89 protein-coding genes and 1 pseudogene (1 of these 90 running past the window's edge) are annotated in these 97526 nt (G+C 73.0%); 44 read left to right on the top strand and 46 right to left on the bottom strand.

Annotated features, from left to right (window positions below):
* Window positions 1–43: 43 nt before the first annotated feature.
* Window positions 44–994 carry a sugar ABC transporter permease gene (locus AB0K80_RS23290; RefSeq protein WP_365672577.1) on the top strand — a complete coding sequence of 317 codons (951 nt, stop codon included), beginning with the start codon at window positions 44–46 and terminating at the stop codon, window positions 992–994.
* Window positions 991–1821 (top strand): carbohydrate ABC transporter permease, encoded by an 831-nt coding sequence (locus AB0K80_RS23285; RefSeq protein ID WP_365672575.1) that lies wholly within the window; start codon window positions 991–993, stop codon window positions 1819–1821. The genes AB0K80_RS23290 and AB0K80_RS23285 overlap by 4 nt, the downstream gene beginning before the upstream one ends.
* Before the next feature lie 10 nt (window positions 1822–1831).
* Here AB0K80_RS23285 and AB0K80_RS23280 read toward each other — a convergent pair whose 3' ends face one another.
* The 3 genes from AB0K80_RS23280 to AB0K80_RS23270 all read right to left on the bottom strand — a co-directional run bounded on the left by AB0K80_RS23280 (window position 1832) and on the right by AB0K80_RS23270 (window position 5003).
* Window positions 1832–3121 (bottom strand): ribonuclease D, encoded by a 1290-nt coding sequence (locus AB0K80_RS23280; RefSeq protein WP_365672573.1) that lies wholly within the window; start codon window positions 3119–3121, stop codon window positions 1832–1834.
* Window positions 3122–3401: 280 nt separating this feature from the next.
* The gene (locus AB0K80_RS23275; protein WP_003993737.1) at window positions 3402–4064 is read right to left on the bottom strand and encodes a response regulator transcription factor; all 663 of its coding nucleotides are present in this window, start codon (window positions 4062–4064) and stop codon (window positions 3402–3404) included.
* Window positions 4065–4316: 252 nt separating this feature from the next.
* The gene (locus AB0K80_RS23270; protein ID WP_365672571.1) at window positions 4317–5003 is read right to left on the bottom strand and encodes a DUF3000 domain-containing protein; all 687 of its coding nucleotides are present in this window, start codon (window positions 5001–5003) and stop codon (window positions 4317–4319) included.
* Between the two features lie 117 nt (window positions 5004–5120).
* On the opposite strand from AB0K80_RS23270, the gene hemE reads away from it, so the two are divergent.
* Window positions 5121–6188 carry a uroporphyrinogen decarboxylase gene (hemE, locus tag AB0K80_RS23265; protein ID WP_365672570.1) on the top strand — a complete coding sequence of 356 codons (1068 nt, stop codon included), beginning with the start codon at window positions 5121–5123 and terminating at the stop codon, window positions 6186–6188.
* Window positions 6189–6219: 31 nt separating this feature from the next.
* Here hemE and AB0K80_RS23260 read toward each other — a convergent pair whose 3' ends face one another.
* A complete protein-coding gene (locus tag AB0K80_RS23260; RefSeq protein ID WP_365672568.1) occupies window positions 6220–7038 on the bottom strand; it encodes a rhomboid family intramembrane serine protease in 819 nt (272 codons plus the stop codon).
* Between the two features lie 143 nt (window positions 7039–7181).
* On the opposite strand from AB0K80_RS23260, the gene AB0K80_RS23255 reads away from it, so the two are divergent.
* A complete protein-coding gene (locus AB0K80_RS23255) occupies window positions 7182–7514 on the top strand; it encodes a hypothetical protein (RefSeq protein ID WP_365672566.1) in 333 nt (110 codons plus the stop codon).
* 29 nt (window positions 7515–7543) lie between these two features.
* On the opposite strand, the gene AB0K80_RS23250 is transcribed toward AB0K80_RS23255, so the two are convergent.
* Together AB0K80_RS23250 and AB0K80_RS23245 are read right to left on the bottom strand one after the other, a co-directional pair.
* A complete protein-coding gene (locus AB0K80_RS23250) occupies window positions 7544–8944 on the bottom strand; it encodes an FAD-dependent oxidoreductase (RefSeq protein ID WP_365672564.1) in 1401 nt (466 codons plus the stop codon).
* A 27-nt stretch (window positions 8945–8971) separates the two neighbouring features.
* A complete protein-coding gene (locus AB0K80_RS23245; protein WP_365672562.1) occupies window positions 8972–9952 on the bottom strand; it encodes a DUF4349 domain-containing protein in 981 nt (326 codons plus the stop codon).
* A gap of 157 nt (window positions 9953–10109) precedes the next feature.
* Between AB0K80_RS23245 and hemG the strand changes: the two genes are divergently transcribed.
* Both hemG and hemQ read left to right on the top strand, forming a co-directional pair.
* Window positions 10110–11633, top strand: a complete 1524-nt coding sequence (gene hemG, locus AB0K80_RS23240) for a protoporphyrinogen oxidase (protein ID WP_365672559.1) — start codon at window positions 10110–10112, stop codon at window positions 11631–11633.
* Between the two features lie 5 nt (window positions 11634–11638).
* Window positions 11639–12370, top strand: coding sequence for a hydrogen peroxide-dependent heme synthase (gene hemQ / locus AB0K80_RS23235; RefSeq protein WP_365672557.1), 732 nt, complete (start codon window positions 11639–11641; stop codon window positions 12368–12370).
* Window positions 12371–12574: 204 nt separating this feature from the next.
* On the opposite strand, the gene AB0K80_RS23230 is transcribed toward hemQ, so the two are convergent.
* The 4 genes from AB0K80_RS23230 to AB0K80_RS23215 all read right to left on the bottom strand — a co-directional run bounded on the left by AB0K80_RS23230 (window position 12575) and on the right by AB0K80_RS23215 (window position 16769).
* A complete protein-coding gene (locus AB0K80_RS23230) occupies window positions 12575–13381 on the bottom strand; it encodes a TIGR04222 domain-containing membrane protein (RefSeq protein ID WP_365672603.1) in 807 nt (268 codons plus the stop codon).
* Window positions 13382–13483: 102 nt separating this feature from the next.
* Window positions 13484–14272, bottom strand: coding sequence for a DUF4142 domain-containing protein (locus AB0K80_RS23225; protein ID WP_365672555.1), 789 nt, complete (start codon window positions 14270–14272; stop codon window positions 13484–13486).
* A 256-nt stretch (window positions 14273–14528) separates the two neighbouring features.
* Entirely contained in the window at window positions 14529–15908 is a 1380-nt protein-coding gene (locus AB0K80_RS23220; RefSeq protein WP_365672553.1) for a DUF692 domain-containing protein, read from the bottom strand.
* Window positions 15909–16037: 129 nt separating this feature from the next.
* Entirely contained in the window at window positions 16038–16769 is a 732-nt protein-coding gene (locus AB0K80_RS23215; protein ID WP_365672550.1) for an aminoacyl-tRNA hydrolase, read from the bottom strand.
* A 75-nt stretch (window positions 16770–16844) separates the two neighbouring features.
* Between AB0K80_RS23215 and AB0K80_RS23210 the strand changes: the two genes are divergently transcribed.
* Entirely contained in the window at window positions 16845–17708 is an 864-nt protein-coding gene (locus AB0K80_RS23210; RefSeq protein ID WP_365672549.1) for an ATP-binding cassette domain-containing protein, read from the top strand.
* On the top strand, window positions 17705–18376 hold the full coding sequence (locus AB0K80_RS23205; RefSeq protein WP_365672547.1) for an ABC transporter: 672 nt from the start codon (window positions 17705–17707) through the stop codon (window positions 18374–18376). Before AB0K80_RS23210 ends, AB0K80_RS23205 begins: the two co-directional genes overlap by 4 nt.
* On the opposite strand, the gene AB0K80_RS23200 is transcribed toward AB0K80_RS23205, so the two are convergent.
* From AB0K80_RS23200 to zapE, 10 genes are all read right to left on the bottom strand, one after another.
* The gene (locus AB0K80_RS23200; protein ID WP_365672545.1) at window positions 18368–18580 is read right to left on the bottom strand and encodes a hypothetical protein; all 213 of its coding nucleotides are present in this window, start codon (window positions 18578–18580) and stop codon (window positions 18368–18370) included. The two genes, AB0K80_RS23205 and AB0K80_RS23200, sit on opposite strands and share 9 nt — an antisense overlap.
* Entirely contained in the window at window positions 18577–19452 is an 876-nt protein-coding gene (locus AB0K80_RS23195) for a polysaccharide deacetylase family protein (RefSeq protein ID WP_365672544.1), read from the bottom strand. The genes AB0K80_RS23200 and AB0K80_RS23195 overlap by 4 nt, the downstream gene beginning before the upstream one ends.
* Before the next feature lie 79 nt (window positions 19453–19531).
* Window positions 19532–21049 carry an FAD-dependent oxidoreductase gene (locus AB0K80_RS23190; protein ID WP_365672542.1) on the bottom strand — a complete coding sequence of 506 codons (1518 nt, stop codon included), beginning with the start codon at window positions 21047–21049 and terminating at the stop codon, window positions 19532–19534.
* A 100-nt stretch (window positions 21050–21149) separates the two neighbouring features.
* Window positions 21150–22532 (bottom strand): PhoX family protein, encoded by a 1383-nt coding sequence (locus tag AB0K80_RS23185; RefSeq protein WP_365672540.1) that lies wholly within the window; start codon window positions 22530–22532, stop codon window positions 21150–21152.
* 132 nt (window positions 22533–22664) lie between these two features.
* Window positions 22665–24359, bottom strand: a complete 1695-nt coding sequence (locus AB0K80_RS23180) for a rhamnogalacturonan lyase B N-terminal domain-containing protein (protein WP_365672538.1) — start codon at window positions 24357–24359, stop codon at window positions 22665–22667.
* 108 nt (window positions 24360–24467) lie between these two features.
* Window positions 24468–25463 (bottom strand): slipin family protein, encoded by a 996-nt coding sequence (locus AB0K80_RS23175; protein WP_365672536.1) that lies wholly within the window; start codon window positions 25461–25463, stop codon window positions 24468–24470.
* A gap of 151 nt (window positions 25464–25614) precedes the next feature.
* Window positions 25615–27108, bottom strand: a complete 1494-nt coding sequence (locus tag AB0K80_RS23170; protein WP_365672534.1) for a SulP family inorganic anion transporter — start codon at window positions 27106–27108, stop codon at window positions 25615–25617.
* 14 nt (window positions 27109–27122) lie between these two features.
* A complete protein-coding gene (locus AB0K80_RS23165; RefSeq protein WP_365672532.1) occupies window positions 27123–27704 on the bottom strand; it encodes a carbonic anhydrase in 582 nt (193 codons plus the stop codon).
* A 79-nt stretch (window positions 27705–27783) separates the two neighbouring features.
* Window positions 27784–28179, bottom strand: a complete 396-nt coding sequence (locus AB0K80_RS23160; protein ID WP_365672528.1) for a hypothetical protein — start codon at window positions 28177–28179, stop codon at window positions 27784–27786.
* A 196-nt stretch (window positions 28180–28375) separates the two neighbouring features.
* Window positions 28376–29473 carry a cell division protein ZapE gene (gene zapE, locus AB0K80_RS23155; protein ID WP_365672526.1) on the bottom strand — a complete coding sequence of 366 codons (1098 nt, stop codon included), beginning with the start codon at window positions 29471–29473 and terminating at the stop codon, window positions 28376–28378.
* A 37-nt stretch (window positions 29474–29510) separates the two neighbouring features.
* Between zapE and AB0K80_RS23150 the strand changes: the two genes are divergently transcribed.
* From AB0K80_RS23150 to msrB, 4 genes are all read left to right on the top strand, one after another.
* Window positions 29511–30293 carry a pyrimidine reductase family protein gene (locus AB0K80_RS23150; protein ID WP_365672524.1) on the top strand — a complete coding sequence of 261 codons (783 nt, stop codon included), beginning with the start codon at window positions 29511–29513 and terminating at the stop codon, window positions 30291–30293.
* Between the two features lie 264 nt (window positions 30294–30557).
* A complete protein-coding gene (locus AB0K80_RS23145) occupies window positions 30558–31013 on the top strand; it encodes an indole-3-glycerol phosphate synthase (RefSeq protein WP_365672601.1) in 456 nt (151 codons plus the stop codon).
* Between the two features lie 114 nt (window positions 31014–31127).
* On the top strand, window positions 31128–32516 hold the full coding sequence (gene murC, locus AB0K80_RS23140; protein ID WP_365672522.1) for a UDP-N-acetylmuramate--L-alanine ligase: 1389 nt from the start codon (window positions 31128–31130) through the stop codon (window positions 32514–32516).
* A gap of 14 nt (window positions 32517–32530) precedes the next feature.
* Window positions 32531–32938, top strand: a complete 408-nt coding sequence (gene msrB, locus AB0K80_RS23135) for a peptide-methionine (R)-S-oxide reductase MsrB (protein ID WP_365672519.1) — start codon at window positions 32531–32533, stop codon at window positions 32936–32938.
* Here msrB and AB0K80_RS23130 read toward each other — a convergent pair.
* Window positions 32890–33090: a hypothetical protein gene (locus AB0K80_RS23130; RefSeq protein WP_365672517.1), complete on the bottom strand. Its 201-nt coding sequence runs from the start codon at window positions 33088–33090 to the stop codon at window positions 32890–32892. The two genes, msrB and AB0K80_RS23130, sit on opposite strands and share 49 nt — an antisense overlap.
* Before the next feature lie 15 nt (window positions 33091–33105).
* Window positions 33106–33594: a hypothetical protein gene (locus AB0K80_RS23125; protein ID WP_365672515.1), complete on the bottom strand. Its 489-nt coding sequence runs from the start codon at window positions 33592–33594 to the stop codon at window positions 33106–33108.
* Window positions 33595–33949: 355 nt separating this feature from the next.
* Here AB0K80_RS23125 and AB0K80_RS23120 point away from each other — a divergent pair, with 355 nt between their 5' ends.
* Window positions 33950–34708 (top strand): hemerythrin domain-containing protein, encoded by a 759-nt coding sequence (locus AB0K80_RS23120; RefSeq protein WP_365672514.1) that lies wholly within the window; start codon window positions 33950–33952, stop codon window positions 34706–34708.
* A 40-nt stretch (window positions 34709–34748) separates the two neighbouring features.
* On the opposite strand, the gene AB0K80_RS23115 is transcribed toward AB0K80_RS23120, so the two are convergent.
* Window positions 34749–35279 carry a hypothetical protein gene (locus tag AB0K80_RS23115; protein WP_365672512.1) on the bottom strand — a complete coding sequence of 177 codons (531 nt, stop codon included), beginning with the start codon at window positions 35277–35279 and terminating at the stop codon, window positions 34749–34751.
* A gap of 216 nt (window positions 35280–35495) precedes the next feature.
* On the opposite strand from AB0K80_RS23115, the gene AB0K80_RS23110 reads away from it, so the two are divergent.
* Complete coding sequence (locus tag AB0K80_RS23110; RefSeq protein ID WP_365672511.1) at window positions 35496–36566, top strand: BadF/BadG/BcrA/BcrD ATPase family protein; 1071 nt, start codon at window positions 35496–35498, stop codon at window positions 36564–36566.
* Window positions 36567–36682: 116 nt separating this feature from the next.
* Window positions 36683–36913 (top strand): hypothetical protein, encoded by a 231-nt coding sequence (locus AB0K80_RS23105; protein WP_365672509.1) that lies wholly within the window; start codon window positions 36683–36685, stop codon window positions 36911–36913.
* Between the two features lie 67 nt (window positions 36914–36980).
* Here AB0K80_RS23105 and AB0K80_RS23100 read toward each other — a convergent pair whose 3' ends face one another.
* Entirely contained in the window at window positions 36981–38513 is a 1533-nt protein-coding gene (locus AB0K80_RS23100) for a HAMP domain-containing sensor histidine kinase (RefSeq protein WP_365672507.1), read from the bottom strand.
* Entirely contained in the window at window positions 38510–39199 is a 690-nt protein-coding gene (locus AB0K80_RS23095) for a response regulator transcription factor (protein WP_365672505.1), read from the bottom strand. Before AB0K80_RS23095 ends, AB0K80_RS23100 begins: the two co-directional genes overlap by 4 nt.
* A 153-nt stretch (window positions 39200–39352) precedes the next feature.
* On the opposite strand from AB0K80_RS23095, the gene AB0K80_RS23090 reads away from it, so the two are divergent.
* The 7 genes from AB0K80_RS23090 to AB0K80_RS23060 all read left to right on the top strand — a co-directional run bounded on the left by AB0K80_RS23090 (window position 39353) and on the right by AB0K80_RS23060 (window position 45602).
* Complete coding sequence (locus tag AB0K80_RS23090) at window positions 39353–40693, top strand: ferredoxin reductase family protein (protein WP_365672503.1); 1341 nt, start codon at window positions 39353–39355, stop codon at window positions 40691–40693.
* 32 nt (window positions 40694–40725) lie between these two features.
* Window positions 40726–41121 carry an FMN-binding protein gene (locus tag AB0K80_RS23085; protein WP_365672501.1) on the top strand — a complete coding sequence of 132 codons (396 nt, stop codon included), beginning with the start codon at window positions 40726–40728 and terminating at the stop codon, window positions 41119–41121.
* A gap of 1 nt (window position 41122) precedes the next feature.
* Window positions 41123–41941 carry an FAD:protein FMN transferase gene (locus tag AB0K80_RS23080; RefSeq protein ID WP_365672500.1) on the top strand — a complete coding sequence of 273 codons (819 nt, stop codon included), beginning with the start codon at window positions 41123–41125 and terminating at the stop codon, window positions 41939–41941.
* A gap of 140 nt (window positions 41942–42081) precedes the next feature.
* Entirely contained in the window at window positions 42082–43188 is a 1107-nt protein-coding gene (locus AB0K80_RS23075) for an ABC transporter ATP-binding protein (protein ID WP_365672498.1), read from the top strand.
* The gene (locus AB0K80_RS23070) at window positions 43185–43877 is read left to right on the top strand and encodes an ABC transporter permease subunit (protein WP_365672496.1); all 693 of its coding nucleotides are present in this window, start codon (window positions 43185–43187) and stop codon (window positions 43875–43877) included. Before AB0K80_RS23075 ends, AB0K80_RS23070 begins: the two co-directional genes overlap by 4 nt.
* Window positions 43874–44539, top strand: coding sequence for an ABC transporter permease (locus AB0K80_RS23065; RefSeq protein WP_365672494.1), 666 nt, complete (start codon window positions 43874–43876; stop codon window positions 44537–44539). Before AB0K80_RS23070 ends, AB0K80_RS23065 begins: the two co-directional genes overlap by 4 nt.
* Window positions 44540–44645: 106 nt before the next feature.
* Window positions 44646–45602, top strand: coding sequence for an ABC transporter substrate-binding protein (locus AB0K80_RS23060; protein WP_365672492.1), 957 nt, complete (start codon window positions 44646–44648; stop codon window positions 45600–45602).
* A gap of 13 nt (window positions 45603–45615) precedes the next feature.
* Here AB0K80_RS23060 and AB0K80_RS23055 read toward each other — a convergent pair whose 3' ends face one another.
* From AB0K80_RS23055 to AB0K80_RS23035, 5 genes are all read right to left on the bottom strand, one after another.
* The gene (locus AB0K80_RS23055) at window positions 45616–46200 is read right to left on the bottom strand and encodes an ATP/GTP-binding protein (protein WP_365672490.1); all 585 of its coding nucleotides are present in this window, start codon (window positions 46198–46200) and stop codon (window positions 45616–45618) included.
* Window positions 46187–46546 carry a DUF742 domain-containing protein gene (locus tag AB0K80_RS23050; RefSeq protein WP_365672488.1) on the bottom strand — a complete coding sequence of 120 codons (360 nt, stop codon included), beginning with the start codon at window positions 46544–46546 and terminating at the stop codon, window positions 46187–46189. The genes AB0K80_RS23055 and AB0K80_RS23050 overlap by 14 nt, the downstream gene beginning before the upstream one ends.
* A gap of 1 nt (window position 46547) precedes the next feature.
* A complete protein-coding gene (locus AB0K80_RS23045) occupies window positions 46548–46967 on the bottom strand; it encodes a roadblock/LC7 domain-containing protein (protein ID WP_365672486.1) in 420 nt (139 codons plus the stop codon).
* Window positions 46968–46982: 15 nt separating this feature from the next.
* Window positions 46983–49895 carry a nitrate- and nitrite sensing domain-containing protein gene (locus tag AB0K80_RS23040; RefSeq protein ID WP_365672484.1) on the bottom strand — a complete coding sequence of 971 codons (2913 nt, stop codon included), beginning with the start codon at window positions 49893–49895 and terminating at the stop codon, window positions 46983–46985.
* Window positions 49896–50064: 169 nt separating this feature from the next.
* On the bottom strand, window positions 50065–51069 hold the full coding sequence (locus AB0K80_RS23035; protein WP_365672482.1) for a substrate-binding domain-containing protein: 1005 nt from the start codon (window positions 51067–51069) through the stop codon (window positions 50065–50067).
* Window positions 51070–51420: 351 nt separating this feature from the next.
* Between AB0K80_RS23035 and AB0K80_RS23030 the strand changes: the two genes are divergently transcribed.
* From AB0K80_RS23030 to tatA, 3 genes are read left to right on the top strand one after another with little or no spacing between them, the layout of a single operon-like run.
* On the top strand, window positions 51421–51774 hold the full coding sequence (locus AB0K80_RS23030; RefSeq protein ID WP_365672480.1) for a metalloregulator ArsR/SmtB family transcription factor: 354 nt from the start codon (window positions 51421–51423) through the stop codon (window positions 51772–51774).
* Window positions 51764–54448 (top strand): HAD-IC family P-type ATPase, encoded by a 2685-nt coding sequence (locus tag AB0K80_RS23025; RefSeq protein WP_365672478.1) that lies wholly within the window; start codon window positions 51764–51766, stop codon window positions 54446–54448. The genes AB0K80_RS23030 and AB0K80_RS23025 overlap by 11 nt, the downstream gene beginning before the upstream one ends.
* Window positions 54449–54474: 26 nt before the next feature.
* Window positions 54475–54717: a Sec-independent protein translocase subunit TatA gene (gene tatA, locus AB0K80_RS23020; RefSeq protein ID WP_365672476.1), complete on the top strand. Its 243-nt coding sequence runs from the start codon at window positions 54475–54477 to the stop codon at window positions 54715–54717.
* A 13-nt stretch (window positions 54718–54730) separates the two neighbouring features.
* Here tatA and AB0K80_RS23015 read toward each other — a convergent pair whose 3' ends face one another.
* Both AB0K80_RS23015 and AB0K80_RS23010 read right to left on the bottom strand, forming a co-directional pair.
* Complete coding sequence (locus AB0K80_RS23015) at window positions 54731–55180, bottom strand: DUF6114 domain-containing protein (protein WP_365672475.1); 450 nt, start codon at window positions 55178–55180, stop codon at window positions 54731–54733.
* Window positions 55180–55857 carry a DUF6230 family protein gene (locus AB0K80_RS23010; RefSeq protein WP_365672474.1) on the bottom strand — a complete coding sequence of 226 codons (678 nt, stop codon included), beginning with the start codon at window positions 55855–55857 and terminating at the stop codon, window positions 55180–55182. The genes AB0K80_RS23015 and AB0K80_RS23010 overlap by 1 nt, the downstream gene beginning before the upstream one ends.
* 658 nt (window positions 55858–56515) lie before the next feature.
* On the opposite strand from AB0K80_RS23010, the gene AB0K80_RS23005 reads away from it, so the two are divergent.
* Window positions 56516–57172, top strand: coding sequence for a Tat pathway signal sequence domain protein (locus AB0K80_RS23005; RefSeq protein WP_365672472.1), 657 nt, complete (start codon window positions 56516–56518; stop codon window positions 57170–57172).
* Window positions 57173–57190: 18 nt separating this feature from the next.
* On the opposite strand, the gene AB0K80_RS23000 is transcribed toward AB0K80_RS23005, so the two are convergent.
* Window positions 57191–58141: a lytic polysaccharide monooxygenase gene (locus AB0K80_RS23000; protein ID WP_365672470.1), complete on the bottom strand. Its 951-nt coding sequence runs from the start codon at window positions 58139–58141 to the stop codon at window positions 57191–57193.
* A 368-nt stretch (window positions 58142–58509) separates the two neighbouring features.
* Between AB0K80_RS23000 and AB0K80_RS22995 the strand changes: the two genes are divergently transcribed.
* The 4 genes from AB0K80_RS22995 to cyc2 all read left to right on the top strand — a co-directional run bounded on the left by AB0K80_RS22995 (window position 58510) and on the right by cyc2 (window position 64846).
* Window positions 58510–60327, top strand: a complete 1818-nt coding sequence (locus AB0K80_RS22995) for a S8 family serine peptidase (protein ID WP_365672468.1) — start codon at window positions 58510–58512, stop codon at window positions 60325–60327.
* A 284-nt stretch (window positions 60328–60611) separates the two neighbouring features.
* Window positions 60612–61259 (top strand): ScbR family autoregulator-binding transcription factor, encoded by a 648-nt coding sequence (locus AB0K80_RS22990; RefSeq protein ID WP_365672466.1) that lies wholly within the window; start codon window positions 60612–60614, stop codon window positions 61257–61259.
* Between the two features lie 105 nt (window positions 61260–61364).
* On the top strand, window positions 61365–62543 hold the full coding sequence (locus AB0K80_RS22985; RefSeq protein ID WP_365672464.1) for a damage-control phosphatase ARMT1 family protein: 1179 nt from the start codon (window positions 61365–61367) through the stop codon (window positions 62541–62543).
* Window positions 62544–62632: 89 nt separating this feature from the next.
* Window positions 62633–64846 carry a germacradienol/geosmin synthase Cyc2 gene (gene cyc2, locus AB0K80_RS22980; RefSeq protein WP_365672463.1) on the top strand — a complete coding sequence of 738 codons (2214 nt, stop codon included), beginning with the start codon at window positions 62633–62635 and terminating at the stop codon, window positions 64844–64846.
* Here cyc2 and AB0K80_RS22975 read toward each other — a convergent pair.
* Window positions 64803–65192 carry a hypothetical protein gene (locus tag AB0K80_RS22975; RefSeq protein ID WP_365672605.1) on the bottom strand — a complete coding sequence of 130 codons (390 nt, stop codon included), beginning with the start codon at window positions 65190–65192 and terminating at the stop codon, window positions 64803–64805. The two genes, cyc2 and AB0K80_RS22975, sit on opposite strands and share 44 nt — an antisense overlap.
* A gap of 383 nt (window positions 65193–65575) precedes the next feature.
* On the opposite strand from AB0K80_RS22975, the gene AB0K80_RS22970 reads away from it, so the two are divergent.
* The 3 genes from AB0K80_RS22970 to AB0K80_RS22960 all read left to right on the top strand — a co-directional run bounded on the left by AB0K80_RS22970 (window position 65576) and on the right by AB0K80_RS22960 (window position 68377).
* The gene (locus AB0K80_RS22970) at window positions 65576–65980 is read left to right on the top strand and encodes a PDZ domain-containing protein (protein ID WP_365672460.1); all 405 of its coding nucleotides are present in this window, start codon (window positions 65576–65578) and stop codon (window positions 65978–65980) included.
* A 221-nt stretch (window positions 65981–66201) separates the two neighbouring features.
* Entirely contained in the window at window positions 66202–67329 is a 1128-nt protein-coding gene (locus AB0K80_RS22965) for an aminopeptidase P family protein (protein WP_365672458.1), read from the top strand.
* Window positions 67330–67378: 49 nt separating this feature from the next.
* Window positions 67379–68377, top strand: a complete 999-nt coding sequence (locus tag AB0K80_RS22960; RefSeq protein ID WP_365672599.1) for an aminoglycoside phosphotransferase family protein — start codon at window positions 67379–67381, stop codon at window positions 68375–68377.
* 56 nt (window positions 68378–68433) lie between these two features.
* Here AB0K80_RS22960 and AB0K80_RS22955 read toward each other — a convergent pair whose 3' ends face one another.
* The 6 genes from AB0K80_RS22955 to treZ form a co-directional block, all read right to left on the bottom strand.
* A complete protein-coding gene (locus AB0K80_RS22955) occupies window positions 68434–70065 on the bottom strand; it encodes a glycoside hydrolase family 13 protein (protein ID WP_365672456.1) in 1632 nt (543 codons plus the stop codon).
* A 149-nt stretch (window positions 70066–70214) separates the two neighbouring features.
* Window positions 70215–71147: a carbohydrate ABC transporter permease gene (locus tag AB0K80_RS22950; protein ID WP_365672454.1), complete on the bottom strand. Its 933-nt coding sequence runs from the start codon at window positions 71145–71147 to the stop codon at window positions 70215–70217.
* Entirely contained in the window at window positions 71144–72124 is a 981-nt protein-coding gene (locus AB0K80_RS22945; protein ID WP_365672452.1) for a sugar ABC transporter permease, read from the bottom strand. Before AB0K80_RS22945 ends, AB0K80_RS22950 begins: the two co-directional genes overlap by 4 nt.
* A 106-nt stretch (window positions 72125–72230) precedes the next feature.
* Window positions 72231–73526, bottom strand: a complete 1296-nt coding sequence (locus AB0K80_RS22940) for an ABC transporter substrate-binding protein (protein WP_365672449.1) — start codon at window positions 73524–73526, stop codon at window positions 72231–72233.
* Window positions 73527–73748: 222 nt separating this feature from the next.
* The gene (locus AB0K80_RS22935; protein ID WP_365672448.1) at window positions 73749–74807 is read right to left on the bottom strand and encodes a LacI family DNA-binding transcriptional regulator; all 1059 of its coding nucleotides are present in this window, start codon (window positions 74805–74807) and stop codon (window positions 73749–73751) included.
* A gap of 366 nt (window positions 74808–75173) precedes the next feature.
* Window positions 75174–76919, bottom strand: a complete 1746-nt coding sequence (treZ, locus tag AB0K80_RS22930) for a malto-oligosyltrehalose trehalohydrolase (RefSeq protein ID WP_365672446.1) — start codon at window positions 76917–76919, stop codon at window positions 75174–75176.
* A 174-nt stretch (window positions 76920–77093) separates the two neighbouring features.
* On the opposite strand from treZ, the gene AB0K80_RS22925 reads away from it, so the two are divergent.
* From AB0K80_RS22925 to AB0K80_RS22915, 3 genes are all read left to right on the top strand, one after another.
* Window positions 77094–77645 (top strand): DUF1707 and FHA domain-containing protein, encoded by a 552-nt coding sequence (locus tag AB0K80_RS22925; protein ID WP_365672444.1) that lies wholly within the window; start codon window positions 77094–77096, stop codon window positions 77643–77645.
* A 338-nt stretch (window positions 77646–77983) separates the two neighbouring features.
* On the top strand, window positions 77984–79336 hold the full coding sequence (locus AB0K80_RS22920) for a M14 family zinc carboxypeptidase (RefSeq protein ID WP_365672597.1): 1353 nt from the start codon (window positions 77984–77986) through the stop codon (window positions 79334–79336).
* Window positions 79333–79767, top strand: a complete 435-nt coding sequence (locus tag AB0K80_RS22915; protein WP_365672442.1) for an SSI family serine proteinase inhibitor — start codon at window positions 79333–79335, stop codon at window positions 79765–79767. The genes AB0K80_RS22920 and AB0K80_RS22915 overlap by 4 nt, the downstream gene beginning before the upstream one ends.
* Before the next feature lie 102 nt (window positions 79768–79869).
* Here AB0K80_RS22915 and lpdA read toward each other — a convergent pair whose 3' ends face one another.
* Complete coding sequence (gene lpdA, locus AB0K80_RS22910) at window positions 79870–81288, bottom strand: dihydrolipoyl dehydrogenase (RefSeq protein WP_365672440.1); 1419 nt, start codon at window positions 81286–81288, stop codon at window positions 79870–79872.
* Between the two features lie 77 nt (window positions 81289–81365).
* On the opposite strand from lpdA, the gene AB0K80_RS22905 reads away from it, so the two are divergent.
* A complete protein-coding gene (locus AB0K80_RS22905; RefSeq protein ID WP_365672438.1) occupies window positions 81366–82298 on the top strand; it encodes a LysR family transcriptional regulator in 933 nt (310 codons plus the stop codon).
* Between the two features lie 51 nt (window positions 82299–82349).
* Here AB0K80_RS22905 and treY read toward each other — a convergent pair whose 3' ends face one another.
* Together treY and glgX are read right to left on the bottom strand one after the other, a co-directional pair.
* Window positions 82350–84737, bottom strand: coding sequence for a malto-oligosyltrehalose synthase (gene treY, locus AB0K80_RS22900; RefSeq protein ID WP_365672436.1), 2388 nt, complete (start codon window positions 84735–84737; stop codon window positions 82350–82352).
* Window positions 84738–84876: 139 nt separating this feature from the next.
* Complete coding sequence (gene glgX / locus AB0K80_RS22895; RefSeq protein WP_365672434.1) at window positions 84877–87012, bottom strand: glycogen debranching protein GlgX; 2136 nt, start codon at window positions 87010–87012, stop codon at window positions 84877–84879.
* A gap of 181 nt (window positions 87013–87193) precedes the next feature.
* Between glgX and AB0K80_RS22890 the strand changes: the two genes are divergently transcribed.
* The 4 genes from AB0K80_RS22890 (at window position 87194) to AB0K80_RS22875 (ending at window position 91594) form a co-directional block, all read left to right on the top strand.
* Window positions 87194–88009, top strand: coding sequence for a Tat pathway signal sequence domain protein (locus AB0K80_RS22890; protein WP_365672433.1), 816 nt, complete (start codon window positions 87194–87196; stop codon window positions 88007–88009).
* A 44-nt stretch (window positions 88010–88053) separates the two neighbouring features.
* The gene (locus tag AB0K80_RS22885; protein WP_365672432.1) at window positions 88054–89376 is read left to right on the top strand and encodes a copper amine oxidase; all 1323 of its coding nucleotides are present in this window, start codon (window positions 88054–88056) and stop codon (window positions 89374–89376) included.
* A gap of 68 nt (window positions 89377–89444) precedes the next feature.
* A complete protein-coding gene (locus AB0K80_RS22880) occupies window positions 89445–90716 on the top strand; it encodes an SAV2148 family HEPN domain-containing protein (protein WP_365672596.1) in 1272 nt (423 codons plus the stop codon).
* Window positions 90717–90871: 155 nt separating this feature from the next.
* The gene (locus AB0K80_RS22875) at window positions 90872–91594 is read left to right on the top strand and encodes a 3'-5' exonuclease (protein ID WP_365672431.1); all 723 of its coding nucleotides are present in this window, start codon (window positions 90872–90874) and stop codon (window positions 91592–91594) included.
* 22 nt (window positions 91595–91616) lie between these two features.
* Here AB0K80_RS22875 and AB0K80_RS22870 read toward each other — a convergent pair whose 3' ends face one another.
* Entirely contained in the window at window positions 91617–92480 is an 864-nt protein-coding gene (locus AB0K80_RS22870) for an aminoglycoside phosphotransferase family protein (protein WP_365672430.1), read from the bottom strand.
* A 170-nt stretch (window positions 92481–92650) separates the two neighbouring features.
* The gene (locus AB0K80_RS22865; RefSeq protein WP_365672428.1) at window positions 92651–93106 is read right to left on the bottom strand and encodes a VOC family protein; all 456 of its coding nucleotides are present in this window, start codon (window positions 93104–93106) and stop codon (window positions 92651–92653) included.
* A gap of 73 nt (window positions 93107–93179) precedes the next feature.
* Here AB0K80_RS22865 and AB0K80_RS22860 point away from each other — a divergent pair.
* Window positions 93180–94482: pseudogene (locus AB0K80_RS22860) on the top strand (glycosyltransferase).
* A gap of 139 nt (window positions 94483–94621) precedes the next feature.
* Here the strand turns inward: AB0K80_RS22860 and AB0K80_RS22855 are convergent.
* The gene (locus AB0K80_RS22855; RefSeq protein WP_365672426.1) at window positions 94622–95626 is read right to left on the bottom strand and encodes a helix-turn-helix transcriptional regulator; all 1005 of its coding nucleotides are present in this window, start codon (window positions 95624–95626) and stop codon (window positions 94622–94624) included.
* A 280-nt stretch (window positions 95627–95906) separates the two neighbouring features.
* Between AB0K80_RS22855 and AB0K80_RS22850 the strand changes: the two genes are divergently transcribed.
* Together AB0K80_RS22850 and hypE are read left to right on the top strand one after the other, a co-directional pair.
* Window positions 95907–96494, top strand: coding sequence for an isochorismatase family cysteine hydrolase (locus AB0K80_RS22850; protein WP_365672424.1), 588 nt, complete (start codon window positions 95907–95909; stop codon window positions 96492–96494).
* A gap of 35 nt (window positions 96495–96529) precedes the next feature.
* Window positions 96530–97526, top strand: the 5' portion of a protein-coding gene (hypE, locus tag AB0K80_RS22845) for a hydrogenase expression/formation protein HypE (RefSeq protein WP_365672422.1). 29 nt of this gene lie beyond the right edge of the window; the window shows 997 of its 1026 coding nt (coding positions 1–997); the start codon lies at window positions 96530–96532; its stop codon lies beyond the right edge, outside the window.

Raw genomic sequence — 97526 nt, 5'->3', positions numbered from 1 at the left:
GCTTGGTCGTGTGGTGTCCACCTCCCATCACGCCGGGGGGCTCTTGAGACGTACACCCCGCCCGGGGGGGGCGCGGGGGGGGGGGCCGCGGGGGCCCCCCGCGGCCGCCGTCGCCGCCCCGCGCACGGCGCGCGTATGGCGCACGGTCACTCCCTGGCTGTTCCTGCTCGCCCCGCTGACCTTGCTGATCACCTTCACCTACGCGCCGATCGTGAACATGATCGCGTACAGCTTCACCGACTGGGACGGCATCAGCCCCGGACTGCACTACACCGGCGCCGAGAACTACGCCGAGATCTTCACCCGCGAGGACCTCTTCGAGGTGTTCTTCGTCAGCGGTTTCTACCTGGCCGCCTCCGCGGTCCAGATCGCCGCCGCGCTCTACTTCGCGACGATCCTCAGTTTCGACGTGCGGTTCCGTTCCTTCTTCAAGGGCGTGCTGTTCTTCCCGTACCTGATCAACGGGGTCGCCATCGGCCTGGTCTTCCTCTACTTCTTCCAGGACGGCGGCACCCTCGACTCGACGCTGAGCCTGTTCGGCATCCACACCGACCACGCCTGGCTCGGCACCCCGTTCTCCGCGAACACCTCGCTGGCCGCGGTGTCGATCTGGCGCTACCTGGGCCTGAACTTCGTCCTCTTCCTCGGCGCGATCCAGTCCATCCCCGGGGAGCTGTACGAGGCCGCCGAACTGGACGGCGCCAGCCGCTGGCACCAGTTCCGCCACATCATCGCCCCGGGCATCAAGCCGGTCCTGACCCTGACGGTGATCCTCTCCATCTCCGGATCGCTGTCGGTCTTCGAGATCCCGTACATCATGACCAGCGGGGCGACCGGCACCGAGACCTTCGTGATCCAGACCGTGAAGCTGGCCTTCCAGTTCAACAAGACGGGGCTCGCCTCGGCGGCGGCCGTCGTGCTGCTGCTGATCATCCTGGCGGTGACCTGGGTACAGCGGCGCCTCGTCCCGGACGACAGGGTGGACCTCGTATGACCCGCCGAGCCGTTGCCCGCACCCTTGTGTACCTGTCGCTGATCGCCGCGACGGTGCTCGTCCTGCTGCCGCTCGGCGCGGTGCTGCTGACGTCCCTCAAGACGGAGGAGGAGATGGCGCGAGGGGCCGGGGCCCTCGCCCTTCCGCAGGACCTGCTGCACTTCGGCAACTATGTGACGGCGTTCCGGGACGGCCGTATGCTCACCGCCTTCGGCAACACGGCGGTCATCCTGCTCGTCGCCGTCGGCGGCACGGTCCTGATCGGCTCGATGACGGCGTACGCGATCGACCGTTTCACCTTCCGTTTCCGGACGCCGGTCGTCGGGCTGTTCCTGGTCGCCGCCCTGGTCCCCGGTGTGACGACCCAGGTGGCGACCTTCCAGATCGTCAACAGCCTCGGCATGTTCGACACCCTGTGGGCGCCGATCGTGCTCTACATGGGCACGGACATCGTGTCGATCTACATCTTCCTGCAGTTCGTCCGCTCGATCCCTACGTCGCTGGACGAGGCGGCCCGCCTGGACGGCGCCAACGCCTTCACGATCTACCGGAAGATCATCTTCCCGCTCCTGAAACCGGCCATCGCGACGGTCGTGATCGTGAAGGGGATCACCGTGTACAACGACTTCTACATCCCCTTCCTCTACATGCCGTCCCAGGACCTTGGCGTGATCTCGACGTCCCTGTTCCGCTTCAAGGGCCCCTTCGGAGCCCACTGGGAGACGATCTCGGCAGGAGCGGTCCTGGTGATCCTGCCGACCCTGATCGTCTTCCTGTTCCTGCAGCGCTACATCTACAACGGCTTCACGAAGGGCGCCACGAGGTGAGAGCCCGCGGTCAGGCCCCCTTGGCCGCCAGCGCGGTGACCAGCACCGGCGTCACCAGCTCCACCTGCCACGGCCGCGCACCGTGCCCCGTCAGGGCGGCCCCCACCGACTCGGTGTCCAGGGACTTCGGCGGCTCCCAGCACACCCGCCGTACCGTGTCCGGGGCGATCAGGTTCTCCTGCGGCATGTTCAGCTCCTCGGCCAGCGCCGACACACCCGCCCGGGCCGCCGACAGCCGCGCGGCGGCCGCCGGGTCCTTGTCGGCCCAGGCCCGCGGCGGCGGGGGCCCGGTCACGGGCTGCCCCGGCTGGGGCAACTGGGAGTCGGGCAGGGCCTTGGCCCGGTCCACCGCCGCCTGCCACTGCTCCAGCTGCCGCCGCCCCATCCGGTGCCCGAACCCGTTCAGCGCGGCGAGGGCGTGCACATGGCCCGGCATGGCGAGCGCGGCCTCCACGATGGCCGCGTCGGACAGCACCTTGCCCGGGGAGACATCGCGCCGCTGCGCGATCCGGTCCCGGGTCTGCCACAGCTCCCGTACGACGGCCAGCTGGCGGCGCCGGCGCACCTTGTGCATCCCGGACGTACGACGCCACGGGTCCTTGCGGGGCTCCGGCGGCGGAGCCGAGGCGATCGCGTCGAACTCCTGGCGGGCCCACTCCAGCTTGCCCTGCCGGTCCAGCTCCTTCTCCAGGGCGTCGCGCAGGTCGACGAGCAGCTCCACGTCCAGGGCCGCGTAGCGCAGCCAGGGCTCGGGCAGCGGGCGGGTCGACCAGTCGACGGCCGAGTGGCCCTTCTCCAGCAGGAAGCCGAGGACACCCTCGACCATCGCGCCGAGGCCGACCCGGGGGAAGCCGGCGAGCCGTCCGGCCAGCTCGGTGTCGAAGAGCCGGGTGGGCACCATGCCTATCTCGCGCAGGCACGGCAGGTCCTGCGTGGCCGCGTGCAGCACCCACTCGACGCCGGACAGGGCCTCGCCCAGCGCGGTCAGGTCGGGGCAGGCCACCGGGTCGATCAGCGCGGTACCGGCGCCCTCGCGGCGCAGCTGCACCAGGTAGGCGCGCTGGCCGTAGCGGTAGCCGGAGGCGCGCTCGGCGTCGACGGCCACGGGACCGGAACCCGCGGCGAAGGCGGCGATCACCTCGGCGAGGGCGGCCTCGTCCGCGACCACGGGCGGAATGCCGTCGCGGGGCTCGAGCAAGGGGATCGGCGCCTCCGTAGCAGAAGATCCGTCGTCGTCCGGAGGAGCGCCTCCGGTGGTTCGCAGTGAACTGTCTGCTGCGGTCTCGTGGGCGTCGGTCACCTGTCAAGGGTATCCGCACGGACGAATCGCTGACCTGCCCGTCTCCAGACGAGCCAGGCTGACCAGCGAAAACAAGCCTCGGCGATGACCTCGTTTCCCGTCACGCCCGGCCACGCCAAGCCGGCGCCCGTCGGCGGAACGTTCCGTCGACGGGCGCACGCGCGGGCAGCGGGAGAAGGAAGGGAGGGACCGGGGAAGGGGAACAGGGAACAGGAACCCTGGAACGGGGGAACGGGGGAACGGGGGAACGGGGTGGCGGGAAACGGGGACGGGGCGGGGGTCAGTGGATGATGCCGGTCCGCAGGGCCACCGCGACCATCCCGGCGCGGTCGCCCGTGCCGAGCTTGCGGGCGATGCGGGCGAGGTGGCTCTTGACGGTCAGCGCGGACAGTCCCATCGAGACGCCGATCGCCTTGTTGGACTGCCCCTCGGCGACCAGCCGCAGCACCTCCACCTCGCGGCCGGACAGCTCGCGGTAGCCGCCCGGGTGGCTCGGGGCACCCGGGGGGCGGCGGTGCAGGCGCGCGGCGGCGGCGCCGATGGGAGCGGCACCGGGCCGGGTGGGGAGCCCGACGTTGGTGCGGGTGCCGGTGACGACATAGCCCTTCACACCGCCGGCGAGGGCGTTGCGCACGGCACCGATGTCGTCGGCGGCGGAGAGGGCGAGCCCGTTGGGCCAGCCCGCGGCGCGGGTCTCGGACAGGAGCGTGAGGCCGGAGCCATCCGGCAGGTGGACGTCGGCGACGCAGATGTCGCGGGGGTTGCCGATGCGGGGACGAGCCTCCGCGATGGACGAGGCTTCGATGACATCGCGCACACCGAGCGCCCACAGGTGGCGGGTGACGGTGGAGCGAACGCGCGGGTCGGCCACGACCACCATGGCGGTGGGCTTGTTCGGGCGGTAGGCGACCAGGCTTGCGGGCTGCTCGAGGAGAACGGACACCAGGCCTCCTGGGGTGCGGACGGGGCCGGCTCGTGGGGGATGAAGCCGGGACGAACCGTGCTTTCAAGGTCACAGTCGTCTTCGGCATCAAACCCGGCGTCCTTTAGGGAATGATCACGATCTGGTGAGTAACAATCCGAACAATTCGGACACGCTGTCGATCATTCGAAGATCGAACGGTTTCGATCCGTGTCGTTACCCGCCCGAAAGTGGCCGTGTCGACAAAGTGACGGTTCTGGTCGTCACGGTGAGTCAGCGGGACTGCGGTCCCCTGCGCTGCGGCAGCGTCACCACCGACGCGTCCCCGGGCGCGGCCGGCGGCAGGCCCGCGACCTGGGCGAGCAGATCGCACCAGGAGGCCAGGTGCGCGGCCGTGTCCGGAACCCCGCCGAGTCCCTCGCGGGGGGTCCAGGAGGCGCGGATCTCGATCTGCGAGGCCGCCGGGCGCGCGGACAGCCCGCCGAAGTAGTGGGAGCTCGCCCGCGTGACGGTGCCGCTCGGCTCCCCGTACGTCAGCCCGCGCGCCTGGAGCGCGCCCGTCAGCCAGGACCAGCACACCTCGGGCAGCAGCGGGTCCGCGGCCATCTCCGGCTCCAGCTCGGCGCGCACCAGGGTCACCAGCCGGAACGTGCCCTGCCAGGCCTCGTGGCCGGCCGGGTCGTACAGCAGCACCAGGCGGCCGTCGGCCAGGTCCTGGTCGCCGTCGACCACGGCCGCCTCCAGCGCGTAGGCGTACGGGGCGAGCCGCTGCGGCGGGCGCGTCGGCTCCACCTCGATCTGCGGCCGCAGCCGGGCCGCTCTGAGCGCCTCGACGGCCGCCCGGAAGGGCAGCGGGCCGGGGCCCCCGTGCCGGAGGCCGTCCTCGGTGTCCTTGGAGGTGTCCTTGGATTCGTCCATTCCGCCAGCGCCGTCCGACAGTCGTCCCTGAGCCGCAGCCATGCGGGGAAGATTAAGGGGAACGGGGGTCTCGCGCAGGGCAAGACACCCTTGGGGTGACCCACCCGGCACCCCGTACCCGGGCCGTGCCGCGTCGAGCGCCGTGCGAGACTTGCCGTCGTGAGTGCCAACGGAAGCCCCACGGGCCAGCAGCCGACCGCAACGTACGACAGCCCCTTCCTCAAGGCGTGCAGGCGTGAGCCCGTGCCGCACACGCCGGTGTGGTTCATGCGGCAGGCCGGGCGCTCACTGCCGGAGTACCGCAAGGTGCGCGAGGGCATTCCGATGCTGGAGTCCTGCATGCGGCCCGAGCTGGTCTGCGAGATCACGCTGCAGCCGGTGCGCCGCCACCACGTCGACGCGGCGATCTTCTTCAGCGACATCGTCGTCCCGCTCAAGGCGATCGGCATCGACCTCGACATCAAGCCCGGCGTCGGCCCGGTCGTCGAGCAACCGGTCCGCACCCGCGCCGACCTCGCGCGGCTGCGCGACCTGACCCCCGAGGACGTCTCCTACGTCACCGAGGCCATCGGCCTGCTCACCCGCGAGCTCGGCGCCACCCCGCTCATCGGTTTCGCCGGTGCCCCCTTCACCCTCGCGAGCTACCTCGTCGAGGGCGGCCCGTCGCGCACGTACGAGAACGCCAAGGCGATGATGTACGGCGACCCTGAGCTGTGGGCCGACCTGCTGGACCGCCTCGCGGAGATCACCGCCGCGTTCCTGAAGGTCCAGATCGAGGCCGGCGCCTCGGCGGTCCAGCTCTTCGACTCCTGGGTCGGCGCCCTGGCCCCCGCCGACTACCGCCGCTCGGTGATGCCGGCCTCCGCGAAGGTCTTCCAGGCGGTGGCCGGGTACGGCGTCCCCCGCATCCACTTCGGCGTCGGCACCGGTGAGCTGCTGAACCTGATGGGCGAGGCCGGCGCGGACGTCGTCGGCGTCGACTGGCGCGTCCCGCTGGACGAGGCCGCCCGCCGGGTGGGCCCCGGCAAGGCGCTGCAGGGCAACCTCGACCCGACCGTGCTGTTCTCCACCCGCGAGGCGGTCGAGACGAAAACCCAGGAGGTCCTGGACGCGGCGGCGGGCCTGGAGGGCCACGTCTTCAACCTCGGCCACGGCGTCCTGCCGTCCACCGACCCGGACGCGCTGACCCGGCTCGTGGACTACGTCCACACCCGGACGGCGCGCTGAGGCTCCCCCGTCGTGCGCGGCACCTGACCGCTCACCAGCCCGGCCTCGCCCGCCTGCCGAACAGCACCCCGCGCGGCTCCGGCGGCGGGGGAGTGCCGGGCCGCAGGGGCCAGGCGATGAGCATGCCCGCGACGAAACCGGCGACATGCGCCAGATACGCCACGGTGCCGGCCTGGGTGACGGCCTCGCCGGAGGAGTACACCGCCTGGAGCACGAACCAGAACCCGAGCACGATCCAGGCCGGCAGCCGCAGCGGCAGGAAGATCAGGAAGGGGACGAGGACCCAGACGCGGGCCCTCGGGTACAGCACCAGGTAGGCGCCCAGCACCCCGGCGATCGCCCCGGAGGCGCCGATCAGCGGGTCGCCCGAGCCGGAGTTCGCCAGCGCGAAGACGTACGCGGCCGCGTAGCCGCACACCAGGTAGAACAGGGTGAAGCGGATGTGGCCCATCCGGTCTTCGATGTTGTTCCCGAAGATGTAGAGGAACAGCATGTTGCCCAGCAGGTGCAGCCAGCTGCCGTGCAGGAACATCGCCGTCAGGACGCTCAGCTCGGGCGACTTGTCGTAACCGGGCGGGCCGACCACGCAGCCCGGGCCCTGCGGGCCCACCCCGATGGCGCCCGTGGGCACCAGCCGGGGCATCTGGTGGTGGATCAGTTCCCGCGGGACGGCCGCGTACTGGTCCAGGAACGCCTGGAGGTGGCACAGCTGCGCCAGGCTGCTCTCGCCCGTCACGGACCCCACGATGCCGGGCGTGAGCAGGAACACGACGATGTTCGCGGCGATCAGGGCGTACGTGACCCACGGGGTGCGCCGCACCGGGTTCACGTCGTGAACGGGGATGACCACATCACACAGGTGCCCGGGATGAGATCGGCGAATCGGTGAACCACGCGCGGTGCTGAACACCGATGTCCGGGCGTGCGTATGTCTCGGCAACCGTCCGCGGCACGGGGAAGGCGGGTCGCGGGGACGACGTGAGGAACCAGGCGATGAACGACCGAATGACTCCCGCGATGCACGCGCTGCCCGACGGCGAGGCCGAACTCACCCTGGTGGTGCGGCTGCCCTGGGAGGACGTGGCCCGCCTCGGCCAGGAGGCCGGGCGCCTCGCCACCCAGATGCAGCGGCCGGTGACGCTGGACGAGGCGGTGAGCCACCGGCTGCGGTCTCCCCGGGCCGCCGCCGCGCACGCCAAGCCGGCGGGGGAGCAGCCGGCCGCGGCGGCGATGCCGCCCGCCACCGCGTCGGTGTCCTCGTTGCCGTCGCGGCCGCCGGCCGAGCAGGCGCGGCAGGCGATCGAGCGGATCAACGGAACGGCGTAGGTCCCGCGCCCGGGCCGCGGACCGCTCCGCTAGGCGGCGGACTGTTCCACCGCTTTCGCCGCCTTGCGGGCCGCCACCAGGACCGGGTCCCACACGGGGGAGAACGGCGGGGCGTAGCCGAGGTCCAGGGCGGTCATCCGGTCCACCGTCATGCCTGCCGTGAGGGCCACCGCGGCGATGTCGACGCGTTTGCCCGCCCCCTCCCGGCCGACGATCTGCACGCCCAGCAGGCGGCCGGTGCGCAGCTCGGCGAGCATCTTCACCGTCATGGGGGAGGCGTTCGGGTAGTAGCCCGCACGGCTGGTGGACTCGACGGTGGCCGTCACGAAGCGCAGACCGACGCGGCGGGCGTCCTTCTCGCGCAGGCCGGTGCGGGCGATCTCCAGGTCGCAGACCTTGCTCACCGCCGTGCCGACCACGCCCGGGAAGGTGGCGTAACCGCCGCCCGCGTTGGTGCCGATGACCTGGCCGTGCTTGTTGGCGTGCGTGCCCAGGGGGATGTGGCGTTCCTGCCCGGAGACCAGGTCGAGGACCTCGACGCAGTCGCCGCCCGCCCAGATGTCCTCGTGGCCGCGCACCCGCATCGAGCGGTCGGTCAGCAGGCCGCCGTGGACGCCGAGCGGCAGGCCGGCCTCGCGCGCGAGGGTCGTCTCGGGGCGTACGCCGATGCCGAGCACGACGACGTCCGCGGGGAACTCGGCGTGCTCGGTGGCCACCGCCCGTACCCGGCCGTCGTCACCGGTCAGGATCTTGGTGACCTCCGTGTCGTTGACCATCGTGATCCCCAGGCCCTCCATGGCCTCGTGCACCAGACGGCCCATGTCGGGGTCGAGGGTCGCCATCGGCTCCTGACCGCGGTTGACGACCGTCACCTCGTAGCCGCGCTTGATGAGCGCCTCGGCCATCTCCACCCCGATGTACCCGGCCCCGACGACCACGGCCCGGCGGCCACGCGTGCGTGCCAGCGTGTCGAGCAGCGCCTGGCCGTCGTCCAGGCTCTGCACGCCGTGCACCCCGGGGGCGTCGGCCCCGGGCATGTCCGGACGGATCGGCCGGGCGCCGGTCGCGATCACGAGCTTGTCGTACGACGTCCAGGACTCGGCCCCGGTGTCGGCGTCACGCGCGCGTACCCGCTGCCGGGCGGGGTCGATCTCCACGACCTCCGTACGCAGCCGCAGGTCGATGCCGCGCGCCCGGTGCTCCTCGGGCGTCCGGGCGATCAGCAGGTCCCGCTCGGGCACGTCGCCGCCCACCCAGTACGGGATGCCGCACGCCGAGTAGGACGTGAAGTGGCCGCGTTCGAACGCCACGATCTCCAGTTCGTCCGGGCCCCTCAGCCGGCGTGCCTGCGACGCCGCGGACATCCCCGCGGCGTCGCCGCCGATCACGACCAGTCGTTCCCGCCCACCCCGCGTACGGCTCATGTTCATGCGAACACGCTACGGGGCCGGGGCATTTCAGTCCTGCGTGCCCGGCTCCCCCGGGCGCGCGGCCTGCGGAGCCGGACGGGCCTGCGGCAGCGGGCCGAGCGCGGTCATCGCGGACGCGGAAGCGGACTCGGCGCGGCGCGGCAGCCGGGGCCGTACGACCCGCAGCCACAGCAGCACCAGCAGGGCCGCCACCGCGGCGAACGGCAGCACCGCGCCGAGCACCACCGCCAGCCAGCGCAACATGGTCACGAACGCGTGCCAGCCGCCCGCCAGCGCGTCCAGGAACCCGGGATCGTCGTCGTCCTTCGCGGGCTTCTTCACCGGCGTCTCCGACAGCGACAGCCTGACAGTGGCCAGGCTGGTGCGGTCCTTCAGGGACGCCTGCCGGGCCAGCAGCGCCTCCAGGTCCGCCTGCCGGGAGCTCAGCTCACTCTCCAGCTCCACCACGTCGCTGAGCTTGGTGGCCTGGTCCATCAGCGCCCGGATGCGGGCCACGCTGGAGCGCTGGGACTTGATGCGGCTCTCCACGTCGACGACCTGGTCGGTGACGTCCTGCGCCTTGGCGGTGCGCTCCAGCAGCTTGCCGGTGCCCTGCAGTTCGCCCATGACCTCGTCGTACTTCTCGACGGGCACCCGCAGCACGACCCGGGTGCGCTCGTGGCCCCCCTCGTCCCGGGTGGTGGTCTCGTCACCGACGTAGCCGCCCGCGTTCTCGGCGGTCGTACGGGCCTCGTCCAGGGCCTTGGGAACGTCGTTGACCTGCACGGTCAGGGAGGCGGTGCGGATGATGCGGCTAGCGGACAGCTCGGGCGGCGCGGTCTGCCTCGCGCCCTTGCCGGCGCCGCCGTAGGCGCCGTCCTGGGCGTCGGCCCGCGAGGCGGCCTTGTCGCCGGTGGCGCCGCCGCCGGAGTCGGAGTCGCCGGCGCTGCACCCGGTGAGCGCGAGGCCGGCGGCCAGCAGGATCCCGGCCAGGGCCCGGGCGGGGCGTACGGATCGTCGTGTGTGCATGTGGGCATCCCCCCGAGGGTCGTGACGACTACCTTCCTTCGACGCCCGGGGGGTGGCGGACGTTGGCGCGGAACGGTCCCGAAGAGGTCACGGTCGGGACTCGGCGAGGCCATATGGCCCTGGCGTGACGGTCAGGGGCGTCTGAGAAGGTGGAGCCATGAGCGGATCACGTACGGGCGCCGGGCACGGCGCCGGGCAGGTCGTCGTCATCGGCGCGGGCATCGCGGGACTGGCCGCCGCCGACCGGCTGCTGCGGCGCGGGCTGCGGGTGACCGTGCTGGAGGCCTCCGGCCGGGTCGGCGGCAAGCTGCTGCCCGGCGAGGTCGCGGGCGTCCGCGTCGACCTCGGCGCCGAGTCGATGCTGGCCCGCCGCCCCGAGGCCGTGGACCTGGCCCGCGCGGTGGGCCTCGCCGACCGCCTCCGGCCCCCGGCCACCGCGACGGCGTCGATCTGGACGCGCGGTGCGCTGCGCCCGATGCCCAAGGGGCACGTGATGGGCGTGCCCGGCACCGCCTCCGCGCTGGCCGGTGTGCTGTCCGACGAGGGCGTGGCCCGCATCGAGCGCGACGCCGACCTGCCGCGCACGGAGGTCGGCGAGGACGTGGCCGTCGGGGAGTACGTGGCGGCGCGCCTCGGCCGGGAGGTCGTCGACCGCCTGGTGGAGCCGCTGCTGGGCGGCGTGTACGCGGGCGACGCGTACCGCCTCTCGCTGCGCTCGGCGGTCCCGCAGCTCTTCCAGGTGGCCCGGACCCACACGTCCCTGACAAAGGGCGTCCGCGAGATCCAGGCCAGGGCGGCGGCCGCCCGGCAGACCGGGCCGGTGTTCATGGGCATCGAGGGCGGGGTGGGCTCCCTGCCCCTGGCGGTGGCCGAGTCGGTACGGGCCCGGGGCGGGGAGATCCTCACCGGCACGCCGGTGACGGAGCTGCGCAGGGTGCGGGGTGCCGGACCGCTCGGTGCGGCAGCATCCGGCGGCACCGGGGCCGTGGCCGGCGGGCACCCGGCCTGGCGGGTCGTCGCCGGGGACCGGGTGCTGTACGCCGACGCCGTGATCGTCGCCGTCCCCGCCCCGGCCGCCGCCGGCCTGCTGCGCGCCGAGGCCCCCGCAGCCGCCGCCGAGCTGGCCGCCGTGGAGTACGCCTCCATGGCCCTGGTCACCCTCGCCTACCGCCGTACCGAGGCCGCACTGCCCGCCGGGAGCGGCTTCCTGGTGCCGCCGATCGACGGGCGGACCATCAAGGCGTCCACGTTCGCCTCCCAGAAGTGGGGCTGGATCGCCGAGCAGAACCGGGACCTGGTCCTCCTGCGCACCTCGGTCGGGCGGTACGGCGAGACGGAGATCCTCCGGCGCGACGACGCCGAGCTCGTGGAGGTCTCCCGGCAGGACCTGAAGGCGGCCACCGGCCTGGACGCCACCCCTGTCGCCGCCCGCGTCACCCGCTGGGACGCCGGCCTGCCCCAGTACCCGGTCGGCCACCACGCGCGCGTGGCCCGCCTCCGCGAGCACGTCGCCGAACTGCCGGGGCTGGCCCTGTGCGGCGCGGCGTACGACGGCGTCGGCATCCCGGCGTGCGTCGCGAGCGCCCACGCCGCCGTCGACCAGATCCACGGCGACCTGGCCGCCGTGCGGGAGCTCACCGCCCACCCGGTGCAGAGCCTGCACGGCGGAGCGGGAGAATGAGGACCATGAGTGACGACGCCCCCACCACCGCCCCGGACCGGATCCCGAACAAGGGCAAGCTGGCCAAGGACCTCAACGAGGTCATCCGCTACACCCTCTGGTCCGTCTTCCGGCTGAAGGACGTGCTGCCCGAGGACCGCGCGGGGTACGCCGAGGAGGTCCAGGAGCTGTTCGACCAGCTCGCCGCCAAGGACGTGACCGTCCGCGGCACCTACGACGTCTCCGGCCTGCGCGCCGACGCCGACCTCATGATCTGGTGGCACGCCGAGACCAGCGACCAGCTTCAGGAGGCGTACAACCTCTTCCGCCGCACCCGGCTGGGCCGCGCCCTGACCCCGGTGTGGTCGAACATGGCGCTGCACCGCCCCGCCGAGTTCAACCGCTCGCACATCCCGGCGTTCCTCGCCGACGAGACGCCCCGCACCTACGTGAGCGTCTACCCCTTCGTGCGCTCCTACGACTGGTACCTGCTGCCCGACGACGAGCGCCGCCGGCTGCTCGCCGAGCACGGCCAGATGGCCCGCGGCTTCCCCGACGTGCGCGCCAACACCGTCGCCTCGTTCTCCCTGGGCGACTACGAGTGGATCCTCGCTTTCGAGGCCGACGAGCTGTACCGCATCGTCGACCTCATGCGTCACCTGCGCGGCTCCGAGGCCCGTCGGCACGTCCGTGAGGAGATCCCGTTCTTCACGGGCCGCCGCAAGGACGTCGCCGAGCTGGTCGCCGGGCTCGCCTGATCAGCGGCCGGTTCCGGCGGGCACGGTGCTCGCCGGGCCGGCTGAACTTCGGCAGGGGCGCCGGCTCCGGGCGCGGCGCGCAGGCCGCGCGCCGGGCCGTGAATGCCCGCGTTCCGCCCGGTGACCAGCGGTGCCCCCGGCCACATGGCGGTGGAGTTCCTCTCCGCCGGTGTCGGCGCCAGCGGCCGTCAGCGCCCCGTCAGCTCAGTCGTACGCCTGGCCGAACGTGTCGCGGTCCGTGTCCCGGTGCGCGAAGGCCGCCCGCAGGTCCGGTTCGCCGACCGCCTGGACGCCCCGTACGGCGACGGAGGTGAGATACGTCCGGTCGTCGCCGGCGGCGGCGTCGGCGTGCCGGGCCAGCGCGCCGAGCAGCCGCTGCCCGGCCGGGGAGGCCCAGCGCGCGTACGGGTGGACCTCCATCCGCGCGATGGCCAGACAGCTCAGCGTCAGGGCGAGCGGCAGCGCGAACCACAGGGCGACCAGGTGACGCGGCATGTCCGGCGGGGCGGGCATCAGCAGCGCGACCGTGCCCAGCCCGACCACCGCCACCGCCGCGTGCCGCACCTGGCGCACCCCGTCCGCCACCGTCGTACGCGCCCCGTCGGGCACGGCGAGCCCCGCCCGGACCAGCCGGTCGGCGATCGCGCGTACCGCGTCCGCCGCCGCGGCGGCGGTGCGCACCGGCGCGATACGGGACTGCCCCTGCGGTCCGATCGCCCCGATCACCGACCGCTCCATCTCGTCCCGGCCGCGCGGATCGACGACCGTCGCCCAGCCGGTGCGGGCCAGCAGCAGCCTGCGCTGGCGCGCCATGGCCACGAGCGTGACGTCGGCGACCCGGCGGGGGCCGCCGGACAGGAAGGCGGCCTCGTACACCGTCAGTTCATGCTCCCGGCCCGGGGTCGCGTCACGGGACTCCGCGGCTGCCGCCCGTACGGCGGCCAGGCACAGCCGCGTACACGCCGTGCCGGCGACGGCCCAGGCCGGCAGCAGGAGAAGGACCCAGAACATGTGCTTGTTGTAGAGGACACGGGCACGGCAGCACCATGCCCCGTTCACCATCCGGACGCAGTGTTGTGGGTGTGTGACGTTCCGCTCGGCGTCCGGGACGGGTCAGGAGCCGTCGTGCTCCCGGGGCGGCGGGCTGGTGGCGGGCGGCGGGAGCGGGTAGCTCGGTGACGGGGACGGGGTCACCGGCACGGCCGGGGCGGGGTCGGCGACCGGGCCCGGCGGGGCGGGCGGCAGGGTGGGCGGGGGCGTGCTCGCGGCGGCCATCTCCCGGGCGACCGCCTCGTAGTCGACGTACCCGGTGGCCTCCAGGACCTTGATGTGGTCGAGCACGGTGGTGTTCGCGTCGTCGGCGAGGGCGCGCACCAGAGAGTTGCGGGTGCTCGCACGGACCTGCGCGACGACCGAGAACACCCGCCCGTGCGCCAGCCGCGCGATGTTGGCGAACTGCCGGTCGTACTCCACGCCCTGCGCCGCGTTCAGGGTGTCAAGCCACTGCCGCTGCTGGTCGCTGGGCTCGTTGGGCAGCTGGAGGCCGAGTTGGGCGGCGACCTGGCGCACCCGCCGGTCCAGGAACGTGTGCCCCTCCACGAGGTGCCGCCCCGCCGTCCGCACGGCCGGGGTGGTGCCCTTCAGCTGCGCCTGCTGCCCGGCCGGCAGCTCCCACAGCCCGGCCAGCCGGACCTTGGTGACGAAGTCCCGGTCCAGCGCGGACAGCGCGCCCCACCGCGTCGACACGCTCTGGGCGTTGAGCACGTCCACGCCGGTGCCGGACCGGTCGGTGTACGACCAGACGGGATAGACCAGCGCGGCGAGCGTGGCGGCCAGGCACGTGATGATGAGCCCGGTGCCACTGAAGACGCCTCGGCCTCGGACGGGGGGTCGCGGTCGCATGGTGCCTCCTGTCGCGGCACCGCACGCCAGTGCGCTTCGGGTGCGGGATTGGCATATTACTGCGGAGTTCACGCCAACTGCCGCACCGCTGTGGAGGCTTGGAATCGGGACAAGTGAGATGAATCGCCGGTGCTTGTCGGGTGACATGCGGTGATATAGGCACCTGAACCAGGCGCCGCAGGGTCTATGCGCGGTTGGGGTGTTAAGTCCGGCACAGTGGGGACGGGCAGCACCCTGCGTCCCCCGCCCCCCCCGCTCAGCCGCGCCGCAGCAGCACCCTCCGGGTCGCCCGGGCCAGCCGCACCGCCGGACGGCTCGAGCGCGGCACCGGCCCCGAGCGCTCCAGCCACCACTCCCGCACCTGTCGCCGCACCCGGGCCTCGTCCGGCCGGCCCGTCAGCAGCAGCCACTCGGCGAAGTCCAGGGCGTCACGCCGGTACCCGCCCCGCATCGGCTGCCCCTGCGCGTACGTGAGGAAGGCGTCCCGGTAGCCGGCCCCCAGCAGCACCGGCAGCTCCGGAGCGACCTTCGCCACGACGTCCGCCCGCTTCGCGGCGAGGGCCCGGGCCTGCACGCCCACCCGCGCCCGGTCGAAGCCCTCCGGCACCGGCGTCCCGGCGACCAGCGCGGACAGCAGGGACGCCTGGGCGAGCCCGAGCCGCTGCCGGGCCGCCTCGACCGCCGGGTCGTGCGGCGCACCGGCCGCACCGTCGGTCCCGGCCGCACCTGTCGTGTCCGGGACCGCGGGCGCCGGCGGGACGGTCATCGCACCGGACGCCACCGGCCCCCCGGTGGCCGCCGCCCGCCGCCCCGCGCCCTTCTCCAACGCCGCCCGGATCGCCACCAGTTCCCCCTCCAGCTCGGCCGGTTCGGGGAAGTTCTCGTCCCGCTCCAGGAGCACGCCCGGGGGCGAGATGCGGGACGCCAGGTCGGTCAGCACGTCGAGGACCGGCTCGGGCACGGGGTGGGCGTGGCTGTCGTGCCAGACGCCGTCGCGTGCGAAACCGCCCGCGACATGGACGTACGCGATGGCCTCCAGGGGCAGTTCGGCCAGCGCCTTGGCGGGGTCCTCGCCCCGGTTGACGTGGTTGGTGTGCAGGTTCGCCACGTCGATGAGCAGCCGCACCCCCGTACGGTCGGCCAGCTCGTACAGGAACTGACCCTCTGTCATCTCCTCGCCCGGCCACGACAGCAGCGCGGCGATGTTCTCCACGGCCAGCGGCACGGGCAGCGCCCGCTGCGCGATCCGCACGTTCGCGCACAGCACGTCCAGGGCGTCGCGGGTGCGGGGCACGGGCAGCAGGTGTCCCGCCTCCAGCCGCGGGGAGGCGGTCATCGGCCCGCCCGCCCGGACGAACGCGATGTGCTCGGTGACCAGCGGGGCGCCCAGGGCCTCCGCCCGCTCGGCCAGCGCGGCCAGCCGGCCCTCGTCGGGCCGCTCGGCACCGCCGAGTCCCAGCGACACACCGTGCGGGACGACGGTCACGCCGCGCTCCCGCAGCCGCAGCAGCGAGGCGGGAAGATGCCCGGGACAGACGTTCTCGGCCACCACCTCGACCCAGTCGATCCCCGGCATGCGCTCCACGGCCTCCGCGATCTCCGGCCGCCATCCGATGCCCGTCCCCAGTCGCTCCATCGTCCCCCTCCTCCACCTCGTCGCTCGCCTCGGTGTGCCGGAGTCATCGCCCCGGGGCGCGTGGCCGAACCCTCGGGGAGGGACCTTCAGAGCAACATTTGAGGTTCCGGCGGGTGTCCGCGAGGACGGCTAGCGAGCCTCCCGCAAGGCGGGATGGTCCGCCACCACCGTGCACGACCCGGGCGCGATCTCCGTGAACCCCGCGTCCCGCACCACCGGCAGCCCGCTCCCGGTCAGTCCGGCCCACCGGCCGGGGCCGGCCGTGCGCACCGCGAGCGGGAAGCCCGCGTCGCGCCAGGCGGCGCGCTCCGCGTCGTCCAGCTCCCACCAGGCCAGCTGGGCGGCGTGACCGGCCTGGGCCATCGCCTTGCCGGCCGACATGCCGAGGTCCGGGTTGAGCCACAGCACGGGCGCGGCCGGGTCCGCCTCCACCGGCGGCTCCGGGTCGTCCAGTTCGGTGCCGGAGACCTGGAGCCGGGCGAGTTCCCTGGGCCAGCCGTCCAGCGGCACGGGCGGGAAGACGCGCACCTGCGCGGCCTTGCCGGTGACCGTGATGCCGGGCAGCGCCTCGGCCCGCCGCCACTCGGCGCCCCGGGCCCGCCGCACCACCTTGCGGATCCGGGCGTCCTGCCAGTCCCGCACCGCCTGGGCCCACTCCCCGTCGCCCGCCGACCGCGCGTCGCTCAGCATCACCAGCACGGCCCGTGCCGCCGTCTCCAGGGCGTCCGTACGGGCGGGCGGCGCGGCCTTCTCGATCCGTACGACCAGCGGCAGCACGAACTGCGGCACCGCGTCACGCGCGCTCGGCTCGGACCGGAAGGGGCTGTCGCCGACAGGAGGCACGGAAGTCGCGGAAGTCACGGGAGTCACGGGCGCCGGGTCCTGGGTCACGGGTCCCAGTGTGCCAGCCGCGGGAGGCCGGGCAGGATGGTGCCCATGGGTGCTGACCTCCTGCGGCTGGAGCGCGTGGGCCGCCGCTACGGCCTGCGCGGCCGCTGGGTGTTACGCGGTGTCGACCTGGCCGTCGCCCCCGGCACGCTCGTCCGCGTCGCGGGCGCCAACGGCTGCGGCAAATCCACCCTGCTGCGCCTGCTCGCCCGCCTCGACACCCCCACCGAGGGCCGCGTCACCGGCCGCCCCCGCACCGCGTACGTCCCCGAGCGGTTCCCGCCCGCGCTGCCCTTCACGGCCCTCGGCTACCTCACCCACCTCGGCACCGTGCACGGCCTGTCCCGTACGGCCGCCGCCCGCGCCGCCGAGGAGTGGCTGGCGCGGCTCGGGGCCGCCGGGTACGCCCGTACGCCGATGGACCGGCTGTCCAAGGGCACGAGCCAGAAGGTCGCCGTCGCGCAGGCGCTGCTCGGCGCTCCGGAGCTGCTGGTGCTCGAGGCGTGGACCGGCCTGGACGCGGTGGCCCGGGCGGAACTGGAGCGGGGCGTCGCCGAGCGGACGGCGGCGGGCGGTGCCGTCGTCTACGTCGACCACGACCCGCGCCGCCTGGCGGGCCTGCCCGACGCGACGTACACCGTGCGCGACGGGACCCTCGACGCGGGCCGACCGCAGGCGACGCCACCCGTCGGCCCGCAGGTCGTCGTCGAGACCCAGGGCCCCCCGGACGGACACCTGCCCCCGGACGCCCGGCTCCTCGTCACCGACGCCGAGGAGACCGCCCCGGGCACCCACCGCCTCACCGTCCCCGCCGCCCGCTCCGACGTGCTGCTGCGCACCCTGCTGACGGCCCGCCCGCCCTGGCACGTGCGGAGCGTACGGCCCGGCCCGGCCACCGGGAGCCGCCGATGACCGCCCTGCTCCGCTACCAGGCCGCCCTGCTGCTGCGTGCGCAGCGCTGGCTGCCGCCGGTCCTGCTGTACGCGGTCTTCCTCGCCGTCGGGGTCCAGGGCGGGCAGCCGGTGCTCGACTCGCTCGGGTGGGCGGCCGCCGCGCTGCTGCCCGTCGCCGCCTGGCTGGTGCGGATCTGCGTCACGGGCGAGCCGCCCGCCGCACGGGGCTGTGTGGCCGCCGCCGCCGGACCCGGGCGGGCGCACCTGGCCTGCCTGCTCGTGGCGCTGGGCGGCGCGGCCCTCCTCGGCGCGGCCGCGACGCTGGCCGTCACCCTGATCAGCGACCCGGTCGGCACCGACCACCGCACCCGGGTGCCGCTCGCCGCCGCCGGGGCCGCCGGGCTGCTCACCGCGCTGGTGTGCGCCCTGCTCGGCACGGCCGTCGGCGCGCTCACCACCTGGCCGCTGCTGCGCTCGCCCGGCCGGGCCGTGCCCGCGCTGCTGCTCGCGGCGCTGCCGGCCCTGGTGGGCACCGGCTCCCCGGCCCGGGCGGCGGTCACCGGGCTGGTCACCGGCTCCCGGTCCGGCACCGTCCCCGTACCGCTGCTGCCGCTGGGCGCGGCGGTGCTGGTCACGGCCGCCGCCCTGGCCGTGGCCTGCGCGCTCACCTCGCGCCGGTCACCCTGAGCAGGCCGTGCGCTGCGCCTCCAGCCACTCGCAGGCGGGGCACAGGGTGATCCCCTTGTACGACTCCGGGTACTCCGTCGGCTCCCGGCACAGCACGCACTCCGCGTACGGCGGGCCGTCCGCCTTCGGCGGCCGGGTCGCGTCGATCAGGCAGTAGCCGCCGTCCTCGTCGGCCGTCCTCGTCGTGCTCGTCGTGTCACTCATGACCCCAGCGTAGGCCGGTCAGCGCCGCCCGCCGCCGCGACCAGTTCCGACACCTTCACGAACCGGTAGCCCTGCCGCCGCAGCTCGGGCACGATCGTCCGCACGGCCCGCTCCGTCACCGGGGCGGCGCTGCGCGTGCAGTGCAGCACGACCACCGAACCCGGCCGGACCTCCGCCAGCACCTGCCGGGCGACGGCGTCCGCGTCCGTGGCGAAGGCGTCCCCGCTCACCACGTCCCACTGCACCGCCGTGACACCGGCCGGGGTGAGCGCCTTCCGTGCCCGCCGGTCGTAACAGCCGCCCGGGAAACGGAAGTACGGCATCGGATGCGGCACGCCGACCTTCCGGAACGCGGCGTACGCCCGCTCCACGTCCGCCCGCATCCGTTCCTCGGGCAGGGTGGGCAGGCCGTAGCAGTCGCCTGTGAACGCGTAGTGGCTGTAGGAGTGGTTGGCCACCTCGAAGAGGGGATCGCGGCCCAGTGAGCGGGCCTGCTCCGGGTACTGCTCGGCCCACCGGCCCGTCATGAACACGGTGGCCGGGACCTCCAGCCTGCGCAGCGCCGCCAGCAGCCCGGGGTTGTCGAACCGCTCGCCCCGCGCCGCCCGCGGCCCCTGGTCGGCCGTCATGTCGGCGTCGAAGGTGAGGGCCACGACCCGGCCCCCGCCGCGCGGGCCGTGGGCGAAGACCGGGGTGAGACCGGACGGGCCGGGGGCCAGGGTGGGCGGTGTGGAGCGGGGGGCGACCGGGGGGACGGCGCCGGGGGCGGAGGGAGCCGGGCGGGCGGGCTGCGGCGCCCGGGCGGTGCCGCAGGCGGCGAGCGCGGCACCGAGGAGGCAGACGGCTGTCACACGTCGTACGGAAAGGATCACCGTATGACGATAGGAGGAAGCCGGAGTGCTGGTCCCCGCCCTCGGGGGTGACGCGAGGGGGCGTCACCCGGCCGGCGTCTCAGATGTCCCGGCGCTCCAGGGGGTGGGTCGCCGGGCCCTGGACGACGTTGCCGTCGGTGTCGAAGCGGGAGCCGTGGCAGGGGCACTCCCAGGCCTTCTCGGCCGCGTTGAAGGAGACCAGACAGCCCAGGTGGGTGCAGCGCGCGGACACCGCGTGCAGGGCGCCGGCGTCGTCCCGGTACACCGCGAGCCGCCGGCCGCCGACCCGGACCACGGCGCCCTCCCCGGGCGGCAGGGCCTCCACCGGCGGGGAGGGCCGCAGCCGGTCGCCGACGAAGTGGCCGGCGACCTTCGCCTGCGTCTTCAGGAACGACGGCGCCTCACGCACCTGCGGCCGCAGCCGGCGCGGGTCGTACAGCTCGCTCCACGGGCACGGCCGGCCGGTGATCTGCGCGGCCAGCAGCAGGCCCGCCATCATGCCGCCGCTCATGCCCCAGCCGCCGAAGCCGGTGGCGACGTAGGTGTGCCGCGCGCCCGGGTGCAGCGGGCCGACCATCGGCACCGTGTCGGTGGGGTCGTTGTCCTGCGTGGCCCAGCGGTGGGTGACGCGCAGATCGGGGAAGTGGCCGGTGGCCCAGGCGGTGAGGCGGTCGAAGCGGGCCCGGGTGTCACCCGTGCCGGGGGTGAAGTGCTCGCCGGTGACGATGAGCAGCCGCCGGCCGGCGTCGTAGGGCGCGGTGCGCACCGAGCGGGTGCCCTCGTCGGGGGTGATGTACATGCCCTGCGGGTCCTGCTCGGCGGGGAGGGGGCCGGCGACGACCAGTTCGCGGCGCGGGGAGAGCCGGGTGAACAGCAGGGCCCGGTCGAAGACCGGGTAGTGCGTGGCGACCACGACGTCCCGGGCCGTCACCGTCGCCCCGGCCGCCGTCGAGACGCGGCACGGCTCGCCCTCGTCCAGACCGAGGACGGTGGTGTCCTCGAAGACCCGCCCGCCGCGTGCGACCAGGTCGGCGGTGAGGGCGAGCAGGTACCTGCGCGGGTGGAACTGCGCCTGCCCGGTGACCTCGACCGCGCCGGCCACCGGGAACGGCAGCCCGGTCTCGGTCACGAACGAGGCCGGCAGCCCCGCCTCCCGGGCCGCCCGTGCCTCGGCGCGCAGCTCCTCCACCCGGTCCGCGTCACGGACGTACGTGTACGCGCTGCGCGGCTCCCAGTCGCAGTCGATGCCGAGCTCCTCGACGACCGCCGCCGCGTGCTCGATCGCCTCGGACTGCGACCGGGCGTACAGCCGCGCGCCCTCCTCGCCCCGGGTGCGGCACAGCTTGTCGTAGATCAGCGTGTGCAGTGCGGTGACCTTGGCGGTGGTGTGCCCGGTGACCCCGGCCGCGACCCGCCCGGCCTCCAGCACGGCCACGCTCCGCCCGGCCCGCACCAGCTCCCACGCCGTGCACAGCCCGGCGATACCGCCGCCGATCACCGCGACGTCGACGTCCAGGTCCTCGGTCAGGGCGGGGTGCCGGCCGTCGGGTGCGGTCTGGAGCCAGTACGAGCCTTCGACCTGCTGGTTCTCGCTCATGCGGAGCCGGGTACCCCGGCGGGCCGACTTCAGTGGGCGGGCCGCCGAGGACGGCGCAGTACCGGGGCGCCGGACCCTGGGACCCGGCGCCCCGGCCGGGCTAGCGGCGCCAGGGGCCCGTCACCGCGAACGTCGTCCCCGGGGTGTAGCAGTTGACGTACATCGTCTCCCCGTCGGGCGAGAAGGTGACGCCGGCGAACTCCCCCCACTCGGGGGCGTCGGCGGTCCCGATGTTCTGGCGGTTGCGGGCCATCGCGTACACCTCACCGCGCCTGGTCACCCCGAAGACGTGCTGGGCGCCCTCGCCGTCCTCGCAGACCATCAGGCCGCCGCTCGGGGCCAGGCAGATGTTGTCCGGCGACTCGCCCGGCAGCTGTACGTCCGTGTCCGGGCCGAAGACGATCACCAGGGTCAGCCGCCGCCGGTCGGGGTCGTACCGCCAGATCTGCCCGTAGTGGTCGGCCGCCGAGCCGTCCGCGCTGCGGGCGAAGGACGACACGAAGTACACGCTGCGCCCGCCCCAGTAGCAGCCCTCCAGCTTCTGCGCGTGCGTGATGCCGCGCGGGCCGAAGTCCTGCAGCCGCACGGGGGTCGCGGCGGCCAGCGGGTCGGGGACGTCCACCCACTCGATGCCCTCGAAGCAGGCGCCCGTCTCCTGGATGGAGGACAGGTCCGCCACGCCCGGCACGCGCATCGCCTGGAGCCGGCCGCCCGCGCGCAGCGAACCGAGGCCGCCGAGCGGCTTGTCCGGCAGGAAGCGGTAGAACAGGCCGAAGGGCTTGAGGAAGGCGTCCTCGGTCTCGTAGACCACACCCCGCCTCGGGTCGACGGCGATCGCCTCGTGCTGGAAGCGGCCCATCGCGGTCAGCGGTACGGCACCGGAGCGGTGCGGGTCGGCCGGGTCGACCTCGAAGATGAACCCGTGGTCCTTGGCGTACCCGGCGGTGCCCGCCTTGTCCTCGGTCTCCTCGCAGGTCAGCCAGGTGCCCCAGGGGGTCGGGCCGCCCGCGCAGTTGACGGCCGTACCGGCGAGGGCGACCCGTTCCGACAGGACCTGGTCGCGGGCGCCGAGGGTCAGGGCCGTACAGCCGCCCTTGGCCGCCGGGTCGTAGGTGAGGCCCTCGACGGCCGGGACCGGGACCCTGCCGTTGGCGCGGTTCTCGTGGTTGCGGACCAGGTGGACCCGGCCGCCTCGGCCGGCGAAGGCGGCCATGCCGTCGTGGTTCGAGGGGACCGGGCCCTCGCCGGAGCGGAGCGGGTCGCCCTCCCGGGACAGGACCCGATAGCGAAAACCTTTCGGCAGGTCGAGGAGGCCGTTCGGGTCGGGGACGAGCGGGCCGTAGCCGGTGTGTCCCAGGTTCTGTGCGGCGGCTGTGCCGGTGAAGAGTTCGGAGAGGGATCCGGTGAAGGCGATACCGATCCCCACGGCGCCGGTACGGGCCAGGATCTGACGCCGTGTCGCGGAGCGACCGTGTGCGGACATGGGGCAACCTTCCTGCTGGCGGACAGGGACGGTGACCCCGCCGTGTCTATCACCCGCCGCCCGCGCCGGGAACCACGCGCGTCGCACGTGTCACCGGGTGGGCGGACGCTCGGCGTACCGGACCCGCCCGGCTCAGGGCACCAGCTCGATGGCGTCGTACGACACTCCCGGGCTGAGGTAGCCCGTGCCGCCGGAGCCGCTGACGATGTCGATCGTCAGTTCCTGGTAGGCGTCGGCGGACTTGATCCAGGCGCCGGCCGGGATGGCGTAGCTGTAGGTGTGGTTGGTGCCTCGGTAGGAGCCCACGGTCAGCGAGCGGGTGGTCGGTTCCTTGGCGGGCGCGGGGACGGCCGAGACCCAGTCGTTGACCCTGATCCGGGGCCTGCCGTTGGCGAACGCGGTGGTGATGCCGATGTTCAGGGTGTGCCCGGAGGCCAGCTGCTGCGGTGTCAGCCGGAAGCGGATCTTCAGTCCGTTGTTGACGTCCGCCCACTGGTAGCAGGGGAAGTCCGCCGCGGACGAGGTGCCCACCGTGTGGACGCCGGCGGTCCACGGCCTCGCCCGGGCGTCGGAGGGGTGCATCGTGGTCATCAGGGAGGCGTTCTTGAAGCCGCCGGGTGTGCCGGTCCAGTCGCCGATGCGCCAGATCGCGGGGGTCCGGCTCGGGTCGGCGGTGATCTTCAGCGTGTGCAGGGCCGTCGTCCGGCCGGCGGTGACGGTGACCGTCGTGGTGTGCACCGCCAGCTCCTCCTTGTAGACGGTGAGCGTGTAGGTGCCCGGCAGCATGTACGGGGACTGGAAACGGCCGGTGGCCGGGTCGGCCTCGGCCCAGTACTGGGCAGCGGCGTTCGCGAAGCCCACGGTGTAGGCGTGGTCACCGCTGCGGCCGCTGATGCCGACGCCCGCGACCCGTCCGCGACCGGCGCGGCCGACCCAGCCGGCCAGCCCCAGGCCGTCGGCCCAGGAGGTTTCGATGCGGTCGTGGCGCAGCGCGGGCGAGGGGGCGGCGCCGTCGGTGAAGGCGAGGATGTAGGGGCCCTGCAGCCCGAAGCGCATCGGCTCGGTCTGGTTCTCGCCGTAGTAGAGGATCTCGTACAGGCCGGCGCCGTCCTCGTAGTGATGGCGCATCAGGGAGCGGTAGAAAGGACCGCCGGAGGCCTTCTCGTGGTTGCTGCGGACCATCCACATGCCGGTGGTGCCGTCGCTCCAGCCCACGTACGCGTAGTCGATGACGCGCTGGTTGGAGTAGTGCTTGGAGCGGGTGGTGCCGTTGGGTTTGCGGCGGATGTCCTGGGCCTCGATGAGGGAGTCGGTGCGGGCGTCCCAGGAGTCCGGGTCGTTGTTGGGGAACAGGCCGGGCCTGACACGGACGATGTAACGGGTGGCGGTGATGGAGTCGTCCGCCTTGTTGGTCCACAGGTAGACGTTGTTCTCGCCGCGCCGGGCGGCGTAGTAGTGGTGCATCGTGCCGTGCACGACGGTGACCAGGATGGTGTCGCCGGTGCGGCGGATGCTCACCGACGAGGCGCCCAGGCCGGTCTCCACGTGGGAGTTGCGGTTGCCGTAGCCCTGGTACTCGGTGCCTTTGTAGACCAGCGAGGTCAGGTCGCCGTTGCGGTGGTCGACCTTGAAGACCAGGTCGGCGCCGGTGGTGATGACGTAGGCCCGCCCGTCGTCGCGGTAGCCGAACGCGCTGGGCGCGGCGTCGGCGGTGTCGAGCAGAGGGCCGGCGAGGGCGGCGCCGCCGCCGAGGACGACTCCGCCGGCGGCGGTTCTGATCAGGACATCGCGGCGGGTCAGACGACGCCGGCGACCGGATGCGGCCATGGTGGTTCCGTTCGTGAGCGAGAAAGGTCGGACTGCGTGTCGGCCAGGGCCGCGGTGAAGGAGACGCCGCCGGGCGTCAACGGGTTGGTAAGAGCGCGGTAAGCGTTTTCAGCCTCGCCGGGCGACCTCGGGGGCAGTCCGCGCGGGCTCCGCGGGCTCCGGCTCGGCAGGCGTGTCCAGCGCGCGCTCCGGCGGTGCGGGCTCCGGCTCGGCAGGCGTGACCACGGCGCTCTCCGGCGCCGCGGAGGCCGGCGCTGCCGGTGCCGGTTCCGTGGTGGCCGGCTGCGTGGGGTGCGCCTCGACGGGCGGGGGCGCCGGGGTGGGCGCCGCCGGGGAGGGCGTCGGCTCCGCGCCCTTCTCCAGGAAGCGCAGCAGCTCCACCGGGATGGGGAGCACCAGCGTGGAGTTCTTCTCCGCCGCCACCGCCATCACCGTCTGCAGCAGGCGCAGCTGGAGCGCGGAGGGTGTGTCCGCCATCTGGCGGGCGGCCTCCGCCAGCTTCTTGGAGGCCTGGTACTCGGCGTCCGCGTTGATCAGGCGGGCCCGCCGCTCACGGTCGGCCTCGGCCTGGCGGGCCATGGAGCGCTTCATCGTGTCCGGGAGGGACACGTCCTTGATCTCCACGCGGTCGATCGTCACGCCCCACTCCACGGCCGGGCTGTCGATCATCAGCTCCAGGCCCTGGTTGAGCTTCTCCCGGTTGGACAGCAGATCGTCCAGCTCGCTCTTGCCGATGATCGAGCGCAGCGAGGTCTGCGCCATCTGCGAGACGGCGAACCGGTAGTCCTCGACGTTGACGATCGCCGCCGCCGGGTCCACGACCTTGAAGTACACCACCGCGTCGACCCGCACCGTCACGTTGTCCCGCGTGATGCCCTCCTGCGCCGGCACCGGCATCGTCACGATCTGCAGGTTGACCTTGCGCAGCCGGTCGATCCCGGGGACGACGAGGTTGAACCCGGGCCGGCGCACGCCGCCGTGCAGACGGCCGAGGCGGAAGACCACCCCGCGCTCGTACTGCTTGACGACCCGCGCCGCCGCGGCCACGTACACCAGGCCCGCGGAACCCGTCGCCGCGGCCGCCGCCAGCAGCTCCTGGAGCATGACGACCTCCCCGTCCCGAGGTCAGAGGTCAGTTTCGTGTGCTCTTGTAACGATATGCCTGCGCTGTGGCCGGGGCCATGCCCGGGACAGGCATACGGCCCGGGCGCGAGGGACGCACCCGGGCCGCACGGCACGGACGGCAGGCGGGCGGCTAGGCCGCGGCGACCTTCTCGCCCCGTCCGGCCGGCGCCGGTTCCGTGACCTTCACCGGCTGCGTACCGACCGCGCTGTGCCGTTCGGCCCAGTTCTCCAGGGCCGTGCGGCAGGCGTGGTCGAGGTGGTGCAGGCCGGACAGGTCCAGCTCGACCGGGCGGTCCTGCGGCAGCGCCTCCAGGCTGTCGAGGATCTTCGGCAGCCGCAGGAAGGTCGCGTTGCCCGAGACGTACGCCTGGATCGGGCCGGCGCCCTTGTCGATGACCTCCAGCTTGACGTGCGAGGCCTCCCAGGCGGTCTTGACGACCGACAGGGCCAGACCGATCAGGACGCCCTCGAACATGTTGACCGCGACGATCGACACGGCCGTGACGACGAGTATCAGCGCCTCACCCTTGTGGCTGCGCCACAGCGACGCGATCTGACGGAACGGGATGAGCTTCCAGCCCGCGTGGACCAGGATGCCGGCGAGGGCCGGAATCGGTATCAGCGCCAGGGCCCAGGGCATCGCCGCGGCGAACAGCAGCAGCCACACGCCGTGCAGCACCCGGGAGGCCTTGGTCTTCGCGCCCGCGCTGACGTTGGCGGAGCTGCGCACGATCACCGCGGTCATCGGCAGCGCGCCGAGCAGACCGCACACGGTGTTGCCCGCGCCCTGGGCGATCATCTCCTTGTTGTACTCGGTGCGCGGACCGTCGTGCAGCCGGTCCACGGCCGCCGCGCTGAACAGGCTCTCCGCCGAGGCGATGAGCGCGAAGGCGATGATGGTGCCCCAGATGGCGGGGCTCGCCAGTGCGCCGAGCGCCTCGGAGCCGGGCGGCTGGATGACGCCGAGCAGGCCCTCCACCTGGACGGTGGCGACGGGCAGGCCGAGGGTGAGGCAGGCCGCCGTCGCCAGCACCACCGCCGCCAGGGCGCCGGGCACGGACCGCACGGCCTTGGGCATCTTCTTCCACAGCACGATGACGGCGATGGTGCCCGCGCCGATCGCGAGGGAGGCCAGCGCCTCGGTGCTGGCGACGGCGTCGGCGAACGCCCCCGGCAGACCGGCGATCTTGCCGATGCCGGTGTCCGGGGCCTTCAGGCCCGCCGCCGCGTAGATCTGGCCGGCGATGATCACCAGGCCGATGCCGCAGAGCATGCCCTCCACGACGGAGACGGATATCGCCCGGAACCAGCGGCCTATCCCGAAGAAGCCCATGGCGAGCTGGAGCAGCCCGGCGATCAGCACGATCACACCGAGGGCGGCCACCCCGAACTGGCTGACGGCCTCGAAGACCAGCACGGTCAGGCCGGCGGCCGGCCCCGAGACCTGCAGGCTGCTGCCGGGCATGAGCCCGGTGACGATGCCGCCCACGATGCCGGTGACCAGGCCGAGTTCGGCCGGGACGCCGGAGGCGACCGCGACGCCGACGCACAGCGGCACGGCGACCAGGAAGACGACTATGGAGGCGAGGAAGTCCTGCCTCAGGTAAGGGAACTTCGACAGCATGGTCACCCGTCCCCTCAGAGCGTCTCGAACGTGTCGGACTGCGCGCGGTGTTCCCGCACGATGCCGGTGTGGACCTCGTAGTACCAGCCGTGCAGCTGCAGTTCGCCCGCTACGAGGCGCTGTTCGATGCACGGGTAGGAGCGCAGCCGCAGCAGCTGGGTGAGGACGTGGTGCTGCACCGCCTCGGCGACCGTCGGATCGGCCGGGTCGGAGCACTTGGGTTCCTCCGCGGCGTGGGCGAGCCAGTCGCGCACGGCGGGGACGGCGGCCAGGTCGTCGTGGCGCACGACCGCGCCGACCGCACCGCAGTGGGAGTGGCCGCAGACCACGATGTGCTTGACGCCGAGCACCTGTACGGCGTACTCGATCGTGGCCGCCTCGCCCGTGGGGGCGGGGGAGACGTACGGCGGGACGATGTTGCCCGCGGTGCGCAGCTCGAAGAGCTCGCCGGGGCGGGCGCCGGTGATCAGCGCCGGAACGACGCGTGAGTCGGCGCAGGTGATGAACAGGACCTCGGGGGACTGTCCCTTGGCGAGGTGGGCGAACTCCTCAGGGCGCTGTCCGAACGTGCGGGCGTTGTCGATGAGGGGCTGCATGGTGTGGTGACTCCTCCTGGCGCGCCGTGGGGGGCGCGTCGGGCCTGCGTGACAGAGGTGGGGGGGACTGCTCTGTTGCTCAGCAGCGGAAGACCTGGAGCGCGGCCGGTGTGTGGGTCGCCGGCCATCTGGACGTGCTGGGGTGTGCCGCGCCGGGCGGGACCGGTTCCGGTACGGCCGGGCCCGGGTTGTGCGATGGGCGTCCGGACGCCGCGGTGGTCTGCCCGGCGGTGTGCAGCCGGTCGCGGGTGCGCAGGGGACCGGTCGGGTCCCCGTGGTGGTGTGCGGTCCGGCAGGTGACGTGCTCCGCGCGCGGTGCCTTTCCGGAGGGCTTGGTCCCGGGTAAGGCCTTGGCCTCTACATGACGGACCGTGTGCGCGGATGCGAACGACGCCGTCGGTGCGAAGAACTGGAGCGCGAGCAGGACGCCGGCGAGGAGCGGCACCATGGTCCGGGCTGTCGTACCGCGAAACATGCGCCTCCCTTCAGCCGGTTGCCGTCTCTAGATCACACCAACACTTGGTCAACTGCTGGTCAAGAAACACATTAACCCTGCAAAGTCGTTTGCAGGGTTAACTTAATGTTTCGAGCTGAAGAGAGCCTGAAAAGCGCAGGGTGGGTGGCCTGAAGCGGCCCTTGAGCCACGCCAGTTGATGGGCTATCGGAACGGGCTACTCGGCGTCGACGAGCCGGGCCGCGTCACGGGCGAGGGCGGTGAGGCGGGAGATCGCCCGGAAGTACTTCTTGCGGTAGCCGCCCCGCAGCATCTCCTCGCTGAACAGCCGGTCGAAGGGCAGGCCCGAGGCGAGGACGGGCACCTCGCGGTCGTAGAGCCGGTCGGCGAGGACGACGAGCCGCAGGGCCGTGGACTGGTCGGGCACCGGCCGCACGCCGGTCAGGCAGACCGCCTTGACGCCGTCCGTCAGGGCGCCGTACCGGCTGGGGTGCACCTTCGCGAGGTGCTCCAGCAGCTGCGGGAAGGCGTCGAGACTGGCGCCCCCGGTGGCGTGCGCCGCCTTCGTCACCTGCTCGTCGGAGTACGGCGGCGGCGCCTCGGGCAGACCGCGGTGGCGGTAGTCCTCGCCGTCGATGCGCAGGGTGCGGAAGTGCGCGGACAGGCCCTGGATCTCGCGCAGGAAGTCGGCCGCCGCGAACCGGCCCTCGCCCAGCTTGCCCGGCAGCGTGTTGGAGGTGGCGGCGAGCGCGACGCCCGCGTCCACGAGCTTGCCGAGCAGGGTGGAGACCAGGACGGTGTCGCCGGGGTCGTCGAGTTCGAACTCGTCGATGCACAGCAGGCGGTGCCCGGACAGCGTCTGGACGGTCTGCTGGAAACCGAGGGCACCGACCAGGTTCGTCAGCTCGACGAAGGTGCCGAACGCCTTGCGGTCCGGCTCGGCCGGGGTGGCGTGCCACAGGGAGGCCAGCAGGTGGGTCTTGCCGACGCCGTAGCCGCCGTCGAGGTAGACGCCACGCGGCCCGGCGGGGGTCTTCTTCGCCGCCTTGCCGAAGCCGAACAGCTTCCGCCTCCCGGAGCCGCCGGTGTCCCCGAGCCCGGCCGCGAAACCCTCCAGCACACGGACGGCCTCGCTCTGGCTGGGCTGGTTGGGGTCCGGTATGTACGTGCTGAAGCGCACCGAGTCGAACCGTGGCGGGGGCACCATTTCGGCCACCAGCCGATCGGCGGGCACGTGCGGCTCGCGGGCGCACAGGGACAGCGGGGCCGCGTCGGTCACGGGGCCGGTTCCGGAGGCGGCTGTGGAAGAGGACACGGTTCCCCATGCTACGGGGCGTGGAACACTGCCTGGCATGCGACGCCTGTTCCCTGTGACCGACGAAACAGCAGCTCCCGCCCCCGCGGCAGGGGAGTGGAGCCTGGCCGAGCTGGCCGCCGCGTACGCCTATCCACAGGCCGCGGCCGAGGGCCGCCGGCCCTGGCTGCGGGCCAACATGGTGGCCACGCTGGACGGGGCCGCCCAGCACGAGGGGCGCTCGCAGCCCATCTCCAGCGCGGCCGACATGCGGATCTTCGGCACCCTGCGGGCGCTGGCGGACGTGGTGGTCGTCGGCGCGGAGACGGTACGGCAGGAGGGATACCGGCCGGCACGCGCGCGTGCCGAGTTCGCGGCGGCCCGCGAGGCGGCCGGGCAGGGCCCGGCACCGGCGATCGCGGTGGTCACCGCCGGCCTGGACCTCGACTTCTCGCTGCCGCTGTTCACCTCGCCCCTGGTGCCCACGCTGATCCTCACGGGCGCCGCCGCCGAGCCGGACCGGGTGGCGGCCGCCGAGCGGGCCGGTGCCTGGGTGGTGGTCGCCGGGGACGGTGCCGGCGTCGACCCGGCACGCGCCGTGCGGGCCCTCGCCGAGCTCGGCCACACCCGGCTGCTCACCGAGGGCGGCCCACGGCTGCTGGGCCAGCTGGTCGCCGCCGGCGTGCTGGACGAGCTGTGCCTGACCGTCTCCCCGATGCTCACGGCCGGAGACGCCCAGCGCATCGCGGGCGGTCCGGCGGTGCGGGTGCCGCAGCGGTTCGCGCTGGCGTCGATGCTGGAGGAGGACGGTTTCCTGTTCACCCGGTACCACAGGGCCTGACTCCGGACGGGCGCTCCGGCGGGGCGTTGCGGGCGGGTGTTAGCGGGTGTTCCGGGCGGACGCGCGGGCGGTGACGGCCGCCGTTCCGGCCGTCTTGGCAGGTCCCGATCCGATTGTCGTCCGGCGGGCGCGTGGATTCCGGCAGTACCCGGGCGATCACGGGGCAGGATGGTTTCCGCACGCGGGCCTGGCACGGCCCACGCAGGAATGGGGCCCACGGGTCCCTCACCGGAGAAGGGGCGCCTGGTGTTCACAAGCGTTTTGATGATCGAGAAGGCCCTGACGTCCGCCGACGTGGAGTTCGTCACCACCTTGCACGGGGACGAGCCGGTCTTCTTCCACGTCCTGCTCCAGCCGCGCGGCGAGCAGGCGGACCGGCTGCTGCGGGCCATCGACGACGTGGCCCTCGGGGAGCTCGACGAGGCCGTCCGCGAGGGCGAGACCCCCGAGGGCGAGGAGGCGCTCAGCGTCGGGCAGCGGGCCCTGGAGGTGTCCCTGGCGGCCCTGCACGCGGCCGGCAGCGAGGCGGAGGGGCGCCTCGTCGAGGACCATCCGCTGGACGCGCTGAAGTCACTGGTCGGCGAGGTGGACGCCGACGAGGTGATCGTCCTGACCGACCCGCACTACGTCGAGGAGTTCTTCCACCGGGACTGGGCCTCCCGCGCCCGCCACAAGGTCGGGGTGCCGGTGCTGAAGCTGTTCTCCCACAGCAAGGCGTGACGGCGACGGGGCGGCACCGCCGCACGCCCCGGGGGTGGCACCGCCCGGGGCGGCACTGAAATAGGCTGGGCCGCCGAACGTCCGCCGCACTCGCACGCACAGGGAGACACACGCATGGCACCCGGCCTTCCCACCGCCATGGACCGACCGCACTTCATCGGCATCGGCGGCGCCGGGATGTCGGGCATCGCCAAGATCCTCGCGCAGCGCGGCGCGAAGGTGGCGGGCAGCGACGCCAAGGAGTCGGCGACCGCCGAGGCGCTGCGCGCGCTGGGCGCGACCGTGCACATCGGGCACGCGGCGGAGCACCTCGCCGACGACGCCAGCTGCGTGGTGGTGTCCTCGGCGATCCGGAAGGACAACCCGGAGCTGGCCCGCGCCACCGCACTCGGCATCCCCGTGATCCACCGCTCCGACGCGCTGGCCGCGCTGATGGACGGCCTGCGCCCGATCGCGGTGGCGGGCACGCACGGCAAGACGACCACCACCTCCATGCTGGCGGTGTCGCTGACGGCACTCGGCCTGAACCCGTCGTACGCGATCGGCGGCGACCTGGACGCGCCCGGCTCCAATGCCCACCACGGCGAGGGCGAGATCTTCGTGGCCGAGGCGGACGAGTCGGACCGCAGCTTCCACACCTACGCCCCCGAGGTCGCCATCGTCCTCAACGTCGAACTCGACCACCACGCCAACTACGCGTCGATGGACGAGATCTACGAGTCCTTCCAGACCTTCGCCGGGAAGATCGTGCCCGGCGGAACGCTGGTGATCTCCGCCGACCACGAGGGCGCCCGGGAGCTGACCCGGCGGCTGGCCGGTTCGGTGCGGACGGTCACCTACGGCGAGGCGCAGGACGCCGACGTGCGGGTGCTGTCGGTCGTGCCGCAGGGGCTGAAGAGCGAGGTGACCGTCCAGCTGGACGGCGCCCCGCTCACCTTCACCGTCTCCGTGCCCGGCCGCCACTACGCGCACAACGCCGTCGCCGCCCTGGCGGCCGGTGCCGCCCTCGGCGTCCCGGCCGCGGAACTGGCCCCGGCCCTGGCCGCCTACACCGGAGTCAAGCGGCGCCTGCAGCTCAAGGGCGAGGCGGCCGGGGTGCAGGTCATCGACTCCTACGCGCACCACCCGACCGAGATGACGGCCGACCTGGAGGCGATGCGCTCGGCCGCCGGGGACTCCCGCATCCTGGTCGTCTTCCAGCCGCACCTGTTCTCCCGCACCCAGGAGCTCGGCACCGAGATGGGCCAGGCCCTCGCCCTGGCGGACGCCTCGGTCGTGCTGGACATCTACCCGGCCCGCGAGGACCCGATCCCCGGCGTGACCAGCGAGCTGATCATCGACGCGGCCCGGGCGGCGGGCGCCGAGGTGACCCCGGTGCACGACAAGGCCGAGGTGCCCGAGGTGGTCGCGGGAATGGCTCGGGCCGGGGATCTCGTTCTCACCATGGGCGCGGGCGACGTCACCGACCTCGGCCCGCGCATTCTGGACCGCCTGTCGAACTGAGGGACGTGAGGTTCATGCCGTACGACGTCGAGAAGCCGGACGAGCAGTGGCGCGCGGAGCTGAGCCCGGCCGAGTACGCCGTGCTGCGCCAGGCCGCGACCGAGCCGGCCTTCACGGGTGAGTACACCGACACCAAGACCAAGGGCGTCTACTCCTGCCGGGCCTGCGGCGCCGAACTGTTCACCTCGGACACCAAGTTCGAGTCGCACTGCGGCTGGCCGTCCTTCTTCGACCCCAAGGACACCGACGCCGTGGAACTCCTCCAGGACCGCTCCCACGGCATGGTGCGCACCGAGGTCCGCTGCGCTCGGTGCGGGTCGCACCTGGGGCACGTCTTCGAGGGCGAGGGCTATCCCACGCCCACGGACCAGCGCTACTGCATCAACAGCATCGCGCTGCGGCTGACGCCCGCGGAGGACTGAGGCGACCTCACCCGGAAGCCGATGACCGTCGCCGTGGCGAGGGGCAGGGGTGCGCCGTAGACCACCTGCGTCCAGGTCAGCCCCAGGCCGAGCGCGGCGCCCACCGAGTGGAGCACGCACGCCTGGAGCAGCGGGGCGGCGGCGCACCGCACGGACGCAGGCCGCCGTCAGGGCCGCCGCGGTGGGAGAGAGCACGGCACCCGCGGCGGCCAGGAGCAGCGTCCGCCCGGTGGCAGCACCACCTTGGCGAGCGGTTTGGCCAGCGCGTACAGCGCCGGCGACGCCGTGGCCCGGGGCAGCGGCACGCCCCGGCCCCGCAGGAAGCGCAGGGTCACCGCGTGGGTGCCGAGGCTCGCGGGCAGCACGTGGTCGGCGGCATCGGCGGCATCGGTGGCGGGGACGGCCCCCTGCCGGGCGCAGGCGGCGGCCACCCAGCCCAGGCAGGTGAAGAACAGGCCCGCGAGCAGCCACCAGGGGTCGGCCAAGGCCAGCCGGGCGGTGCCGTCGCGCAGGGCGCGCCGGTCGGCCACGGCCCACCCCCCGATCAGCAGCGGCGGCAGCAGGGCGAGCGCGCGGCGGGCCAGGCGCGCGGCGGCGGGGGAGCGCGGGGAGGCGGGGAGCGGGCTGGGCCGCGAGGCGAGCGGGAGCAGGGACACGGCGTACGTCGTCCTTCCGCGTCACGCCCCCCGGTGACGGAAGGGACGGAGACCGGCGAGGCAGGGGACGTGAAGGAAGGTGCCCGCCGAGTGTGACGCCAGGGTGTCCGGCAGCCCAAGCGGCGGCGCCGTCCACGGGACGGACGGCGCCTCAGCGGTGTCCCCTCGGCGCTGTGCCCCTGACTCCGTCGGTGAGTTCGCCTGCCTCACCGGCTGGTTCGGCTCCGTGGCGGCGATTTCACCCCTCTTTTCCGACGATTTCCGGCCATGTCGACGCATCAGCCGGTCCGCTCCGGAAACCCGGGGGGCGAAGGACGGGCGAGCCGCCCCTGCGAGAAAGACGAGGGCTCTGACCATGGCTGACGATCTCATCACCCTGGTCACCACCGACCACCGTGAACTCAAGCGCCTGTTCGACATGATGCAGGAGGACAGGAGCTCCCGGCCGCTGGCGCTGCCCCTGGCCGTGGCCATGCTGGACGCGCACAGCGAGGCCGAGGAGGACCGGGTCTATCCGGCCGTGGCCAAGGAGGCCGGCGAGAAGGCCGAGGCCGAGCACGCCGCCGAGGAGCACCACCAGGCCGAGGACCTCGGCAGGCATCTGCTGGAGATGGACTGGGAGAGCCAGGAGTTCGACCAGGCTCTCCAGGAGTGGATCAGCGCCGTGCTGCACCACGTCGAGGAGGAGGAGAACGAGATCCTGCCCGCCCTGCGCGAGGCGGTCGACGAGGACCGTCTGCGGGAACTGGGCCTCCAGTTCGCGGCCCGGCGGTCCCGCGCCCTGGCCGGGCAGCCGCTCGCCGCCGTCGACGGCGGCACGGACACCGGCCCTCGGACCGCCCGGCGCCCGCAGGGCGGCGAAGGCGGGGCCAGGACGGCGGGTTCCACGGCGAGGAGCGGCGGCGCGCCGAAGGGCGGTACGGCCAAGGGCAGTACGGCCAAGGCCGGCGGCACTGGCACCCGCACGGAGAGCCAGGCCGGCGGAACCCGGGCGGAGCTGTACGACAAGGCCCGCGAACTCGGCATCGAGGGCAGGTCCTCGATGACCAAGGAGGAACTGGCCCGCGAGGTGAGCAAGGCGCAGGGCGGCGGCAAGGGCCGCAGGAAGCGCTGAACCTTCCGAGGCCCCTGTACGTTCCTGTGACGGCGCGGCGTCACGCTCCGAGGAACGCCTCGCCGATCTGGCGGCGGCGCAACTCCTCCAGCGTGTTCTGCTGCCGCCGGGCCCGTTCCAGCAGCTCGTCCAGCATCCGCGCGTCGAGGCGTTCGTCGTCGTCGGCGAGCCGGCGGAGCGTCTGCCACAGGGCCGTCTTGCCCTCGACCCCGAGGCGCAGCGCCTCCAGTTCGAGCATCGGGCTCAGCGGCGACCGGCGTACCAGGCGGCCGTTGCTCTTCAGCCGCCCCGCCAGCTCGGCGACCCGTCCCGCGTAGACCTTGTACTGCCGCAGCGGGACGCCGAGCCGCCGCATGATGCGGGCCAGGCTCGCGCGGTCCTCGGCGATCTCGGCGGCGATCGGGTCCATCGCCGCGCCGAGGTCCGAGCCGCGGTAGGACCGCGCCATGTGCCGGGCCCGCTCGGCACCGGCGGTGGCGCCCGCCAGGTGGTCGTTGAGGTAGATGCCCAGGAGAGCGGTGCCCCGGTCCTCTCCCGTGTGCCGTGTGTCGGAGAGCGGTCGCAGGTTCATCTGTGCGGCGGTCCCTTCTCCCAGAGGTGCCCCAGTGGTCACTCAACCACCGGGCCGTCCTTCTCGCCGCTCGACGAGTGCCCCCTGGGGAACGCGCAAACGGGCCCACGGCCGCAGGCGGCGGCGCTCCCACCCCGTGGGAGTGGGTGGGATCCTCCTGGTGACGGGCCTGCCCTGGACACGGGCTCGGCCGCCCAGCCGCCGGAGGGTGAGGCAATGCACCAAGAGCTCGTGGTCGGCGTCGACGCCGGCGGCACCCGTACCCGTGCCGTCCTCGCCCCCGCCGAGGCGGCCCGGGAGGGGCGTGGTCTCCCGTGGCTCGGCGAAGGCGCCGCCGGGCCGGGCAACGCGCTGACGGTTCCCGTGCCGCAGCTCACCGAGCACCTCGCCGAGGCCGTCGGCCGGGCCGTGCCCGAGCCGGACCGCAGCCGGGTGGTGGCCGTGGCCGGCGGGTTCGCGGGCGGCGGCGTCTCACCCGGCGGACCGGGCCGCGGCAGCGCGCTGTCCGCCCTCACCGCCGCCCTGCGCCGGCTGGGCATCACCGCCGGCTCGGTCACCGTCGGCAGCGACATCGAGGCGGTCTTCGCCTCCGCGCCCGGCGCACCCGCCGACGGTCTCGCCCTGGTGGCGGGCACGGGCGCGATCGCCACGCGCGTCACCGGCCGCCGCTGCACGGCCGTCGTGGACGGCGGCGGCTGGCTCCTCGGCGACGACGGCGGCGGCTTCTGGCTCGGCCGCGCGGCGGTACGGGCCGCCCTGCGGATGGCCGACGGACGGGGGCCCGAGACGGTACTGGGGGTGCGGGTGGGGCGGGCGCTGGGGGTGCCGGAGGAGGTGCTGCCCGGCGGGCCGGAGCAGCCAGGGACCGGCGGGTCCCCCGGCCGCGCGGCCGGGACGGCGCACGCGGAGCCGGCCGCCTCCACGGCCTGGTCGCGCCGTCACCGCGAGGCCTACCGCAGGCACGTCCTGCCCGCCGTCATGGGCGATCCGCCGGTCCGTCTCGCCCGGTTCGCCCCGCTGGTGGCCGAGGCGGCCCGGGCCGGGGACCCCGTCGCCGAGGCCCTGCTGGACGAGGCCGCCGGTCATCTGGCCGACAGCGTACGGGCGTTGCGGCCCCGCCCCGGGGAGCGGATCGTCGCCACAGGCGGGCTGCTCGGTCCCGACGGCCCGCTGACCGCCCTCCTCACCCCCCGCCTCGACGCCCTCGGCCTCACCCTCGACTGGGTCCCGGACGGCTGCCGGGGCGCCGTGGCCCTGGCCCGCCTCGCCCACGCGGCCCGCCCCTGACCGTCCCCGGTACACGCCACCGAGCACAGGACCGCGGCCCGGGCGGCACACCCAGTCTCGTTCGGGTGAGCGGCGCAGCACTGGCGGTGAGGGCGGTGTCAGCGCATGGTGGTGCTATGGACCGACCTCCCCCCGTGGTCGTGTTCCCGCCGGAGCCGGACGGTGGGCGGCGGGTGACCATCCGAGGCGAGACCGTGGGCACCGCCCACGGTCTGTTCGACGTGCTGGAGCTGTTGCACGGGGCCGGCCTGCCCCCGGTCGACACGGCCGTCGACGACCCCGAGCTGATCGAGTGGCGCGGGGGAGGGCCGTACGACTGGAACGGGGGCCCGGACGAGGAGCGCTGACCGGGCCGCTGCAGGAAGCACCGAGCGCTCGGCCCGGGGCCGTCGAGCCGGGCCCTGGCACGGCTGTTCAGCGCACCGGAGCACCCGGTGAGGGCGGCGCCGGCGACGGGAGTGCCGCGGGCTCGGCCCGCTCGGCGGCGGCCGGAGCCTCGCCGGGACCGGCCTCGTCCACCGGCAGCGCCACCGTGAACACCGTCGCCCCCGGGCGGCTGGCCACCTCGAGCGTGCCACCGTGGGCCCGCACCAAAGACCGGGCGACCGCCAGGCCCAGGCCGCTGCCGCCGCGGTCCCGGCTGCGGGCCTTGTCGACGCGGTAGAAACGGTCGAAGACCCGCTCCTGGTCCTCGGGCGGAATGCCGGGGCCCGAGTCCGCCACCCGCACCAGGGCCGTACCGGCCCGGACGGCGACCTCGACACGGACCTGCGTGCCGGGCGGGGTGTGCACGGCGGCGTTGGTGAGGAGGTTGTCCAGGACCTGCCGGATGCGCTGCGCGTCCAGGTGCAGCCGCAGCGGCCCGGAGCCGGCGCGCACCGTCAGCGGCCGGTCCGGGTGGGCGGCGCGGAAGGCGTCGGCGGCCTGCTGCACCAGGTCCGTCAGGTCCGTGTCCGACGGCCGCAGCGGCGCCTCGGCCTCCGCCGCGTCCAGCCGGGCGAGCAGCAGCAGGTCGTCCAGGAGGACACCCATCCGGGCGGCCTCCGCCCGCAGCCGGGCCAGATGCCGGTCCCGCTCCTCGGGGGCGTTGGCGGCGGCGTACTGGAACAGGTCCGCGTACCCCCGCACCGACATCAGCGGCGTGCGCAGCTCGTGTGAGGCGTCCGCGACGAAACGGCGCAGCCGCTGCTCGGCCCGAGCGCGCACCGCCAGGGACGCATCGATGTGCTCCAGCATCGTGTTGAAGGCCGTGCGCAGTTCCTCCACCTCCGGGCCGCCGCCCGGGCCGTCGGCGCGCAGCGGCAGCCGGGCCGCCGACTCGGTCAGGTCGTGGGAGGCGATGCCGTGCGCGGTGTGCGCCATGTCGCTGAGCGGCTGCAGACCGCGCCGCAGCATCCTGCGGCCGACGATCACCAGGGCCAGCAGCGCCAGCACGAACGTCACCACCTGGATCGTGATCAGCTGGCTGACGGTGTCCTGGATGTCGTCCAGGGGCGCGGCGCTCACCAGCACCACACCGGGCTCGACCTCACAGGCACGCAGCCGGTAGGCGCCCGCGCCCCTGAGGTGCGCGGTGCGCAGCAGCTCCGTGTGCGCGGTGGTCTGGGCCCGGGCCAGGGCGGTGAAGTCGTCGACGTCCTGCGGCAGGTCGGCGGGGTCCTCGGGCCGGCGCAGCTCGGGCGTGCCGTCCGACACGTCGTACACCGCGTAGAACCAGCTGTAGTACTTCTTGCCGGTGAGCGTGCCGTAGTCCGCGATGCTCTTGGACTGGGCGATCTGGGCCTGCGCCAGCTGGGTGTCGAGCTGCGCCGACAGGTAGTCCCGCATGTACGTGGTCAGGGCCGTGCCGACCACCGCGAACACCACCAGCGCCAGCGCCCCGAGGCCCAGCGCGAGCCGGGTGCCGAGCCTGAGGCGCCGGTACGCCGCGCGCAGCCGCCCGGTCACCCGGCGGCCTGCCGGACGACGTACCCGAAGCCGCGCACGGTGTGGATGAGCGGTTCCCCCGTGTCGTCGAGCTTGCGGCGCAGCCGGCTGATGACCAGCTCGACGACGTTGGAGCGGCCGCCGAAGCCGTACTCCCACACGTGGTCGAGGATCTGCGCCTTGGTGAGCACGGCCGGCGACTTGCGCATCAGGTAGCGCAGCACCTCGTACTCGGTCGGCGTGAGGGTGAGCAGCCGCTCGCCGCGGCGCACCTCGCGGGTGTCCTCGTCCATCGTCAGGTCCCCGACCCGCAGCACCGAGCGCGGGAAACCTGGCCCGGCGCTGCGCCGCAGCACGGTCCGCAGCCGCGCCATCAGCTCCTCCACCGCGAACGGCTTGACCAGGTAGTCGTCCCCGCCCCGGGTCAGTCCCGCCACCCGGTCGGCGACGGCGTCCCGGGCGGTGAGGAACACCACCGGCACCATCGTCCCCGAGCGCCGCAGCCGGTCCAGCACGCCGAAGCCGTCGAGGCCGGGCAGCATCAGGTCGAGCACCACGATGTCCGGCTGGAACTCGGCGGCGCGGCGCAGCGCCTGCTCACCGGAGTGCGCGGTGACCGCCTCCCAGCCCTCGTAGCGGGCGACCGTCGCCACCAGGTCGGCGATCGGCGGGTCGTCGTCCACGACGAGGAGTCGTACTTTTTCCACCCGCCCATACTGCGGCACGCCGGCCCGGACACCGCAGGCCCGCGGCCCTCCTCCCGGCGATCGATAAAAACTTGAAAGTTGACCGATAGCTGTTCGACAGGTCCCCGGGGCCAAGCTCAAAGTCCCAGGACCCGATCAAGGGAGCAGCCGGCTGTGACAGCTGTCCAATCGCCCCCCGCACCCCCCACGGCGAGACGACGCCCCAGGGCGGTGGCCCGCACCGGCCTGTACGCCGTCCTGGCCGCGAACGCCGTCGCCGTGGCCGTCTTCTTCACCCAGGCCGGGGCGAGCTCCAACGCCCTGGTGCTGCTCGGCCGCCTCACCGGCCTGTACGGCGCGCTGCTCATGGCGTTCCAGCTGGTGCTGGTGGCCCGGCTGCCCTGGCTGGACCGCCGGATCGGCATGGACCGGCTCACCTCCTGGCACCGCCTGGTCGGCTTCGGCCTGGTGTGGACCCTGCTCGGGCACGCGGTGTTCATCACGCTCGGCTACGCGCGGCTGACGTCCACGGACCCGGTGCACCAGCTGGTCGACCTCGCCGAGACCACCGAGGGCGTCCTCCGGGCGGTCGTGGCCACGGTGCTGGTCTTCACCGTCGGCGCGGTCTCGGCCCGCTGGGCCCGGCGCAGACTGGCGTACGAGACATGGCACTTCATCCACCTGTACACCTACGTCGCCGTGGTGCTGGCCTTCACCCACCAGGTCGCGGTCGGGTCCACGTTCACCGCGTCGCCCGCCGCCACCGCGTACTGGTACACGCTGTGGGGCGCGGCGCTGACCGCGCTGGCCGCCGGGCGGCTGGTGCTGCCGCTGTGGCGGAACTGGCGTCACCGGTTCCGGGTGGTGGCGGTCGTCCCGGAGAACGACCACGTCGTCTCCGTCCACATCACCGGCCGCGACCTGGACCGGCTGCCCGCCCGGGCCGGACAGTTCTTCCTGTGGCGGTTCCTGACCCGGGACCGCTGGTGGCAGGCCAACCCCTTCTCGCTGTCCGCCGCCCCCGACGGCCGAACGCTCCGCCTCACCGCCAAGGCGGCCGGCGACGGCAGCGCGGCCCTGCGGCACCTGAAGGTGGGCACACGGGTCTTCGCGGAGGGCCCCTACGGCGCCTTCACCGCCCTGCACCGCACCCGCCCCGACGCCCTGCTCATTGCCGGCGGCGTGGGCGTCACCCCCATCCGGGCCCTGCTGGAGGAACTGCACGGGCACGCCGTCGTGCTCCACCGCGTCGCCACCGAACGCGACGCCGTCCTCCACGACGAGCTGCGCGAGCTCGCCCACGCCAAGGGCGCCGAGCTGCACCTGGTCACCGGCCCGCCGGTCCCCGACAAGCTGGCCCCGGCCGAACTCGCCCGGCTCGTGCCGGACATCGCCGGCCGGGACGTCTTCCTGTGCGGCCCGCCCCCGATGATGCGCGCCGTGCTCGGCACCCTGCGCGAACTGGGCGTGCCCAAGCGGCAGATCCACTTCGAGCGCTTCAGCCTGGCGGGCTGACCCGGACGAGTGACGGAGACGAGGAACCCACCGTGAAACGAGCGATACCCGTCCTGGTCCTCAGCGTCGCCGGTCTGGTCCCGGTGTTCCGCTACGAGCCGTCGCAGGGAACGGCGTCCAGCCAGGCGGCCGCACCCGCGACGCCCTCGGCCGCGCCGGACGGCCCGGGCCGAGTGGTGGCGGGCCCCACCGTGGACACCGAGAAGGGTCCGGTGCAGGTGGAAGTCACCTTCGACGGCGACAGGATCGCCTCCGTGCGGATGCTGCGCCAACCCGACCACCCGCAGACCAGGGCCGCCGTACCGCAGCTCGTCCGGGAGACGCTCCAGGCGCAGAGCGCCGACATCGACACGGTCTCCGGGGCCACCGTCACCAGCGACGGCTACCGGACGTCCCTCCAGGCGGCCCTCGACGCGAAAGGCGCCTGACGTGCGCCGTGTCGAGCATGTGATGGGCTTCCCGGTGTCGCTGCGGGTCGACGACGCGCACATCGGCGAGGAGACCGCGGACGCGGTCTTCGCCTGGCTGCGCGCGGTCGACGCGCGGTTCAGCCCGTTCCGCTCCGGCAGCGAGGTGTGCCGGCTCGGCCGGGGCGAGCTGGCGTACCGGGACGTCAGCGCGGACCTGCGCGAAGTCCTCGACGTGTGCGAGGAGTACCGGATCGCCACCGGCGGCGCCTTCGACGTACGCCTGCCGGGGCGCGGCCTCGATCCCTGCGCCGTGGTGAAGGGCTGGTCCGTGCAGCGGGCGGCCGGCCTGCTCAGGGCCGCCGGGGCGAGGCGGTTCGTGCTCAACGCCGGCGGTGACGTGGTCACGGCCGGCGGGCCCTGGCGCGTGGGGGTACGGCACCCCGAGCAGGCCGGCCAGGTGTGCGCCGTCGCCGTGCTCACCGACGGGGCGATCGCCACCTCCGCGCGCTACGAGCGGGGCGACCACATCCTCGACGGGCGGACCGGGCGTCCGGCCACCGGCCTGCTCTCCGTGACGGTCGTGGCGTCCTCGCTGACCGTCGCGGACACCACGGCCACCGCCGCCTTCGCGATGGACGTGGCAGGCGTCGGATGGGCCGCCTCGCGGGAGGGCTGCGAGGTGTTCGCGGTGGACGCCGAGCGGCGGGTGCTGCGGACGGCAGGCTTCCCGGTGGCGCCCCCGCAGCTCACGGCGAACGCCCGGCCGGCACGCTCGTCGCCCGGCGGGCCCCTCGGTCAGCTCGCGCCGGAGGCGTCCAGCCGGAACAGCCCGCTGTAGGCGTCCAGCCAGTACAGCAGCTCCGGGAACGCGACAGGGAACCCGTACCACTCGCCGTCTAGACTCGGCCCGCAACGGCCTGCGCGCAGCGTGACCGCAAGGCGGGCGATGTCCGCCAGACCCGAAGGGCGTTCGGCGTTTTGATACGGATGGAATCAGTCACCAAGCGGTACCCGGACGGCACGGTGGCGGTCGACCGGCTCACCCTGGAGATCCCCGACCGCGCGATCACCGTCCTGGTCGGACCCTCGGGATGCGGGAAGACCACCATCCTGCGGATGATCAACCGGATGGTCGAACCCAGCGAGGGAACGATCCTGCTCGACGGCGAGGACATCCAGCGGCAGCCGGTCACCCGGCTGCGCCGGTCCATGGGGTACGTCATCCAGAACGCCGGCCTCTTCCCGCACCGCACCATCGTCGACAACATCGCCACCGTGCCCCGCATGCTCGGCTGGGGCAGGCACAAGGCCCGGGCGCGGGCACGGGAGTTGATGGAGCGGGTCGGGCTCGACGCAGCGCTCGCCGAGCGCTACCCCTACCAGCTCTCCGGCGGACAGCAGCAGCGCGTCGGCGTGGCGCGGGCGCTGGCCGCCGACCCGCCGGTGCTGCTGATGGACGAGCCGTTCTCCGCCGTCGACCCCGTGGTGCGCAAGGGACTCCAGGACGAACTGCTGCGGCTGCAGGCCGAGTTGGGCAAGACCATCGTCTTCGTCACGCACGACATCGACGAGGCCGTCAAGCTCGGCACCAAGGTCGCCGTGCTGCGCACCGGCGGCACGCTCGCCCAGTTCGCGCCGCCCGCCGAGCTGCTGTCCGACCCGGCGGACGCCTTCGTCGAGGACTTCCTCGGTGCCGACCGCGGCATCCGGCGGCTGTCGTTCTTCCCGTCCGGTCGGCTGGAGCTGACGACCGAGCCGGTGGTCCGCGTCGACGCCACCGCCGAACGGATCCCCGACGCCCGCCCGCTCCTCGTGACCGACGCGGACGGCAGGCCGCTCGGCTGGGCCGAGCCGCGGGACCTGACGGCCGGTGACATCCGGCCGGAGCGGCTCCTGCCGTACGGGCGGCCGTTCGTGCCCGGCACCGACTCGCTGCGCGTCGCCCTGGACTGCGCCGTCCTGTCGCCCACCGGCTGGGCCGTCGCCGTGGACGCCGAGGGCAGGGTCACCGGCGTCGTCTCCCAGCAGACCATCGGCGAGGCCATCCGCGACGCCCACCGCGCCGACGCCGAGGTCGCCGGATGAACGGCTTCTTCGACATCCCCAGCGACCTGCAGTCCAGCTACCCCGGACTGATCGGACTGCACCTGCGTGAGGCGCTGCTGCCGGTGGCGGCCGGGCTGCTGCTGGCGCTACCGGTCGCCCAGCTGTGCGTACGGGTGCGCTGGCTGTACGCGCCCGTGCTCGGGGTGACGACCGTGCTCTACGCCATCCCCTCCCTGGCCTTCTTCGTCGTCCTCATCGACTACACCGGCCAGAGCGAGCTCACCGTGATGATCCCGCTGGCCGTGTACAGCCTGGTGGTGCTCGTCCCGGCGATCGTCGACGGAGTGCGGTCGGTGCCGCAGGAGACCCTGGCCGCGGCCACCGCCATGGGCTTCGGGCCCGTACGGCGTTACCTCCAGGTGCAGTTGCCGATCGCGGTGCCCGCGATCCTCGCCGGGCTGCGGGTGGCGACCGTGTCGAGCATCTCGCTGGTCAGCGTCGGCGCGCTCATCGGCAACCAGGGCGCGCTCGGCAACCTGCTCGCCGACGCGCAGAAGTACGACCGGCCCGAGCTGGCGGTGAACTCCGTCCTCACCACCGCCGTCCTGGCGATCCTGTGCGACGCCCTGCTGGTCCTGCTCCGGGTGCTGCTGACCCCGTGGATGCCGCGCGGCACACGCGGCACGCGGGGGCGCCCGAAGTCCGCCGCGGGGGAGGCGCTCCGGTGAACGTCCTGAACTTCGTGCACGCCTTCTTCAGCGACAGCGCCCACTGGCACGGCTACGACGGCATCCCGACCCGCCTGCTGGAACACGTGCGCTACTCGCTGCTGGCCCTGGCCCTCGCCGCCGCGATCGGCCTGCCCGTCGGCCTGCTCACCGGCCACACCGGGCGGGGCGGCAACGCCCTGGCCTTCCTCGCCACCGCCGCCCGCGCCCTGCCCAGCTTCGGCCTGCTGGTGCTGATGGCCGTCCTGCTCGGCCTCGGCCTGCTGCCCGTGATGATCCCGCTGGTCGTCCTCGCCGTCCCGCCGATCCTGGTCACCACCTACGAGGCGGTCCGCTCCGTCGACCCCGCGCCGGTGGACGCCGCCCGGGGCATGGGCCTGCCCGAGACACGGATCCTGTTCCAGGTCGAACTGCCCGTGGCGCTGCCGCTGATCCTCAGCGGCCTGCGCTCGGCGGCCATCCAGATCGTCTCCACGGCCACCATCGCCGCCTACGTCAGCCTCGGCGGCCTCGGCCGGTACATCGTCGACGGCCTGTACCAGCGCGACTACGAGAAGGTGGTCGGCGGCGCCACCCTGGTCGCCGTCCTGGCCCTGGCCACCCTCGCGGTGTTCTGGGCCGTGGGACGGCTGGCGGTGTCGCCGGGGGTGCGCAGGCGCTGACGCCGTCCCGCGGGCCCGCCCACCGCGTGACGGTCACCGCACGTTTCAACGAAACGTCACACGGCCGGTGTTGACGGACCGGCACATGGCTGGTTTGGATCAGTGGATGACTTCCACCGCACACAGCAGCTGGTCCACCACGAGGCACACCGGCGCGGCGGCCGTCGCGCTCACCGCCGCGGCGGCGCTGCTCGCGGGCTGTTCCTCCGGTGGCACCTCCGACAACCCCCTCGCCGGTGAGAAGGCGAAGGCCGGCACCGTCGTGGTCGGCTCCAACAACTTCTCCGAGAGCACCCTGCTCGCCGACATCTACGGCGAGGCACTCAAGGCCAAGGGCGTCAAGGTCGCCTACAAGCACAACATCGGCAGCCGCGAGACGACGTACGGGCTGATGAAGAACGGCTCCCTCACCGTCCTGCCCGAGTACAACGGCTCCCTGCTCGCCTACCTCGACGCCAAGGCCAAGCCGAAGAGCGTCGAGGAGACCACGGCCGCCATCGAGGCCAAGCTCGACCCGAAGCTGGAACTGCTCGAGCCCTCGGCCGCGCAGGACAAGGACTCCGTCACCGTCAACGCGGCCACCGCCCGGAAGTACGGCCTGACCGCCGACTCCGGCATCGGGGACTTGAAGGACATCGCCCCGAAGCTGGTCATCGGCGCCTCGCCCGAGTTCCAGACCCGGCACCAGGGCCTGGTGGGCCTGAAGTCCGTGTACGGCCTGACGTTCAAGTCCTTCAAGGCGCTCGACGCGGGCGGCCCGCTCACCCAGGCGGCCCTGCGCAAGAACGACGTACAGGTCGCGGACATCTTCACCACCGACCCCACCATCCAGAAGGAGAAGTTCGTCGTCCTGAAGGACCCTCAGAACCTCTTCGGCTTCCAGAACGTGCAGCCCCTCATCCGCAAGGGCGAGGTCCCGAGCAAGGGCGTGGACGCCCTCAACGCGGTCTCGGCCAAGTTGGACACGGCCACCCTGCTCAAGCTGGACGCCCAGGTACAGCTGGAGAAGAAGGACCCGCTGGACGTGGCCAGGGACTGGCTGAGCTCCGCCGGCCTCGACTGACCCCGCCGGCCCCTCAGGAGGTGACCGCTGACGCGATCAGCCGGTCGATCAGGGCGATCAGCACGTCCCGGCACGACTGGCGCTCCCGCGCGTCGCACAGCAGCACCGGCACGCCCTCCGGCAGCGCCAGGGCCTCCCGTATGTCGTCGGGCGGATACGGGTGCTCGCCGTAGAAGCCGTTCACGCCCACGACGAACGGGATGCCCCGGCGCTCGAAGAAGTCGATCGCCGCGAAACTGGAGTCCGGGCGGCGTACGTCGACCAGCACGACCGCACCGAGCGCGCCGACGGCCAGGTCGTTCCACATGAACCAGAACCGCTGCTGCCCCGGCGTGCCGAACAGGTACAGCACCAGGTCGTCGCTGATCGTGATGCGGCCGAAGTCCAGCGCCACCGTGGTGGCCCGCTTCTGCTCGATGCCCTCCAGATCGTCGACGCCCAGACTGGCCATGGTCAGCGGCTCCTCGGTGCGCAGCGGCACGATCTCGCTGACCGAGGCGACCATCGTCGTCTTGCCGACTCCGAAACCGCCGGCTATGAGGATCTTGACCGTGTCGGGTGCCGCGGGCGCGCCGGCGGCGGGCTCAGAGCCGGCCAAGGCCGTCCCTCACTTTCTGCAGCAGGTCCAGGTCAGGAGTGGTACGGGAGAGCAGGCGCGGCGGGTGCGCGGTGATCCGGCCCGCCTCCAGCAGGTCGCTGAGCAGGATGACGACCACGCTCACCGGCAGGTCCAGGCGCGCGGCGATCTCCGCCACCGCCATCGGCCGCTCGCACAGCCGCAGGATCCGGGTGTGCTCGGGCTGCGGCCGGGCGGCCGCCTCCGGCTGAGGATCCACCGCGGTCACCGTCGTGATGAGCGTGAAGCCGGCCCGGCTGGGCCGGGTCCGGCCACCGGTCAGGGTGAACGGTCTGACCAGCCGGCCCGGCGTGTCGCCTCCGCTCACCTCACGCGCCGGGGCCGACGGTGCCGCGCGGCGCCGCGCTGAGGTGCTCGCCGATCTTCTTCACCAGCATGTTCATCTGGTACGCCACGACACCGACGTCCGCGTTGGGGCCGGTCAGCACGACCAGATGGGCGCCGGGACCGGCCGAGGTGAGGATCAGGTAGCTGTGGGCCATCTCGATGAGCGCCTGGCGCACCGGGCCGCCCCGGAAGTCCATGCTGACGCCCTTGCTCAGGCTCATCAGTCCCGACGCGGTCGCCGCGAGCCGCTCGGCGTCGTCCCGCAGGAATCCCGTGGACTTGCTGACGACCAGTCCGTCCTCGGAGAGCACCACGGCGTGGTTCACGTCGGCGACCCGCTCCACGAGTCCGGTCAGCAGCTGGTCCAGCTGGGTGTGGGTGGCGGGGATGGGGCGTGTCATGGCGGTGTTCCTTCGTCAGCGGTCGGCGGGGGGAGTCGAGGGGGCGACGGGGCCGGCGGCCTGCTGTGGGATGGCCGCCTCCCCGGGGCCGTGCGGCGGGTCGCCGTCGTCGCGCGCCTGGAGCGTGCCGCGCTGGAAGCAGGCGAGGGAGGCGGCGGCGCGCTCGGCGGTGAAGTCGTCGGGGAAGCCGTCGTCCGGGGTGGGCGGGGGTTCCTCGCGCAGCTCGGCGGCCAGGCTGGTCTGCGGGATGCGGCGGGGCAGCGGGGCGAGCCCGTCCGTCCGCGGCACGGGCGCGGCGACGGCGGCGGCCCTCACGGGAACACGGGCCCGGAACTGGGACTCCCGGGCAGGCCCGGCCGGCCGAGGTGCTGCGGCGACCTCACCGCGCTCGCCCTCCACCACCTCCCGTGCGTCCGGCGCACCGGTAGCCCGGGGCGTGCCCGCCGTCTGTCGCGCGTCTGGCGTGCCGGTCATCTCGTGCGGGCTCGCCGTCTCCCGGGTGTCCGGTGTGCCGGTCGACTCGGGCGTTCGCGCCGCCCCCCGTGCGTCCGGCGTGCCGGTCGCCTCGTGCGGGCTCGCCGTCTCCCGGGTGTCCGGTGTGCCGGTCGACTCGGGCGTTCGCGCAGCCCCCCGTGCGTCCGGCGTGCCGGTCGCCTCGGGTGTGCTCGCCGTCTTCTGTCCGTCCGGCGTGCCGGTCATCTCGTGCGTGCTCGCCGTCTTCCGTGCGTCCGGCACGCCGGTCGCCTGGGGCGTGCCCGCGTTCTTTCGTGCGTCCGGCGCACCGGTTACCTCTTGCGTGCCCGCCGTCTTCCGTCCCCACGGCACGCCGGCGGCCGACTCGGGCCTGTCCGCTGCGTTCCGTGTGTCCGGCCTGCCGCCCGTCTCCGCCGCGCTCGCCGTCTCCGGCGTGTACGGCACGCGGGGCAACTCCGGCGTGCTCGCCGCCTGTCGGCGGTCCGCCGCGCCGCTCACCTCCTGCGGGTCGGGCGCGTCGGCGTCCGGGGCGTCCCGGACCACGATGTCGTGCGGGACGAGCACGATCGCCGTGGTGCCGCCGTACGGCGACGGGCGCAGGGTGACGGCGATGCCGTGCCGGTGGGCGAGCTGGGAGATGACGAACATGCCGAGCCGGAGGTCGTCGGCGAGCGCGACCACGTCGAACTTCGGCGGCTCGGCCAGGCTGCCGTTGAGCGAGGCGTAGTCCTCCTCGGACATGCCGAGGCCCCGGTCCTCGACCTCGACGGCCAGCCCCTTGGCGACCATCACGGCCCGCACCCACACCGGGCTCGGCGCGGGCGAGTACACGGTCGCGTTGTCGATGAGCTCGGCCAGCAGATGGATCACGTCGGCCACCGCGGGAGGGGCGATGGCCACCTCCTCCTCGGTGTGCACCTCCACCCGCTGGTACTCGGCGACCTCACCGACGGCGCTGCGCAGGATGTCGATCAGCGCGACCGGCCGGCTCCAGCTGCGGCCCGGCCGCTCTCCGCTGACGATGACCAGGTTCTCCTCGTACCGGCGCAGCTGGCTGGCCGTGGAGTCCAGTTCGTACAGGCCCTTGAGGACGTCGGGGTCGGTGTGCCGGCGCTCCAGCGCGTCGAGCTTGCTGAGCTGGAGGTTGACCAGGTTCTGGCTCTGCCGGGCGATCCCCAGGATGATCTTCTGGAAGCCGCGGCGGGTGTCGGCGAGTTCGATCGCGGAGAGCACGGCGGTGCGCTGCGCGGTGTTGAACGCCTGGGCGACCTGGCCGAGTTCGTCGTCGCCGTAGTCCAGCGGGGTCGTCGCCGACTCGGCGTCCACCTGCTCGCCGCGCTCCAGCCGGGCCACCACGTCGGGCAGCCGCTCCTCGGCGAGGCTGAGCGTGGCCATCCGCAGGCCGCGCAGCCGCCGGGACAGCGAGCGGGTGATCCGCCAGGACATGCCGACGCACAGCAGCAGGGCGACCAGTCCGGCGGCGCTGAGCGCACCGGCCTTGATCAGCAGGCTGTCCGCCTTGTCGGCGCTGCGGTCGAGCAGCGCGCCGGTCTGCTGCCGGATGAGATCCTCGTACTGCGCCGAGAGCCTGCTGATGGCGGCGTCCCACTGCCGGTGCCGGTCGGGCAGGGCGATGACGCCGCCGCGGTCCGTGGCCCGGGCCGCCAGCACCTCGTCCTCGATCTTCTGCAGCTCCTGCCACTGCGGGCTGCGCAGGATCCGCTCGGTCTGTGTCTTGGCGCCGCCGTGCAGGGCGGGCAGGATCTGGTCCTGCACCAGCCAGCGGCGGGTGCTGACCAGCTCGGAGAAATCGGTCCAGGCCCGGTCGTCGAGGTGCCCGGCGTGCCAGGCGAGGGTGAGCCGGGCGTTCTCCCGGGAGACCAGCTCCGCCGCGTGCTCCAGCGCGACCAGCGGGCCGGCCTCGGAGGTGAGGTCGCCGTCGTCGACCTGGGACAGCTCCTGGAAGGCGTGGATCTGGTCGTCGATGATCGACGTGTACTGGTCGAGCGCCTGCTCGGCTGTGATGTCGGTGGGCCTGTCGACCTGGTCGCGGTAGTACTCCAGGCTGCCGACCGCGCCGAGGACCGAGTACAGCCGGTCCGAGACGCGCGACGGCGCCTTCTCGATGGCGTCCGCCTGCCCGACCAGTTTGGCGACCGCCGCGTCCGTCCGTCTGCGCTGCGCGTCCAGGGCGGCCCGGGACCCCCTCGGCGAGGCCAGCCACGCTGCGGACAGGCTGCGCTCCCGCTGGAGTTGGAGCGTGGCGTCGGTGCCCATGGCGCCGGTCGACCGGCTCAGCTCCGTCTGGTCCCGCAGCCGCAGGCCCTCCGAGAACATCTGGATCGTGGTCACACCCCACATGGCGGCGAGGGTGACGCTGGGCACCAGGGCGAGCAGGACCAGCGAGAGGCGGATGGAGCCGAGACGGCGCCGGGCACGTGTCCGTGGAGACATCGTCGTCCTAGGGCGATCAGCGGGGCGGCGGGGAGGGGACGGGGGACGGGAACGGGGTGGCCGCGGGTCCGGTACGGCACATGGGGTGGGCAGGATGTTATCCGCACCAAGTGAACCTATGGGCCGTACGTGACCGAATCTTTGGCGACGGTCGCACGGGATAGGTACCTCAGCGGGTTCCGGAGGCGGCGAACCGGGCGACGGAGGCGACGTTCGCCTTCGTCACGAACGCCGGTCCGGTGAGCACCGGCGCGACCCCGCCGCCGCTGACGTTGCCGTTGGTGCGGTACAGCCACAGCGCGTCCACCGCGAGATAGCCCTGCAGGTAGGGCTGCTGGTCCACCGCGAACTGCACCCGCCCGTCGCGCACGGCCGCCACCACGTCCTTGTCGAGGTCGAACGTGGCCACCCGCGCCCTGCTGCCCGCCTCCTGGACGGACTCGACGGCGGCCAGCCCGAACTGGGCGCCCAGGGTGACGACTTCGTCGATGGTGGGGTCCTGCCGCAGCCGGGCGGTCAGCACGGCCCGCACGGCCTTCAGGTCGGTGCCCTCGACGTAGACGTTGTCCGTCTCGCCGCCGAAGGTCCGCTTCACCCCGGCGCAGCGCGCCTCCAGCGCCACGTTGCCGCGCTCGTGGACGACGCACAGGGCGTGCTGGGCCTTCAGGCCGTTCAGCTTGTCGCCGACGGCCTGCCCGGCGACGCTCTCGTCCTGCCCGAAGTACTCCAGCAGCCCGGCCGGCTTCCAGGCGTCGATACCGGAGTTCAGCCCGACGACGGGGATGCCGGCCCGCCGCGCCTCGGCGACCGGGGCGCGCATCGCCTGCGGCTTGGCCAGCGTGACCGCGATGCCGTCGACCCTCTCGCGGACCGCGTCCCGCACCAGCCGGGCCTGGGCGCCGGCGTCGGAGTCGCTGGCGAACGTCAGGTCGACACCGTCTTTGGCGGCCGCCGCCTCGGCGCCCTTGCGCACCAGGTCCCAGAAGGCGTCGCCCTTCCCGCCGTGCGCGACCAGGGCGACTCTCATCCGGCCGCCGGCCCCGGCGGCCGGTGCCGCGTCGCCTCCCTCACCGGAGGAGGCGCCGAAGGCGGAGCAGCCGGAGACGAGCAGGCAGACGACGGCGGCCAGGGCCGCGCCGCGGCGGGGTCTGGAGGAGCGGGGAGGGGTGTTCATGAGACTGCGGCACCTCGCTGTGCGGCCGAGCAAGAGCATGGGGAGAGCGCAGGCGGAGCCGCGTGACGTGCACCGACCGGGTGACTCTCGCTGGCCCGGAGCCAACCGTGTGAGGACACCGGTAGTCAAGCCGGTGACCACAGGACGTGAGGTGTTGCTGCCGCATCGTGATGATCTGTCCGGCCTGCCGAACGCCGCAGGAGACATGCCACCTGACCAGCGGATATTCATACCGACCGTGCGGTCCGGGGCGCTCTCGGCGGGCCGGCGGCCCCGCCTGCCGCACGTCTCCGGCCACCTAGACTGGGGCGGTTCGTACGACAGGCCCGACCTTGACGGAGGACGACGACGGTGACGGATCCCGGCAACGGCTTCGAGGACCCGTCCGCCGACGTGCTCGCCGAGGCGGCGGCGGCCTTCGGGCTGCTCGCCTCGCCCGCCCGGCTGCACATCGTGTGGGCGCTGGCCCAGGGCGAGAGCGACGTCACCGGGCTCGCGGAGCGGGTCGGCGGGGCGCTGCCCGCGGTCAGCCAGCACCTGACCAAGCTCAAGCTCGCCGGGCTGGTGCGTTCGCGCCGCGAGGGGCGTCGCCAGGTGTACTTCGTCGACGAGCCCGACGTCGTCGAGGTGGTACGGCTCCTGGTGGGCCGGCTCACCGACCGGGCCGGCCGGGCCGCCCCGGAGCGTCACCTCCATGGCCTGTGAGACCGCCGACGGCACCGCGCTGCAGGTGCTGAGGCGGCTGCATTCCGGACCGCGCGGTCTGCTCGAGGCCGACGCCGAGGCCCGGCTGGCCTCGGCCGGCCAGAACACGCTGCCCCGGCGCCGTACGCCCAGCCGGCCCGGGCGCTGCGTGCGCGCCCTGCGCGACCCCTTCACGGCCGTCCTGTTCTGCCTCGGCCTGGTGTCCGCGGCCGTCGCCTCCTGGGGAACCGCCGCGGTGATCCTCGCGCTGGTGGCGGTCAGCTGTGTGCTGCGCGCCAGCGGGGAGCACCGGGCCGACCGCGCCACGGCCGCCCTGCGCGAGCTGGTCGCCGGCACCGCCACCGTGCTGCGGCGCGCCACCGGGGACGAGGCGCCGCAGCCCCGACAGGTGCCGGTCTCCGACCTCGTGCCCGGCGACATCGTCCGGCTCGGGCCCGGTGACCTCGTCCCCGCGGACGTCCGCCTGCTGCGCTCCCACGGGCTGACCGTGCGGCAGGCCGCGCTCACCGGCGAGTCCGCCCCGGTCGCCAAGGCCGCCACCGACCTGCCCGGCGCCGCCCCGGACGGCCCCTTCGCCCGGCCCGACCTGTGCTTCCAGGGCAGCGAGGTGGCTTCCGGCAGTGCCACCGCCGTGGTTCTGGCCACGGGGGAGCGGACCCGGTTCGCCGCCGCGCACCGGCCGCCCGCCGGCCGTGGGGCGAGCGCCTTCGACCGGTCCGTGCACGGCATCTCCTGGATCCTCATCCGGTTCATGCTGCTCACGCCGCCGCTGGTGCTGATGGCCAACGCGGCCCTGCGCGGACGCGGCCTGGAGACCCTGCCCTTCGCGGTCGCCGTGGCCGTCGGCCTCACCCCCGAGATGCTCCCGGTGATCGTCACCGCCTGCCTGGCCCGCGGCGCGGCCCTCCTCGCCCGGACGCACGGCGTCATCGTCAAACGGCTGCCCGCCCTGCACGACCTGGGCGCGGTCGACGTGCTGTGCGTCGACAAGACCGGCACCCTCACCCAGGACCGGCCGGTCGTCCACCGCGCCCTCGACGCGGCCGGGCGGGACGACCCGGAGGTGCTGCACTGGGCCGCCGTCGGCGCCTGGTGGACGCTCCAGCTCGCCGAACTGCCCGCGCCGGACGCCCTCGACGAGGCGCTGCTGGCGGCGGCCGGTGCCGTGGGCGAGGAGTACGACGGCGTCCACGCGGTGCCCTTCGACCCGGTACGGCGGATCGCCACGGCGGTCGTCCGCGGCTCCCTCGGCCGGCACCGCGTCATCGTCACCGGCGCGGCAGAAGCCGTCCTGGAGCGCTGCGCGCTCGACCCCGCCGAGCGGGACCGGCTGCTCGCCTCGGCCGCCCGCGAGGCGGCGTCCGGCCTGCGCGTCCTCGCCGTCGCCACAGCCGACCGCCCGGCCGGCCCCCGCCCGTCCGCGGACCCGCGGGGCCTCGACCTCCGGGGCCTGGTCACCTTCCGCGACGCCCTCGCCCCCACGGCCGCCGAGGCCCTGCGCAGCCTGACGGCACGGGGCATCACCGTCAAGATCCTCACCGGCGACCACCCCGCCACGGCCGCCCGCGTCTGCACAGACCTCGGGATGGATCCGGGTGAGGTACGCCGGGCCGGGGAGCTGGGCATCGACCTGTACGACGAACCCCCGGTCGGGGCTGCCGGTGCGGGGCCCGGCCCGGTCCGCGGGGTCCCGGGCCCGGGTCTGGTGGCCGGGGCCGCGGGCGCCGCTCGTGCCGCCGGAGAACCGGCCCGGGCGGCACCCGGCGACGCACTCGCCGGCCTCCTCGCCCGTACCACCGTCGTGGCCCGCTGCACCCCCGACGACAAGGCGCGGATCGTCGCCGCGCTGCGGGCTGCCGGGCACACCGTCGGCTTCCTCGGCGACGGCGTCAACGACGTGGCCGCGCTGCGGGCGGCGGACGTCGGGGCGGCTCCCCGCTCGGCCGTCGACGCGGCACGGGAGAGCGCCGACGTCGTGCTCGCCGACAAGGACCTCACCGCGCTCGGGCACGCCGTCACGGCCGGGCGGCACGCCGGCGGCAACATCGCCTCGTACCTGCGCGTCACCCTCTCCTCCAACCTGGGCAACGTGCTGGCCATGCTCGGCGCGGGCCTGCTCCTGCCGTTCCTGCCGATGCTCCCGGCTCAGGTGCTCGCCCAGAACCTGTGCTTCGACGCCGCTCAGCTCGCCTACGCCCACGACCGTGCGAACGAGGCCGGGCCGCACGGCCCGGCCGTGCTGCGGCCCCGCTCCTTCCTGCGGTTCCTGCTGGGCTTCGGGCTGCTCAACGCCGTCGCCGACCTCGCCACCTTCGCCGTCGTGGCGCTCGCCCTGCGCGGGCCCGACCCCTTCGACGACGTGGCCGTCTTCCACTCCGCCTGGTTCACCGAGAACCTGCTCACCCAGGCGGTGGTGATGCTGCTCCTGCGCAGCGGCGGCCCCCGCCTGGCCGGCCCGGTCGCCTGCGCGGCCGTCGCCCTGGCCGCCGTAGGCCTGCTGCTGCCGCCGAGCCCGTTGGGCGCCGCCCTCGGTATGACGGCGCTGCCCCTCGCCTCCTACGCCCTGCTGGCGGCCGTCCTCGGCGTGTACGCCCTGGCCCTCACGGCGGCCCGGACGTGGCTCAGCCGGCGGTCACGGCGATCCCACCCCGGGTTGTACAGTTGCGCAAAATAGCAACTGTTGGAGAGGGAGGGCGCGCGGTGCTGCGCAACGGACTGGAACCCTGGCATCTGCTGGTCGTGGCGATCGTGCTGGTCGTGCTGTTCGGCTCGAAGAAACTGCCGGACACGGCCCGCGCGCTGGGCCGCTCGATGCGGATCCTCAAGAGCGAGGCGAAGGCGCTGCGGGAGGAGGAGGGCGCAGCGGCCACCACCACCCCGCCCGCACCCTCGGCCGGCGTCCCGGCGGCCGCCGAGCCGTCGGCCCGGCCGCAGGAGTGTTGACCGGCGGCCCGCGTCACCCGGACTGGGGTACGGCCCCCTCCGCCCGGTCGGCCCCGGCCGCGGCCGCGGCCCGGGCATCCTTCCTGCGCTGCCGGCGGCTGCGGCGTGGCTCCTGGTCCGGCAGCCAGCCGAAGGCCAGGCAGCTGCCGACGCACCCCAGCAGGAGGCCGATGAAGAAGCCGCCCAGGTTGGACGTGAGCCAGGAGCCCAGCGACAGCAGGACGCCGGTGAGCGAGTAGAACAGGCGCTGGGCCGGGTTGAAGAGGATCAGCAGGCCCAGCAGCACCATCAGGGCCGGCAGCAGATAGCCCGCCAGGCCCTGCATGCCGACGTGCAGGATCACCTTCAGGGACGCCTTCTGGGTGAGCAGGATCTCAGCACCGCCCAGGGTGAGCAGCAGCCCGCCCCAGAACGGCCGCCGGGCCCGCCAGTCGCGGAAGGCCCGGCGTGCACCGGCCGGCATCAGCACCCCGAGTCGCTGAAGCGCAGCTTCAGGCCCGGCAGCTTGAACACCCCTGCGGTGGTGGCGTAGTTGGTCTGCCGCAGATTGGCGATGCGCACGGTGTCCGACTGCTGGCTGAACACGCCCTTCGGGCCGCGGCCGAGCGGTCCGGCCTTGTCCAGCGTGCTGGCGTCGTTGCCGATCTCGATGTTCGTGAACGACGCGTTGCCCGTCAGTTCCGTCGAGTCGGTGGTCAGGTCGCTGGCGGTGACCTTCTCCGCGCCGCCGCCCGCCGTGATGACGAGGTTGGTGCCGCCGAGGTCGACGCTCTGGCACAGCTTGGTGAGCGTCGCGTTCTTGATCACGGAGGTGACGACCAGCACCTGCCCGCCGGTGTCCCCCTCGTTCGGGCTGCCCTCCGCCATCTGGTCGAGGCCGCCGAACTGCGCGAACCCGGTGCCGTTCAGCTCGGTCGCGGTGACCGTGAAGGGCATGCCGGAGATCGCGAACTGCACGCCCAGCGCGCCCTGGGCCGTCATGATCGCCAGTCCGGCGGCGACGGCGGTGGCCGGCACCGCCATGACCGCGGCGCGCCGCAGCCGGACCCGGCCGCGCCTTTCCGGCCCGGCGGCGGAACCGCTTCCCGGAGTCTCGGGGGTGGGTGTGGCGGGCGGCGTGAGGTCCGAGGACGAGGCCATGTCTGCTCCCAGGCATAGAAAGTGCGGGTCGAGTCCAGTGGCACGGTGTCCTGGCGCGGACGGCGGCGGCACACGGGTGTCCTTGCGGCTCCCGGTGGTCGCAAGGGCTTTCTCGTGACGCCGAGGTAGCCATCCAGGAAGTTACCGGGGGTTACACCAAGGGTCAAGGGAAATGTGAACGGCAAGTGGTGATGGTGTGCCGGACGTGAGCCGTCGCGGAGCGCGGCCGTGCCGAAGTCCGTACGGACATGCCAACTCTGCGACGGGACCTTGACGCTGACGGTCACTCAGGTCTACAACTCTCGCAGTTTCGACGGATCCGTGGCGCCGGATCCATCCGCGGCACCGTCCGCGTTCTCCCGGACCGCCCGTCTCGCACGGGCACTGCCTTGTCCGGCACCACCGCTCTGCCCGACGTGTGCCCAGCCACCCCCCACCCGGCCCGGCCGGAGGCTCGCAGGTCTCCGGCCGGACACCGGCCCGCCGTTGCCGGTCCGTCACGTACGGAGAAGGCGTGACGGACCGGCAACGGCGGACGACGACGCGTCGCCCGGCCGCCGATCCCTCACCCGCGCCCCGAAGAGCACCCCCCACATCCCCGAACAGCACACCTCACTCCCTCAAGATCAACCCCCCACTCCGAAAGAGGTACACCCGCATGCGTACGCGCACCCTCCTCACCCTCACCGCCGCCGTCGCCGCCCTCACGCTCCCGGCGGCCGCCCCCGCCTCCGCCGCCGACACCCCGGTCCTGACCACCGGCGCGGCCGGCGGCACGCCCGTCGCCGTCGGGGACGTCCTCACCGCCTCGCTGGCGAGCGGCTCCCGCGCCACCTTCTACTCGAGCGCGACCGGCACCAGCGGCATCTCCTGTGCCTCCTCGCAGTTCACCGCCGCCGTCACCGACAACCCCGCCGCCCCCGGCACCGCCACCGAGTCGCTGACCGGCCACACCTTCGACGCCGCGAGCTGCACCACCAACGTCGTCGGTGTGCTCGGCGTCAGCAGCATCACCGTGGACAACCTGCCGTACAGCACCGCCGTGTCCTCCGACGGCACGGTCAGTGTCACCCCGGCCGCGGGCTCGGTCATCCAGTCCACGGTCAAGCTGCGCACCCTGCTGGGCACCATCAGCTGTGTCTACCGGGCGGACGGCCTGACCGGCACCACCGACAACACCGACAACGGCATCTCCTTCGCCAACCAGCAGTTCACCAAGGTGTCGGGCTCCTCGCTGTGCTTCGCCAACGCCTACTTCACCGCGAAGTACGCCCCGGTGAAGAACGCCGCCGGCGAGACCGTCTACGTCAACTGAAGCCCGCAGGCGGGTAGTTCAGCGCCGCCGCAGTCGTACGGCCAGGGCGGCGCCGCCGGTGAGCACCAGCACCGCGGCGGCGCCGCCCGCCAGCAGCGGCGCGGACGGGCCCGACGCGGGTCCGGCGTCCGAGGCCACCGGCGTGCTGTCGTCCTGGGCGCGCGGGGCCACGGGCCTGCCGGGCGAACCCTGCCCTGCCGCCGGTGACGCGGCAGGGCTCTCGCGCGTCCCGGCCGGGCTCCTGCGGGCCTCGCCGGTGGGAGACGCCGACGCGGGAGCGGACGTACGGGCCGCGCCGCCCTGCTCCTTCGGCTCCTTCCGCTCCGGTTGTTCCGGGAACACCACGTCCGAGCAGGAGTAGTAGGTGTCCGGGGTGCTGCTGTTCTGCCAGACCGTGTACAGCACATGGCGCCCGGCGCGGTCCGCCGGAAGGGTCGCCCGGACGCGGTAGGCGCCGTCGGTCAGGGCCGGGTCACGGACCTCGGCGAAGGGCTTGTCCGGCAGGTCCGACCAGGTCAGCGGCTTCGCCGGGTCGTAGCCGGGCTTCGTCAGGTACAGCCGGAACGTGCCGGTGTGCGGGATCGTCGAGACGTAGCGCAGGGTGAGCGCGGCGCCGGGCCTCAGGCGGGTCGACGGCCAGTCGGCGCGTGGCAGATCCAGACCGCGGTAGGCGGGCAGGCCGCCGCTGCACAGCTTCCCGTCGGGGATCAGCTGCCGGTCCCGGCCGTTCACGCCCGCCACCCGCAGGTTGTCCCAGGCCGTGAACGGGCCGCCGTTGGCCGCCACGGCCGCCCGGCACGCGGCCGAGCCGGCCCGGGCGCCGCCCTCGGGGGAACAGGCCACCACCCGGCTCACCGGGTCCGTCGGCGCGCCGTGCGCCCAGGCCGGTCCCACCGCCCACAGCGGCAGCAGGAACGGGGTCGCCAAAGTGGCCGCCACGGCGGCGCGGTGGGCTCTCCTGCGGGGCATCCGTCAGCATCTCCTCGGCCGGTGCGACAACGTGTGCTGCCGTACTGGTACGGGCCGCCACCCCGGCGCGTTCAGCGCGAGCCAAGCCGGGGCAAAGCCGTCCACCTGGGGGCAACCGCCCTGCGCGCAGGGGGTGTTCCCGGCCGGATCGAGGGTTTCCCCTGTACCCCTATGACCGTGCCTTTGCCTATCGTTCGAGCACAGCTGACCCACCGGTAACCCCGAACGGGTCGCTTCTTGATCCGGCCGGCCCTCGCTGTCGCTTTTCGTTCACCCCCCTGTGGGCTTCTTCCGCTTCGACGACGAAGCGCACCGACCGCCCTCCGCGCTGCCCCACGGCGCGGAGTCACGGCACGAAAGGCCATTCCGTGCGTACCTCTTCCTCCCCGAACACCCCCAACTCCCCGAGACGGGCGCTCATATCCGTCGCCGCGGTCTCCGCGGCCCTGCTCACCGCCGCCACCGCGCAGGTCGCCGTGGCCCAGGAGCCCGCCGGCCGGGAAGCCGCCGTCCCCAGCGCCCAGACCGAGGCCGCCCCCGGCGTCGCGGCCGAGCGGCTCATCGTCGGCTACAAGTCCTCCGCCGCCGAGGCGAAGTCGAACAAGGCCGCCGCCGCCGACGCCGAGACGAAGGCGAAGGAGACCGGCGAGGACGTCGACTTCCAGCGCCGCCTCGGCACCGGCGCCGCCCTCGTCGACCTCGGCGGGAACGTCACCAAGGCGGACGTCGCCGACGTCGTCGCGGAGTACCGGGCCGACCCGCAGGTCGCCTACGTCGTACCGGACCGCCTCAACAAGCCGATGGCCACTCCGAACGACACCGAGTACGCCAAGCAGTGGGACCTGTTCGAGGACACCGCCGGCATGCGCGTGCCGGGCGCCTGGGACCTGTCCACGGGCTCCGGAGTGACCGTCGCCGTCATCGACACCGGCTACGTGGCGCACTCCGACCTCGCCGGGAACATCGTCGCCGGCTACGACTTCATCTCCGACACGGCCGTGTCCGTCGACGGCGACGGCCGCGACAGCAACCCGGCCGACCCGGGCGACTGGTACGCGGCGGGCGACTGCGGCGCCGGTGTCCCCGCCAGCAACTCCTCCTGGCACGGCACCCACGTCGCGGGCACCATCGCCGCCGTCACCGGCAACGGCAAGGGCGTCGCGGGCATCGCGTACGGCGCGAAGATCTCCCCGCTGCGTGTCCTCGGCAAGTGCGGCGGCTACGACTCCGACATCATCGACGCCATCACCTGGGCCTCCGGCGGCACCGTCTCCGGCGTCCCGGCCAACAGCAACGTCGCCAAGGTCATCAACATGAGCCTGGGCGGCGACGGCGCCTGCACCTCTGCCACCCAGAGCGCGATCAACGCGGCCGTGAACCGCGGGACCACGGTCGTCGTGGCCGCGGGCAACGACAACGACAACGTGGCCAACCACTCGCCGGGCAACTGCAACAACGTCATCTCGGTCGCCGCGACCAACCGCACCGGCGCCAAGGCGTCGTACTCCAACTACGGTTCCCTGGTGGACATCTCCGCCCCCGGCGGCCAGACCAGCACCGGCACCGCCAACGGCATCCTGTCCACGCTGAACTCCGGCACGAAGACGCCCTCCACCGAGAGCTACGCGTACTACCAGGGCACCAGCATGGCCACCCCGCACATCGCGGGCCTGGTCGCGCTGATGAAGTCGGCCAACTCCGCCCTCACCCCGGCGCAGATCGAGTCGGCCATCAAGACCAACGCCCGTCCGCTGCCGGGCTCCTGCTCCGGCGGCTGCGGCGCCGGCCTCGCGGACGCCGCCAAGACCGTCCAGGCGGTCAAGGGCGGTACCGGCACCGGAACCACGTTCACCAGCACCACCGCCGTCGCCATCCCCGACAACGGCTCGGCGGTCGAGTCCCCGATCACCGTCAGCGGCCGCAGCGGCAACGCGCCCTCCGCCCTCCAGGTCGGTGTGGACATCACCCACACCTACCGCGGTGACCTGGTCATCGACCTGATCGCGCCGGACGGTACGGCGTACCGCCTGAAGTCCGCCAGCTCCTCGGACTCGGCGGACAACGTGAACACCACCTACACGGTGAACGCCTCCAGCGAGGTCGCCAACGGCACCTGGAAGCTGCGCGTGCAGGACACGGCGGCACAGGACACCGGCACGCTCAACGGCTGGAAGCTGACGTTCTGACAGGGCGCCGTGACATGAGGGTCTGACAGCGGCCACACAAGCAGGCGGGCCGGCGGGTGCGGATGGGGCACCGGCCGGCCCGCCGTGTTCTTGCCCACACCGCCCCCCAGTTGCATACCGGACGTGCCGTTTTCATTCGGCGTTTTGGGTAGTTGTGCCGGAAGTGCTCCCGCGCTAGCGGTGTTCTGGTGGGGGAGAAGCCGTCGCATGGTGGGTTATCGTGTACCCGGGGTAAAAAACAAACGGCATGACCCGTTCCTTTTCGTCCCGGGAGAGTCCAGTCGATGGCGAGGCAGTTACGCGCCGAACAGACCCGCGCGACGATCATCACGGCCGCAGCCGACCTGTTCGACCGGTACGGCTACGAATCGACCAGTCTCAGTGACATCGTCGAGCACGCCCATGTCACCAAGGGCGCGCTGTACTTCCACTTCGCGGCGAAGGAAGACCTGGCCCAGGCCGTGCTGGAGATCCAGTCCGAGACCTGCCGCCGGCTGGCGCAGGAGACCGACAGCCGGGGCCACTCGTCCCTGGAAGCGCTGATGCGGCTCACGTTCGGCCTCGCGCGCCAGTCCGTCGAGGACCCGGTGCTGCGCGCCGGGCTCCGGCTCGCCACCGGCGGCACACGGGTCCGCCCGCCGCTCCAGCACCCCTTCACGGAGCTGCTGGACATCGTCACGGCCCGGCTCCTCGGCGCGGTCAAGGAGGCCGACCTCAACCCGGACATCGATGTCGACGGCGTCGCGCACTCCCTGGTCTGCTTCTTCGTCGGCACCCGGATCGTGGGACGCTCCCGCGAACCGGTCACCCGGCAGCCCCGCAGGACCGCCGAGATGTGGCAGATACTGATCCGCGGCCTGGTCCCGGTGACCCGCCGGGCGCGTTACCTGAGTCTCGCGGCCCGCCTGGAGCGGGAAATCGCCCCGGTCTGAGGCGAGACGGTCCGACGCGGAACCCGGCCGGCCAGCGGACGAATCGTGCCCGGCCGGGAGTTCGGGCGAGAACCGCCCCTGGCGATGCGCGCTACGGTGAGCCGCATGCCCGACACCCCCACCGCCCCGGTCATCCTCGGCAACGCGCCGGGCTCCTTCCCCCACGGCGTCCTCGCCGACCGGCACCCCGCGATCATCCGCCAGGTACGCGAGGCCTTCCCCTACGGTCCCGCGCAGCACCGCGCGCTGGACGCCCTGCTCGACAGCTGCACCAAGGGCGTGATCGAACCGCTCCCCGCCGACGCTCCCGACCGGGACCGCTGGGACACCTGGGGCATGCCCGCGTACGCCGGCCGGTCCTGGTTCGACGTGCCGTGGCTGTGGGCCGAGAGCTACTTCTACCGCCGGCTCCTCGACGCCGTCGGCTACTTCGCGCCCGGCCCCTGGCAGGGCATCGACCCGTTCCAGCCGTTCAAACGCGCCGAACTCGACGCCCCCGAGACCGACGAGGAACTCGCCGCACTGGACGACCTCGCCCGCCGGCCCGCCGCCGAGCAGGCCGAGGCCCTGCTGCACGGCTCCCTGTGGGGCAACCGCGCCGACCTGGGCTTCCGGCTCTCCGCCGAGGGCGCCGGAGCCGCGGCCGCCGCCCCGGGCCTGGTCGCCGACGACAGCGCCGCCCTGTGGTCGCTGCTGCGCGCCTCCCGCCCCGGCACGCTGTGCCTGATCGCCGACAACGCGGGCCGGGAACTCGTCCCCGACCTGCTGATGATCGCCCACCTCCTGGACCGCGGGCACATCGGCCGGGCCGTCCTGCACGTCAAGCCGTACCCGTACTACGTCTCCGACGCCACCACCGCCGATGTGGTCGACGCCCTGCGCCGGCTGGTCCGCGCTCAGGAGGCGGCCGCCGCGTACGGCCGCCTGCTGTGGTCCGCCCTGGCCGACGGCCGCCTCACCGTCCGCGCCCACCCCTTCTCCTGCGCCCCGCTGCCGTACGCGAAGATGCCCGCCGATCTGCGGGCCGAGTTCGCCCCGGCCACGCTCACCGTGCTCAAGGGCGACCTCAACTACCGCCGCCTGGTGGGCGACCGGCTCTGGCCCCCCACCACGCCGTTCGCGGACGTCACCGCCGGGTTCCCCGGCCCGGTCGCCGCCCTGCGCACCCTGAAGTCCGACGTCGTCACCGGCCTGGACTCCGGCACCGAGGCCGCGCTCGTGGCGCGCGAGGAACAACGCTGGCGCACCAGCGGCACGCACGCACTCATCCAGGTCCGGGCCTGAGCACCGGGGAACGGCGCCGACTTCACGCGATGGTGTGATCATGTCCGGCCCGGCGGATGCCGCCGCGCGGCCCCGGGTAGGGCCCGGCCATGACGCAGCCGTTCGAACTCCCGCACTTCTACATGCCGCACCCCGCGCGGCTGAACCCGCACGTCGACGAGGCCCGGGCCCACTCGACCGCGTGGGCGCGCGAGATGGGGATGCTGGAGGGCTCCGGGGTCTGGGAGCAGGCCGACCTCGACGCGCACGACTACGGCCTGCTGTGCGCCTACACCCACCCTGACTGCGACGGACCCGCCCTGTCCCTGATCACCGACTGGTACGTGTGGGTCTTCTTCTTCGACGACCACTTCCTGGAGAAGTACAAACGCTCCCAGGACCGCGCCGCCGGCAAGGCCCACCTGGACCGGCTGCCGCTGTTCATGCCGCTGGACCTGTCGGCTCCCGTGCCGGAACCTGAGAACCCGGTGGAGGCGGGCCTGGCGGACCTGTGGGCGCGCACGGTGCCGGCGATGTCCGCGCACTGGCGCCGCCGCTTCGCCGTGGCCACCGAGCACCTGCTCAACGAGTCCCTGTGGGAGCTGTCCAACATCAACGAAGGGCGGATCGCCAACCCCGTCGAGTACATCGAGATGCGCCGCAAGGTGGGCGGCGCGCCCTGGTCGGCGGGGCTCGTGGAGTACGCCACCGCCGAAGTGCCCGCCTCGGTCGCCGGATCCCGGCCGCTGAGGGTGCTGATGGAGACGTTCTCCGACGCGGTGCACCTGCGCAACGACCTGTTCTCCTACCAGCGGGAAGTGGAGGACGAGGGCGAGAACAGCAACGGCGTGCTCGTCCTGGAGACGTTCTTCGGCTGCACCACCCAGGAGGCCGCCGACACCGTCAACGACATCCTCACCTCACGGCTCCACCAGTTCGAGCACACCGCGTTCACCGAGGTACCCGCGCTGGCGCTGGAGAAGGGACTCACCCCCGGTGAGGTCGCGGCGGTGGCGGCGTACGCGAAGGGGCTGCAGGACTGGCAGTCAGGCGGGCACGAATGGCACCTGCGCTCCAGCCGGTACATGAACGAGGGCGCGCGCGGCACCCGTCCGTGGCCCGGGGCCGGCGGCCTGGGCTCGGCGGCCGACGTGCGCGCGCTGCTCGCCACAGCCGGGGCCGGACGACTGAGGTCCCACACACACGTGCCGTACCAGAAGGTCGGGCCGTCCCTGATCCCCGACATCCGCATGCCGTTCCCGCTCCAGCTCAGCGGGCACCTGGACACCGCCCGCCGGAACCTGGCCGACTGGGCGCACCGCATGGGCATCCTCCGCGAGGGCGTCTGGGACGAGGACAAACTCGCCGCCTACGACCTCGCCCTGTGCTCGGCGGGCCTCGACCCGGACGCCACTCTCGAGGCACTCGACCTCAGCGCGCAGTGGCTCGCCTGGGGCACCTACGGCGACGACTACTACCCCCTCGTCTACGGCCACCGCCGCGACCTGGCCGCCGCCCGGCTCACCACGGCCCGCCTGTCCGACTGCATGCCCGTCGACGGCGAGGCGGTACCGCCCCCGCTCAACGGCATGGAACGCGCCCTGACCGACCTGTGGACGCGGACCACGGCAGGCATGACCCCCGGCCAGCGCGGCACGCTGAAGAACGCGGTCAACACGATGACCGAGGCCTGGGTGTGGGAGCTGTCCAACCAGGTCCTCCACCGCGTGCCCGACCCGGTCGACTACCTGGAGATGCGCCGCGCCACCTTCGGCTCCGACCTCACCCTGAGCCTGTGCCGCATGGGCCACGGCCCGGCCGTCCCGCCCGAGGTGTACCGCAGCGGCCCCGTCCGCTCCCTGGAGAACGCCGCCATCGACTTCGCGTGCCTGCTCAACGACGTCTTCTCGTACCAGAAGGAGATCGAGTACGAGGGCGAGATCCACAACGCGATCCTCGTGGTGCAGAACTTCTTCGGCTGCGACTACCCGACGGGCCTGCGGATCGTCCACGACCTGATGAACCAGCGCATGCGGCAGTTCGAGCACATCGTCGCGCACGAACTGCCCGTGCTGTACGAGGACTTCGAGCTGTCGGGCGAGGCCCGCGCGATCATGCGGGACTACGTGGTGGACCTGCAGAACTGGATGGCTGGCATCCTCAACTGGCACCGGAGCGTGGACCGTTACAAGGCCGAGTGGCTTGCCCGCCGCGTCCACGGCTTCCTCCCGGACCGGCCGCCCGCGATGCCCGCACCCGGGCGGGCCACCCGTATCGCCGCTACGGGTGCGCCGTCGCCCGTGCCCGTGCCGCCGCGTGCGTGACCGCGGCTCGTGCCGGTGCCCGGATCACCGGGTGCGGGTGCGAGCCGTCACCGGCGAGCTCCGGCTGGAACGGCGAGGCCAGGAAGAAGGGGTAGCCGGGCGGTTCGGCGATCCGGACGTGCCCGTCCGCGTGCCGTCGCCCGCCGCCCACCCGCTCGTCGGCCGCCCCCGGCTGCGCCTGGGCGGCGGCCTGCCGCTCGCCCAGTTGCGCGCCGTGAACGGCGGCCGGGGCTCGCCCGTCCCTGCGCTCCGAGGGCACCGACCTGGGCGCCTCCACCGCGCTGGCCGCCGACGGGCACGGCCTGACCCTGCTGCCCCGCTCGGCGGCCGCCGGTGTGCCGGGCACGGTCGCCGTCCCGGTCGCCGCACCGCGGCTCGCGCACCGGACCGAACTGGTCTGCGCCCGCTCGCCGCGCGGGGCCGCCGCGGAGCCGGCGACCGCGCTGGAGGCACGGGTCCGGCCCGTCGCGCCCGCCCCGTCCTGAGGTGCTTCCTCGGTCGACCGCAGGTCAGTCTCACTCGTTCGTGGCTCGTCGCGTCGCCGGCCGCCGGGTAGAGCACCAGCCGGAGGCGATCATGGAACACAGTGCGTTGCGCCCGAAGCCGATGCCCGGTCAGGCCCGCGGCGGGGGCCACGGGCCCGGATCCGCCGCGCGCCGTCCGCCCGCGGCGCGCCGTCCGCCCGCCGTGCGACGGCGCGGGCGACGGCCGGTGGTCCTGGTGTCGGCCGTGTCCGCCGTACTGCTCCTCCTCCTGGCCGGGGCCGGGCTGGGCGCGCTGGGCGCTACGGTCATCGGCGCCGGCCGTCCGACCGCACCGCATGCGCGGCAGCAGCAGTCGGCCCCGCCGGCCCCGCCGTCCGCACCCGCCCGGGCGACCCTCGGCGTGGAGGTCGCCGACGCCCGGAAACCGGGCGCCGTCGTGGTCGGCGTCCACATTCCCGGCCCGGGATTCTCCGCGGGCCTGGTCCGCGGCGACGTCCTGCTCACCTTCGGACCGGCCCGCGTCGACTGCGCCGCCGACCTCGCCCGCGCCGTCGCCTCCGCCCGCCCCGGTACGGAGGTCGAGGTGACCGTGCTGCACCGCAGCGGCGGGTACCAGCAGCTGACCGTCGTACCGGGCATCGCCACCTGACGGGCCGGACCCTGACCAGACGCCCGACCCCAGCCGGGCGACGCCGGGTCTGCCCGGCCAGGAGTGTGCCCGGCCACGGCGGGCGTTTGCCCGGCTGTCGGCCGGGTGGCGAGCAGTCGTCGGCGGAAAAGTCCGGGTGAAGACGGCGAACCGGGTCGCGTCGCCCCCGCCGGGCGGGCAGGATGCTGCCCGTAGTCCCTACGCCGCCCTGGGAGGCCCGGATGACCGGCACCGCGCCCGCGCCCTTCACCGCCGACGACTACCGGGCCCGCATGGAGCGCTCCGCGCGGGCGGCCGCCGAGGCGGGGCTCGCCGGGCTGCTGGTGGCACCCGGTCCGGACCTGGTGTGGCTCACCGGCTACACGCCCACCGCCGTCACCGAACGCCTCACCCTGCTGGTCCTGTCCGCCGGCCGGGACCCCGTCCTGGTCGTGCCGACGCTGGAGGCCCCGGACGCCGAGAAGGCAGCCGGTGCGCCCGCCCTGACCCTGCGCGACTGGACCGACGGCAAGGACCCCTACGCCGCCACCGCCGCCCTCCTGGACGGCTCCGGCCGCTACGGCGTCAGCGACAACGCCTGGGCCCTGCACCTGCTCGGCCTGCAGAAGGCGCTGCCCGGCACCTCGTACGCCGCGCTCACCGAGGCGCTGCCGATGCTGCGCGCCGTGAAGGACGCGGCGGAACTGGAGCTCCTCGCGGCCGCCGGAGCCGCCGCCGACCAGGCCTTCGAGGAGATCCGGAAGGTGCCCTTCGCCGGGCGCCGGGAGTCCGACGTCGCCGCCGACCTCGCCGCCTCGCTGCACCGCTTCGGGCACTCCCAGGTCGACTTCACGATCGTCGCCTCGGGACCCAACGGCGCCAACCCGCACCACGAGGTGGGCGACCGCGTCATCGAGCGCGGCGACATGGTCGTCCTCGACTTCGGCGGCCTGAAGGACGGCTACGGCTCCGACACCTCCCGCACGGTCCACGTCGGCGAACCCACCGACGAGGAACGGCGCGTCCACGACCTGGTGCGCCAGGCGCAGGAGGCGGGCTTCCGGGCGGTCCGCCCCGGGGCCGCCTGCCAGGAGATCGACCGGGCCGCCCGGACCGTCATCGCGGACGCGGGGTACGGCGCGGCCTTCATCCACCGCACCGGGCACGGCATCGGCGTCACCACCCACGAACCGCCGTACATGATCGAGGGCGAGGAGCAGCCCCTGGTGCCCGGGATGTGCTTCTCCGTGGAACCCGGCATCTACCTGCCCGGCCGTTTCGGGGTGCGCATCGAGGACATCGTCACCGTGACCGAGGACGGCGGGCGGCGCCTGAACAACACCACCCGCGAGATGGTCATAGTGGAGTAGGCGGTTCCCGATGACCCCGACACGCCTCCCGGACGACAACGGCGCGACCATGACCCAGGCACCGACACCCACCGCGGACACCGTCCGCCGACTGGTCCGTTCCCTGCTCGAGGACGGCAGGAGCGGCCAGGAAGGCAGGGCCGCGACAGCCGGCTCGGGCGCGAAGGGCGACTCGGGCGGCCCCGTCGCCCCCGACGTCCGGCCCGTCGCCGAGGACACCGGGCACACCACGTGGTGGGTCGGCACCCGCCATGTGCTGCGCCTCGCGCCCGACCGGGAGGCCTCCGTACGCCAGCGCCGCGAACTGCGTCTGCGCGACCTGGTCCGCCCGCACGTGCCCGTGGCGGTGCCGGCCGGTGTGGCCCACGGCGAGTGGGCGCCGGGACTGGCCTACACGCTGGACACCAAGGTCCCCGGCGGCTCGGGGGAGCGGCACGACGTGTCCGCCCTCGGTGAGGCCGACCTGGCCGGACTGCTCACCGGGCTGCGCGAGGTACCGGCCCGCCAGGCCGAGGCGCTCGGTGTGCCGCGCCTCGCCCCGCGCTCCCTGGAGGGGCAGCGGCGCGCCGCCATCCATGCCGCCGAACGTCTCGCCGAGGCCGACGAGTTCGACCCCGCGCGCCTGCACCAGCTCACCCCGCCGGCCGCGCTCCAGCTCGCCGCGCAGCCCGCAGCGGCGGTCCTCGTGCACCACGCCCTGACCGGCGACCACCTGGTGGTCAGCGCCGACGGCCGGGTGCGCGGCGTCCTCGGCTGGGGCGAGGCGGTCCTCGGTGATCCCGCCGAGGACATCGCGGGCCTCGCCCGCGCCGTCGGCTCCCCGGCCGCCGTGCGCGCCGCCACCCTCGCCGGCTACGGCGCCCGCCCCTGCCTGCGCGGCCTGTGGCTGGCCCGCTGCGACAGTCTCGTCCGCCTCGCCGAGGCTCTCACGGCCCGCCCTCCCGTCCCGGCGGACAGGCTGCGGAACCAGCTGCGCTGTGCCTGGGAGCCGATCCTGCTGGAGCGGGTGACGGATCTCTCGGTGGACGACTCCGACGGGGCGCGGTAGAGGCGGCTGAGCAGCGGGTCCGTACTACCGGACCCGGACTCCGGTCTGCGTCTCCGTCAGCCCCGCTGCAGCCAAACCGCGGTGTCCACGGGCAGCAGCCCGTCGCTGCCGAGCGGCCCGGACGCGAGGAGCAGATGACACGCCTCGGGGAGCGGCACCGGCTCGCCGGAGAGGTTGATCGCGCACAGTACGCCGTCACCGCGTTCGAACAGCAGCGTGCCGTCCGGGCTGTCGAGCCAGCGAAGCCGCTCGGTCCTCAGACCGGGGACGGTGCGGCGCAGACGCAGGGCAGTGCGGTACAGCCAGAGCATGGAGCCGGGGTCGGCCTGGTTGGCTTCGGCGGTGCAGTTCTTCCAGTCCGCGGGCTGGGGAAGCCAGGGGGTGGATCCGGGCGGGCCGAAGCCGAAGGGCGGAGTGTCGCCGGACCAGGGCAGGGGGACACGGCAACCGTCGCGGCCCCGGACGGTGTGGCCGGAACGCTCCCAGGTGGGGTCCTGAAGCACCTCTTCGGGGAGGTCCTCGACCTCGTACAGGCCGAGTTCCTCGCCCTGATAGACGTACGCGCCGCCGGGCAGGGCCAGCATGAGGAGAGCGGCGGCGCGGGCCCGGCGGGTGCCCAGCGCGAGGTCCGTGGGCCGGCGCTCACCACGCAGGGGCGCGGTGACGCCGGTGGAGGAGCGGCCGTAGCGGGTGACGTGGCGGGTTTCGTCGTGGTTGGACAGCACCCAGGTGGCAGGAGCCCCGACGGCGGCGAGGTCGGTGATGCTGCGGTCGATGACCTTGCGCATCTGCGCGGCCTCCAGGGGACACCGGAGGAAGTCGAAGTTGAACGCCGTGTGGAGTTCGTCCGGCCGGAGGTAGTCGGCGAGACGGCCGGGACGGACGTGGGCCTCGGCCACGAAGACACGGCGGTCGGGGTAGCTGTCGGCGATGGCACGCCAGGCGCGGAAGATGTCGTGGAGGTCTTCGCGGTCCCAGTGCGGGTGGTCCTTCTGGTCTTCACCGGCCAGCACGCGGAACTCCGGCAGGCCGAGATCCGGCAGGGCGGGGTCCTTGACCATGCCGTGGGCCACGTCGATGCGGAAGCCGTCGACGCCGAGGTCGAACCAGAAGCGCAGGACCGACTCGAACTCGGCGCGCACCTCGGGGTGGTCCCAGTTCAGGTCGGGCTGCTCCGGGGCGAACAGGTGCAGGTACCACTGGCCGTCGGCCACCCGGGTCCAGGCGGGCCCCCCGAAGGCCGCGTGCCAGTCGTTGGGCGGCAGGGCGCCGTCCTCGCCGCGCCCGTCACGGAAGACGTACCGCTCCCGCTCGGGCGAGCCGGGACCGGCGTCCCGTGCCTGACGGAACCAGACATGCTGGTCGGAGGTGTGGTTGGGAACGATGTCCAGGATCACGCGCAGGCCGAGGCCGTGGGCGTCGGTGATCAGCCGCCGCGCCTCGTCGAGGGTGCCGAAGACGGGGTGGATGTCGCGGTAGTCGGCCACGTCGTAGCCGCCGTCCGCCAGCGGGGAGGGGTACCAGGGGTTGATCCAGATGGCGTCGACGCCGAGATCGGCCAGGTAGCGCAGGCGGGAGCGGAGCCCCGCGATGTCACCCACCCCGTCGCCGTCGCCGTCGGCGAAGCTGCGGATGTAGACCTGGTAGATGACGGCTGAGCGCCACCAGGAGTCGCTCGGGTTGCTCACGGTGCGGGATTCCTGACTGTGCGTGTGTGTGGGGAGGACCGGCGGACCGCGCGGTGTTCGTGGGGACGGGGATCAGGGGGACCGTGGCCTTGCTCCGCGGCTCCCGGCACCTTCAGCCGGGAGCCGGGAGCCGGGAGCCGCAGCTCGTCTCAGCCCTTGACCGCTCCGCTGGTGAGGCCGCGGACGAAGTACCGCTGCAGGGTCAGGAAGACCAGCACCGGGACGAGCATGGAGAACAGACCGCCGGCCGTCACCAGCTCCCAGCCCATGCCCTGCTGTCCCAGCAGCCCGTTGGTCGCGATGGTGATCGGCTGCTTGTCGCCGGGGCCGACGAAGACCAGGGCCACGAGCAGGTCGTTCCACACCCAGAGAAACTGGAAGATCGCAAAGGACGCCAGCGCGGGAGCCGACATGGGCAGGATGAGCCGGTAGAAGGTCTGGAAGTGGCTCGCGCCGTCGATCTTCGCGGACTCGACGACGTCCTTGGGCAGGCTCGCCATGTAGTTGCGCAGGATGTAGACGGCCAGGGACATGCCGAACCCGATGTGGGCGAGCCAGGCGGCGGGGAAGGTGCCGTTGAGGTGCACCGTGGCGTAGAGCTTGATGACGGGGACGAACGCGACGTAGTTCGGGACGACGAGCAGGCTCACGATGACGATGAACAGGACGTCGCGTCCCTTGAACGTCATGAAGGTGAAGGCGTAGGCGGCGAAGGCGGCGATGAGGATCGGCAGGAACACCGCTGGGAGCGTGATGGCCAGGCTGTTGAAGAACGCCGAGCCGAGATCGGCCTGCTCGATGGCCTTGGCGTAGTTGCCGGTGGTCAGGTCGGCCAGCCCGCCGGGGTGGGCGAACAGGGTCCACCAGCCACTGGAGTTGGCGGCGTCGACGGTGCGGAAGGACGTGATGACCACCCCGAGGGTGGGCACGCTCCACAGGACGCACACGAACAGCACACTCAGCCTGACCGGGAGCGGACCGCGCCTGCCGCGCGGGCCGGAGGACTCCTGGGTGCCGCGCCGGACCGGAAGGCCGCGACGCGATGCCGCCGGGGTGACCGTGGGGGTCGTCTGGGTGGTCATGCCGACTCCTCCGCCCTGAAGTGGCGAATCTGGTAGATCATGATCGGCACGATGGCGATGAGCAGCATGACGACGATCGCCGAGGCGTAGCCGTAGTTGTAGTTCGTGTAGAGCTGGTTGAAGAACTCCAGGCCCACGACGTTGGTGTCGAAGGCGCCGTTGGTCATCACGTAGATGACGTCGAAGATCTTCAGAACGGTGATGAGGATGGTGACGAAGACGGTGATGACCGTCCCGCGGATCTGGGGGATGATGATCCGCCAGAAGATCCGCAGCTCGCCCGCGCCGTCCAGGCGGGCCGCCTCCAGGGTCTCCGCCGGTACGCCCTTGATGGCCGCGGACAGCAGCACCATGGAAAAACCCGCCTGTCCCCACAGCAACATCACCATCAGCAGCAGGCTGTTGGCGTGCAGGGAGCTCTGCTGGAGCCAGGGGACCGGGTCGTGGCCGAAGGCGGTGACGATGCCGTTGAGCAGGCCGGTCTGCGGCTGTCCGGCGGGCTGGGCGGCGTACATGAAGCGCCAGACCGTTGCCGATCCCACGGCACTGATGGCCATGGGCAGGAAGATGATGGTTTTGGCCGCCTTCTCTGCCCGGGGGGTGAGGCGGTCGGCGAGTGTGGCGACGAGCAGGCCCACCACAATGCACGCGGCGGGAACGACGGCGATCCACAGCAGTGTGTTGAACAGGGTCTGACGGAAGGCCGGCGTCTCCAGCAGCCGGGTGAAGTTCTCCAGGCCGACGAACCGTGATCCGTCGCTGCTCCGGAAGCTGTTGATCACGGTGATGACCGTCGGATAGACCAGGTACACCCCGATCGCCGCGACCGCCGGCGCGACGTAGAAGTAGGGCTTGATCCTGTTCTCCCAGTGGCCCGGAAGGGCTTCCGCGAGCTTGTTGAGCATCCAGTAGACGGCCAGGGCGGCGGCGATGCCCGCCAGCACTGTGAGCACCGTCGAGAGCACTTGGCTGGCCACGGCGGTTCCTTTCTCGAACGTGAGTCGCTGTCGAGTCGGTCCGGCGGCCGCACAGGGGTGGACGCGACCGTGGTCGCCCGCCCCTGTGCGGCCCCGCCGCGGGAGGTCAGCCGGCCGGCCAGCTGGCGTCGATGTTCTTCAGGGCGTCGTCGAGGGACTGCTGGCCGGAGATCCAGGCCGTCATGTCCTTCCAGAACGACCCGGAGCCGACCGAGGACGGCATGGCGTCGGAGGCGTCGAAGGCGAAGCCCGTGGAGTCGTAGGCGACCTTGGCGATCGACTGGGTGGTCTTCAGCGGGTAGGCGTCGAGCGGGAAGTCCTTGTGCGGGGAGATGAACGAGGAACCGTTCTTCGCCGCGGTGGTGCCCAGGTCCGTGGCCGCGAGCAGCTTCATGACCTTACGGGCGGCAGGGCTGTCCTGGTAGATGGAGGCGGTGTCACCGCCGCCCTCGACGGGATTGTCGCCACCCGCCGTGACCGGGGGCAGGCCGAAGACGCCGACCTCGGCGTCCAGGTTCTGCTGGACGGACTTGGGGAAGAAGCCGGTGATGAAGCTGCCCTGCTGGTACATGTAGCAGCCTGGCTTCTTGTCGAACATCGGGTTGCCGGCGGTGCCGAAGGCGTTGCTGGCGATCGACTTCCGGCCGCCGAGCACGTTGCCCTCGGTGAAGGCGATCTTCTGGAACTGGGCGGCGGCCTTGCGGACCAGCGGCGAGTCGAACTTGATCTTGTGTGAGATCCAGTCGTTGTACTGGTCGATACCGCCGTACTTGAGGATGAGGTTCTCGAACCAGTCGGTGGCCGGCCAGCCGGTGGCCGTGCTGGACTCGATGCCCAGGCACCAGGGCGTTTCGCCGTCGGCCTTGATCTTCTCCGTGAGCGCGTCGAGCTCGCCCATGGTCTTCGGAGCGGTGTAGCCCGCCGCCTCGAACGCCTTCTTCGGGTAGAAGACCAGGCCCTTGACGTTCATGCTGACCATCAGGCCGTAGGTCTTGCCGTTCACCTGGGCCACGTCCAGCGTGCCCGCCGTCATGCTCTTCTTCAGCGCAGGGAGGTCGAGGACGTCGTCCAGCGGGGTGACCTTGCCCTTCGTGGCGAGGTCCTTGATGATGCCCGGCTGTGGCATCAGGGCGATGTCCGGGGGGTCGCCCGCCTGGACCTTCTGCACGATGATCTGGTTGAGGTTGTCGACCTTGCGCCACTGGACGGTGATGCCCTGCGCCTTGGCGCGCGGGTTGAGCACTGCCTTGAGACCGTCGATGACGGGCTGGTCCATGCTCGTCCAGATCGAGATGGTCTTCTTGTCGCTCGCGTCGCTGCCGGGGCCGGCTGAGCAACCGGTGGCGAGAAGCGTGAGCGCACTGAGCGCGCTCACACCGAGGACCAGCTTCCGTCGGGACATGTGTTCCTCCTTGACCGGTGGTCCGGCGGCGGAAGGAGCCGCCCCAGCGCACCGGAGGTGACCTCGCCTGCCGGGGCGGGTCATGCGCCAGGCCGCCGGGACGGGGTCACTAATTCGGGTTAGTGGCCGGAAAGCTAGCCGTCTCCCGTTTCTCGCGTCAAGAAGCCGTTACGAGGGAGTTATCCGTGGATGAAGTCCGCGCGGGGGCGGGACGGAGACGGATCAGGCCCCCGCGCCCGGGCCGGCCGGCGCCGCGGTGGAGCCGCGCGTCACCACCGGGCAGTGCACGAGGGTGCGCCCCGTCGGCATGGCGGACTCACCGGCCGCCAGCTGCTCGGCGGCAAGGCGGCCCATCGCCTCGTACGGCAGCCGGACGGTGCTCAGCGCCGGGTGGATCTCCGCCGCGAGCTGGAACTGGTCGTCGTACCCCATCACCGACATCTCCTCGGGCACCCGGATCCCCGCCTCCAGCAGGGCGAGGATCGCACCGACGGCCATGCGGTCGTTGCCGCACATGATCGCGGTCGGTCTGGGGCTGCGCCGCAGCAGTTTCCGCGTCAGCTCGTAGCCGGAGTCGGCATGGTAGTTGCCGGACAGCACGAGTGGGCGCCGCGGGTCGAGCCCGGCCCCTTGCAGCGCCTGGCGAAAGCCGCGCAGCCGGGCTTTGGTCGCCCAGGAGCTGACCGTACCGGTGAGATAGGCGATGTCCCGGTGTCCGAGGTCGAGCAGCGCCTGGGTCGCCTCCCGCCCGCCCCGTACCTCGTCGGGCAGTATCGCCGGAACGGAATCGTCCGGGACGAAGCAGTTCAGCAGGATCGTCGGGACCCGGCGGGCGTCGTCCGGCAGGACCACCGACCTGGTGCCGGCCACCGCGAAGATCAGGGCGTCCACCTGCCGGTCGAGCAGATCGCCGACCAGCTGCGCCGCCTGACGGTTCGAGGCGCCGCTGTTGACCAGGAGCAGCAGATTGCCGTGACGCATGGAAGCCTCGTGCGCGCCCTTGATCGCGGAGGCGGTGAAGACACCGAAGTCGACGTCGTGGCTGACGAAGCCGATGGTGGCGCTGCGCCCCTGGCGCAGCCCCTGCGCGGCCCGGTTGGGGCGGTAGTCGAGCTCGGCGACGGCCCGCAGGACCCGCTGCCTGGTCTCGTCGCTGATCGTCTGCCCGGCCGTGCGGTTGAGCACGAACGTGACCGTCGCGGGAGAGACACCGGCCAGGCGTGCGACATCGGCCCGGCGCGGTCTTCCCGTCCTCGGTCGGTGATCTCCATGGGTGGACACGCCGCAAGAGTACGAGACGCCCCCACCCGCGAGAACCGGCTCCGGCCCGATCGGACCGTGAGGTTCTCACCACCGTTCGTCGGAAGTTGGCAGGAATGCCCGAATCCGCGACGCTGCCGCGCCGACCTGCACCCGGCACCACAGGGCCGCCGGCACGCGGTCGGCCGCAGCGGCCGTACGGACGTCCCCGGCCGGCGGGCTGACGCACCAGGAGGGGCGGCACCACCTCGTCCCCGGCGCGTGCGGGAGGCACGGCCCGGCGCCACGACCCCGCCCCCAGGCGCCTTTCCCGGCCCGCGGCAGCCCGCGGCACCGGACCCCGCCCGGGAGCGAGCCCCTCGGACCGAACGGCTTACGGGCGGCTGATCAGTCCTGCTTCAGCACCACGCCCGACTCCCCGGGCAGGTGCAGGACGCCGTCGCTGTCCGGGCCCTCGACGGGCTCCCAGGCGGCCAGTACGCGCGCGTGCGGGGTGCCGAGCGGGATCGCGGCCGGATCGGCGGCGAGGTTCACGGCCACGCAGACGTCCCCGCGCCGGAAGGCGAGCCAGCGCCGCGCCTCGTCGTAGGCGACCTTGGTGTCGGCGAGGTCCGGGTCGGTGAGGTCCGGCTGCTCGCGGCGCACCGCGATGAGCTGCCGGTACCAGGCCAGCACACGCGCGTGCGGGTCGCGCTCCGGCTCGGACCAGTCCAGGCAGGAGCGGTCGCGGGTCGCCGGGTCCTGCGGGTCGGGTACGTCCTCCTCCTTCCAGCCGTGCGCGGCGAACTCCCGCCGCCGCCCGCGCCGTACGGCCTCCGCCAGCTCCGGGTCGGTGTGGTCGGTGAAGAACTGCCAGGGCGTGCCCGCCGCCCACTCCTCACCCATGAACAGCATCGGCGTGAACGGCGCCGTCAGCACCAGGGTGGCCGCGCAGGCCAGCAGACCGGGGGAGACCAGCGCCGCCAGCCGGTCGCCCTGGGCGCGGTTGCCGACCTGGTCGTGGGTCTGGCTGTAGCCGAGCAGCCGGTGCGCGGCCACCCGGGCGCGGTCCAGCGGGCGCCCGTGGGACCGGCCCCGGAAGCTGGAGTACGTGCCGTCGTGGAAGTACCCGCCGGTGAGCGTCTTGGCCAGCGCGGCGAAGGGAGCCCGCCCGAAATCGGCGTAGTAGCCCTGCGACTCGCCGGTCAGCGCCGCGTGCACCGCGTGGTGGAAGTCGTCGTTCCACTGTGCGTCCAGCCCGAAGCCGCCCTGCTCGCGCGGCGTGATCAGCCGCGGGTCGTTCAGGTCCGACTCGGCGATCAGGAACAGCGGCCGGTCCACCTCGGCGGACAGCGTGTCCACGGCCGCCGACAGCTCCTCCAGGAAGTGGTACGCGCGCGTGTCCACCAGGGCGTGCACCGCGTCCAGGCGCAGCCCGTCGACGCGGTAGTCGCGCAGCCATGACAGCGCGCTGCCGATCAGGTACGCGCGCACCTCGTCCGAGCCGGGCGCGTCCAGGTTGACCGCGGCACCCCACGGCGTCTGGTGGGTGTCGGTGAGGTAGGGCCCGAAGACGGGCAGGTAGTTGCCGGACGGCCCGAAGTGGTTGTGCACCACGTCGAGCACGACGCCGAGCCCGAGTTCATGGGCCCGGTCCACGAAGCGCTTCAGTCCCTCGGGCCCGCCGTACGGCTCGTGCACCGCCCACAGCGACACCCCCTCGTACCCCCAGCCGTGCCGGCCCGGGAAGGGCGACACCGGCATCAACTCGACGTGCGTGACGCCCAGTTCGGCGAGGTGGCCGAGGCGCTCGGCGGCCGCGTCGAAGGTGCCCTCGGGCGTGTACGTCCCCACGTGCAGCTCGTACAGCACCGCGCCGGGCAGCGGCCGCCCGGGCCACTCGGCGCGCCAGGCGTACCGATCGTGGTCGACGACCGCGCTCAGCCCGTCCGGGCCGTCCGGCTGCCGCCGCGAGCGCGGGTCGGGCAGGAACGGGCCGTCGTCCAGCGCGAAGCCGTACCGGGAGCCGTCGTGCGCCTCGGCCTCCCCCCGCCACCACCCCGCCCGCTCGGGATCGCGTTCCAACGCGCGTGTGACGCCGTCGCACTGGAGCGTCACACGGCCGGCCTGTGGTGCCCACACCTCGAACTGCACGAACGGTTCCCCTTCGTCTGCTCACCGTGATGTAGCCCGTCCATGGTGCGTCAAAACGCGATCAATGCGCTTACGTGTCCTCCCCTTTGCGGCAGGTGTCGCGGCGGATCCCGCGGTGGCCGGCGTTCACCCGTTTTCTGGACACCCGGGGTTCACTGACCGACAATCACGAGCGTGACGTCGTCCTTCGAGTTCCACACATACCCCGCGCGGCTGTCGGACGCGGAGCGCGACAAGGCGCTGAAGGTGCTGCGGGACGGCGTCGCCATGGGCCGGCTGTCCCACGACACGTTCGTCCGCCGCATGGAGCTGGCGCTCGCCGCCCGCCGCGTGGACGAGCTCGCCGTGCTCACCGCCGACCTGCCCACGGAGGGCCGTTTCTCCCGCGCGGTGTTCGGCACCGTGGAGGCGGTCTCCGGGTTCACCGCGCGGCTGCGCAGGGCGTGGCAGGCGGAACGGCTGCCCAAACTGCTGCTGCCCCACCCGGCGCACGGGCACCCGCTGCGCATAGGCCGGGACCCCGCGAGCGGGCTGCGCCTGAACCACGAGACGGTCTCCCGGGTGCACGCCGAGCTGCGGCACCAGGGCGGCCTGTGGGTGCTGCGGGACCTCGGCTCCACCAACGGCACGACGGTCAACGGCCGGCGGGTCGTCGGCGCGGTCGTCGTCCGCGAGGGCGACCAGGTCGGCTTCGGCCGCATGCTCTTCCGCCTAGCGGCTCACTGAGCGACCGCAGCGGCCCACCCAGCGGAACCTTGCCGGGCTGAGCCGCGCATCGCGCCGGCAGCGGGCCGGCACCCCGAGGTCGCCCTGTGCCGGCACACCGGGCGACCGAGCCGGCGCCGCGCCGCGTCGAGCCGCGCCCGGGCCGGGCCGTGCCGGTGCGTGCCGGGAAGTGAGTCGGACCTTAGCTCTGGCCTGGGGTTTACCCGGTGCGGGTCTGCCTGGGAAAGCGGACGCGCCTTTGCCTGCAGCGGTGTTGACGTACCCCCGAACTCGTGACTGACTGTGCGTACTTCCCGCACGTCAAGTGAACCGACGGCGCCGCATCCGGGAGGTGTGTCCTGCCGCCCCTCCCGCGTTATCCGACCGTCGACGAGCTGCAGGCCCGGGCCGCCGCCCTCGTCGCACGGCACCCCCGTGACGCCCGGCTGCGCCAGGTCGGCACCTCCCGCGCCGGCACCCCGATGTGGCTGCTCTCCGTCGGCCGCGGCAGCCGCCACGCCCTCGTCGTCGCCGGACCGCACGCCAACGAACCCGTGGGCGGCGCCACCGTGCTCCGGCTGGCCGAGCGGACCCTGGCCGACCCCCGGCTCACCGAGGGCGCCGACGCCACCTGGAACCTGCTGCTGTGCCTCGACCCCGACGGCCTGCGCCGCAACGAGGGCTGGCTGACCGGCCCGTACACCCTCGGCCGTTACTTCCGGAACTTCTTCCGGCCGGGCTTCCTCGAACAGCCCGAATGGCTGCCCGACGGCGCGGCCGCCGCCGCCCTGCCGGAGACCCGCGCCCTGCTCGCCCTCCAGGACGAGCTGAAACCGTTCCTCCAGTGCTCGCTGCACGGGGTCGACGTCGGCGGCGCGTTCGTCGAGCTCACCCACGACCTGCCGGGCCTGGACCGGCGCATGGCGCACACCGCGGCCCGGCTCGGCATCCCCCTGGAACTCGGCGCGTACGACGCCCTGTACTGGCCCGTCCTCGGACCCGCCGTCTACCGGATACCGCCACTGCGCCGGGGCGACCTGGCCGCGGCCATCACCGAGGCGGCCGTCGAGTCGACCTGGCTCCATCCGTACCGGCACGGCACCGTCACGGCGGTCGTGGAGGCCCCCATGTGGGGGGTGGCGGCCGTGGCGGACGGCTCGGCGCCCGACGACCCGGACGGCGTGCTGCGCGCCGTCAGCCGCACCCTGCGCCAGGACATCGGCCTCCTGCGGTGCCTGCTGGCGGGGCTCCGGCCGCGACTGGCCGCCGTGCCCGACGCGGCGCGGCTGCTCGCGCCGATAGACGACTACCTCCTGGTGTGCCCGGGCCTGGCCGACGCGTGGGACCCCGGCACCGCCGACCGCTCGGCACGCCCCCTCCCGCCGCTGACCACCGCCCACCTGTCCGCCCTGCGCATCGCCGGACGACGGCTGGCCCTGCGCACCGCGGGACTGCTGCACCAGCTGGTGACGCGCGCCGGCCCCGGGCCGGCCGGCGCTCTGCCGGAACTGGACCGGCTCATCGACGCCTGGTGCGCCGACTACAGCGACGGCTGCGGGGCACGCTGGATCCCGGTCGCCCGCCAGAGCGAGTACCAGACCCGGGTGATCCTGGCGGCCTTCGCACAGGCCGTGCGGCACCCACCCGCGTGCTCCCGTTCGGGTGAGCCGGGGTGGGGTTGCGGGGCCGCCGTGCCGATGCACCGGGAATGACCCACACCCCAGCGAAAGCGCTCCGGCGCGGCCTGCCGGCCGCGCTGGCCCTCGTCGCCGTCTGCGGCGCCCCGGCGCAAGCCTCCGACCGGGACACCACCGGAGTGGACTGGCTCTACCTGACGGTCACCCAGGGCGAGACCCCCGCCGCCGACAGCCGCGGCACCCTGCTGCAGTGCGACCCGCCCGACCACCGGCCCACCGGCCACCCCCGCGCCGCCGACGTCTGCGCGGAACTCGACGCCGCGGGCGGTGACATCGACGGCCTCCCGGTCAGGGACGAGTACTGCCCGATGGTCTACGCCCCGGTGACCGCGCACGCCGACGGCCAGTGGCGCGGGAAACCGGTCACGTACACACGGACGTTCCCGAACGCGTGCGTGATGGCGGCCCGGACGGGCGCGGTGTTCGCCTTCCCCACCGCGCCCTGAGCGCACCCGGCCGGAGGCTCACGGCGCCTCCCCGTGCGACCCGGCCGGGCCCGGCACTCCCGCCCCCCCCGCCGGGGGGCGCCTCGCCGGGCGCCGACAACTTCACTGCCGGTGCAGCCCCCGCCCCGCGAGGGCCAGGAACGTCTCGCCCACCGCCTCGGACAGGGTCGGGTGGGCGTGGACGTGCCGGGCCACGTCGGACGGCCAGGCGTCCCAGCCGACGATCAGCTGGCTCTCGGCGATCATCTCCGACACGTGCGGGCCGACCAGGTGCACGCCCAGCACCGGCCCGCCCCCCGCCTCGGCGACGACCTTCACCATGCCGCCCTGCCCGTGCACCATGCCCTTGGCGACGGCGGTCAGCGGCATGCCGCTCACCACCACCTCGTGCCCACGCGCGCGTGCCTCGGCCTCGGTCAGGCCCACGGACGCGGTCTGCGGGGCGGAGTACGTCACCCGGGGCACGGCCCCGTAGTCCACGGGCACGGACCCCACGCCCGCCAGGGTCTCCGCCACCAGCAGGCCCTCCGCGAACGACGCGTGGGCGAGGCCGAGGGACGGCGGCGGCAGCAGGTCCCCCACCACGTGCACGCCCGGCACCGCCGTCTCCAGCCGCTGCCAGTCGGCCGGCGCGAGGAAGCCGCGCCCGTCCGTCGCCAGCCCCGCGGCGGCCAGGTCCAGCCCCTCGGTGACCGGGACCCGGCCGACCGCCACCAGCAGCCGCTCGGCCTCGACCGTACGGATCTCGCCCCGGGAATCACGCACCCGCACGCGTACCCCGTCGTCGAGCACCTCGGCGTCCAGCAGGTGGGCGCCCGCCCGCACGTCGACGCCCCGCTTCCTCAGACCCCGCGTCAGATGCCGGCTGACGTCGGCGTCCTCCAGCGGCAGGATCCGCTCGGCCGCCTCCACCAACGTGACCTCCGCGCCCAGGGAGCGGTGGAACGAGGCGTACTCCACGCCGATGGCGCCCCCGCCGAGCACCAGCACCGACGCCGGGAGCCCGGGCGCGAACAGCGCGTCGTCGCTGGTCACCACGCGCCGGCCGTCCGGTTCCAGCCCCGGGAGCGTGCGCGGGCGCGAGCCGGTCGCCAGCACGATGCCCCGGCGCGCGGTGAGCTCCTGCGCGCCGGGCGCGGACGGCCCCTCGACGCGTACCGAGCGTGCCCCGGTGAGCCGCCCGCTGCCGCGGAGCACCCGTACGCCCGCCTTCGCGAGGTGAGCCTCGACGCCCCGGTGATTGCGCGCCACGATGTCGTCACGGGTGGCGACGAGCGCCGGCCAGTCGACGGCGTCCAGCGTGGCCTTGACGCCCCACCGCTCGCGGGCCTCGGCGATGCCGTCCACGAGTTCGGCGGCGTGCAGCATCGCCTTGCTCGGGACGCAGCCGCGGTGCAGGCAGGTCCCGCCGACCTTGTCGCGTTCCACGAGCACCACGTCGAGACCCAGGTCCGCCGCGCGCAAGGCGGTGCTGTACCCGCCCGTGCCGCCGCCGATGACGATGACGTCCGGAGTGTTCATGCCCTCCACCCTCCGGCCGCCCCGACCGATAAGTCCAAGGCAAAGCTTTTGTCGAACCGATGCAGGATGCTTATGGCATGAGTCTGCGTCAGATGGAGTACTTCCTGACGGTCGTCGAGGAGGCGTCCTTCACCCGGGCGGCCGACCTGCTGCACGTCTCCCAGCCCGCGCTGTCCCACCAGATCAAGGCTCTGGAACGGTCGGTGGGCGGCGCGCTCCTGGAGCGCTTGCCACGCGGGGTGCGCCTCACCCCGATGGGGCGCGCCTTCCTGCCGCACGCCGAGGTCGCCGTCCGCAGCGCCGCCCAGGCGCGCCGCGCGGCCCGCGCCGCCGCCGGCGCCGAGGGCGGTGAACTGCACGTCGCCGCGCTGCACTCCGTCGCCGTCGGCGTGCTGCCGGACGTGTTCGCCCGCTGGCGCGCCGCGCACCCCGGTGTCCTGCTGCACCTGCGCGAGTACGCCACCGCCCAGGCCCTCGAGGAGGAGGTCGAGCGCGGCGCCGCCGACCTCGCCGTCGGTCCCGGGCCGCGTGCCTGGCCCGGCACCGTGGTCCCGGTCGGCGAGGAGGAACTCGTCCTGGTGGTGCCCTTCGACGACCGTTTCGCGGGCCGTACGTCGGTGACGCTGCCGGAGCTGGCCGACCGCCCGTGGGTGCGCTGCGCCATGGAACCCGTCGTGCACGGCGAGCGCTTCCTGGACTGGGCCTGCGGGCAGGCCGGCTTCACGCCGCGCACCGCGGTCTTCACCGAGCACACCTCCACCGCCGTGCGGATGGCCGCCGCCGGGGTCGGTGTCTGTGCCGCCCCGGCCCACCTGGTGCGCGGCGCGGTCGGGGAGGACTGCGTGGTCCTCTCGCCCGACCCGCCCTGGAAGCGCACCCTGACGGCCTTCGCGCGCGTGGCGCCGACGGGTGCCGCCGAGGCCTTCGTCGGCCTGCTGCGGGCGGCCTGGCCGGACGCAGCCGTACCGGCCGGTCCCGGACCGGCGTACGTCAGCTGTGCCGCCGGCTGAGCACGCGCGCGTATCGCCCCGGGACGAGAGGCCGGTCCGGCCCTGCCGTCCTCACCCCGCCTCCGCGTCCCCGGCCCGCTCCAGCAGAGCCACCGGCAGCCGTCCGAAGAGGTCCGCCACGCGCACGTGCCCCGTGAACGCGCGCCCGGGCTCCAGGACGTCGGCCCACCGCCCCGGCGGCAGCGGCAGCCGGGTCTCCCGCCAGCCGCCCGCCTCGGCCAGCCGCAGCGACAGCCGGGTCACGGCGGTGAGCACCGCGCCGGAGCGTACGAACGCCACGCAGTGCGCCGCGGCCGGCCCCTCGGCGGTCAGTGGCGCGTACGTCGCCGCCGTCCCGAAGGTCTCGGGCCGCCGTGCGCGCAGCCGCAGCGCCGCCCGGGTCACTGCCTGCTTCTCCCCGGACGTCCCGCCGGACGCGCCCTCGGGCGCCTCGGGCGGATAGCGCACGGCCCGCCGGTTGTCCGGGTCCACCAGCGCCCGGTACTCGGCCTCGGTGCCCTGGTAGACGTCCGGGACGCCCGGCATCGTCAGATGGACCAGGGCCGTGCCCAGCACGTTGGCCCGGATGTGCGGTGCCACGGACTCCCGGAAGGCGGCCACCCGCTCGCCCGGAGCCCCGCACGGCCCCGCCGCCACGAAGCGCGCCACCGCCTCCTCGTAGGGCGGCTCCTGCTCGGTCCAGCTGGTGTACATCCCCGCCTCGCGCACATGCTTCAGCAGGGCCCCCTGGACGCGGTCCTCCTCGGCCGGGCCCAGCCCGAACACCGTCTGCCAGGCGGCCCACGCCAGCTGCGCGTCCGGCACGCCGTCACCCGTGCGGGTCACCTCCGCCAGGACGTCCGTCCAGCGGTCCGGGCACTCGGTGAGCACGTGCAGGGCCGCCCGTACGTCGGCGCTGCGCTTGGTGTCGTGCGTGGAGACCACCGTCCCCGTCACCGGCCAGTCGCGCTGCACGCGCGCGCAGTACGCGTGGAACTCCTCGGCGGACACCGCCGGGCGGCCCGGTTCGCCGCCCACCTCGGTCGCCGACAGCAGCGGCACGTAGCGGTAGAAGGCCGTGTCCTCCACCGACTTGGCCCGCAGCGCCGACGAGGTCTGCGCGAACCGGGTCCGGAACTCCACATGGCGTGGCCCGTCACCGTACCGGCCGAGCACCAGGTCCCGTACGACGTCCACCGCACCGGCCTCCTCAGGCACCACGAAGGCGAGCCGGGCCTCGGCCGCGGCCTCCTCGGTGACCACGTCCGACGCGTCGACGGAAGCGTAGGGCCGGTACACCTCCAGCCGGACCAGGAGTTCCTGGAGCGCGGTGCGCAGCGCCCAGGGCGCGCGGTCGCGCAGGGCGGGGTCCGGGGAGGTGGCGCACAGCCGGCTCGCCACCCGGGTCAGCCGGTCGACCTCGGCGGCCAGTTCGTGCGTGAGCACCTTGTAGGCGGCCCGGCGCGCGGTCGCCGCCCACTCGCCCCCGCGGTCGGTCTGCGGCGCCGCGAACCGCCGGTAGCAGCCCAGCAGCTCCCCGAAGCCCGCCGGGTCCGTGAACAGCCCGTCGACGTGGCGCAGGGCGTCGTAGCCGGTGGTGCCCGCGACCGGCCAGGACGCCGGCAGCGGCTCACCGTCGGAGAGGATCTTCTCCACGACCGTCCAGCGGCCGCCGGTCGCCTCGTGCAGCCGCCGCAGGTACCCGTCCGGGTCGGCCAGGCCGTCGGGGTGGTCGACCCGCAGCCCGTCGATCACGCCCTCGTGCAGCAGCCGCAGGACCGTGGCGTGGGTGGCCTCGAACACCTCCGGGTCCTCCACCCGCACCCCGATGAGCTCGGAGATGCTGAAGAAGCGCCGGTAGTTGAGCTCGGTGCGGGCCAGCCGCCACCACACCGGGCGGTACCACTGCGCGTCGATCAGCTGCGGCAGCGGCAACTCCTCGGTGCCCTCCCGCAGCGGGAAGGCGTGGTCGTAGTAGCGCAGCACGTCGCCGTCGACCCGCAGCTCGTCGATCACCGTGCCCAGCGGCCCGCCGAGCACCGGCAGCAGCACCTGCCCCTCCTGCGCCTCCCAGTCGATGTCGAACCACCGCGCGTACGGCGACTTCGGGCCCTCCCGCAGCACCTCCCACAGGGCCCGGTTGTGGCGCGGGGACATGGCCATGTGGTTCGGGACGATGTCCACCACCAGGCCGAGCCCGTGCTCCCGCGCGGTACGGGCCAGGGACCGCAGCCCCTCCTCGCCGCCGAGCTCCTCCCGCACGCGCGCGTGGTCCACCACGTCGTAGCCGTGCAGCGAGCCCGGGACGGCCTCCAGCACGGGGGACAGGTGCAGGTGCGAGACCCCGAGCGAGGCCAGGTACGGCACCGCCGCCGCCGCGGCCCCGAAGGGGAACTCGGGCTGGAGTTGCAGCCGGTACGTGGCCGTGGGCACCGCGGGGTCAGGTCGCTCAGGTGTCATGGAGAGCTACGTACCCGCCCCACCGCCTTTCGTGTCATCGCCCGCTCCGGGTGCGCGGCGCGTCGCCCGGACGAGTGGCCCTCCGGCCGCCCGCGGGGGCGACCGGAGGCGCCGGGCGGCCGCCCCGCCGGGCACCCGCCTACACGGGCCGCTGGAGCACGGTCAGGCTGCGGTCCGCCAGCGTCAGCCGGTCCCCGGCCTGCACCTTCGCACCCGTGCCCGGCGGCACGCCGTCCGCGCGGGCCGTGTCCACCACCACCTGCCACTGCCGGCCGTGGTCGACCGGCACCACGAACTCGAGCGGCTCGGGCGAGGCGTTGAACACCAGCAGGAAGGAGTCGTCGACGATGCGCTCCCCGCGCGGGCCCGGCTCGGAGATCGCGTTGCCGTTGAGGAACACCGTCAGCGCCGACGCCTGCGCCGACTCCCAGTCCCGCTGCGTCATCTCCCGGCCGTCCGGGGTGAACCAGGCGATGTCGGACAGGTCGTCGTGGGTGCCCTCCACGGGACGGCCGTGGAAGAAGCGCCGTCGGCGCAGGACGGGGTGGTCCTTGCGCAGCCACACCATCGCGCGCGTGAAGGCCAGCAGGTCCGTGCGGAGGTCGTCCTGAGCCTCCCCGTCCTCCTCGGGCGGCCACTGCACCCAGGCCAGCTCGTTGTCCTGGCAGTAGGCGTTGTTGTTGCCGCGCTGGGTGCGGGCGAACTCGTCGCCGTGGCTGATCATCGGCACGCCCTGGGACAGCATGAGCGTGGCGATGAAGTTCCGCATCTGCCGGGCCCGCAGCCGCAGCACGTCCGGGTCGTCGGTCTCGCCCTCGACACCGCAGTTCCAGGACCGGTTGTGACTCTCGCCGTCCCGGTTGTCCTCGCCGTTGGCCTCGTTGTGCTTGTCGTTGTACGACACCAGGTCGTGCAGCGTGAAGCCGTCGTGGCAGGTGACGAAGTTGATCGAGGCCAGCGGGCGCCGCCCGTCGTCCTGGTACAGGTCGGAGGAGCCGGTCAGCCGGGAGGCGAACTCCGCCAGAGCCCGCGGCTCGCCCCGCCACAGGTCCCGCACGGTGTCCCGGTACTTGCCGTTCCACTCCGTCCACAGCGGCGGGAAGTTCCCCACCTGGTAGCCGCCCTCGCCCACGTCCCACGGCTCGGCGATCAGCTTCACCTGGGAGACCACCGGGTCCTGCTGCACCAGGTCGAAGAACGACGACAGCCGGTCCACCTCGTGGAACTGCCGGGCCAGGGTCGCCGCCAGGTCGAAGCGGAACCCGTCGACGTGCATCTCGGTGACCCAGTACCGCAGCGAGTCCATGATCAGCTGGAGCACGTGCGGGGACCGCATGAGCAGGGAGTTCCCCGTCCCTGTCGTGTCCATGTAGTAGCGGGGGTCGTCGGTGAGCCGGTAGTAGCGCGGGTTGTCCAGGCCCTTGAAGGACAGCGTCGGGCCCAGGTGGTTGCCCTCGGCGGTGTGGTTGTAGACCACGTCCAGGATCACCTCGATCCCGGCCTCGTGCAGCGCCTTCACCGCCGACTTGAACTCCAGCACCTGCTGGCCGCGGTCGCCCCAGGAGGCGTAGGCGTTGTGCGGGGCGAAGAAACCGATCGTGTTGTAGCCCCAGTAGTTGTTCAGGCCCATGTCGACCAGGCGGTGGTCGTTGACGAACTGGTGTACGGGCATCAGCTCCAGCGCCGTGACCCCGAGCTCGGTCAGGTGCTCGATGATCGCCGGGTGCGCCAGGGCCGCGTAGGTGCCGCGCAGCTCCTCCGGCAGCCCCGGGTGCCGCATGGTGAGGCCCTTCACATGGGCCTCGTAGATCACCGTCTCGTGGTACCCGTGCCGCGGCAGCCGGTCGTCGCCCCAGTCGAAGTACGGATTGACCACGACCGAGGTCATCGTGTGCGGCGCCGAGTCCAGGTCGTTGCGCCGCTCGGGCGCGTCGAAGTGGTAGCCGTACACCTCCTCACCCCAGCGGATCGACCCGCTGATCGCACGCGCGTACGGGTCGAGCAGCAGTTTCGCCGAGTTGCACCGCAGCCCGCGCTCCGGGGCGTACGGCCCGTGCACCCGGAACCCGTACCGCTGCCCCGGCATGACGCCGGGCACGTACGCGTGCCGGACGAACGCGTCGCTCTCCCGCAGCTCGATCGCGGTCTCCGAGCCGTCGTCGTGCAGCAGACACAGCTCTACTCGGTCCGCGGCCTCCGTGAAGACCGCGAAGTTCGTGCCGGCGCCGTCGTACGTGGCACCGAGTGGATACGCCTCTCCAGGCCAGACCTGCATGGATACGACTCTTTCAGGTGTGCGGCGCCGGTGGGGACGCCTTGACCCCGAGTCTCCCCGAAAGTGAGGGAACCACCTATGACTTATGTCCCTCTTAGTAAGTGACCAGTGCATACACCGTATGCCGAACCAGTGGGGCACAAACGCACTCCCGGGGCTTTTGGGGGATTTGGGGGGACATGTGCGTACGACAGTGCGCCGCCACCTGGGCAAGGTGACGGCCGGCCTGGCGATCGCGGTCACCGGGACGGCCGTGATGGCGGCGATCACCCTGCCGGGCACGGCGGGGGCCGAGGCCACGGGGAGCACCGGCGCCCCGGCCACGCGGCAGGCCGCCCAGGGCGGGGGACAGGAACGGACGCGGGTCGCGCCGGGGGTCGTCGAGCGGGCCCCCGCGCAGGGGGCGCGGGGCACGGGCCGTGATCCGCTGACCGACGACGAGGTCGAGCAGGCGGAGAAGGCGGCGCTGGACCGGCGGCTGCTGCACGCCGCCGAGGACGTCGACGGGGACCGCGGCCCGCAGCGGCTCGGGGTCGACCTCGCCGAGCCGGAGGCCGACGAGCTGGACCGCGCGGACGCGCCGCGGCGCGCGGAGGTGACGTTCTACGACTACCGCGGCGACACGCTCGTCACGAAGACCGTGAACCTCGGCACCGGAAAGGTCGAGGGGACCCTCACCCGGCGCGGTGTCCAGCCGCCGCCGACCCGCGCCGAGGCCGCCGAGGCCGCCGCCCTGCTGATCGCCGACCCGCTGGGCGCGGGCCTGAAGGCGGACTACCGGGACGCCACCGGCAAGGAGCTCACCTCCCCGGACCAGCTGCACGTCACCGGCGGGATCTACCGGGCCGCGCCCGGAGCCCGGCCCGCCGTCCTCGACCGGTGCGGCGAGCACCGCTGTGTGCGGCTGTTCACCAAGGTCAGAAACGGGCCGTGGATCGACAGTCTGGACCTGGTGATCGACCTGAGCGCCCGCAAGGTCGCCGAGCTCGGCCGCTGAGCCGCCCGCCCTCTGTGCACCTGCCGCGAAGGAGTCAGCCACGCATGCGCGCGAACAAGACCAGCCGTGCCCGCACCCGGACCCTGGTGGGCCTGTCCCTGGCCGCGCTGGCCGCCGCAGCGGCCACCGCCGGCCCGGGACCGGCCGTCGCCCGGCCCGCGGCGGCACCCGCCCCGGCCGCCGACTGCGGCGCCGCCCACCGCATCGAGCAGAAGCTCACCGGCGGCACGACCTGGCGGATGTGCTGGGGGTACGACCCGAAGTCCGGACTCGTCCTGAACGGCATCTCCTACCAGCCCAAGGGCGAACCGAAGCCGGTCAAGGTCCTCGCCAGCGCCCGGCTCAGCCAGATCCACGTGCCCTACGACAACGGCAGACGCGAGTACCACGACCTCACGGACCAGCGCTTCGCCCAGGGCCTGGTGAACCTGGCGCCGGCCGAGTGCCCCGGCGGCACCATCAAGACGATCAAGGTCCGGGACGCCGACTACTCCACCACCCCGGACATCAAGGGCCTGTGCGCCACCACACGTGCGCGTGGACACGCGTACCGCATGCAGTCCGAGGAGGACTACAGCAAGCGCTACCAGGCCCAGGGCAAGGACCTGCTCCTCTACACCGTGAACAAGGTCGGCTGGTACGAGTACATCTCCGAGTGGCGCTTCCAGGACGACGGCGCGATCCAGATGCACGTGGGCGCCACCGGCAGCCTCTCACCCGAGGACTACGCCGCCGACGACGGCCACGGCTGGCCCATCGGCAAGGGCGCCCGGGCCAAGGCCACCAGCCACAGCCACAACGTGTTCTGGCGGCTCCACTTCGCCCTCGACGGCTCCTCCAAGAACCGGATCGAGCAGTACGACTCCAAGGTCAGCCCGCCCGTCCGCGGCCAGGAGGCCCCCACCAACAGGACCACCCGCACCAAGGTCACCAAGGAGCTCGCGGGCGACGCGAAGAACATGCGCTGGTGGCGCGTGGTCAGCGCCACCGGCAAGAACAAGGACGGGCACCCGCGCTCGTACGAGATCGTGCCCGGCGCCACCAGCGCGTACCCCGGCCGTGGCTTCACCCGGCACGACCTCTACGTCACCGAGTACGACAGGTGCGAGCTGTACGCCAGCCACAACGGCGGCTGCGCCGGCGGCCACCCCGGCTCCCTGGACAAGTGGGTGAACGGGCAGGCCCTCACGCGCCCCGTGGTCTGGGTGAACATCGGCTTTCACCACGTCGCGCGCGACGAGGACCAGCAGCCCATGCCCGTCCACTGGCAGGGTTTCTCCCTCGCGCCCCGCGACGTCACCGCTATGAATCCGCTCACTCCGAAGGAGCTCGCGGGCCAGAACGGGCGGCTGGACGGCGGTAGTTGAGAACCAGCCTGCCCGTCGGGCTGCACCACGCACCGCTCGCGGAGTACCCTTCCTTGATCGTTGAGACGGTGCTCGGGGGAGCGGAAGGCGGTGCGCGGGTGGGCTCGGGAGGGCTGGAGCTGCCCCCTGGTGACGAGGGTCACGAGGGGAACTCCACAGACGTCCCGCCCGCAGCCGTGTCCCTGGCACGGCCGATGGACGCGGCGGGCTCGATCGGTCCGGAGCTGGACTGGGACGCCGACGCCTGGCGCGAGGTACGCACCCGCGCCCAGCGGGCCGGCCGGGCCTACATCTGGCTGAACCTCGTCGAGCAGCGGCTGCGCGCCGTCGTGGCCGCCGTGCTGCGCCCGGTCTACGAGCCCGTGCACGGCGAGGACTGGGTGGTCGCCGCCGCCGGACCGGCCGGCCAGGAGTGGGTGCAGCGCGCGGTCGCCGTCCGCGAGGTCAGCCGCCGCAAGGGCTATCTGCTGGACCCGGCCGACGACAACGTCCTCAGTTTCCTCACCCTGCCGCAGCTGCGCGAGCTGATGGTGCAGCACTGGCCCTGCTTCGAGCCCTACTTCGACGACCGCCGCGATCTCGAGCTCGCCCTGGACGAGCTCGAGGTCACCCGGAACGTGGTCTCCCGCAACCGGGCCCTGTCCGAGGCCGTCCTCGCCCAGGCCGAACGGGCCTCGGCACGGCTGCTGGAGATGCTCGGCGCGGGCGGCGACGTGCCCTCCGCGCGACGGCTGCCCGTGGACGCGGTCGAGGACCTGGTCGGTGACCGGTACGCCGACGTCGTCGCCGTCCATCCCGACCGGGTGCGGCTGCTGCGCCAGTTCCCGGCCGAGGACATCTTCGGCAGCGCCCGCCGTCTGGACGCCCTGGGGATCGGCCTGAACCTGCTGGTGCAGAACTTCTCCGGCCGGCGCCTAGTGCGGCTGGCCGAGTCCGGCTGCCGGGTGCGGCTGCTGTTCCTCAATCCGGCCTCCAGCGCGGTCAAGCGACGCGAACGGGAGCTGGGGCTGAAGCGGGGTGAGCTGAGCCGCTCGGTGGAGATGAACATCCTGCACATGCGCCGGGTCCGCGCCCGGCTGCGCGACCCGGGCGCCTTCGAGATCCAGGTGTACGACGAGACACCCCGCTTCACGGCGTACCTGGTCGACGGCGACGGGGCGGACGGCATCGCGGTCGTGCAGAGCTACCTGCGCCGTACGCGGGGCATGGAGGCGCCGGTGCTGGTGCTGCGCAACGGCAGCAAGGTGGTCAGGTCGGGCGAGATCGAGGAGGGCGGTCTCTTCCCCACCTACCGCGAGGAGTTCGAGGTGATGTGGGCTGATTCGCGGCCGGTGTCGTGAACTGTCCCTTTTGGTGAGGGTGTTGCGGGGCGGTGGCACGGGCGGTCCCGCAGGCGGTACCGGCGGATAAGCGGAATCCGCTCCTCTGATTGTCAGTGGCGCATGCGAAGGTGGAGATCACCGGGGGAACGCACCACCAAGAAGGGGGGCCGCCCATGGGCTGGCACCGGGAGCTGCTGATCGGCTTCGACCTGGAGACGACGGGGACCGACCCGCGCGAGGCACGCATCGTCACGGGAGCCGTGATCGAGGTCAGGGGCGGGGAGCCGATGGGGCGCCGGGAGTGGCTCGCCGACCCGGGTGTGCCCATCCCCGCGGACGCGGTCGCGGTGCACGGCATCAGCAACGAACGCGCGGCCACCGAGGGCCGCCCGGCCGACCAGGTGGCGGACGCCATCGCCGGTGTCCTCGCCGCCTACTGGAAGACGGGTGTTCCGGTCGTCGCCTACAACGCCGCCTTCGACCTGACCCTGCTCTCCGCGGAACTGCGCCGGCACGGACTGCCGTCCCTGCGCGACCGGCTGGGCGGCGTGGACCCGGCCCCGGTCATCGACCCGTACACCATCGACCGCTCCGTCGACCGCTACCGCCGCGGCAAACGCAACCTGGAGGCGGTCTGCGCGGAGTACGGCGTCGCCCTCGACTCCGCCCACGACGCCACAGCCGACGCCCTTGCCGCGGCCCGCCTGGCCTGCGCGATAGCCGACCGCCACCCCAAGATCGCCTCCCTCGGCCCGGCGGAACTGCACCGCCGCCAGATCGAGTGGTACGCCGACTGGGCGGCGGACTTCCAGGACTTCCTGCGCCGCAAGGGACAGACCGGGGCGGTGGTGGACGGGGTGTGGCCGGTCCGGGACCTGACGGACGAGCGGGTGTGACCCGCCCGCGGCGCGGACACGTTCAGAACGCGTACCACCGCACCGTCTCGTCCCCCGACCGCAACGACGCCACCCGCCGCTCGAACTCGGCCAGCGCCTTGGGGTTGCCCGGCGCGTGCTGAGCCACCCACGCGCAACTGGCCGTCTCCCGCGCACCGCGCAGCACCGCACAGCCGTCCCACTCGCGCACGTCCCACCCGTACGCCTCGGTGAAGGACCGGTACGCCTCCTCCGCGAGCCCGTACCGGTCGCGGGACAGGGCCATGACCACCAGGTCGTGCTCCCGCAGGTCGGCGGAGACGGTCTCCAGGTCGACCAGGACCGGACCGTCCGGCCCGACGTGGACGTTGCGGGGCAGCGCGTCGCCGTGGATCGGCCCCGGCGGCAGATGCGGCGTCAACGCGGCGGCCGCCTGCGCGAAACCGTCGCGCCGCTGCCGCAGATACGCCGCGTCCGCGGGGTCGATCGCGTCGCCCGCGAGGCGCAGCCAGCGTTCCACTCCGCCCAGCAGGTCGCGGGGCGGCAGGGCGAAGGCCGGAGCGGGCAGTGCGTGGACGAGGCGCAGCAGTTCGGCCAGATCCCGCGGCTGGGCGGGCCGGACCGGCTCGGGCAGCCGGTGCCACACGGTCACCGGGTGGCCCTCGACGAGCAGCGCCTGCGGCTCGGCCGCCCGCACCGCCGGCACGCCGGCCTCGGCGAGCCACGCCGCGACGGCCAGCTCGCGCCGCGCCCGGTCCAGCAGTTCGGCGTCGCGGCCCACCTTGACGACCCGGTCACCGGCGGCGAACACCGCGTTCTCGCCCAGGGCGAGCAGGCGCGCCTTCCGTGCCGCGCCCGGCAGCACCCCTGCCGCGGCCAGTACGTCCCGCGCCCGTGCCTCGTCCATCCGTCCGTCCGCCTCCGTGACGCCGTACCGCCATCAGCACCGCCGGCCGGACGGCGTCCTGACCCGGCCATCGCACGGCCAGTGTCGCATCCGCGCAGATCGGGGCGTGTGCCAGGTGCCTCGACGCCGCCTGCCGCCCGCCCGGTTGTGACCAGCACCGTCAACGACCCTCAGACGACGTCGAATTCGTTGCCCTCGGGGTCCTGCAGGGCTGCGGCGTAGAGCCCCATGTCCGGCTGGTCCTTGATCCGCAGCACGGTGGCACCGGCTTGGACCAGCCGTTCCACCGTGGCGTTGACCCGTTGTGCGCGGACGTCCAAGGGGACGTCACGGCCTCCGCCGACGTTCAGGTCGAAGTGCCACCGGTTCTTGACCGTCTTCGGTTCCGGAACCTGCTGGAACCACACCCTCGGCCCGCGTCCCGTGGGATCGATGATCGACTCCGGAACATCCCCGGCGCCGGCCGGCAATTCCGCCTCGGGCACCCCCATCGCCGCCCAGTAGGCGCGCCACGTGGCGTGCCCGCTCGGCGGAGGCTCAGGCACATAGCCCAGGGCCTCGGCCCAGAACGTCACCATGCTCTGCGGATCGGAGCAGTCGATCGTCAGCTGCACTGTCATCTCCATGCCCGGAGCATCCCAGGCGGGTCTGACACAACGATCCGCCTTCCCGTTCCGGGACGGCTTCCGGCCCGTGCCGCTGTCGCCGCGGTCGCAGGCGGCGGGCGCCGGAAAAAAGCTGTACGAGACGTCTCGTCTCGCCTACGCTGGGCCTCATGACCAGTCCTGCTCACCTCGCCATGTTCTCCATCGCCGCCCACGGCCACGTGAATCCCAGCCTCGAGGTGATCCGCGAGCTCGTCGCGCGCGGTCACCGGGTGACGTACGCGATCCCGCCCGCCTTCGCGGACAAGGTCGCCGCCACCGGGGCGGAGCCCCGGCTGTGGAACTCGACCCTGCCGCCGCCCGACGCCGACCCGGAGGCCTGGGGAAGCACGCTGCTGGACAACGTGGAGCCGTTCCTGGACGACGCCGTCCAGGCCCTCCCGCAACTGGCCGAGGCGTACGCGGGGGACGAGCCCGACCTCGTCCTGTACGACATCGCCTCCTATCCGGCCCGGGTCCTCGCGCACCGCTGGGGCGTGCCCGCGATCTCCCTCTCGCCCTGCCTCGTCGCCTGGGAGGGGTACGAGGAGGAAGTGGCCGAGCCGATGTGGGCGGAGCCGAGGAGGACCGAGCGCGGGCGGGCCTACTACGCCCGTTTCCACGCCTGGCTGGAGGAGAACGGGATCACCGAGCACCCCGACCGGTTCACCGGCCGGCCCGCCCGTTCCCTCGTCCTGATCCCGAGGGTGCTCCAGCCGAACGCCGACCGGGTCGACGAGAGCGTGTACACCTTCGTCGGTGCCTGCCAGGGCGAGCGCACCGCCGAGGGCGGCTGGCAGCGGCCCGCCGGCGCCGAGAAGGTCGTGCTCGTCTCGCTCGGATCGGCCTTCACCAAGCAGCCCGGCTTCTACCGGGAGTGCGTCAGGGCCTTCGGCGGCCTGCCGGGCTGGCACACCGTGCTCCAGATCGGCCCACACGTCGACCCGGCGGAGCTGGGGGAGGTGCCGGGCAGCGTGGAAGTGCACTCCTGGGTGCCGCAGTTGGCCATCCTGAAACAGGCCGACCTGTTCGTCACCCACGCCGGGGCGGGCGGCAGCCAGGAGGGTCTGGCCACCGCCACGCCGATGATCGCCGTACCGCAGGCCGCGGACCAGTTCGGCAACGCCGAGATGCTGCAGGCCCTCGGCGTCGCCCGGCACATCCCGGCCGACGAGGCGACCGCCGGGACCCTGCGCACCGCGGCCCTGGCGCTGGTGGGCGACCCGGAGGTGGCCCGCCGCCTGAAGGACGTGCAGGCGGGCATGGCCGAGGAGGGCGGCACCCGGCAGGCCGCCGATCTCATCGAGGCCGAGCTGCCCGCCGCGCGGACAGGTCTGTCAAGCGCTGTGCCCGGATGAGGCCGGCGGCGAGGTGGGGTGCGGCCTGGTGGACGAACGCGGGTTTGTCGGTTCGTGGCCAGGCCGCGCCTATGTTCGAGACGGTCCATGCACCGCTCGCGACTGCGGCGGCCTGAGTGCCTGGTGATCTGGGCCAGGACTACGGTGCGTGCACGACACCCGGCCCTTCCGCGCCAGGTCCGGCCAGCACTTGGCGGGAGTCGTCCCGTGTCGCGTCGTCAAGCAGTCCTGCCCGAGCGACGAGATAACCGAGCTGGGCCCGGCTGCGGCTGCCGAGAAGATTGGCGATCTTCTTGATGTGCATGTACACGGTGCGCGTGCTGATACCGAGCCGGGTAGCGATCATCTCGTCGGTGTGCCCGCTCACCATCAGACGCAGCACCGCGGTCTGGACCTCGTGAGTGAGCAGACCGGGGCCTGGGCGACCGGCAGTGTCCATGGGCCTCGCCCTGTCCCATATGTACTCGAAGAGCATGACCAGCAGGGACACCACATGCGCCTGCTGGATGACGAGGACTGCGGTCCGGCGGTCCTGGGGCACCGACATGAACGCGATGGAGCGGTCACAGATCATCAGATGTCCAAGAACCTCGTCGATCGTGCGGATCTCAGCCGCTTCGGCCTCTCTCTCGAGGCGGGCGAGGCTGGGGCCATGCGAACGGGCCGAGTGCTGGTACAGCGACCGCCGGTGTACGCCGGCCAGGGCCGGCGGCGGCTCGGCCGAGAAGACGTCGAGCGGCGTCCCTACGGACAGCTCCACGTTGGGCTGGAAGGTGAGCAACTCCTCCTTGCAGGTGCGGACGGCTTCCCTGACAGCGACCGCGGCCATGGTCCGGTCGGCCAGGAGGCGGGTTGGTTCCGCCCCGCGGAGCCGGAGTGCCTGGTGGATGCCTTCCACACGTGACATCGCCGACCGTACGGCGATCACGGCGTGTCGCTGAGTGAGAATGCTCTGTTCCAGGGGCTGGATGAGTGCGGCGGAGGCGATATCCGGCGGAACAGGCAGGAATACGCCTGTCTCTTCCGGGACGGGCTGGATCAGTCCCCAGGCGACGAGGCACTCCGGGACATGGCCCCACAGCCGTCCCTGCGCGAGCGCCTCCCTGTAGTGCTCCACGCCCTCATCGCATATCTCCACCGACATGGAACGTAACGCTGTGCCCGCTTCTGTGCACATGCGCCCCCCCTTCATAATCACGCACTTCAAGATCACGATCCCATCCGTGGCCCTCAATGCCAAGCGGGATCGAGCAGAATCCACATTCGGAAGAGCGGCGTTCGTCACACGCTACGGCCGCCGGGCGGAGCCACCGGAGAGCCGTGCGGACGACGGACGGTCACCCTGTCGATTCGTTGCGGAAAGACCGTTTTGCATTGAATCGCGTTTCATCTGATCAGGCATTTATTACGACCTCGGGACTGTCATGGCAAAAATCGCTGCACTCACCAATGACCTGCAGTACGACCTCGTCCACAAGAACGCGGAACGCATTGCGGCGGTTGAAGCGGCCACGCCGACGTTTGTGGCCTTTCTGAAAGGTATTCGGCAGCGCGGACATCACGTCTTCCATCTCCAGCTGATCATCCCGCCCGACGACCCTAACGAGGAGTGCGACGAGCACGGGCGACTGCCGGTCCAGGAAGGTACCGAGGGTGCGGAGATCGTGCGCGAATTCCTGGACGACACCGACGTGGTGATGGTCAAGAACAAGGACAGCGGGTTCTACGAGACTGACCTGCATGAACAGCTGCAGGCGCTGGGTGTCGACACCGTGGTCATCACGGGTATGCAGACACAGATCTGCGTGCAGACGACTGCGGCCGACGCCTTCTTTCGGGGCTACAAGGTCTGGGTTCCGGCCGACTGTGTCGTCTCGGCCCGGCAGGAGGACAAGGACCGTGCGCTCGAATGGCTGGCCGGTTACTGCGCGACTGTGAGTGACTCCGCCGAGATCCTGCGTCTGATCGATGAATCCGGAGAGCTGCCCCGCAAGACCGTCAAGATCCCGTAATTCCGTCCCTCCGCAAGAAATCTGGTCAATCCCGCATGAGCGATACGGCAATCAACTCCCGAGAAATAGTGCTCGACCATGGAAGTGGCGCGGCACTGAGTCATGAGTTGATCTCTCTCATCGTCGAGACTCTCGGTGATGTGTACATCGGTGAGATGGAAGACAGCGCGATGCTTCCCATCGTGGGCGAGCAAATCGCCATGACCACCGATTCATTTGTTGTGGACCCGCCGTTCTTCGGTAATGGCGACATCGGCAAGATCGCGGTGTGCGGCACCGTCAACGACCTCGCCGTGGTGGGAGCCAAGCCCACGTACCTCACCCTGGGCATGATCCTGGAGACCGGGCTGCCCATCGAGAAGCTGGTGCGGGTGCTCACCTCGATCCGCGAGACGGCCAAGGAGGCCGGCGTCCTGATCGTCTGCGGTGACACGAAGGTCGTGCGCAAGGGTGAGGCCGACCAGATCTACCTCAACACCGCCGGCGTCGGGACCTTCCAGCGGCGCCCGCTGCGGATGCGTGATGTCCGACCCGGTGACCGGGTCATCCTGAGCGGCCCGATCGGCAACCACACCGTCCATCTCCTCTCGATCCGGGAGGGCCTGGGCTTCGAAACGCGGGTCCTCAGCGACTGCGCACCGCTCAACGGCATGCTCGATCAGCTGTTCACGAGGGTCGCCGACGGAGCCGTGCACTCGGTGCGTGACGTCACGCGCGGTGGCCTGTCCGCCGTGCTGCACGAGTACGCCTCGTCGGCCGGCCGTACGATCCGCGTCGAGGAGGCCGCGCTGCCCATCCAGGCGGAGACGGCCATGGCGATGGACATGCTGGGCACCAACCCGATCCACGCCGCGAACGAGGGCTGCGTCGCCCTCTTCGTGGCTCCGGAGGCCGAGGAGGAGGTGCTGGCGGCACTCAGGTCGCACGCCTACGGCAGTGGGGCCGTTGCCATCGGCGAGGTCACCGAGGAAACCGACGGCCTGGTCGTGATGCGGGGCACCGACGGCCGTACGACAACGCTCGACGAACTCC

Source organism: Streptomyces sp. NPDC052682 (assembly GCF_040678435.1).
Classification (GTDB): Bacteria; Actinomycetota; Actinomycetes; order Streptomycetales; family Streptomycetaceae; genus Streptomyces.
The sequence above is the reverse complement of the archived record's forward strand: the minus strand, read 5'-3'. Positions and strand labels throughout refer to the sequence as shown.

Excerpts from the sequence above, each read along its gene's own strand:
- AB0K80_RS23285 (WP_365672575.1), top strand. The coding sequence starts at position 991 with ATGACCCGCCGAGCCGTTGCCCGCACCCTTGTGTACCTGTCGCTGATC.
- AB0K80_RS23270 (WP_365672571.1), bottom strand. The coding sequence starts at position 5,003 with ATGGCTGCGGCTCAGGGACGACTGTCGGACGGCGCTGGCGGAATGGAC.
- AB0K80_RS23255 (WP_365672566.1), top strand. The coding sequence starts at position 7,182 with ATGAACGACCGAATGACTCCCGCGATGCACGCGCTGCCCGACGGCGAG.
- AB0K80_RS23250 (WP_365672564.1), bottom strand. The coding sequence starts at position 8,944 with ATGAACATGAGCCGTACGCGGGGTGGGCGGGAACGACTGGTCGTGATC.
- AB0K80_RS23245 (WP_365672562.1), bottom strand. The coding sequence starts at position 9,952 with ATGCACACACGACGATCCGTACGCCCCGCCCGGGCCCTGGCCGGGATC.
- hemG (WP_365672559.1), top strand. The coding sequence starts at position 10,110 with ATGAGCGGATCACGTACGGGCGCCGGGCACGGCGCCGGGCAGGTCGTC.
- hemQ (WP_365672557.1), top strand. The coding sequence starts at position 11,639 with ATGAGTGACGACGCCCCCACCACCGCCCCGGACCGGATCCCGAACAAG.
- AB0K80_RS23230 (WP_365672603.1), bottom strand. The coding sequence starts at position 13,381 with ATGTTCTGGGTCCTTCTCCTGCTGCCGGCCTGGGCCGTCGCCGGCACG.
- AB0K80_RS23225 (WP_365672555.1), bottom strand. The coding sequence starts at position 14,272 with ATGCGACCGCGACCCCCCGTCCGAGGCCGAGGCGTCTTCAGTGGCACC.
- AB0K80_RS23220 (WP_365672553.1), bottom strand. The coding sequence starts at position 15,908 with ATGGAGCGACTGGGGACGGGCATCGGATGGCGGCCGGAGATCGCGGAG.
- AB0K80_RS23210 (WP_365672549.1), top strand. The coding sequence starts at position 16,845 with ATGGGTGCTGACCTCCTGCGGCTGGAGCGCGTGGGCCGCCGCTACGGC.
- AB0K80_RS23205 (WP_365672547.1), top strand. The coding sequence starts at position 17,705 with ATGACCGCCCTGCTCCGCTACCAGGCCGCCCTGCTGCTGCGTGCGCAG.
- AB0K80_RS23200 (WP_365672545.1), bottom strand. The coding sequence starts at position 18,580 with ATGAGTGACACGACGAGCACGACGAGGACGGCCGACGAGGACGGCGGC.
- AB0K80_RS23190 (WP_365672542.1), bottom strand. The coding sequence starts at position 21,049 with ATGAGCGAGAACCAGCAGGTCGAAGGCTCGTACTGGCTCCAGACCGCA.
- AB0K80_RS23185 (WP_365672540.1), bottom strand. The coding sequence starts at position 22,532 with ATGTCCGCACACGGTCGCTCCGCGACACGGCGTCAGATCCTGGCCCGT.
- AB0K80_RS23180 (WP_365672538.1), bottom strand. The coding sequence starts at position 24,359 with ATGGCCGCATCCGGTCGCCGGCGTCGTCTGACCCGCCGCGATGTCCTG.
- AB0K80_RS23175 (WP_365672536.1), bottom strand. The coding sequence starts at position 25,463 with ATGCTCCAGGAGCTGCTGGCGGCGGCCGCGGCGACGGGTTCCGCGGGC.
- AB0K80_RS23170 (WP_365672534.1), bottom strand. The coding sequence starts at position 27,108 with ATGCTGTCGAAGTTCCCTTACCTGAGGCAGGACTTCCTCGCCTCCATA.
- AB0K80_RS23165 (WP_365672532.1), bottom strand. The coding sequence starts at position 27,704 with ATGCAGCCCCTCATCGACAACGCCCGCACGTTCGGACAGCGCCCTGAG.
- AB0K80_RS23160 (WP_365672528.1), bottom strand. The coding sequence starts at position 28,179 with ATGTTTCGCGGTACGACAGCCCGGACCATGGTGCCGCTCCTCGCCGGC.
- AB0K80_RS23150 (WP_365672524.1), top strand. The coding sequence starts at position 29,511 with ATGCGACGCCTGTTCCCTGTGACCGACGAAACAGCAGCTCCCGCCCCC.
- AB0K80_RS23145 (WP_365672601.1), top strand. The coding sequence starts at position 30,558 with ATGATCGAGAAGGCCCTGACGTCCGCCGACGTGGAGTTCGTCACCACC.
- murC (WP_365672522.1), top strand. The coding sequence starts at position 31,128 with ATGGCACCCGGCCTTCCCACCGCCATGGACCGACCGCACTTCATCGGC.
- msrB (WP_365672519.1), top strand. The coding sequence starts at position 32,531 with ATGCCGTACGACGTCGAGAAGCCGGACGAGCAGTGGCGCGCGGAGCTG.
- AB0K80_RS23120 (WP_365672514.1), top strand. The coding sequence starts at position 33,950 with ATGGCTGACGATCTCATCACCCTGGTCACCACCGACCACCGTGAACTC.
- AB0K80_RS23115 (WP_365672512.1), bottom strand. The coding sequence starts at position 35,279 with ATGAACCTGCGACCGCTCTCCGACACACGGCACACGGGAGAGGACCGG.
- AB0K80_RS23110 (WP_365672511.1), top strand. The coding sequence starts at position 35,496 with ATGCACCAAGAGCTCGTGGTCGGCGTCGACGCCGGCGGCACCCGTACC.
- AB0K80_RS23105 (WP_365672509.1), top strand. The coding sequence starts at position 36,683 with ATGGACCGACCTCCCCCCGTGGTCGTGTTCCCGCCGGAGCCGGACGGT.
- AB0K80_RS23070 (WP_365672496.1), top strand. The coding sequence starts at position 43,185 with ATGAACGGCTTCTTCGACATCCCCAGCGACCTGCAGTCCAGCTACCCC.
- AB0K80_RS23060 (WP_365672492.1), top strand. The coding sequence starts at position 44,646 with ATGACTTCCACCGCACACAGCAGCTGGTCCACCACGAGGCACACCGGC.
- AB0K80_RS23045 (WP_365672486.1), bottom strand. The coding sequence starts at position 46,967 with ATGACACGCCCCATCCCCGCCACCCACACCCAGCTGGACCAGCTGCTG.
- AB0K80_RS23040 (WP_365672484.1), bottom strand. The coding sequence starts at position 49,895 with ATGTCTCCACGGACACGTGCCCGGCGCCGTCTCGGCTCCATCCGCCTC.
- AB0K80_RS23035 (WP_365672482.1), bottom strand. The coding sequence starts at position 51,069 with ATGAACACCCCTCCCCGCTCCTCCAGACCCCGCCGCGGCGCGGCCCTG.
- AB0K80_RS23025 (WP_365672478.1), top strand. The coding sequence starts at position 51,764 with ATGGCCTGTGAGACCGCCGACGGCACCGCGCTGCAGGTGCTGAGGCGG.
- AB0K80_RS23015 (WP_365672475.1), bottom strand. The coding sequence starts at position 55,180 with ATGCCGGCCGGTGCACGCCGGGCCTTCCGCGACTGGCGGGCCCGGCGG.
- AB0K80_RS23010 (WP_365672474.1), bottom strand. The coding sequence starts at position 55,857 with ATGGCCTCGTCCTCGGACCTCACGCCGCCCGCCACACCCACCCCCGAG.
- AB0K80_RS23005 (WP_365672472.1), top strand. The coding sequence starts at position 56,516 with ATGCGTACGCGCACCCTCCTCACCCTCACCGCCGCCGTCGCCGCCCTC.
- AB0K80_RS23000 (WP_365672470.1), bottom strand. The coding sequence starts at position 58,141 with ATGCCCCGCAGGAGAGCCCACCGCGCCGCCGTGGCGGCCACTTTGGCG.
- AB0K80_RS22990 (WP_365672466.1), top strand. The coding sequence starts at position 60,612 with ATGGCGAGGCAGTTACGCGCCGAACAGACCCGCGCGACGATCATCACG.
- AB0K80_RS22985 (WP_365672464.1), top strand. The coding sequence starts at position 61,365 with ATGCCCGACACCCCCACCGCCCCGGTCATCCTCGGCAACGCGCCGGGC.
- cyc2 (WP_365672463.1), top strand. The coding sequence starts at position 62,633 with ATGACGCAGCCGTTCGAACTCCCGCACTTCTACATGCCGCACCCCGCG.
- AB0K80_RS22965 (WP_365672458.1), top strand. The coding sequence starts at position 66,202 with ATGACCGGCACCGCGCCCGCGCCCTTCACCGCCGACGACTACCGGGCC.
- AB0K80_RS22960 (WP_365672599.1), top strand. The coding sequence starts at position 67,379 with ATGACCCAGGCACCGACACCCACCGCGGACACCGTCCGCCGACTGGTC.
- AB0K80_RS22950 (WP_365672454.1), bottom strand. The coding sequence starts at position 71,147 with ATGACCACCCAGACGACCCCCACGGTCACCCCGGCGGCATCGCGTCGC.
- AB0K80_RS22940 (WP_365672449.1), bottom strand. The coding sequence starts at position 73,526 with ATGTCCCGACGGAAGCTGGTCCTCGGTGTGAGCGCGCTCAGTGCGCTC.
- AB0K80_RS22915 (WP_365672442.1), top strand. The coding sequence starts at position 79,333 with ATGACCCACACCCCAGCGAAAGCGCTCCGGCGCGGCCTGCCGGCCGCG.
- lpdA (WP_365672440.1), bottom strand. The coding sequence starts at position 81,288 with ATGAACACTCCGGACGTCATCGTCATCGGCGGCGGCACGGGCGGGTAC.
- AB0K80_RS22905 (WP_365672438.1), top strand. The coding sequence starts at position 81,366 with ATGAGTCTGCGTCAGATGGAGTACTTCCTGACGGTCGTCGAGGAGGCG.
- treY (WP_365672436.1), bottom strand. The coding sequence starts at position 84,737 with ATGACACCTGAGCGACCTGACCCCGCGGTGCCCACGGCCACGTACCGG.
- glgX (WP_365672434.1), bottom strand. The coding sequence starts at position 87,012 with ATGCAGGTCTGGCCTGGAGAGGCGTATCCACTCGGTGCCACGTACGAC.
- AB0K80_RS22885 (WP_365672432.1), top strand. The coding sequence starts at position 88,054 with ATGCGCGCGAACAAGACCAGCCGTGCCCGCACCCGGACCCTGGTGGGC.
- AB0K80_RS22875 (WP_365672431.1), top strand. The coding sequence starts at position 90,872 with ATGGGCTGGCACCGGGAGCTGCTGATCGGCTTCGACCTGGAGACGACG.
- AB0K80_RS22870 (WP_365672430.1), bottom strand. The coding sequence starts at position 92,480 with ATGGACGAGGCACGGGCGCGGGACGTACTGGCCGCGGCAGGGGTGCTG.
- AB0K80_RS22865 (WP_365672428.1), bottom strand. The coding sequence starts at position 93,106 with ATGGAGATGACAGTGCAGCTGACGATCGACTGCTCCGATCCGCAGAGC.
- AB0K80_RS22855 (WP_365672426.1), bottom strand. The coding sequence starts at position 95,626 with ATGTCGGTGGAGATATGCGATGAGGGCGTGGAGCACTACAGGGAGGCG.
- AB0K80_RS22850 (WP_365672424.1), top strand. The coding sequence starts at position 95,907 with ATGGCAAAAATCGCTGCACTCACCAATGACCTGCAGTACGACCTCGTC.